This is a genomic window from Phocaeicola plebeius DSM 17135, assembly GCF_000187895.1.
Taxonomy (GTDB): Bacteria; Bacteroidota; Bacteroidia; order Bacteroidales; family Bacteroidaceae; genus Phocaeicola; species Phocaeicola plebeius.
Window position 1 is genome coordinate 1 of sequence record NZ_DS990127.1, and the last position, 115,343, is coordinate 115,343.

Genomic DNA, 115,343 nt, shown 5'->3' on the forward strand with positions numbered 1-115,343 from the left:
GACTGGGGTGGTCGCCTCCAAAGCGTAACGAGCTCTAAGTGCCTCAGACGATCGTATCCGTCGCAGAGTGTAATGGCATAAGGGCGCTTGACTGGGAGACAGACAAGTCGAGCAGGTAGGAAACTAGAGCATAGTGATCCGGTGTTTCCGTATGGAAGGGACATCGCTCAAAGGATAAAAGGTACTCCGGGGATAACAGGCTGATCCCTCCCAAGAGCTCATATCGACGGAGTGGTTTGGCACCTCGATGTCGGCTCGTCACATCCTGGGGCTGGAGAAGGTCCCAAGGGTTGGGCTGTTCGCCCATTAAAGTGGCACGCGAGCTGGGTTCAGAACGTCGTGAGACAGTTCGGTCTCTATCTATCGTGGGCGTATGAAATTTGCGTGGCTCTGACACTAGTACGAGAGGACCGTGTTGGACCGACCTCTGGTTTACCGGTTGTGCCGCCAGGCGCATCGCCGGGTATCTAAGTCGGGATCGGATAAGCGCTGAAAGCATCTAAGTGCGAAGCCGGCCACAAGATTAGATTTCTCAGGGTCGTTGAAGACGACAACGTTGATAGGATGCAGGTGTAAAGCTGGAGACAGCAAAGCCGAGCATTACTAATTGCCCGTCAGCTTTCCTTATCCGCGCGGAGCGGATGGAAAAGTCATCAGAAAGGATGATATATACGTTTAGCATGAAAGAAGTGCTGAAGTTGCTTGCTTGTGAGTCATGAATACATAAATGATATTCAGGTGACTATTGCACGAAGGTTCCACCTCTTCCCATTCCGAACAGAGAAGTTAAGCTTCGTCACGCCGATGGTACTGCGCAAGTGGGAGAGTAGGTAGTCGCCGTCTTAACTGAAGCCCTGAAGCGGAAACGCTTCGGGGCTTTTTTGTGTATATACTTGTCGGGAATGATTGCTTCAGTATACAATAATGTAACTTGAGCTGCTTTTAGCGATATTTCAGACAATATTCATGATGAATATAATTGCTTTGAATGAAAAAGTTGCTATATTTGGGCGGTTTTAAAAACCTCATATAAATGCAGTAATCTTTAATAAATATAAAATCATCATGGAAAACAAGATTCAAGAGCTAACTGATAAGATCTACCGTGAAGGGGTGGAAAAAGGAAATGAGGAAGCTCAACGCCTTGTGAGCGAGGCTCAGGTTCAGGCGGAAAAACTGATTGAAGATGCAAAAAAGCAGGCTGAGTCTATATTGGCTGAAGCAAAGAAGACAGCCGACGAATTGAATGAGAATACTAAATCAGAATTGAAACTTTTTGCCGGACAAGCTGTAAATGCCTTGAAGACGGAAGTAGCAAACTTGTTGACTAATCAAACAGTTGAAGAAACGGTAAAAGGATTCACAGCTGACAAAGAGTTCCTTTATAAATTTATTTTGGCACTGGCTGAAAAATGGTCGGCAAATGAACCGATTGAAATCTCGGTGAAAGATGCGGACAGTCTGAAAAAATATTTTACAGCTAAGGCAAAAGCTTTGCTGGATAAAGGGGTAACTATTAATCAGGTGAACGGAATGAAGATGTTATTCTCTATTTCACCTGCGGATGGTTCCTATAAAGTAAATTTTGGAGAGGAAGAATTTGAAAACTATTTCAAGGAATTCCTTCGTCCTCAGTTAGTCAAAATGTTGTTTTAATCCAGTGGCATGAGCAACTATTATTATCTGGTAGCTGGTTTGCCGTCTGTGTCATTGGATGATGGCAAACTGAGTTATACCGTTGAAAACTTTAAATCTGAACTTTATCCTTCTCTGTCTGATAAAGACAAAAAGCTGATTGATTTGTTTTACCTGAAATTTGATAATATAAATCTGTTGAAACTTTTAAAAGACAAAGATTCAGGAATTGATGAACGAGGTAACTTCTCGGCAGAAGAATTGCTGCTTTTGATAGAGGCTGTTCGCCAGGGAGATGCTTGCGAGAAAAAGTTCCCTTCTTATCTGTATGATTTCATCGCTTTGTATCTACAAAATTCAGGTGAGGAGCATTTCGTGGCAGAGGAGGCGCTGGCGGCTGCCTATTATGCGTATGCCATGAAATGTGGAAATCGTTTTATAAGCCGTTGGTTTGAGTTTAGTCTGAATGTGAACAATATCCTCTCTGCTTTTATTTTGCGCAAATACAAGATGGAGGTGGCTTCCCGGATTGTGGGAGACACGGAAGTGTGCGAGCAGCTGAGAACTTCGAATGCCCGTGATTTCGGATTGGGAGAGCAACTGGCTTACATGGAAGAATTGCAACGCATTGCGGAAATGGAGGAACTGGTGGAGCGTGAAAAGAAGACAGACTTACTGGCCTGGAAATGGCTGGAAGACGAGTCTTTCTTTAACTATTTCACGGTAGAGCGTTTGTTTGTTTTCCTCTTGCAACTGGAAATGATTGAACGATGGATTTCACTGGACAAAGAAAAAGGAAATGAACTGTTCCGCCAGATGATTCAGCATCTGAAGGAAGAGGTACAGATTCCGGAAGAGTTTAGAAAATAGTAAAAATAAAATAGAATGGCAACAAAAGGAACTGTTTTAGGCGTAATCGCCAATATGGTTACATTGACAGTCGACGGTCCGGTGGCACAGAATGAAATCTGCTACATCTCGACCGGAGGTGACCGCCTGATGGCCGAAGTAATCAAGGTGGTAGGAAAGAATGTGTATGTACAGGTTTTTGAAAGCACACGTGGACTGAAAGTCGGTGCGGAAGCTGAATTTACAGGCCATATGCTGGAAGTGACATTAGGACCTGGCATGCTTTCGAAGAATTATGACGGGTTGCAGAATGACCTCGATAAAATGGAGGGAGTATTTCTGAAACGTGGTCAGTATACTTATCCGTTGGACAAGGAAAAGAAATGGCTGTTCAAGCCTATTGTAAAAACGGGTGATGAAGTGGGACCGTCTGCCTGGTTGGGAGAGGTGGAAGAAAATCATCAGCCGTTGAAAATTATGGTACCTTTCCAATTGCAGGGAATTTATAAAGTAAAGTCCATAGTAGAGGAAGGAGAATATACAATAGAAGATACCGTAGCTGTACTTACAGATGCAGAGGGTAATGACATCCCGGTAAATATGATTCAGAAATGGCCGGTGAAGAAAGCCATGACCAATTATAAGGAGAAACCGCGTCCTTACAAACTGCTGGAAACGGGTGTACGTGTGATTGATACAATGAACCCGATTGTAGAAGGAGGTACTGGATTTATTCCGGGACCGTTTGGTACGGGAAAGACGGTGCTTCAGCATGCCATCTCCAAACAGGCAGAAGCTGACATCGTAATTATCGCGGCTTGTGGTGAACGTGCCAATGAGGTGGTAGAAATCTTTACAGAGTTCCCGGAACTGGTCGACCCGCATACAGGACGTAAATTGATGGAGCGTACCATCATTGTAGCAAATACTTCTAACATGCCGGTTGCGGCTCGTGAAGCATCTGTGTATACTGCCATGACAATGGCCGAGTTCTACCGTGCCATGGGATTGAAAGTTTTGCTGATGGCCGACTCTACTTCACGTTGGGCACAGGCTTTGCGTGAAATGTCTAACCGTATGGAGGAACTTCCTGGACCGGATGCTTTCCCGATGGATATTTCAGCGATTATTTCTAACTTCTATGGCCGTGCAGGATATGTACACCTGAACAATGGATCGACGGGATCTATTACCTTTATCGGTACCGTATCACCTGCCGGAGGTAACTTGAAGGAACCGGTGACAGAAAATACGAAGAAAGTAGCCCGCTGTTTCTATGCATTGGAACAGGAACGTGCCGACCGTAAACGTTATCCGGCTGTAAACCCGATTGATTCTTATTCTAAGTATCTGGAGTATCCTGAATTTGAAGCGTATATCACAGAACATATCAACGCAGAATGGACGGGTAAGGTGACTGAACTGAAGACTCGTCTGTTGCGTGGTAAGGAAATTGCCGAACAGATTAACATCTTGGGTGATGACGGTGTGCCTGTAGAATATCACGTGATTTTCTGGAAGTCAGAACTGATTGACTTTGTCATTTTGCAGCAGGATGCCTTTGATGAAGTGGATGCGGTGACTCCGATGGAACGTCAGGAAGAAATCGTAAATATGGTGATTGACATTTGCCATACTGATTTCAGCTTTGATAATTTCGTGGAAGTAATGGACTTCTTCAAGAAGATGATCAATATCTGCAAGCAGATGAACTATGCACAGTTCCGTTCTCCGCAATATGTGGAATTCCAGAAACAGTTGCAGGAGCTGGTTGCCGAAAGAAAAGTAAAATAAGTGAAATCAATAAATGGGTAGAAAATGGCGACAAAAGCTTTTCAAAAAATATATACAAAGATTAGCCAGATAACCAAGGCTACCTGTTCGCTGAAAGCAACAGGGGTTGGTTATGACGAACTGGCTATGGTGAACGGCAAGCTGGCGCAGGTGGTGAAGATTGCCGGAGATGAAGTGACTCTGCAGGTGTTTGAAGGTACGGAAGGTATTCCGACCAATGCAGAGGTGGTATTCTTGGGCAAGTCTCCTACGCTGAAAGTGAGTGACCAGCTGGCCGGACGTTTCTTCAATGCTTTCGGTGAACCGATTGACGGGGGACCGGAAGTAGAAGGTACTGAAGTAGAAATTGGTGGTCCGTCAGTGAATCCGGTACGTCGTAAACAGCCGTCTGAGCTGATTGCTACGGGTATTGCCGGTATCGACTTGAACAATACGCTGGTATCCGGACAGAAGATTCCGTTCTTTGCAGACCCTGACCAGCCTTTTAACCAGGTAATGGCGAACGTAGCTTTGCGTGCAGAAACAGACAAGATTATCCTGGGAGGTATGGGTATGACAAACGATGACTACCTCTACTTTAAGAATGTATTCTCGAATGCAGGTGCGCTGGACCGTATCATCAGCTTTGTGAATACGACAGAAAATCCGCCGGTAGAACGTCTGTTGATTCCGGATATGGCATTGACTGCGGCTGAATATTTTGCCGTAGAACATAACCAGAAGGTATTGGTACTGCTGACCGATATGACTTCGTATGCCGATGCGTTGGCTATCGTATCTAACCGTATGGACCAGATTCCGTCAAAGGATTCTATGCCGGGCTCTTTGTATTCTGATTTGGCTAAGATTTACGAAAAAGCTGTACAGTTCCCGAGCGGTGGTTCTATTACCATCATTGCGGTGACTACTCTTTCCGGTGGTGATATTACTCATGCAGTTCCGGATAATACCGGTTACATCACAGAAGGTCAGCTCTTCTTGCGTCGTGATAGTGACATTGGTAAGGTAATTGTCGACCCGTTCCGTTCATTGTCACGTTTGAAACAGCTGGTAAGTGGTAAGAAGACACGTAAAGACCATCCGCAGGTGATGAATGCAGCCGTACGTCTGTATGCCGATGCAGCGAATGCCAAGACAAAGATGGAAAACGGTTTCGACCTGACCAACTACGACGAACGTGCGTTGGCCTTTGCCAAGGATTATGCCAACCAGCTGCTGGCTATTGATGTGAACTTGAATACGACAGAAATGCTGGATGTAACCTGGGGCTTGTTCAGCAAATACTTCAAGCCGGAAGAAGTGAACATCAAGAAAGAGTTCGTAGATCAGTATTGGAAGAAATAAAATTATAAGACTTTAAAATGGCAATAAAATTTCAGTATAACAAGACCTCTTTGCAACAGCTTGAAAAGCAGCTGAAGGTCCGTGTGCGTACGCTCCCTATCATTAAAAATAAGGAGAGTGCTCTGCGCATGGAAGTGAAACGCTGCAAGGAAGAAGCTGCCGAACTGGAGGAACGACTGGAAACGCAAATCTCGTCATACGAGCACATGCATGCCCTTTGGAATGAGTTTGACGCTTCATTGGTAAGGGTGAAAGATGTGCATCTGGGTGTGCGGAAGATTGCGGGTGTCCGGGTTCCGTTGCTGGATGAGGTGGAGTTTGATATCCGGCCATTTAGTTTGTTCTGTAGCCCGAAGTGGTATGCCGACGGTATTCATCTATTGAAAAAACTTGCCCAGACTGCCATTGAAAGAGAGTTTGCTCTTGCCAAGCTGGATTTGCTGGAACATGCACGTAAGAAAACGACTCAGAAAGTAAACCTTTTTGAAAAAGTGCAGATTCCGGGCTATCAGGACGCTTTGCGGAAAATCAAACGTTTTATGGAAGATGAGGAAAACTTGTCAAAATCCTCTCAAAAGATTTTGAAGTCTATCCAGGAGAAAAGAAAGGAGGCGGAAGAATGATTGCAAAAATGACAAAAGTTACTTTTTTGGTATACCATAAAGAGTATGATTGCTTTTTGAAAAATATCCGTGACCTGGGAGTGGTACATGTAGCCACAAAAGCACAGGGAGGTGCTGAGAATGCGGCTTTGCAGGAAAGTATCCGTTTGTCTGCACGTTATGCTGCGGCTATCAAATTGCTGCAGAGTATGGAAACGGCTTCTGCCGAAGTGCGTGAAGGAGATGCGGCCAAAGGAGAACTAGCTTTAAAGCAGACTGATGAGTTGCTGCAACAGTCACAGCAACTTACGCATCGTGTACAGGCTGCCGAGAAAGAGTTGGCTACGTTGGAACCATGGGGTGATTTTGATCCACAAAATATATCCCGCTTGCGTAAAGCTGGCTATCAGATGGGCTTTTATATTTGCTCTGAAAAGCAGTTTAAGCCGGAATGGGTAGACTTGTATCACGCAACAGTCATCAACCGGATTGGCTCGAAGATGTATTTTATCACAGTGACAAAAGGAATGGTGCTGCCGGAACTGGAAATAGAAATGGCTAAGTTGCCGGATAGTTCACTTTCAGCCTTGCAAGCAAAGGTGACCGATTTGAAAGCACAGCAGACAGCTCTTCAGGAAAAATTGAAAGACTTGGCTGCAACGGTGATTCCTGATTTGAAGGCTGCCCAGCATCAGGTACATTCTCAGATTGAGTTTTCGAAGGTCGTACTCAGCACGGATGCTTTGGCCGACAATAAACTCATGTTGTTGGAAGGATGGATTCCTTCGGAACGTCTGCCGGAAATGACCGAATACCTTCGTACACAGGAGGTCTATTATGAAACGGCAGCTCCGACACCGGAGGATGATGTGCCTATCCTGCTGGAAAACAAAGGCTTCTTCAGACTGTTTGAACCCATTATGCGTCTGTATATGCTGCCGAAATACAATGAACTGGACTTGACACCGTTCTTTGCTCCGTTCTTTATGTTGTTTTTCGGTCTCTGTCTGGGCGATTCCGGTTATGGCTTGTTCATGTTATTGGCGGTAACCCTGTATCGTCTGTTTGCCAAGAAACTGAGTGCCTCAATGAAGCCCATCCTGACATTGGTGCAGATTTTAGGAGCTTCGACAATGGTTTGTGGTTTACTCACGGGTACATGCTTTGGATTTAATCTGTATGACATTCAGGTTCCTTTCTTCCAGACATTAAAGGAAACTATTTCGCTGGACAACCAGCAAATGTTCAACCTTTCTCTGATTTTGGGAGGTGTGCAGATTATTTTTGGTATGATACTGAAGGCGGTAAACCAGACTATTCAGTTTGGTGTGAAGTATGCGATTGCGACTATTGGCTGGATTCTGATTCTGGTTAGTACAGCAGTAGCTTTTGCAGCTCCCGGACTGATGGTAATGGGAGGGACAGTACATCTGATATTATTGGCTATAGGAGGCTTGATGGCTTATCTGTATAACAGTCCTGACAAGAATATTTTTGTGAATATCGGTTTGGGATTGTGGGATAGCTATAATATGGCTACCGGTCTGTTAGGTGATATTCTGTCGTATGTCCGCTTGTTTGCCTTAGGACTTTCAGGTGGTATCCTGGCTAGTGTGTTTAACAGTCTGGCGGTAGGTATGAGCCCGGACAACGTGATTGCCGGTCCGATTGTGATGGTATTGATCTTTGTCATCGGCCATGCCATCAATATCTTTATGAATGTGTTGGGCGCCATGGTACATCCGATGCGTCTGACCTTCGTGGAATTCTTCAAGAATGCCGGATACGAAGGAGGAGGAAAGGAATATAATCCTTTCAAGAATTAATAAACAAAGTATTAAAAACTAAAAAACAAATAATTATGGAAATGAATCTTTTGATTGCCTATATTGGCATCGCAATTATGGTAGGTTTGTCTGGTATTGGTAGTGCGTATGGTGTAACTATTGCAGGTAACGCATCTATCGGTGCATTGAAAAAGAACGACAGCGCATTTGGTAACTTCCTGGTATTGACAGCTCTTCCTGGTACTCAGGGTTTGTATGGATTTGCCGGTTACTTTATGTCCCAGAGTATTTTTGGTGTACTGACTCCGGAAATTACCGGTATTCAGGCTTGTGCCGTATTGGGTTCAGGTATTGGCTTGGGCTTGGTAGCTTTGTTCTCAGCTATCCGTCAGGGACAAGTTTGTGCCAATGGTATTGCAGCAATCGGACAGGGACACAACGTCTTCGGTAATACATTGATTTTGGCCGTATTCCCTGAATTGTATGCAATCGTAGCTTTGGCTGCTACCTTCTTGATGGGATCAGCTTTGGCATAATCTTCGGAATTCTTTAATGTATTTACTTTGCCCCGCTGCACGCTCTTTGTTAGTGTACAGCGGGGACTTTTTTATGTATGATTCTATGGTGGAATATGATTTCGTATCGTATTGAAAAAGAAACATCTCTGTATCTTTTCGTTACTATTGGCATGCATAAATTAGTGTAGCAATACAAAACTTTCCTTTTTTTTCTTCCGATTAAATATTTTTTGTATATTCGCGGCTGATTTAGAAGATATTAATGAGACGATGATGAAACAGTTACTAACACCTGATTATATTTTCGAATCCAGTTGGGAAGTATGTAATAAAGTGGGTGGCATATACACTGTATTGTCTACAAGAGCAAAAACCTTGCAGAATACTTTCCCTGATCGAATTTTTTTTATAGGACCAGATTTCTGGTCGGGTAAGGAAAATCCGTTGTTTGTGGAAGATTCAAAGCTTCTTCAGGCATGGAGAGAGCATGCAATCAAGAAAGATGATTTGAAAGTACGCATAGGGCGTTGGAATATTCCAGGTAAGCCGATTGCTATTTTAGTCGATTTCACTCCTTTCTATAAGGATAAAAATGAGATATATACTCAGGCATGGATCGATTTTCAAGTAGACTCCTTGCATGCTTATGGAGATTATGATGAAGCTTCTATGTTCTCGTATGCTGCGGGAAAAGTAGTTGAAAGTTTTTATCGTTATAACCTGACAATGAGCGATAAGGTCATATATCAAGCTCATGAATGGATGACTGGCCTTGGCGCACTATACTTGCAAAAACACGTTCCGGAAATTGCTACAATCTTCACTACACACGCTACTACTATCGGGCGTTCCATTGCAGGAAATAATAAACCTCTCTATGATTACTTGTTTGCTTATAACGGTGACCAGATGTCACGTGAACTGAATGTAGAGTCAAAACACTCTATTGAAAAGCAGACAGCCCATCATGTAGATTGTTTTACTACAGTCAGCGATATTACCAACAATGAATGTAAGGAATTGTTGGACAAAGAGGCGGACGTGGTCCTGATGAATGGCTTTGAAGATGATTTCGTTCCCAAAGGAGAAGAGTTTGAGAAGAAAAGAAAATATGCCCGTGCTTTGTTGCTGAATTTGGCTAATAAGTTGTTGGGTACTCATTTGGGCGATGATACGCTGATTGTGGGAACAAGCGGTCGTTATGAATTCAAGAATAAGGGTATAAACGTGTATCTGGAAGCGTTGAACCGTTTGACACGTAAAAAGAGCCTGAACCGTGAAGTTGTGGCTTTTGTCAATGTGCCAGGATGGGTAGGCGATGCCCGTGAAGACTTGAAACAACGTTTGGAAAGCAATGAAGATTACAATACACCGCTGGAATGTCCTTTTATTACGCACTGGTTGCATAATATGAGTCATGATCAGGTGTTGGATATGTTGAAGTATTTGAACATGTCTAACTCTCCGGAGTCAAAAGTAAAGGTTATATTTGTGCCTTGCTATCTGGATGGCAACGACGGAATATTGAATGAAACCTATTACGATTTGATTATAGGGGCAGATTTGAGCGTATATCCGTCATATTATGAGCCATGGGGCTATACTCCATTGGAAAGTGTGGCATTCAAAGTGCCTGCTATAACGACGGATCTGGCAGGATTCGGTTTGTGGGTAAATTCATTGAAAGGTCGTCCCGGCACATTGGAAGACGGTGTAAAAGTTATTCATCGTACCGACTACAATTATTCGGAAGTGGCAGATGTAATTCGTGACACGATTACCGAATTTGCTAAGTTGCCGGAATCTGAAGTACAGATAATTCGAAAAAATGCGGCCGACATTGCTGAAAAGGCTTTGTGGAAACATTTTATACGCTATTATTATGAAGCATACGACGTGGCTTTGCGCAATGCAAAAGAACGTTGCAAATCTTATAAACAAAAATGAACTTATAAAACATTAGTGATATGAAAATCAAAACAAACTATGCTAATACTCCTGTTTGGAGAGAAATTAATGTGAAATCTCGCATACCGGAATCTTTGAAGATGCTGGAAGTGATGGCTCGTAACATTTGGTGGGCATGGAATGATGATGCTACTGAAATGTTTAGAGAACTTGACCCGGAATTGTGGCGTGCTGTCGGACAGAACCCTGTTGCTTTGCTGGAACGTCTTAACTACGAAAAGCTGGAAGCTCTGTCTGTAGATAAAGAAATGTTGGGTAAGATTAATGCAATCTATGATAGATTTACTGAATATATGTCTGTAGAACCAGACAAGAACCGTCCGTCTGTAGCTTATTTCTGTATGGAATACGGTTTGACTCATGTACTGAAGATTTATTCTGGTGGTCTGGGTATTTTGGCCGGTGACTACCTGAAAGAAGCTTCAGATAGTAATGTGGATATGTGCGGTATCGGTTTCTTGTACCGTTACGGCTACTTCACACAGAGTCTTTCAATGGACGGTCAGCAGATTGCTAACTATGAAGCTCAGAACTTTGGAAGCCTTCCTTTGGAACGCGTGAAGGATGAAAATGACCAGCCGATGGTATTGGATGTACCTTATTTGAACTATTATGTACATGCATACGTATGGAGAGTCAATGTAGGTCGTGTGCCTTTGTATCTGTTGGATACAGACAATGAAATGAACAGCGAATTCGACCGTTCTATTACTCACCAGTTGTATGGTGGTGACTGGGAAAACCGCTTGAAACAGGAAATCTTGCTGGGTATCGGTGGTGTGCTGTTGCTGAAGAAACTGGGTATCAAGAAAGATGTATATCACTGCAACGAAGGACATGCGGCATTGTGTAATGTACAGCGTCTGTGTGACTACGTAGAAAGCGGAATGTCATTTGACGAAGCATTGGAAGTGGTTCGTGCTTCTTCTCTGTATACTGTACATACTCCGGTTCCGGCTGGACATGACTATTTCGATGAAGGACTGTTCGGTAAGTACATGGGCGGTTATCCGCAGCGTATGGGAATCAGCTGGCAGGATTTGATGGACTTGGGACGTATCAATCCGGGTGATCCGAACGAACGTTTCTGTATGTCTACATTTGCTTGCAACACTTGTCAGGAAGTGAACGGTGTAAGTTGGTTGCACGGAAAGGTTTCTCAGGAAATGTTCTCTGGAATCTGGAAAGGCTATTTCCCTGAAGAAAATCATGTAGGTTATGTAACTAACGGTGTACATTTCCCTACTTGGTGTGCTTCTGAATGGAAAGCTTTGTATAATAAATACTTTGATAAGAACTTCATGCACGACCAGTCAAATCCGAAAATCTGGGAACGTATCTACAACGTGCCTGATGAAGAAATCTGGAAGACTCGTGTGGCTTTGAAGAACAAACTGATTAACTACATCCGCGATCAGTTCCGTGATACATGGTTGAAGAACCAGAGAGATCCGTCACGTGTGGTTTCTTTGATGGATAAGATTAACCCGAATGCCTTGCTGATTGGTTTTGCTCGTCGTTTTGCTACTTACAAGCGTGCACACTTGTTGTTCACTGACTTGGATCGTTTGGCTAAGATTGTAAACAATCCTGACTATCCAGTTCAGTTCTTGTTTGCTGGTAAAGCTCACCCGCACGATGGAGCAGGTCAGGGATTGATCAAGAAAATTATTGAAATCTCTAACCGTCCGGAATTCTTAGGAAAGATTATTTTCTTGGAAAACTACGATATGAAACTGGCTCGTCGCCTGGTATCTGGTGTAGATATCTGGATGAACACTCCGACTCGTCCGTTGGAAGCATCTGGTACATCAGGTGAAAAAGCCTTGATGAACGGTGTGGTTAACTTCTCTGTATTGGACGGATGGTGGCTGGAAGGTTACCGTGAAGGTGCTGGATGGGCATTGACTGAAAAACGTACTTACCAGAACCAGGAACATCAGGATCAGCTGGATGCTGCTACTATCTACAGTATCCTGGAAACAGAAATCCTGCCGTTGTATTATGCAAGAAACAAGAAAGGATATTCTGAAGGCTGGATAAAGACTATTAAGAATTCTATCGCTCAGGTTGCTCCTCATTATACCATGAAACGTCAGTTGGATGATTACTTCGCTAAGTTCTATGGTAAGGAAGCTGAACGTTTCCACGCGCTTGAAGCAAACAACTACGAACAGGTGAAGAAACTGGCTGCATGGAAGGAAGAAGTAGCCGCTAAATGGGATGAAATTCAGGTTGTTTCATTCAACAAGTGTCAGGATTTGTGCAACGGTAACGTAGAAAGCGGTAAAGACTATAAGCTTACTTGCGTGGTAGATGAAAAGGGTCTGGACGATGCAATCGGTATCGAACAGGTGGTTACTTATACCAATGCAGAAGGCCGTGAATACATTTATGCAGTTAACCCGATGAAGATGGTGAAACGTGAAGGCAACTTGTTTACTTTCGAAATGATTGCAGGTTTGTCAAATGCGGGTAGCTTTAAGGTAGCTTACCGTATGTTCCCGAAGAACGATGCACTGCCTCACCGTCAGGACTTCTGTTATGTACGCTGGTTTAATGAATAAAGACCTCTGTCTGTTCAGATAATCATATAAACAGGCCATTCCGGATAATTTTGATATTCGGAATGGCTTTTTTTGTTTTCAAAAACTATATGCCATGAAAATATTAATCGTTGAAGATGATGCAGACCTGCGGGAAATTACCACCCGTTCGTTGGAGAAAGAACGTTATGTCGTGTCGCAGGCACCAGATTATAAAACGGCACTTCGTAAAATAGAAGATTACGACTACGATTGCATATTGCTGGATATAATGTTGCCGGACGGTTCCGGACTTGATTTACTGGAAGAATTGCATGCGTTGGGAAAACGGACCAATGTTATTATTTTGTCGGCCAAGGATTCTTTGGAAGACAAAGTCAAAGGATTGGATTTAGGAGCGGATGATTACCTTCCTAAACCTTATCATTTGGCTGAGCTCCATGCGCGATTGAAGAGTCTGTTCCGTCGTAACCAGCGGGAAGGAGAGAAGAAGGTAAGCTATGGCAATGTAGAAGTCATCCCAGACCATTTTAAGGTTGCAGTAGGAGGGAAGGAACTGGACTTGAACCGGAAAGAATACGATATTCTGCTGTATTTTATGCTGCGTCCCGGAAGATTGGTAAACAAAACCACACTGGCTGAATCTGTATGGGGAGACCATATTGACCAGGTAGATAATTTTGACTTTATCTATGCACAAATCAAGAATCTGCGTAAACACCTGAAAGAAGCCGGTGCTACGGTTGAGTTGAAAGCTGTGTATGGTATAGGTTATAAACTGGTAGAAGAATGAAACTGTTTTATCTGGTCATGTGGCGTATGTCCACCATCTTAGTGGTCATACTGACGTGTTGGGCGGTATTGTTTTACCTGGCCATTATGGAGGAGGTAAACGACGAAGTGGATGACTCCTTGAGCGATTATGCTGAGTCGTTGATTATCCGTTCCCTGTCGGGAGAGCAGATGCCTGATACAAGTAACGGCTCGAACAATCAGTACTTTCTGTATGAGGTCACTCCGGAATATGCAGCCTCCTATCCTAATATATCCTATCGGGACGAGATGGTGTATATTACCGAAAAAGGAGAGACGGAGCCTGCCAGAATATTAATGACCATTTTCCAGAAGGAAGACGGGGGATATATGGAACTGGTGGTCTATACTCCTACCATTGAGAAATTCGACCTTCAGCGTGCCGTTTTAGGGTGGATTGTCTTTCTTTATGTGCTGCTGTTCCTGATGATTTTAGCGGTTAATGCCTGGGTGTTCCATCGCAATATGCGGCCACTTTATACTTTGTTGAAATGGCTGGAAGATTATCGTTTGGGAACGAAGGAGAAACCGCTCGATGAATCACTCCGGATTGTGGAATTCCGGAAACTGAATGAGGCGGCCAATATGTTCTCAGAACGCAGTGAGAAACTCTATGAGCAGCAGAAACTGTTTATCGGGAATGCCTCACATGAGATGCAGACACCGCTGGCTATTTGCCGTAACCGCCTGGAAATGCTGATGGAGGATGAAACATTGACCGAGAAACAGCTTTCCGAACTGATGAAGACCCATCGGACACTTGAAAATCTGACACGCCTGAATAAGTCGCTGTTACTATTGTGCAAGATAGAGAATCGTCAGTTTACGGATGTAAAATCTTTGTGCCTGAATGAGCTGCTGTTGCAGTATCTGGATGATTACAAGGAAGTATATGCCTATCGTCATGTGCAAGTGGAAGTGCACGTAGAAGAATGTTTCCATTTGGAAATGAGTGAGTCGCTGGCTACCGTCTTGCTGACCAATCTGCTGAAAAATGCGTTTGTGCATGTGCCGGAAGGTGGAGTGATTGCTCTTTCTTTCACGGCTTCTTCTTTCCGTATCAGCAATACTGGAGACGCTTCATTGGATAAGAACCGTATTTTTGAACGTTTCTATAAAGAAGGAAAAGCCGAGGGTTCTACAGGACTTGGATTGGCCTTGGTAGACTCCATCTGTAAGGCCTATCATCTCACTCTTTCATATACCTTTGAAAACGGGCAGCATATTTTTTCTATTGTTTCTTGATTTTTTTGTTGAAAAAGGGGAAATCTTCAGATTCTTTTCAGAATTACATCCCATTTTTGCAGTACAATAAATCATTAAAGTATTCATCTAATAAAAATAGAACATTATGAAAAAGTTAGTTTTTTTACTGGTGTGTGTGTTTACAGTGTCAACCGTAGCAATGGCAGATAACGAAAAACCGATTCAGGTAGGACAGTTGCCTACGAAGGCGCAGACTTTCATCACTACTTACTTTAAGGGCCACAAGGTAGCTTTGGCAAAACAGGACAGTGATTTGTTCAGTAAGTCATACGATGTGATTTTCACAAACGGTGAAAAGATTGAGTTTGACAAGTCCGGCGACTGGACAGAAGTGAAATGCAAGTCAGGCGTACCGACTCAGATTGTTCCGTCGGCCATCCGCACGTATGTAAAGAATAATTACCCTGACGCTTCCATCATTCAGATAGAGCGCAAACGCAATGAATATGAAGTGAAACTCTCTAATCGATGGGAGATTACATTCGACAGCCAGATGCGCGTAATTGATATTGACGATTAAGTTGGTTATATCCTTCGGGAAACTGTAGCCCGTTCCTTTTTCATAAAAGGGACGGGCTATGTGTTTTCATGTAGGGTGAGTTGATGGGTTAAGTGAAGTAAGACTGATACACAATGGCTTGACAGTTCGCAGTACTTTTTAAGGAGGATTGCAGTACTTCTTTGAAAGTACTGTAGTACTTCCTTTGCAGTACTTCAGTACTTCCATGGAAGTACTGGGAAAACATAGTTGCTTTTTCCTTGCAGACTGGCTTTTCGTTTTTCACTTCATCGGTAGAGCCTGTCTTTTCGCAGTTTTTTACATCTTATCCGGTAAATATTCCATTTCCTGCCCTGTTTGTTTTTTGTTATTTTGCATCCGTAATACAATATAACAAAAAATATCATGAAAAATACACTCATCGCTTGGCTGTTTTGCCTTCCTTTTGCTTCGTGTACAAGTCCTGTCACACAAGTCGATCTTTCTGGACAATGGACGGTATGTCTGGATAGTACCGATGTGGGGATGGATGCTTCTTATGGTGGAAAATTGTTTGATACCTCCATTACACTTCCGGGTACAACGGATGAGGCTCGTCTGGGTACTAAATGCACATTGAAACCTGCATTAGAGAAACCGCAGCTGCTCCATCTTACCCGTGCCTACAGTTATGTAGGTCCGGCCTGGTATTCACGCGAGATTCAGGTACCTTCCGACTGGAAAGAAAAAGATTGTATCCTTCATCTGGAACGTGTATTATGGGATACACAAGTATGGATAGACGGGCAGAAAGTAGAAGGTCATGAAGAGAGTCTGACGACTCCGCATGAGTATGACTTGACTCCTTATATTCAGCCCGGGAAAAAACAGGTGCTGACTGTCAGAGTGGACAACCGTAAGCGTTATGACATGTCAGTGAATGACCTGGCACATGCCTATACAGATGCCACTCAGGTAAAGTGGAATGGTATCTTAGGCGACATGTACATCAAGGCCGTGGAGAAAACACGCGTAGAAAGTCTGCAGCTTTATCCGGATGTTGCTTCACGTACAGTAAAGGCTGTAGTTTCTGTATATAATTCGTCTTTACAGACTGTACCGGTTAATCTTAGCCTGCAGGTAAAAGGAAAGGATGATAGCAAATCGTACGCTTCTGTCGAAGCTCAAGCAGAAGCCGTGAAAGGTTATTCAACGGTAGAACTGACCTGCCAATTAGGGGATAATGCTCCTCTGTGGGATGAATTCAATCCTTATCTTTACGATGCTTCTGTAGAATTAGTATCCGGAAAATCGACTTCACTTACAACTGAAACATTCGGATTGCGCGATATACGCCATGAAGGAAACAAACTGGTGTTGAACGAAAAACCGATATTCCTTCGTGGTACATTGGAGTGCTGCATTTTTCCTTTGACCGGCACACCTCCTACTGATGAAGCTTCGTGGGAAAAACTTTATGCTTCTGCACGCGAATATGGAATGAATCATCTCCGTTTCCACTCCTGGTGTCCGCCGGAGGCAGCGTTCAATGTAGCCGATGAAATGGGATTTTATGTACAGGTAGAGCTTCCGGTATGGAGTGTGACGCTTGGAAAAGATTCTGCTACGGTCGAGTTCTTGCGTGCCGAAGCAAAGCGTATAAGTAAGGAATATGGCAATCATCCTTCTTTCTGCTTCTGGAGCATCGGAAATGAGCTGCAGTATGATTTCAATATTTTGGCATCCATGTTGGGTGAAATGAAGGTTGCAGACGACCGCCATTTATATACCACCACTTCGTTTACATTCGAAAAAGGTCACGGCGACTGGCCGGAAAACCAGGATGATTTCTTCGTCACTCAGTGGACCAAGAAAGGATGGGTACGTGGACAGGGAGTATTCAATCAGGAACTGCCGTCATTCGATAAAGATTTCCGGGCATCCATAGATGGTATGGAGGTACCTTTGGTGACTCACGAAGTAGGACAGTACTCTGTCTATCCGGATCTTACGGAAATTCCTAAATATACAGGAACTTTGATGCCGCTGAATTTTATGGCGGTGAAAGAAGATTTAGAGAAGAAAGGATTGATAGACAAGGCTCCACAATACCTGCAGGCTTCCGGAAAATTAGCCGCCATTCTGTATAAAGAAGAAATAGAGCGTGCTTTGAAAACACCGGGCATCAGCGGATTCCAGTTGCTCGACCTGCACGATTTTCCGGGACAGGGAACAGCGTTGGTAGGACTGCTCAATGCATTCTGGGAAAGCAAAGGTATTCTTACAGGTGAAGAATTCCGTGAATTCTGCGCGCCAGTAGTTCCGTTGCTGCGTTTCCCGAAAGCTGTATATACGAATAATGAAACATTCGAAGCACAAATAGAACTTTGTAATTACGGAAAGGATGAGTTGAAGAACAGCACTCTTTCCTGGGAGATTACCGCAGACGGACGCTCGTTAGGCAAGGGAAAGACTCCGGCAGCTGCATTGGCTTTCGGTCATAACGGTGGATTGGGAAAAATTTCATTTCCTTTGCAGCAGGTAACCAACGCTTCGAAATTAGAAGTTTGTTTGTCGCTTGACGGAACAGCATACCGTAACCGCTGGAACGTATGGGTTTATCCGTCATTCGTAGATACAAAATGGGGAGACGTGAAATACACCCGCAGCTACGACGAAGCAATGGCGTTGCTCAAGAAAGGTGAGAAAGTGCTGTTCAATCCCGACTGGCGTACACTTCAAGGCATTGAAGGAAAGTTTGTGCCGGTATTCTGGAGTCCGGTACACTTCCCGAATCAGGCTGGTACCATGGGAGTACTTTGTAACCCCACTCATCCGGCTTTGGCTGACTTCCCGACCGACATGCACACCGACTGGCAATGGTGGGATTTGAATATCAATTCGACTACCTTGGTAGTAGACAGCCTTCAGGGAGGTGCTCCTGTGGTAGAGATGGTAGACAATTTTGTTCATAACCGTCGTCTGGCTTCCTTGTATGAAGGACGTGTAGGAGAAGGAAAACTGATGCTGGCCACTTTTGATTTGCAGACCGCTCTTGACAAACGTCCAGTGGCTCGTCAGATGCTTTATTCTATTCTGAACTACATGAACAGCGAGGAATTTGCTCCCACTCCGGTAGAAGGATTGGATAAGATAAAAGGCATGTTTGGAACTGCGCGTAACCAGAAACAGTCTGCGGAGGGTATTTATTAGTAACATATCTTTTTTAACCGTATAACCATGAAAAATCATCAATTGTTTATCTATTTTATTTGCCTGGTTTCGGCTATGGGAGGACTCCTCTTTGGATACGACTGGGTAGTGATAGGAGGTGCCAAACCTTTCTATGAAGAATATTTCCATATTGCCGGCAATGAGGGTATGCAGGCATTGACTATGAGTATCGCCTTGCTGGGATGTTTGTTGGGGGCTACTATGGCAGGTTTTCTGGCCGACCGTTATGGACGCAAGAAGCTGCTGGTATTATCCGCTTTTATCTTTTTTGCCTCTTCGTGGGCCACAGGAGCTGCTACGGCAATTCCTGCATTTATCATTGCTCGCCTTGTAGGAGGAATGGCTATCGGACTGGCAGCCGATCTTTCTCCGATGTACATTGCAGAAGTGGCACCTACCCAGATTCGTGGTAAGCTCGTCACATTGAACCAGCTGACCATCGTATTGGGAATTCTTGGCGCACAGATTGTAAATATGCTGATTGCAGAGCCGGTACCGGAAGGTGCTATGGCGGCCGATATCTTGAACTCATGGAACGGACAGACCGGATGGCGCTGGATGTTCTGGGCCGTATGCGTTCCTTCGGGACTCTTTTTCCTGCTGGCATTGTTTATTCCAGAAAGCCCGCGTTGGCTGGCCAGTATGAAGCAGATGGAGAAAGCTAGAAAAGTGCTGTGTTCCATTGGGGGAGCTGCCTATGCAGACAGTGAAATTGAAAATTATACTCGTGCAGGTGCAGATTCGCATGCAGAAAAAGGCGTATTGTCCTTGCTCTTCTCTTCTAAAATGCGGAACGTGCTGATTATCGGTATCGTGGTAGCCATGTTCCAGCAGTGGAGTGGCACCAATGTCATCTTCAATTATGCACAGGAAATTTTTCAGGCAGCAGGTTATGGCATTTCAGACGTACTGATGAACATTGTTGTGACGGGTATTGCCAATCTGGTATTTACGTTTGTGGCCATCTATACCGTCGACCGCTTGGGAAGAAAGACGTTGATGCTGACTGGTTCCATCGGACTGGCAGGTATCTATACCTTGTTGGGATTAAGCTATTTCTTTGAGTTCAAAGGCTTCATCATGATTGTGTTTGTGGTATTGGCAATCGGGTTCTATGCTATGTCGTTGGGGCCTGTCACCTGGGTGTTGCTTTCTGAAATATTCCCCAATAAGGTGCGTGGCGTAGCCATGGCTGTATGTACGGCTGCGTTGTGGATTGCTTCCTTCCTGCTTACCTACACATTCCCTTTCCTGAATTCCGGACTGGGTACAGGCGGTACTTTCCTGCTTTATGCCGTTATCTGTTTCTGCGGATTCCTGTTTGTATGGCGCCGTATTCCGGAGACCAAAGGAAAATCGTTGGAAGAATTGGAGAAAGAATTAATTAAGTAAAGGTTTGAAATATTAGGGTTATAAATTACAATGGGTATGAAGAAAGCACTTCTTTTTTTAGGACTCTCTTTGTATGCGAGTTTAGGGTATGCTCAAAACGAGCAAAGACTTGTGTTTAATTTTGCCTCTCCCCGGCAAACCATTCATAGCTTTGGGGCATCCGATTGCTGGCGTGTACAGTATATTGGTAAAAACTGGCCGATAGAAAAGCGGAACCAAATAGCTGATTTGTTGTTCAGTTCTGAATTGGATTCGTGGGGAAATCCGAAAGGTATTGGACTTTCTATGTGGCGCTTTAATATTGGTTCGGGTAGCCATGAAGCCGGTGATAATGGAGGAGTCGCTTCTCTGTGGCGTCGCACAGAATGTTTTTTGGATAAGGAAGGAGATTGGGATTGGGATAAACAAGAGGGACAACGGTGGATGTTGCAGGCCGCACGCGAACGGGGAGTACGCTATTCTTTGGGCTTCTCCATCACCGCTCCCTATTTTATGACGAAGAACGGAATGGCTCGGGCCAGTGAAAAGACTCCGTATGCGAATATTCGTGAAGATCAGTTTGATGACTATGCGGCTTTTTTGGCAGAAGTATCTACTCATCTGGGACTGGATTATTTGAGTCCCATCAATGAGCCTCAGTGGGAGTGGGTAGGTAGTGGACAGGAAGGTATGCAAGCTACTAATGAAGAATGCAGTCGCCTTATTCATTTATTGGATAAAGAATTAAAACGCCGTGAATCAAAAACAAAAGTGGTTTTCGGTGAAGCGGGTGATATTCGGTATCTTTATCGTTCGGGAACGAATAAGCCGGAAAGGGATAATCAGCTGAAGGAGATTTTTTCAAAGAAAGGAATACACTCCATTTATGGACTTTCATCAGTTGCTTCTATCGTGAGTGGGCATTCTTATTGGAGCACATGGCCTGTGGATACATTGGTACAGACTCGTAAGGAACTGGCAGAGGAATTGGGAAAACAACTTCCTGCGAACTACACCTACTGGCAAACCGAATATTGTCCGATGGAACAGAACCCGGATAATCCGCGAGGAGGTGGCGGTCGGGATTTAGGGATGAATACAGCACTTTATGTGGCGCGTGTGATTCATCATGATCTGACTGTCGCTAATGCTGCTTCTTGGCAATGGTGGACGGCTTTCTCCGAATGGAATTATAAGGATGGCCTGATTTTTATAGATGATGGAACAATTGCAGATGGTGCATCACGAGGCGATGAGAAAATGATAGAGACCTGTAAAAATGATGGCGTATTTCGTACTTCCAAGTTATTATGGGCACTAGGAAACTATAGCTTTTTTGTACGTCCGGGTATGGTACGCTTGGATGGTGGGGCAGAAATGGAGGAGGCTACTTCTGTAATGGCTTCAGCGTATATAGATAAATCATCAAAGCAGGTTGTGGTAGTTTTAATTAATTACTCAGAGGAGAATCAAAAGGTAGATTTGTCTTTCCAGTCACTTCCCAATGAATATCATGCTCAGAAGTATAAACTATTTGAGACTTCTAATCGTAGTGATTTGCAATATAAAGGGATTGTCGGAAATAAGTTTGAAGTTCCAGCCCGTTCCATTCTGACTTTAGTTGGAGTAGAATAATATTGAAAGGAATTATAAATTCAATAGTTATGACTTTAAATCGATTGTTTCTTTTGGCCGGTTATTTGTGGATAGCTGGAACACTTCAAGCTCAGTTGGCAGATAAGCAAACCTATTTGAATGATTTCAAGAAGGAAATGACTTTGGAGTGGCCTGATAATCGTACGTTAAATATCGTTTTCCACGGACATAGTGTACCTACAGGATATGCCTGTACTCCTATGGTAAATACATTACAGGCGTATCCTCATTTAGTCTTTCATGCCTTGAAAACTCAATATCCGTATGCTGTGCTGAATGTGATAACTACATCTATAGGTGGAGAACAGGCAGAACAAGGTGAAAAACGCTTTAAGGATGAAGTACTTACGCATCGGCCTGATGTGCTGTTTATCGATTATGCCTTGAATGACAGAGCTATTGGCTTGGAACGTAGTGAAAAAGCCTGGCGTAAGATGATAGAATCTGCTTTAGCAAAAAATCTCAAAGTGATATTGTTTACTCCGACGCCTGATCTAACGGAAAATATCATGGATGAAAATGCTCCTTTGGCTGGGCATGCAGAGATGATACGTCGGTTGGCAACAGAGTATCATGTTGGACTTGTTGACTCATACCGGTTGTTTAAAGAAAAAGCCGAGAACGGTGAGGATTTGCAGAAGTATATGAGTCAGAGTAATCACCCAAACTCTGCTGGCCATAATTGTGTGGCGGCTGAGATTTTAACTTGGTTTTTCTAATAATCAGTATATAGTGTTTTTGTACATCATTTTAGGAATATTCTACATTTTTTTGTTGGCGTATTCTTCTGAACTTTGTAACAGTAAAATGATGTAGTACAGCTAATTAAAATAATAGTTTTATATGGAAAAAATAACAGAATATTTGATTCAAAGCACAGTAAATACTTCTGAAGTAAGAGCTTGGGAGGAGATTGTGATGTTGCCTACATATGGCATTGGTAAAGAAGAAAAAAATCCGATATTTCTTGAGAAACGCGTGTATCAGGGAAGCTCCGGTTCGGTATATCCTTATCCGGTAGTTGAAAAGATTGAAGATGAAAAGCATGACCGTCCCTGGAGAGCTTTCTTTATTGAAAACGAATACATCAAGCTGATGATTCTTCCGGAACTGGGCGGACGTATTCAAATGGCATACGATAAAGTAAAGAAGCGTCATTTCGTATATTATAATCAGGTAATCAAACCGGCATTAGTGGGACTGACCGGACCGTGGATCTCTGGTGGTATTGAGTTTAACTGGCCGCAGCACCATCGTCCCAGTACATATCTTCCTACTGACTGCATGATTGAAGAATTCCCTGATGGAAGCAAGACCATCTGGTGTAGTGAGGTAGAACGTATGTTCCGTACCAAAGGTATGGCAGGCTTTACCCTCTATCCGGGAAAGGCTTATATTGAAATCAAGGCAAAGGTGTACAACCGTACTCCGTTCCCGCAGACTTTCTTGTGGTGGGCTAATCCGGCGGTAGTAGTGAACAAAGACTATTATTCAGTGTTCCCGCCTGATGTCAATGCGGTGTTCGACCATGGAAAACGTGCGGTATCCAGCTTCCCTATAGCCACGGGTGAATATTATAAAGTGGATTATTCTGCCGGAGTAGATATTTCACGCTACAAAAACATTCCGGTACCGACTTCTTACATGGCCATCAATTCGAAATTTGATTTTGTGGGAGGGTACGAAGAACATATTGAAGCAGGATTGTTGCATGTGGCCGACCATCATGTAAATGCCGGTAAGAAACAATGGACTTGGGGTAACGGTGATTTCGGACAGGCTTGGGACCGCAACCTGACGGATGAAGACGGACCATACATTGAACTAATGACCGGTATGTACTGCGATAACCAGCCTGACTTTACTTGGTTGCAACCTTACGAAGAAAAATCATGGGTGCAGTACTTTATGCCTTATCAGAAAGTAGGCATGGTGAAGAACGCTACTCGTGATGCACTGATCAACTTGCAACCGGTGGAAGAGGGACGTATGAAGGTAATTCTTTATACTACTGCGGCTCATCGTGAAGTACGTGTTATGCTGATCAATACGGTAAATGGAAAGATTTATCTGGATGCGTTGACGGCTGTTTCTCCAGAAAATTCTTATACAGAAATTGTGGCATGCGATACACAGAAGATGGAGGATTTAAAACTGACCGTGCTTGATGAAAAAGGTAAGGTGCTGGTAAGTTACCAGGCTGCTAAACCCGAAATCAGACCGATTCCGGAACCGGCTAAGGCAGCACTCGACCCGAAGAAGATTGCCAGTATGGAGCAGCTTTTCCTGACAGGTCATCACTTGGAACAGTATCGTCATGCTACTTACTTGCCGATGGATTATTATATGGAGGCTCTGAGTCGTGATGAAAGCGATATTCGTTGTAACAATGCCGTAGGATTGCTTCTTATGCGCCGCGGACGCTTTGCTGAAGCACAGAAATATTTTGACCGTGCCATCAAGACACAGACAGAACGTAATCCGAACCCATACGAAGGAGAACCTTACTATAATTTAGGCTGGAGCAAGAAAATGCAAGGTGACATAGACGGTGCATACGATGCTTTCTTCAAGGCTACCTGGAATGCCGCATGGCAAGATTCTGGCTACATGGGCCTGGCACAGATAGACATGATCCGTGAAGACTATGCAAACGGACTTGACCATATCGACCGTTCGTTGTATCGCAACTGGCTGAATCACAAAGGACGTCAGTTGAAGGTTTCTTTCTTGCGTAAGACAGGTGATTTTGCGAAGGCTGAGGCGCTTATCAATGACTCTTTGGCGATGGATAAGTTCAATATGGGATGCCGCTTCGAATCTTATCTGATTCATACATTGCAGGGAAATACCGAAGCTGCCGCTGCCGCAAAGGCTGAAATGAAATCTTTGATGCGTGGTGCCGTACACAGCTATCTGGAATATGCCATCGACTATGCATCGGCAGGTATGTATGAAGAAGCTACTCAGCTGTTGTCTTTTGTAACGGAAGAAAACGAAGCTACTTATCCGATGGTATATTATGCGTTGGGTTATTTTGCTTCCAAGATGGGTAAGAAAGAAGAGGCTGTGGCTCTTTACAAGAAAGCAGAAACCATGTGTCCGAACTACTGCTTCCCGAACAAACTGGAAGAAGTACTGATGCTGAATGATGCGATGTTGCTTAATCCGGAAGGAGCCAAGGCACCTTATTACTTGGGTAACTTCCACTATGCGGCTCGTATTTATGATGAAGCTATTGCTTGCTGGGAAAAATCAGCATCTATCGATGATACTTATCCTACAGTATTGCGTAACCTGTCACTGGCTTATTATAACAAACAACATAATCCGCAGAAAGCATTGGCTACACTGGAAAAAGCTTACAACCTGGATACTACCGACGCGCGTATTCTGATGGAGCTCGATCAGCTTTACAAGAAACTGCGTTATCCGCACCGCCAGCGTCTGGACTTCCTGGAAGCACATGCCGACGTGGTAGAACAGCGTGATGACTTGTGTATCGAGCGTATTACACTCTATAACCAGTTGGGTGAATATCAGAAAGCATACGATTTGATTAACTCTCGTAAGTTCCATCCGTGGGAAGGTGGTGAAGGAAAAGTTACCAGCCAGTATTTGCTCTGTCGTGTGGAACTGGCTAAGATTGCCATCCGTGAAGGTCGTTTTGCCGATGCAGTCCGCTTGTTGAAGGAAACTGAAAAATATCCAGACAACTTGGGTGAAGGTAAGCTTTCTATGGCCGAAGAAAACGACATTCACTATTGGATGGGATGTGCTTACGAGGGTCTTGGCGAAGAAGCGTTGGCTAAAGAATACTTTACAAAAGCTACCAAGGGCTCTGCTGAACCTGCCATCGCCTTCTTCTATAACGATCAGCAGCCCGACAAGATTTTCTATCAGGGACTGGCATGGCGTAAGCTGGGCGAAGAAGACAAGGCACGCAGTCGTTTCAACCGCCTGATTAGGCATGGTGAGAAACATCTGTTTGACAAGGTGAAGATTGACTACTTTGCTGTATCGCTCCCCGACCTGCTGATTTGGGATGACGACCTGAACGTACGCAACCAGATTCACTGCAACCTGGTGATGGGTATGGGGTATCTCGGATTGGGCGACAAGGAACAGGCTCGCAAGTTCCTGTCTGAAGTAGCTCGTCTGGACATTAACCATCAGGCCGGAAAGCAGCTTTTGGAAATGTGTGACTAGCTGGTTAAGTAAGGAGACTGCCTGTATCAGGCAGTTCCCTTGTTTTCAATAAAATGTATTTATTCACTAAGTTAACATAATCTATTAATTATGAAGCAATTGTATTTATTATTAATGTTATTTGCTCTTTTCTCCTTAGAAGGGTGTAAGGATGACGGCGAAATGTCTTTTCCAGCCTCTTCCTCGCCGGAGATTGTAGTAGAGCGAAACGATTTGTATTCAAATCCTAACAGGAAGTTTATCATTAAAGCCGATTTGAAAGACGATTTAGGCTTGAAGTCCTTGAAAATCAGCATTCCTGAGTTCTATTTGGATAAGGAAATTACTTTTCCTACGGATGATTTGCTGACTGAGTATAAGTTGGCTTATGAGTTCCTGGCTCCGGCCGATACGAAGGAAGTTGAAACTTACAAAGTAAACCTTGTTTTGACAGATGTTTCAGGCAATAGTGTAGCGAAAGAACTGACCTTGCATCTGGACGGCGACTTCAATGTACCTGTTTTCTCCGATGTCAAACCAGTAGATGGAATGGTCAAGATTTTAGGGGAGGATATGAGTCTGGAAGTTTCGTTTACTGTTGCCGATGATACTGGACTGGACTCTGTAATAGTAGAAGAAAAGAAATTGGGCATCAAAGAACGGATTAAGCTGAATGGTGAGAAAGAATACACCTTCAGTAAGACCTATTCCTTACCTTCCGAGCCAGCCAAATACGAACTGAGCATTGCTGCTATTGATAACTTCATTGAGCCGAATAAAGCGGTACAGAAACTAGGCTTTAGCGTTTCCAGCGAGATGGTAACATTATTCTTGGCCGATGTACCTAAAGACGCCGATCTGCAGGAAGATATATTCGGAGTGCCCATGTACTATCATGAAAAGAAAGATGGTGTATTCAAGTTCAGATATTATGCCGATACCGACAACAAGGAAATCTATTTCTTGGGACAAGAGACTGCTTTCGAACCACATTGCTTTGGTAAAGCTTCCGAGGACGGAAAACTTATGAACAGTATCACAGCTGAGCCTATCATTTTGCCGACTAAGGGGTATTATGAACTGGCAGCAGATACGAAGAATATGACTTACGAAGTGACTGCTTATACACCGACGTCTTCAGTTTGGAATCCGACAAATATTACCATTTGTGGTAATGGTATGGAACTGGGCGGATGGAATCCTAATAATACAGATCTGTTATTGGCTGCCAATCCAGATAATCCATATATCCTTGAAAGAGATTTGAATCTGACAGGTACGGATATTGCCATGACCATTACTTCGCCTAACTGGGGAAATCCATTCTGGCGCTTGGATGCAAATGCTACTATCGTTTATATGGGTGGAGGTAATTTTACTTATCCCAATACAAAGACCGGTACATATAAATATAAGATGGATACTGAAATAGGACGTGCAGTCTTGATAAAGGAATAGTAAAAAATAGGAACCATGAAAAAGAACATTTTACTTTTTATAGTAATAGCCTGCATGTCATGTTTGGCTGTGAATGCACAGATTGTAGTAAAAGGAACTGTGATTGACGCGAATAACGGGCCGTTGATTGGCGTAAATATTATGGAGAAGGGGACGACGAATGGTGTCATTTCTGATATGGACGGACATTATGTCATTACGGTCAAGAATGCCGATGCTCAGCTGGTCTTCACTTACATATCATATAAGACGAGGACTGAAAAAGTAGGGGCTCGCAAAGAGATCAACGTAACGTTGCAAGAAGACACTGAGACTTTGGATGAAGTTGTAGTAGTGGGATATGGTGTGCAGAAGAAAAGCGATTTGACAAGTTCGATTTCTTCAGTGAAGGGCAAGGACGTCAGGTCGATGAATGTAAGTAATGCAACCGAAAGCTTGCAGGGAAAAGTGGCCGGTATTACGGTAGTAGGAGCAGGAGGTCCCGGTGCACAACCGAAGGTACTGATCCGTGGATTCTCTACCATTAACCTGACGACAGATCCCTTATATGTAGTTGATGGTGTCCCGATGGGAGGTGGTATCAACTTCTTGAACCCAAATGAAATTGAAAGCATTGAAGTGTTGAAGGATGCTTCGGCAAGTGCTATTTACGGTAGCCGTGCTTCGAATGGTGTCATAATGGTGACCACACGTAAGGGTAAAGAAGGCAAGCCGACGTTCTATATTGATATGCATTATGGTGTGCAGGAAATGAAGAATCCTTATGACATGGCCGATGCAGTGGAATATGCAGAAATCCTGAATACGGCTGCTCTTAATGCCGGTTATCCTAAGGAATTTGATGACCCTTCGGTATATGCTGGAAAGACTACGAACTGGTGGGGCGCCGGTATTAGAGAGTATACTCCCCAGATGAATGCCAGTATAGGTGTGCAGGGTGGTACTGATAAGAACAAGTATGCTGTCAGCCTGAACTATTATCAGCAGGATTCTTTCTATGAAAAGGGTGGATATAAACGCTTTACAGCTCGTCTGACCAATGATTACAAGTTTAATCGTTTCGTATCGGCCGGATTTGCGCTGAATCCTCGTTATGAGTCATGGGGTAACCCTTCGAACTGGGCTGATTTCGACCGTATTGATCCTATCACTCCTATATTTAAGCCTGAAGAGGAACTTACGGGTGAGGAGAACGAGTACAGTATCTATGCCCGTTCACCGTCTTATGTCTGGAATCCGGTTGCTACGGTAGCGCGCTGGAAACAGAGTAATTACTCGTATGCATTGTCGTCTTCGGCTTATTTGGAGATAAAACCGTTGAAGGACCTGATTTTCCGTTCGCAGTTCTCGCTGGAGTTGGATAGCCGTATTTCCAATTCATTCTCTCCAGACTTTGTAATTGACCCAGCTCACGAATTCCAAACGAACAATAAGATTTCGCGAAGCACGTCGCTTTATCGTAACTGGAGTTTGCAGAATACATTGACTTATCTGAAGACTGTGGCCGATAAGCATAACATGTCTTTCATGGTGGGTAATACACTTGAAGAGTGGAATACGACTACACTGTGGGGAAGCTATGAAAAACTACCGAACAATTCGGATAACCTACAGGAACTGGATGCTGGTACCTTGAATCCTCAGACGGGTGGTAATTCATCTACTACTTCGATTCTGTCTTACTTCGGAAGAGTAAACTATAATTATGCTAATAAGTATTATCTGACGGCTACGTATCGTCTGGATGGTTCTTCCAAGTTTATGTCAAAGAACAAGTGGGCTTCGTTCCCCTCAGCTTCGTTGGCATGGCGTGTTTCGGGCGAACCGTTTATGGAAAGTATTTCAACCGTGCTCAACGATTTGAAATTACGTGCCGGATGGGGACGCGTGGGTAATCAGAACTTACCTTCGGGTGTGTATATGTCGCAGTTGGGACAGAGCTACTATGCTTTTGGCGACAATGTGGTGAACACCACTTATCCGAGCCTGGTAAAGAATGAAGATGTGAAGTGGGAAACAGTGGAAGATTACAACTTTGGTATTGATTATGGATTCTTCAACAACAAGCTGACTGGTTCATTGGAATACTATGTGAAGAATACACGCGACATGCTTTTCCAGAAGGCTTATCCCAGTTATTCGGGCTTCCCTGGCGATGCTAAAATATGGACTAACGTGGGTTCTATGCGTACAAAAGGATTTGAAATGAGCGTTGCTTACAATGACCAGTTTGGTGATTTTACTTTGGGTGCTACTTTCAACTTGACTACGTTCGATGTTAAGATGACCGAGTTGACTGGTGATAAAGATCCGCTGTACGGCAATGGTGAGAAGACGAAAACAGTGGAAGGTGACGAACCTGGCTACTTCTATGGCTACGTGGCCGACGGTCTCTTCCAAAACAAGACGGAGCTGAACAGCCATACTAATAACGAAGGGCAGTTCCTGCAGCCTTATGCTAAGGAAGGCGACATACGTTTCAAGGACATCAACGGTGACGGTGTGCTGAATGCTGATGACCGCACAAAGATCGGTTCTCCTTGGGCTGACGTTACGATGGGATTGAACTTGAACCTCGGTTACAAGAACTTTGACTTGGTTGCAAACTTCTATGCCAGCGTGGGCAATGACCTGGTTAACCAGAATATCAGCGAGCTGTACAACGCCGGAGGTGGTAATAAAGTGAATAAAATCAGTGGTCTGATGGATATGGCTTGGCACGGCGAGGGAACTTCCAATAGCATACCCCGTCTGTCGTCGGTAGATAACAATGAGAATTTCACGAAATTCTCTTCGCTTTACATCGAAGACGGTTCGTTCTTGCGTCTGAAGAATCTGCAGTTGGGATATACCTTCAATAAGATTCCTTATTTGAGTAAGTTACGTGTTTATCTGGCAGCCCAGAACCTGTTTACCATTACGGGATACGACGGCATCGAGCCTGAAGTTTCTGGAAGTGTATTGGGCTTTGGTTTCGGTGGATGGAACTATCCGGTACAACGAGTTTATTCAGTAGGAGTTAATGTAACGTTTTAAATTAGTACAAGTATGAAGAAGTGTTTTTTAGCCATTATAATAGCTTCGTGTGGATTGTTTTCTTCTTGCGAGGACTTTATCGAGCACGAGCAGAGAGGTGTTCAGAATTTGGACAACTATTTCCAAACCGACACCGAATGTCAGGAGTTTGTGAACGATTTGTATAAACGTGCCTTTTTGCATTACGACTGGTCGCCCTTGTGCTCTTCACGTATTGCCAACGAGACAGCAACCGATGATGCATGGATGGGAAATACCGGACAGAGTGCGGAGATTTTTATTCCGGCAGCGCAGTATTTGATTACGCCTAACAGAATGGGTGAGCTGCTCAATCTGTACAAAATCCGTTATCAGAACATTATGGCATGCAATATCGCCATCGAGTCTATTCCGGGCGCACCGATTATGGACGAGAAAAAGAATCAGTATGTGGGCGAAGCGCTCTTTTGCCGTGCTTACAATTACTTGGAACTGGTGGCCAACTTCGGAGGTGTACCTTTAGTATTGGAAATGCTTTCGTCTAGCGAAATGGACAAGGTGCGTGCAAGCAAGGAAGAAGTGTACCAGCAAATCGAGGCGGACTTGAAAACAGCCATTCACAAGGTGAGCAGTTCCTACGAGGATGGCAATAAAGGCCGCGCTTCAGTATGGGCATGCACTGCTTTGCTGGCAAGGGCTTACCTGTATCAGAGCAAGTGGGAAGAGGCTTATCATTATGCCGACACGACGATTGTAAACGGCGGATTCAAGCTGGAACCTAACTTCGTGAACATTTGGGACGTGAATAATCCTAACGGTGTGGAATCCATCATCGAGGTGCAGACCAATACCGAGTCGGACAAGGCTCTGGGCAACCAGTTGTGTACTTTGTGTGGTGCCCGTGGCGAGAAAGCCGAAAACTTCCCCAGCAAAGATGCTGCGGACGTGATGGACGGATGGGGATGGGGAACACCGACCAGCGACCTGGAGAACTGCTACCTGTCTGAGAACGACGAGATACGCCGTCGCAGTACGATTACGGTTTATGGCGAACCCGCTTATGGAGATGAAGAACTGAATCCTTCTTATATGTTTGATCTGGAGCAGAACAAGTCGGGACGTGTGATCCGCAAATACTACGTGCCCATTGCAACCCGTCGGACGCTGTTTGACAAACGCTACAATGCGCCGCTCAACACGCCTATTATCCGTTTGGCCGAAATGTATCTGACCCGTGCCGAGGCCGCTTATTACTTGGGTAAGTATGATAGTGCGATGGATGATGTTGACATCGTGCGGAGTCGTGTAGACCTGCCGGGTAAGAAGGGTACGGTTTCCGGAACCGATATTCTGTATGCCATCTGGAAAGAACGCCGTATGGAACTGGCTTTCGAGGGACTCCGTTTGTACGACATCCGTCGCCAGATAGATCCTGCCACTAATCAGCCTGTCATCGCTGGCCTTTTCGGTCCGAACGGAAGCTTCGTACATTATAATACGGTTGAGTCGACCGACGAATACGAGACTAGCAACCTGAAAGAATTACAGGATAAGGGGATAAATTTTGACATCAACAAACATCTGCTTTGGCCTATTCCGCAGTCGGAAATTGACCGAAGTTTTGGACAGATCACGCAAAATCCTAATTATTAATAGTCTAGCAATAACGGAAAATGTGACTTGTGCGGCTCGCGAGCAATGCAAGTACGGCTCGCGAGCCACATTTGTGTTACAGTTGTTCGATACTTGTGTGCAGGAAAGGGGCTTCCTGCTGGTTGTAGGCTAATTGAAAAAATTGAACTATTTAACGTAGAAACAATGAATCACAAGAATTATATGTATGTATGGGGACTGGGCGCTCTGTTCGCTTTGTCTTCCTGTAGTTCCGAATTGGATATTCCGGAAGCTCCGGTCTATAACCGGGAACGTTCGTTGACGGTCACTCTAAATCAGGAGTTTCAGACCATCGATGGTTTTGGTGCTTCTGATGCATGGCGCTGCCAGATGGTAGGTCGCTATTGGCCGGAGGAGAAGAAGAATGCCATTGCCGACTGGTTGTTCAGCCACGAATTTGACGAGAACGGCAATCCTAAAGGCATCGGGCTCTCGATGTGGAGATTTTATATTGGCTCCGGTAGTATGGAGCAGGGTGCCGAAAGTGGTATTGCTGACGAGTGGCGGCGTGCGGAATGTTTCCAGTCGGCCGACGGAACGTATGACTGGGAGAAACAGGCCGGACAACGCTGGTTTCTGCGGGCTGCGCGTGACAGAGGGGTTGGACGTTTTCTAGCTTTCAGCCTGAGTGCCCCTGTCCACATGTCGTTGAATGGCAAAGGATTTTCTACTCCGGAACAACGCATGAACATTCAAGAAGGCAAGATGCCCGCTTATGCCGACTTCCTGGTAGATTGTATTGAAAACCTGCAAAAGAAAGAAGGCGTTACCTTTAATTATTTGAGTCCGGTGAACGAACCGCAATGGGACTGGAGTTCGGGTTCGCAGGAAGGTACACCGGTGACAAACGAAGAAATGCACCAGTTTGTCACGCTGCTCTCCGAACGCCTCAGTCAGCGCGGACTCTCCACTACCATTGCTTTGGGCGAAGCCGGCAGCATCAACTACCTGTATCAGGACGTGAACGCCGAGAACCGCGACAATCAGATAGAAGCCTTCTGGAATCCGTCTTCTTCCTTAAGCATCGCTTCCTTGCCTAATGTCGAAAAAGTGATGACAGGCCACAGCTACTGGTCGGTATGGCCTTTGGAAGACATGATTTCCCACCGTCGCAACCTGAGTACCAAGATAGGAACGTATTCGGGCCTGAAGTACTGGCAGACGGAATACTGTCCGATGGAAAGCCCCGGCACGTCAGAAGTGCCCAATGGTGATGGCAATGTGCGCGATCTGGGTATGCAGACGGCTCTTTATGTAGCCCGCATCATACATCACGACCTTACTTATGCCAATGCCTCTTCTTGGCAGTGGTGGACGGCTTTGACCCGTGCCAACTATAAAGACGGTCTGATCTACCTGGATGATGGAAACAGCGAAGGCGGACAGAGTGCCGGATATTGCAAGGAAGACGGATATGCCCGCGACTCGAAACTGATGTGGGCGTTCGGAAATTACTCCTTCTTTGTACGTCCAGGCATGAAGCGCGTAGCCGTAACGACCGACAGTTCCGACCCTCTCAATGAGGCGAAGGACGTCATGATCAGCGCCTACAAAGATGAGGCTGCCGGTAAGCTTGTGATTGTAGCTGTCAATATCGGCAAGGTGAACCGCGAGTACCACCTGAACACAGACTGTAAGTTGAAGAACCAGACACTGGTACCTTACGTTACCTCCGAGAACTCCAATCTGGCGAAAGGCACCGAAATGCCTGTTGACGAGTTGTCGATACCGGCCCGTTCGGTTGTGACTTTTGTTGGCGAGATAGAGTAATAGGCTGGTAGTATACTTGGGAATAGAAAGATAATAATATCGGGCATGAGCAGATAATATGTTTATGGAATCTATAATGAAAGGTTGGAAGCTGGGCTTATTGGTAGGAAGTTTTGGGTTGACATCTAATGCTTTTGCTCAACAGCGGCCCAACATTTTATGGCTGACATATGAAGACACTTCTCCCCAATTCATTGGCTGTTATGGCAACAAAGAGGCGAAAACGCCGGTAATGGACGGATTGGCAGCCGAGGGCGTACGTTTTACAAATTCTTATTCAACGGGGACAGTGTCCTCGCCCAGCCGTTTTTGTCTTATTACGGGCTGTCGTCCTGGACGGTATGGTACGGGAAATCATCGGAGTGATTATGAAATCCCGGAATTTGTTCATGGCTTCCCGGAATACTTGAGGGAAGCTGGCTACTATACATCCAATAATTCCAAGACTGATTATAATCATAAAAATCATAAGGAAATGACGAGTCGTTCTTGGAATGAAAGCAGTAATAAAGCTTCATGGCGTGGACGTAAGCCTGGACAACCTTTTTTCTCGGTCTTCAATGTTTTTCACTCCCATCAATCGCGTACAATGACCAATCCTTGGGATTATTATGAACGCCAGATTCTGGCTCATCTTGACGTCGGAAAACAGATTGCAGAAACTGCGCCTTTCGAAATGCCGGCATTTTATAGAGACAGTCCGGAAATGCGTAAACACGTTTCGCGAGTATATAACGCAATCTCGTTGACTGATCAGGCTTTTGGAGAGATTCTGGCTGATTTGGAAAAGGATGGACTAAGGGACAGCACGATCATTTTCTGTTTCTCTGATCACGGTGAAGGTATACCTCGCGGAAAAGGAAGTGCGTCGGGTATGGGATATCAGGTTCCATTCATTTTATGGATTCCTGAAATGTATAAACACCTGACGCCGTGGGGCAGTGGAGTGGTGACAGATGAACTTGTAAGTTTTGAGGATTTTGCGGCTACAGTATTGTCTTTGGCAGGTGTCGAACTTCCTTCCTATATGGAAGGGGTACCGTTTTTACCTGCCATTCAGGAAAAAAGTAAGAAGTATGTATTTGGAGCATGTGATGCGGTAGATAACAATGCCGAGTTATCCCGTTCGGTTATGGATGGACGTTACATGTATACGCGAGTCTTTACTGCTTACCAGCCTTTTGTGCGTTGGATACCTTATTACGATGTGTCGGATATTCAGCATCAGATGCGGTTGGATTATCGTACCGGTAAGATGAATGCCTGTCAGAAGGAGATTATGGAGCCACGTGCTGTAGAGTATCTGTATGACTTGAAGAAAGATAAGTGGGAGACAACCAATCTGGCTTTTGATCCGGCATACAAAAGCATTGTAGAGGAAATGCGTTCCGCACTGAAGGAACACCTGATACAGACACGCGACGCTAATTTTATACCAGAGTATACATTAGCCAGTGAATGTGTAAAAGAATTGCCTTATTATTATCGACTGAGTGATAAAAAATATCCTATTGAAGAAATTGTGAACGTAGCGATGTTGAGTGGAATGAGTGAGGAAGTGATTCCTCAACAGATTGCTGCTCTGCAAGCTGACAATAAATTTGTCTCTTATTGGGCTTCTGTGGGACTGTTTACTCAAAGACAACATTTGCGGCCTTATATCTCGCAATTGGAAAAAATATTGCCTACGGTAGCTTATCCGCCCGCACAAATTTGGTTAGCAGGTTCGATACTTGAGAATGAAGATTGTAGGGTGGCGCGCAAATTGTTTGATGAATATCTTGTCGGGGAAAACAGATTCTTGACTATTTATGCATTGAATGTTTTGTTGGAGATGAATATGGATATGGCTAACACTTTTGTTCCTCAGTTACGGGAAATTGAAAAGAAGTATGGCAATAATCAGAAAAGACCTGGTGTTGAAGACATGATGCGGATTGCGCGTTTACGCTTAGAGGGTAAAGACTTCCAATTTGATACTTATTGGTAAAAATAGTTGTTTGGTAGCCTAAATAATCACAATTACATGAATACTATTTAACTATTAATGCTTTGAATATGAATATCTTGAATAAACATCTTTTGACCCTTGCCGGTGGCGTTACTCTGGCGGCAAACATGCTCCACGCTGCCAGCGACAACCGTCAGCCGAATGTGGTTTTCATCATGGTCGACGATTATGGTTGGGCTGATGTAGGTTATAACGGGAGTCGTTTTTACGAGACTCCCAACATCGATAGGCTGGCGTCGGAAGGAATGATATTCACCGACGGATATGCAGCTGCGTCCATCAGTTCTCCCTCGCGCGTCAGCTTGATGACGGGTAAGTATCCGGCACGTACTGGTATTACGGATTGGATTCCCGGCTATCAGTATGGCCTGAAGCCGGAACAGCTGAAACAATATAAGATGCTTGCCCCCGAGATGCCTCTGAATATGCCGTTGGAAGAAGTGACGATGGCCGAGGCTTTCAAGGAGCATGGCTATGCCACCTATCATGTAGGCAAGTGGCATTGTGCGGAAGATTCGCTGTACTATCCGCAATATCAGGGATTCGATGTGAACATTGGCGGTTGGCTGAAGGGATCGCCCAATGGTATCCGTCGTTCACAAGGCGGCAAGGGGGCATACTGTTCGCCTTATCGCAACCCTTATCTGCCGGACGGTCCCGAAGGAGAATTCCTGACTGACCGATTGGGTGATGAAAGCATCAAACTGATAAAAAATAGCAGTGCCGACAAGCCTTTCTTCCTGTATCTGGCCTTTTATGCCGTACACACACCGATTGAGGCCAAACCTGAGTATGTGAAATACTTTAAATGGAAAGCACAAAGAATGGGGCTTGATACGATAGTTCCCTTTACCCGTAATCTGGAGTGGTATAAAAATGCCGAATATAAAGCTGGTCATTGGAAAGAGCGCACTATTCAGAGCGATGCCGAGTATGCGGCCTTGATCTATTCGATGGACGAGAATGTAGGACGTGTGATGCAGGCGCTGAAAGACAACGGACTGGACAAGAATACCATCGTCTGTCTGCTGTCTGATAATGGCGGCTTGTCAACAGCCGAGGGTTCGCCCACCTGCAACGCTCCGTTACGCGCAGGAAAAGGATGGTTGTACGAAGGCGGTATTCGTGAACCGTTCATCATCAAATATCCGCAGATGGTAGAGGCTGGAAGCGTGTGTCACACTCCTGTGGTGGCAGTTGATTTCTATCCTACCTTACTTGATATGGCTGGACTTCCTTTGAAGTCCCATCAGCACGTTGACGGCAAAAGTCTGTTGCCCCTGTTGAAGGGAGACCAGGCGTACGACCGTGGTCCCATCTTCTTTCATTATCCCCATTATGGTGGCAAGGGCGATACACCGGCCGGTGCTGTCCGGATGGGCGATTATAAGCTAATCGAGTTTTATGAAGATGGTCATGTCGAACTTTACAATCTGAAGAACGATATTTCCGAAACCCGTGACCTGAGTAAGACGGAGAAGGATAAGGCGGCGGAGATGCAGAAGATGTTGCATCGGTGGAGGACGGATTGTAATGCTAAGATGCCGACTCGTAATCCTCATTACGTACCAGTATGAAGTAAATAATTTGAATTTAGGGAGTCTTCTGACTCTGAGACATCTATCATTAAAATAATTGTAGAGGTGAAACTATCGAAAAACGCATGGCTGCTTGCAGCCTTTGTGAGTACCCATTTGTTGGCTCAGACTTCGGTACAATCGTTGGAAGGGCAATGGAATTACCGGCTGGATGCTAATGATGTCGGACTGGAAGAGAAATGGTATAAAACCGAGTTTTCGGAAACTCTGTTGTTGCCCGGGTCGCTGAATACGAACGGGATAGGCGACCCTGTCAGTGTGAACACTCCTTGGACGGGGTCGATGTGGAACGACGCTTGGTACAAAAGTGACTTTTATGAAAAATATCGTTCGCCGGAGAATACAAAAGTGGTATTCTGGCTTACTCCCGATAAATATTATGTAGGGAAGGCCTGGTATCAGAAGAAGGTGACGGTGCCTGAAGACTGGAAAGACAAGCAGGTTACTCTTCATCTGGAACGTTGCCATTGGGAGACAACTCTTTGGGTGGACGGAAAGAAAATCGGGACGCAGAACTCCTTGGCTGTTCCGCACCGCTACGAATTGGCTGGACTCAATCCGGGCGAACATCTGCTGACCTTGTGCGTGGACAATCGCATCAAGGACATACAGCCCGGTGTAGATGCCCATAGCGTTTCGGACAATACGCAGTCCAACTGGAATGGTGTGGTAGGCAAGATGGCGCTGACAGCCCGTTCCAAGGCTTATATCGACGGAGTTCGTATTGAACCCTTGATGAATGAAAAGAAGATTCGTGCTACCATACGTTTGAATGCCGCCGGCAAGCGTTATTCCGGCCAGCTGACGTTGCGGGTAAAGCATGCTGGCGATGGTCGTACGTTGCCCGAAATGACCTTGCCCGTACAACTTCGTGCAGGATCAAACGAAGTGGAAGCCTTGTATGATATGTCGGCTGATTTCCGTATGTGGGACGAATTCCAGCCCAATGTATATACCTTGCAAATAGCTTTGGATACGAAGGCAGGCAGTGATGTCTGTGAAGAAAACTTCGGTCTTAGACAGTTGGGGACAAAGGGAACGCAGCTTACCGTAAACGGGCGTCCGGTGTTCTTCAGAGGTACGCTGGAGTGCTGTATCTTCCCGAAGACTGGTTTTCCGCCTACCGATGAGGGTGAGTGGAAGCGCATCATGGAGATTTGTCAGGCACATGGCCTGAACCATATCCGGTTTCATTCGTGGTGTCCGCCGGAAGCGGCTTTCAGTGTGGCTGACAAGTTGGGCATGTATCTGTACGTGGAGTGCGGGGCGTGGGCGTCTGACTTGGGGAGCGGTAAGCCCATTGACGACTTTATCTATGAAGAAAGCCGCCGTATTGTCCGTCAGTATGGAAACCATCCGTCTTTTTGCCTGATGTCTTACGGCAATGAGCCGTATGGGGAAAAGCACAAAGAATACCTGCGTCAGTTTGTGAACTACTGGAAAGAGCGTGACAACCGCTTCCTTTATACCACGGCAGCCGGCTGGCCTGCGTTGGACGAGAGCGATTGGCTTTGTCTGCCCGCTCCTCGTATTCAGGCTTGGGGGCAGGGTGTAAAGAGCATCATCAACGCACAGGAACCGAACACCGTGTTCGACTGGAGCGCACGGATATCGAAAACACAGCCCACCATCAGCCACGAGATAGGGCAGTGGTGCGTCTATCCCGATCTGAAAGAGCGGGAGAAATATACGGGTGTGCTGAAAGCTAAAAATTTCGATATCTTCGAGGACCGTCTGCGCGACAACGGACTTTTGCATCTGGCCGACAGCTTCCTGCTGGCTTCGGGCAAATTGCAGACCTTGTGCTACAAGGCCGATATTGAGGCCGCCCTCCGCACAAAGGGGTTTGGCGGATTTCAGTTGTTGGATTTGCATGATTTTCCCGGTCAGGGAAGTGCCTTGGTAGGTGTGCTGAATCCGTTCTGGGAATCGAAAGGATATGTTACTCCGCAGGAGTACAGCGAGTTCTGTAATGAAGTCGTTCCCTTGGTGCGTATGCCCCGCATGATTTACAATTCGGGCGATACGTTGAGGGCGGCGGTAGAGGTAGCCCAGTATGCGGCTTCCGATTTGATGTTGCCTGTCAGCTGGCGACTGGTTGCAAAAGATGGTCGTCTGATGGAATCGGGACGATTTGCGCCCAGTCTGTTACCTACGGGTACCCTGTCGCAGGTAGGAGAGATTGTATTGCCACTGTCTACCTACATTCCGCAACAGTGCCAACTGGAGGTGGAGGTAGGCGGTTATCGCAATCATTGGAACATTTGGTTGTATCCTGTGCGGAAGGTAGATACAGGCGATGTGCTGGTAGTTTCCGAGTGGAACGATGCTGTTCGTACCCGGTTGGCTGAAGGAGGCAAGGTATTGCTGACTGCCCGTGAAGGAACGCTGAAAAACGCAGGGCGCGATTCGGTAGTGGTAGGTTTTTCCTCCATATTTTGGAATACGCTTTGGACTAACGTACAGGCTCCCCATACATTGGGCATTTTGTGTGATCCTCATCATCCGGCTTTACGCCAGTTCCCTACGTCGTACCATAGCGATTATCAGTGGCAGGACGCCATGTCGCACTGCTGTGCTATTCCTTTGTACAAGTTGGGTAATGTAACGCCGGTGGTACGTATCATCGATGACTGGTTTACGGCCCGTTCGTTAGGGATGATAGTAGAACTGAAAGTGGGCAAAGGCTCGCTGCTGCTGTGTGGAGCCGATTTGCTGACTGATGTGCAGAAACGTCCTGCAGCCGTTCAGCTGATGAACAGTCTGCTGGATTATATGAACAGCAGTGTATTCCGTCCTGTCGCTTCTGCCTCGTTCGAGCAGTTGGGTGATCTGTTCCTTTGCGAGGACTAACGTACTGGTAACTGTTTGGAACGTATCTTTCAGAGAAGAAATATCCCGAGTTATTTCGATTCATTCTCCTGACGAATGCAACACATGTTTCTGCATTGGACATTGCCAATCTTTATAAAAAAGATGCTTGGTCGAGCAATATTTGATTAATTTTTAACTCGTCCATTTTTATTGGACACTAATGATTATGTTATATGATGAAAAGTAAAATTAAAATATTATTTTTAGGGTTAATTAGTTGCTTGTGTATAAGTTGTACGTCAGTATATTTACGAGTGCCCAATGCTCCGTTTTTTGCAGATCCAAATTATAATGGCTCAACTGATCCGGAGATAATTTATAATCCTGTAACTAAAGAATTTCTAGTATATTACACTAGCCGTCGGCCATTGTCTGGTAACTCGTTTGTTTCAACTCCGATTGGTGTTATTTCGTCAAAAAATTTATTGGATTGGACATTTAAGGGATATTGTTCTTTCGATGGAAATGGTGGGGACAAGGATTCTCCTATGACTTTTTGGGCACCTGGTATGATTGTTGTTGGTGATTCGTGTCATATGTATGTGACACGTAAGGAAGATTCTACTCCTCCTTGGGGAGGCCCTAGCAAGGTTGTGCATTATGTAGCTCCTTTGACTGATATGATAAATGGTTGGAGATTTGTGGATGTTGCAATTAATGAACCTAATGCGATAGATGCTTGTCTGTTTAAGAATTCAAAGGGCTCAATCACAATGATTTATCGGAACTGTTTAACAGGAGAACCACGTTGTGGTACGTTTTGGGCAACTTCGACAGATTTAAAAAACTGGGAAAAGCATGGGTTAGTTCATGGAGATGTGGAAAATGTTGATAAGCATGGCTTTCATTATCAGGAGGGGCCTAATGTGATTTTTTGGAAAGGTTATTATTGGTTGATTACAGATCCTCATTGTGGATTGCCTGTATATCGTTCTAAAGATGGTATAGATTGGAATTACCAGGGTTTAATTTTAGATAAACCTGGGAATCGGTTATATGATGGAACATATGGACGTCATGCAAGCATGATTGTGACATCTGATGATCGTGCATTTATAGTCTATCATGTGGAGCCTTTAAGAAACTATGTAGAATATGATGATACACGGTTGTCAATTGTAGAACAACTTTGTTTCTTGCAAATAGCGGAGTTGAAAATAGTGGATGGTAAATTAATTTGTGAACGCGATGCATTAATACACTTGAGAGAATAGAGTTTTATTCCTTTTCTATCTTTCACCTACTCTCCGGAACTTGATTCAGCCGGAACTCTGTGGCGCAAATTGAAGGGCAATGGATAAGATACAATACTAAAGACTTTCTTTTCTATTGTACAAATAGGGCACTAGGCATCTGTTGGTAACAACTTATTTGTGAATTGCTCATATGTATAATTAATTTTGAATAGTTATTTATGACTAATATGAAGAATATACAGCTTTTTTTGTTATTTTTTCTTTTATTTTCTTGTGCTTCACAAGAACAACCTTCCTATCTTAAACTCTGGTATGAATCTCCCGCTGATGCGACGGTGGCTGACAGCCCGAACGGCTGGCAGGACGATGCCGAATGGCTGAAAGGTCTACCTTTGGGAAATGGTTCATTGGGAGCCGTAGTGTTTGGCGATGTGGCAATGGAGCGAATCCAGTTGAACGAAGAAACCATGTGGTCGGGAAGTCCGCAGGAATGTGATAACCCGGATGCGCCACAGTATCTGGATAAAATTAGACAGCTACTTTTGGAAGGTAAATACAAGGAAGCCACAGAACTGACCAACCGTACGCAGGTTTGTACAGGAAAAGGCTCTGGAGGGGGAAACGGTTCTACGGTTCCTTTCGGTTGTTTCCAGACCATGGGCGACCTTTGGATTGATTTTGCCAATAAAGAGGCTTATTCAGACTATCGCCGGGAATTGAATTTAGAGGATGCAACGGCTACGGTGACTTACACACAGGGAGATGTGCACTTCAAGCGAGAAATATTTATCAGTCATCCCGACCAGGTGATGGTGATTCGCCTGTCGGCAGACAAACAGCAGCAAATGTCCTTCACTTGCCGTATGACGCGTCCGGAATACTTCTTTACACATACCGAAGACGGACAACTGATTATGAGCGGTGCCTTGTCAGACGGAAAAGGAGGAGATGGATTGCAGTATATGGCTCGTCTGAAAGCAGTGACTAAGGGAGGAGAGGTGATTTGTACAGACTCCACTCTGACTGTGAGCGGAGCTGACGAGGTCATGTTGCTTTTGGCGGCTTCTACCGATTATCAGCTGACTTATCCGCATTATAAAGGACGGGATTACCTCTCATTGACTCGCGAGTCTATTGCCAAAGCAGAGAAGAAAACATTTGAGTCTTTGTATCAGGCTCATCAGAAAGAGTATGCGGCTTATTTTGACAGGGCTTCTTTCCAACTGGCAGAATCGCCGGATACGTTGGCAACTGATGTGCTGGTGGCTGAGGCTAAGGCAGGTAAAATCAATCCGCACCTGTATGAGCTGATGTTTCAGTATGGCCGTTACTTACTGATTTCTTCTTCTCGTCCGGGCACGATGCCTGCTAACCTGCAGGGCATTTGGGCCAATAAATTGCAGACTCCATGGAACGGTGATTATCATACGGATGTCAACATTGAAATGAATTATTGGCCTGCCGAGGTAACCAATCTTTCAGAGATGCACTTGCCTATGTTCGACTTGATAGCTTCGCTGGTAGCACCAGGCACGAAAACAGCACAGACTCAATATCAGAAGAAAGGTTGGGTGGTTCATCCTATCACGAATGTGTGGGGGTATACTTCGCCCGGAGAGTCTGCTTCATGGGGAATGCACACGGGAGCGCCTGCATGGATTTGCCAGCACATTGGAGAACACTATCGCTTTACGGGCGACAAGGATTTCCTGAAAAAGATGTATCCAGTGTTAAAAGGAGCGGTAGAGTTTTATATGGACTGGCTGGTGACAGATCCGAAGACAGGTAAGCTGGTATCTGGTCCGGCAGTTTCTCCAGAGAATACGTTTGTGGCTCCTGATGGAAGCCAGTGTCAGATCAGTATGGGGCCGACGCATGACCAACAGACCATCTGGCAGTTGTTTGATGATTTTGAGATGGCATCTGAAGCTCTTCAGATAAACGATGCGTTTACGCAGGCAGTGGGCGATGCAAAAGGAAAATTGCTGGAAACACGTATCGGTTCCGATGGCCGTATTATGGAATGGGCACAGGAATTTCCGGAAGCAGAACCAGGGCATCGTCATATCTCTCATTTGTTTGCCGTGCATCCCGGTTCGCAAATCAACTTGTTGCAAACCCCCGAACTGGCAGAGGCAGCCAGCAAGTCGATGGATTATCGTATTTCACACGGTGGGGGACATACCGGCTGGAGTTCAGCCTGGCTGATTAGTCAGTATGCTCGTCTGCATCGTTCAGAAAAAGCCAAGGAAAGTCTGGATAAGGTATTGGAAAAAAGTTTGAATCCGAACCTGTTCACCCAATGTCCTCCGTTCCAGATTGATGCGAATTTTGGTACCACAGCCGGCATTGCAGAAATGCTACTGCAAAGTCATGTATACGAGCAGGATGCTTATACCATTCAGTTGCTTCCTTCACTTCCGGCAGGATGGAAGAACGGTAAATTCTCGGGATTGAAAGCCCGTGGCGGATTTGAGGTATCTGTAGAATGGAAAGACGGGGTAATGGTACACGCGGAAATCAAATCTCTGTTAGGTAATCCTTTCCGGGTTTGGTATCAAGGCCAGTATATCGAGACCGGTAATCTGGAAAAAGGAAAGACTTGGAAGTGGAATTCTTAAGAAAAAAGGGATGAGTTTTCTCATCCCTTTTTCTTCATACGATATTCTTTAGGCGACATGTGCATGTATTTGGTGAATACTTTTGAAAAATAATACGGGTCACTGAAGGCCAGTTCAAAAGCTATTTCTTTTGCTTTCTTGTCGGTAAAGTCCAAGAGCTGGCATGCCTTCTGAATTTTCAACTGATTGAAATAGTTGATGGGAGACATACCCGATTTTTGTGTAAAGAGTGTACTCAGATAAGTCGGCGAGTAGTTCACGCTTTCGGCCATATCCTCTAGTGTTAGTTGTTTGTCTAGGTTGGCCTTCATGTAGTTGATGACTTTTTGGATGGTATCTTGTGTCTTGGGCTTATTGATTTCGCGGAACTGAGGAATGTATCGGAAAGAACCGAGCAAGTACCACAGGCAGAGCGTGATATATTCTAAGTTTTCGATACTGTATCCCATTTCAAGGTTCACTAGAATCTCGTTGAACAGCTGGATGCGGTCATTGAAACGGGCTGTAGGCGAATCATCGATGTAGATGGTCCGGTTGAAGAGCTCAGAAAACAGGTGGCTCTGCTCACCTGTGAAATGAATCCAGTAAATACTCCACGGATGGCTGGTAGAGGCAGCATATACGTGTGGTGTACCAGCTTCGATGATAAAAAAATCGTTCTTTTTTACCGTACATTTTCCTTTCCCTATGTTATACCATCCTTCTCCTTCGTGGCAGTAAATCAGGATATGTTGCGGACTACCTTCTGTACGTTCCCGGTAGTGACCTTCAGCGCAAGGATAATAGCCCACGTCTGTAGGGTGTAACAGGCGCGTCATGGGATTTTCTTTGATTCTTAAAAGATTCTCTTGAGGAATGACAATGGCCTTTTCATTAGGAAATCCGTCTTTTTTCTTTTCCATAGCATATTTATTTGTGAGACAAATGTAGGCATTTATTTGGATTTTCAGAGAGACTTCCTGAAGAGATTTCTTCTTATAGTAAGATAATACCTGAAATCGAAAAATATTACATTCTTTTGCGAAAATAGCACATTCGGAGATGGTAGTTTATGTGTAATTTTGTCATCTGTAAAATAGTTTGTCAACTTAAAATTTGATAATATGAAAGCAGCAGCATTACTCTCATTTTCTTTGCTTTGTTTCTCTTGCAGTCAGCAGACTGATAAGATTGACCTGGCCGGCTCGTGGACATTTTCTACGGACAGCATGGACTGGAGCCGGGTGATTGAACTGCCGGGTTCAATGGCTTCCAATGGTTTTGGGGAAGATATTGCCGTGGGTACTGATTGGACGGGCGGTATTGTGGATTCTTCTTATTTCTTTAAACCTTCGTATGCCAAATACCGTGAGGCAGGAAATATCAAGGTACCTTTCTGGCTTCAGCCGGTAAAATATTACAAGGGTAAGGCGTGGTATCAGAAAGAGGTGGTGATTCCGGACAGTTGGGAAGGAAAGGACATTTCTCTCTTTTTGGAACGATGCCATTGGGAGAGCCGTTTGTATATAGACGGAAAGGAAATCGGCATGCAAAATGCTTTGGGGGCGCCCCATCGTTATGACCTGACAGGCAAGCTTTCAGCAGGGAAACATGTGTTGATGCTGTGTGTAGACAATCGGGTGAAAAACATTGATCCGGGGGAGAACTCACATAGTATTTCCGACCATACACAAGGAAACTGGAACGGGGTGGTAGGCGATATGTTCCTGGAAGTAAAGCCGGAAGTGAATGTGTCTTCCGTCAAGATTATGCCGGAGCGTCTGGCTAAGAAAGTCAGTGTGTCGGCTTCCTTGATGAACCGTTATGAAAAAGATGCCAATGTGGTACTGGAGATGACGGTAGGTAATGAAAAAGTACAGCAACAATGTACGTTGAAGCCGGGCGAAAATCAAGTGATGATGTCGCTGGCCATGAAGGGAGACATTAAGTGCTGGGATGAGTTTTCTCCATCCTTATATGATTTGAAGCTGAGTGTGAAGGATGCGGATAGCGGTGAAACGGATGTCTATGCGGAACGTTTTGGTTTCCGTGATGTGAAGGTGAAAGACGGCAAACTCACCATCAACGACCGCCGTTTGTTCCTGCGTGGTACGCTGGATTGTGCCGTATTTCCGAAGACCGGTTTCCCGCCCACGGATGTAGAATCCTGGAAAAAGATTTATACCACCTGTCGGCAGCACGGACTGAACCATGTGCGCTTCCATTCCTGGTGTCCGCCCGAAGCTGCTTTTGCAGCTGCCGATGGGATGGGTATGTACCTGGAGATAGAATGTTCTTCCTGGGCTAACCAGTCGACTACCATTGGCGATGGAGGCGATCTGGACCGCTTTATCTGGGAGGAAAGTGAACGCATCGTCCGTGAGTTTGGTAACCATCCTTCTTTCTGCATGATGATGTACGGTAACGAACCGGCTGGTGAGGGAAGTAATGCCTATCTGACTAATTTTGTTACTACCTGGAAAGAGCGCGATGCCCGCCGTTTATATTGTTCGGGTGCCGGATGGCCCAATTTGCCGGTTAACGACTTCTTGAGCGATTCCAATCCTCGTATTCAGGCGTGGGGACAAGGTGTGAAGAGTATTATCAACGCACAGGCTCCGCGTACCGACTATGACTGGTCAGAATACATCGGACGTTTCCAGCAGCCGATGGTGAGCCACGAAATCGGGCAGTGGTGTGTATATCCCAACTTCAAGGAAATGGCCAAATACGACGGGGTGATGCGCCCGCGTAATTTTGAGATATTCCAGGAAACACTGGCTGAAAACGGTATGGCACATTTGGCTGACAGCTTCCTGCTGGCTTCCGGAAAATTGCAGGCGTTGTGTTATAAGGCCGATATCGAAGCTGCTTTGCGTACAAAAGACTTCGGTGGATTCCAGTTACTGGGCTTGTCTGATTTCCCGGGGCAGGGTACGGCTTTGGTAGGAGTGCTCGATGCGTTCTGGGAAGAAAAAGGCTACATCCGTCCGGAAGAATACCGTCGTTTCTGTAATAGTACGGTACCATTACTGCGCTTGCCGAAGTTGATTTATACCAACCAGGAAACGGTGAAAGGAAGTCTGGAAGTGGCACATTTCGGAGCTGCTCCGCTGGAGGTGACTTCTACTGTCTGGACCCTGAAAACAAAAGAAGGAAAGACAATTGCTTCGGGCACGCTGGCACACCAGCCGGTAGGTATCGGCAATTGTATTCCGTTGGGGCAGCTGGAGATTCCATTGGATAAGGTGGACGTCCCTTCATGTCTGACACTGGAAGCTACATTGGGAGATTACGCCAACAGCTGGCACATCTGGGTATATCCTGCTGCGGTACAGAAAGTAGCTGATGAAGCACAATTGCTGATGACCGACCGTCTGGATGCAAAAGCTTTGCAACGTCTTCAGGAAGGTGGCAACGTACTGCTTTCTTTACGGAAAGGCTCCTTGCCTGCCGAAGCGGGAGGCGAAGTAGTGATAGGTTTCTCTAGCATCTTCTGGAACACGGCCTGGACGCTGGGACAAGCACCGCACACACTGGGTATCCTGTGTAACCCCGCTCATCCGGCACTTTCAGAGTTCCCTACAGAGTATTACAGTGATTATCAGTGGTGGGATGCCATGAGCCATTCCGGTGCCATCGAAGTGGTCAAGATTGATAAAAACTTGCAGCCGATTGTACGAGTTATCGACGACTGGTTTACGAACCGTCCGCTGGCTTTGTTGTTCGAAGTGAAGGTGGGTAAGGGTAAATTGCTTGTGTCAGGAATTGATTTCTGGCAGGATATGGACAAGCGTACGGAAGCCCGTCAGTTACTCTACAGCTTGAAGAAATATATGTGCGGTAATCGCTTCAATCCCTCTTCTGAAGTCGATGCGAAAGATTTAAGTATTTTGTTTTCCATTAAAAATCAAAAATAACCATAGAAACTTCATTTTTTCCTGCAAACTTGGGATAGTTCTTCTACCTTTGTTTGCAGGTTTTTTTCACAAGAACAGAAACAATGAAAAGCACAACGCATCTTATTTTAGGAATGCTGGCCTTGACTTTCGGAATGGAGTCGAAGGCGCAGATTCAACTTCCGTCGGTTTTTTCTGATGGAATGGTGTTACAACAAAACAGTAAGGTAGCTGTATGGGGATGGGGAAATCCGTCTGAAACCCTGATGATTCTTTCCGGATGGAATCCGGGAGACACAGTACGTACGGTAGTCGATAATCAGGGACGCTGGAAAGCAGAGGTGCCAACCGGGCGTGCCGGAGGTCCGTATACGCTTGAAGTGAAAGGTGGAAACGACAGTCGGAAAGTGTCGGATGTGATGCTGGGTGAAGTCTGGCTGTGCAGCGGACAATCGAACATGGAATGGTCGGCCAATATGGGAATCATGAATGGCGAGCAGGAGGTGAAACAGGCCGCTTGCCCGTCTGTGCGTATCTTTCATAATCCCAAGCAAGGAGCCGATACACCTCAGACCGACTGCCGCACGAAGTGGGAGGTGGCTACTCCCGAAAGTATGCGCAAGACCAGTGCTACTGCCTACTTCTTTGCCCGCTACCTGACGGAACACCTGAAAGTACCTGTAGGCATTTTAGTCTCTGCTTGGGGAGGTACACCGGCTGAAGTGTGGACACCGGCTGAAATCGTGGAAAAAGACGAGATACTTTCAAAGAACAAATTAAAAGACTATCCCTGGTGGCCGATTAAGCCGGGAGTATTGTACAATCAGATGATTCATCCGCTGGTGCCTTATCAGATAGCTGGATGCATCTGGTATCAGGGAGAAAGCAACCATGAGAATGCACCGTCGTATGCCCGTCTGGTATCTAAGATGGTGGAGGCCTGGCGAAAAGATTTCGGATGGGACTTTCCGTTCTATTACGTGCAGATTGCGCCTCATACGTACGGAGCGAAGAACAACACCCCGGCTTTATTGCGTGAACAGCAGGAACTCATGCTGGGGCAGGTAAAGAATACTGCCATGATCAATATTTCCGATTTGGTGGAGAATGTAAAAGACATTCATCCGCGTAATAAGCGTGCCATCGGAGAACGTCTGGCTTGTCTGGCTATGGACAAAGTTTACGGTCAGTTTGCCGGTGCTTACGAGAGTCCGCGTTTGCATGAAGCCCAGGTAGTGAAGCGAAACCTGGAAGTCACGTTGGAGGGTAATTTCAATACCTTGCATTCCACCACCAAAGAGGTGACAGGTCTGACGGTCGTAGACGGTACAGGGAAACAGGTTGCAGTCAATGCCCGCTTGAAAGGCAGGACCTTGCAGATTCCCCTGCGAGGATTGAAAGCACCTTATCAGGTATATTATTGTTTTGATGAAGCTACCATTGGCAGTCTCCGTACAGAGGCAGGTATGCCGGTGCTTCCATTCCGTACAGAAAAAATAGAAGTGAAATGAAAAAGTGGTTATGTATGTTAGTCTGCTGCCTGTCTGTTTATGTGCAGGCACAGGTATGGACTTTAAAAGAGAAAGAGCCGGCTGCCCCCGGCACATGGTGGTGTTTCCGTAATACGGTAACGCTGGAAGAATTACCCCGTTCACTGGAACTGTGCCTAGCTGCCGATACGAAATACTGGCTCTGGGTGAACGGCGAGTTACAGGTGTCGGAAGGAGGATTGAAACGTGGTCCGAACCCTTCGGATACCTATTGCGATGTGATTACTTCGCTTCCTGCCTTGCGTGCGGGCGAGAATACCGTAGCCTTGCTGGTGTGGTACTTTGGCAAGGATGGTTTCAGCCATCGCAATTCCCCTACGGCAGGCATCAGTTTCTCCCTTTTCTGCGACGGCAAGGAAGTGGAACCCGATGCAAAATGGCGGGTGAAAAAGCATCCGGCCTATTATGTGCCGCAGGGTGAACAGCCCAACTATCGTCTGGCAGAGTCAAATATCGGGTTCGACGCAGTGAAAGACATACCTTTCATGTCGCCCGAGTATAATGACAAGAAATGGAAGAAGGCCACGGAAATATCACTGGAAAAAGCCGGATGGAATCAGCTGGTAAACCGTCCCATTCCGTTCTGGAAAGACTACGGGCTGAAGCCTTATGCAAAAACAGAGATGCAGGGCGATACGCTGCTGCGGGCTTACCTGCCTTACAATGCACAGATTACTCCCTACATCCGACTGAAAGCACCGGCAGGTAAATGCATCCGTATCCGTACGGACAATTACCGGGGAGGTTCGGCCACCAACGTATTTGCCGAGTATCGCACGTGTGAAGGAGAACAGACATTCGAATGCAAGGGCTGGATGAACGGCCATTATGTACAGTATGAATTGCCGGAAGGCGTGGAAGTGCTTGATGTGAAATACCGTGAAACGGGCTACGACACCTCCTTTGCCGGAAGCTTCTCCTGCGATGACCCGATGCTCACCCGCTTGTGGGACAAGTCGCAGCGTACGCTCTACATCACCATGCGCGACACTTATATGGACTGTCCCGACCGCGAGCGTGCCCAATGGTGGGGCGATGTGGTGAACGAGTTAGGCGAAGCTTTCTATGCCCTCGACGAAAAGGCTCATTTGCTGACCCGCAAGGGTATCCATGAGCTGATGGGATGGCAGCGGGCCGACAGCACCATCTTTGCACCTGTTCCAGCCGGAAACTATAAGGATGAACTGCCCATGCAGATGCTGGCCAGTGTAAGCCATTACGGTTTCTGGACCTACTACATGGGTACGGGCGACCGTCAGACTATTGCCGACGTACTTCCGCGGGTAAAGAAATACATCCACGTTTGGAAAACGGATGCTCAAGGGCTGGTGATACCTCGTTCTGGCGGATGGACCTGGGGCGACTGGGGAGAAAACAAGGACATGACCCTGTTGTTCAACCTCTGGTATGTGATTGCCTTGAAGGGATACGAAGAAATGAATCAATTGGCTGGCGAGGCAGAAGAAGCCGCTTGGGCACGCACCACCGCCGACAAGCTGCGTAAAGTGTTCCACCGTACGTTCTGGAACGGAAAATACTACATCTCTCCGGGCTATCAGGGCAAACCCGATGACCGTGCGCAGGCACTGGCCGTCGTATCCGGAGTCTTGCCCAAAGAACTGTATCCGGTGATTCGTCCCTTCTTCTCCACCTGGTATCACGCCAGTCCGTACATGGAGAAATATGTGCTCGAAGCTCTTTGCACGATGGGCTATTATCAGGACGCCCTGAACCGCATGAAACTGCGTTATCGCGCTATGATAGAAAGTCCGCTGACCACGCTGTGGGAAGGCTGGGGCATCGGCAGTGAAGGCTTCGGAGGCGGTACCTACAACCACGCATGGAGCGGTGGGCCGCTGACCATCCTTTCACAATACATCGCCGGCATTGAAACGCTGGAACCGGCTTTCCGTACATTCCGTGTGGCACCTCATCCGGCACATTTGAGCTTCATCCGCACTCAGGTACCGTTGTCGGGCGGTCGTCGCATCGTATTTGAAATGGACAAGTCGGCTCACAGTGGAACCATGTACCTGCGGGTACCGGAAGGAACTTCTGCACAGGTAGTGCTTCCTGCCGAATTCCAACGCTGGAGTGTGAATGGCGAACCGAAAAACGAACGTCAGCTGATGCTGTCTGCTGGAGAATGGCATTTTGAAATGAGCGAGAAATAGTTTTGTTTTTAATTATCCAAATGGAAAGGCCGGGAGTCGGGAGACTTTCGGCCTTTTTGCGTTTAGGTGGAGAGTTAATCAGGAAGGTTTGGGAAGCCTTGTAAACTTTTCAAGAAGCCGATGAATGAGATGGTAAAGTAAGTCTGGAGAAACTTGAATCAACTTGGGCCATTTCTTAAAAATATAGTTAAATTTACCTCGACACGTACGTGACGAGGTCTTGATACGTTCGTGCTGATGTCTCGACACGTACGTGCGGAGAGGTTGACACGTTCGTGTTGAGGTATTTATATGTAAGTGTTTAGGAATTTTCTTAATGAAGTTTTAGAAGTTTGGCAAATGGCTATTGATAAAAATAAATTTAGGGAGCAAGCATTATTTTTATAATTTATCAGTATATTTGCCATATACGCCAATAAAAGGATACATAATGAAAGATATAAATAGAATAAAAGTCGTCTTGGTAGAGCAAAAGAAAACGGGTAAATGGCTTGCGGAGCAGTTAGGAAAAGATCCGTCTACTGTATCTAAATGGTGTTCTAATAAAATGCAACCCTCATTGGAAATGTTGATGCAAATTGCAGAGAAATTGGATGTTGATGTCAGATGCTTAATTGTAACTACTAAGGCATGAGTATGGGAACAAATTTTTTTACTAATGAGAAAGAGAATACTCTCCTTGAAAAAATAGAAGGAGTCTTCAAATATAAGAAAGTGCATTTCTTTGATGCACTTGTAGGATATTTCAGAGCTTCCGGATATTTTAGAATTCGAAAGTTTATACAACAAACTCCACATATTAGAATCTTGGTAGGCATCAATGTAGACAAGCTGACTTATCAGGCCAATCAACAGGGACTGCTTTTTAATCCAAACAATGAACAGTCGCAAGAGGAATTCTTCAATGACATAAAAAAGAATATCCAAGAGGCTAAGTATGACAAGGAAGTGGAAGACGGAATGTATCAGTTTATCGAAGATATTGTTTCCGGCAGGATTGAAATGCGTATTCATCCCAAGCAAAATATACATGCTAAGATTTATATCTTTCGTGAAGAAGTATATCATCCTCATGGTTATGGCTCGGTTATTACAGGTTCCAGTAATCTGACAGAAGCCGGACTGGAGAAAAATTTTGAATTTAATGTGGAACTCAGATATGACGACGATATTCAATTTGCTACAGAAACTTTTGAGAGGTTATGGGGCGAATCTGTTGCTATTGACATCAAGCATATAGAGAAGATAAAAAGAGAATCTTATCTGAATGCTGAATTTACTCCATACGAAGTTTATTTGAAGTTTCTTTTGGAATACTTTGGGCGCAGCATAGATTTCGATCCAAATTCTGTGTCAGACTTGCCTAAAGGCTATAAAAAATTATCTTATCAGGTTGATGCCGTAAATGATGGCTATTCAAAAATGATGAAACATAACGGATTTTTTCTATCCGATGTTGTTGGATTGGGAAAGACTATCGTTTCGGCTCTCATTGCCAAGAAATTTTTCTTTGCAAACGGATTCCCAATGCATCGCTCTCATACATTGATTATTGTACCTCCTGCCCTGAAAGAAGGATGGGAACGGACGATGATAGAATTCAAACTTGACAATTACAAAATTATCACAAATGGAAGCTTGCATAAAATAAAGGATCCATCACTTTATGATTTGGTAATCGTTGATGAAGCCCATAAATTCAGAAGTGATACAGCATCTATGTACAACGAGCTACAGAAGCTTTGCAAGACTAAAACCCTGCATGCTGATGGTAGCCTGCACGATAAGAAAGTGATACTTGTATCTGCAACTCCGCTGAATAACAAACCGGAAGATATAGCTAATTTGGTTTATCTGTTTCAGGATTCCAAAGACAGCACTTTGGAAGAAGGAAACTTACAGCGTTTCTTTCGTGAACAAATTGATAAATACAAGAAGGTTAAAAAGCAAAAAGATATAGAGCAAATTTCTAAAGATATAAAGGCTATTTACGAAAAGATTCGAACAAAGGTGGTTGAACCATTAACTGTGCGTCGTACACGTACAGATTTAATGGAAAACGAGGCATATCGGAAAGATTTGGAAGAACAGAATGTACATTTTCCCGATGTAAAGCCCCCTCATAAGATTTACTATCAGTTGGATGCAGAATTAGAAGCATTGTATGATAAAACAATCCATTATTTGGGAGGTAAAGAAGGTAATGTATTGAAATACTATCGCTATCAGGCCATTAAATATTTGGTTCCCCCAAAGAAAGCCAAGTATAAAAAAGCGGATATGATATCTATCCAGTTGGCAGGTATTATGAAAACATTGCTTGTCAAGCGGATAGACAGTAGTTTCTATGCTTTCAAACAATCTTTAAAAAGATACTATCAGGCCAACAAAGTCATGCTTGGTATGTTTGAAAAAGGCGTAATATATATAGCTCCTAATCTGAAGGTTAATGAATTATTAAGCGAAGGGAAAGAAGATGAGCTGATTAAACTGATAGAAGAGGCGCAATATACCGATCCGACGATTGAAATATGCGCTCCTGAAGACTTTGAGCTTGGGTTTAAGGAAGGCTTGGAAGATGACGGACATATTTTGGAAGAACTGGTAGAAGCATGGGATAAAATAACTTATGACCCGAAATTGGATATTTTTATAAATGAATATCTGAAAGGTAAACTATTTGATAAGTCCATTAATCAGGAAGGTAAGCTTGTCGTGTTTTCTGAAAGTAAGGAAACTACCAAATATTTATCAGATACATTGAAAGCAAACGGATTTAACCGTGTTTTGACTGTCCAAAGTGATAATCGTAACGACAAGATGCCTGTCCTTGAAGCTAATTTCGACGCCAATTATAAAGGAGAGAAAAAAAATGATTATAATATAGTCATTTCTACAGAGGTGCTGGCTGAAGGTGTAAACTTGCATCGTGCTAATGTAATTGTCAATTACGATACGCCTTGGAACTCTACCAGGCTGATGCAACGAATTGGGCGTGTAAACCGTATCGGAAGTACAGCTAAAGAAGTGCATATATTCAACTTCTTTCCTACAGCCAAGGTGAACAACGACATAGAGTTGGAGAAAAAAGCCAAGATGAAACTCTTTGCCTTTCATGCTGCTTTGGGTGAAGACAGTCAGATTTACTCCACAGATGAAAATCCGGAAAGTTTCGGATTATTTGATAAGAATGCAGATGAGGAAAGAGACGAGAAATTGCGGTATCTGATGTGGCTTAGAAAGTTGAAAGAGGATGATCCGGATTTAATAAAACAAATATGCAAAATGCCTTTAAGAGCACGCGTAGGAAGGAAAAGCAAACTTATTCCTATGAGTACCATTACGTTTATTCGAAATAAAAGGAGAGATGCCTTTACTTTCATTCGTGAAGACGGAAGCATAGAAGAACTTACTTTTCTGGAAGCAGTAAAAGAATTTGAGGCAAGAATAGAAGAGAAAGCCATTCCTTTGCATGACAAACATCATGAGCAAGTAGCAAAGGCAATAGAAGTATTTTCGGAGAAAGAAGAAGATGCAAAAGCCGTTACCAAGAAGATAGTTACAACCCAAGGTCCGAATGAGAAAAAAGCTTTGGCGTATCTTGATGGTTTCGTACATGTTCCTAACATAACAGATGAAGAATTAACTTTGATAGAAAAGGCGAAACGTGCTATTTCTACGGGAAGATTCCAACAGTTGCAACGGGATATAAACAAGTTACAAAGTGCCACTAAGAAAGCACCAGTAAAAATAGTTGTCCTTTTGGAACAGCTCATGAAAATCATAACGTCCTACCCGCTTGAACATATTGAGGTAAACACCCATGAAATTCCAGCCGTAAACCGTATAAAAGTGACAAAGGAATTAGTTCCGGAGATTATCATTTCCGAAAGTTTTAATCTTTAATTATTACAAGCATGACATCAAAAGAATTACAAAATAAGTTATCTGCTAGATTTGATTTCGAGCAATGGAAAGGCATATTGACAGAGATGTTTCCAAAGGTTGAGTTCTTCACTCGTGTTAATCAGGTTTCCCATGATTTGATTAAAGACGGAGGACAAGCAGGTTTGATTCGTCTGGATGATGATCGTTCATTAGCTATATACACTTTTGAAGTAAATGACAATGTTCTCATTAACCGTAATCGTAAAGGATTGCGTGAAATAACCGCAAGAACTATTGACCAGTCTGTCATTCATGGTGTTTTAGCTTTTTACTATTCAAAAAATGTATCAGATTATCGTCTGACTTTTATCGCAAAACAAACTTCATTCAATGAAGATGGTGAACTGATAAAAACAGAAACTGCACCTAAAAGATACACATTTCTTTTAGGTGAAAACGAACCGTGTAGAACTGCCTCAGAGCGTCTGTTTGAACTGATTTCAAAAAAGAAAACCACTTCTATTAAATTAGCAGATGTAATTGATGCATTCTCTGTTGAACGATTAAACAAAGAGTTCTTTGCCGGATACAAGGCTCAGTATAACAAATTTCTGCAACAACTTTCCGATAACAAACAGAATCGTGACTATGTCAAGAAACTGCTTGGGCGTTTGGTGTTTCTACAGTTCCTTCAGAAAAAAGGCTGGATGGGTGTTCCTGCTTCACGCTCGGATTGGGAAGGTGGAGATAAAAATTATCTCAGCCACCTGATTGAACGCTACGAAGGGAACGACCGTTTGTTAAGCGATGTTCTTGAATATTTATTTTTTAATACTTTGAATGAAAAACGTGAAGGAGATATAGCTGATGCTAGATTGGGAGAAAATATCAAAATTCCATACCTCAACGGAGGCTTATTTGAAAAGGACAGCATCGACAAACTGGATATAGATTTCCCATATTCCAATTTCAAAGAGCTTATGGATTTCTTCGCTATGTACAATTTCACCATCGATGAAAACGATCCGGACGATAGCGAGGTGGGTATCGATCCCGAAATGCTGGGCCATATCTTTGAAAATCTTTTGGAAGATAACAAAGATAAAGGTGCATTCTATACGCCTAAAGAGATTGTGCAGTATATGTGTCGCCAAAGTGTTCTACAATATTTGAAGACTCACGAATCTGATGAACAATATGCTGAACCGATAGAGCAATTAATAAATAATGGAATCGTTCTGCCTGTACTTCAGACTAAAAGTGTGGCATCTCGATTTATGCAACTACTCAAGGATGTAAAAGTATGTGACCCGGCTATTGGTTCCGGTGCATTTCCTATGGGCATTCTTTATGTGTTGTATCATGCTATCCATCATTTGCAATCGCATGCAGAACCGCATGGTAGCTTTAATTCTACCCAAACCAAACGAGATATTATTCAGAACAACATTTTCGGGGTTGATATTGAACAGGGGGCTGTTGATATTGCACGGTTGCGGTTTTGGTTGGCGTTGGTGGTCGATGCTGATGAGCCACAGCCACTGCCTAATTTGGATTATAAGATTACATGTGGAAATTCACAGATATGTAGATACTCATTAAATACTCCTATATCTGATGTGTTCGTAGAATATAATAGGCTAGGAAAAGAAAAAGCAAAAAAAGAGAATAGGCTGTGGAATGATTTTACATTGGAAAATTATAAAAATCTTGTTGTTGGATATACAGAAGAACATTATGATAAAACTGGATTAAGAGCTAAAATTAATGAAATAAAAAACTGTTTCAAAACAACCTTAGCAAAAGGAGATATAAAGAAAAGGCAATTGGCAGAAAAAAAAGTATATGATTATGAAGCGATGCCTTTATTTGGTGAACCATTAGCAAAAGAAGATCCAATAGGTTACTCTAGGGCAAAAAATGAATTGAAAAAATTGATAGAGAAAGAAAAAGAAATTTTGAGTAATAAGAAATACGAAAACTCTTTTGAATGGCGTTTTGAATATCCTCAGTTATTAGATGAGAATGGAGATTTTATGGGATTTGATATAATTATTGCAAACCCTCCATATATAAAAGAGGGGCGTATGTCAAAAACATTCTTTGAACCATATAAAGATTCTCCATATTATAAAGGAAAAATGGATATATGGTATCTTTTTGCTTGTAATGGGTTAGATCTTCTAAAGAGTAATGGAGTATTATGTTTCATCGCTACCAATAATTGGATTACTAGTTTTGGAGCGAGCAAATTAAGAGATAAAATTATAAAAGAAACAAGAATTTGTAATATCGTTGATTTTGGAGCTGTAATGATGTTTGAAAGTGCAAGTATTCAAACTATGATTATGATGTTTCAAAAAGACAAAGAGACTGATAATTATACATTTGATTATCGTAAATTAAAGTCGTATAAGGCAACGGAAAAAGAGGCTATAGCAATTTTGAATAATTCAAGTAGAGATAATAACCAAGCAGAATATTATACTCCAACAATAAGAAGAAATTATTTTTATAATACAATAATCTCATTTAGTAATAATACGAATATTTTAAATCTAATAGAAAATCACGATAAATATATAAGATTAAAGGACAATGAAATAATACAAGGCATTGTTCCTAATCCAGATGTTGTTAATAGTAGGAATATAAAATATATTCCAGAATATGAGATTATATCTAATAATATAAAAATAGGTGACGGAGTGTTTGTTGTTAATCACAATTACTTTTCTTCTCTAAAAGAGTGTGAGAAACAATATATAAAGGTTCTATATGAGCCTACAAATTGTCATAAATATTTTCTTGACAATGATATAACAAAAGATATAATTTACATAACAAAAACTAATTATAAAGGTGATGCTCCATATATATTACAACATTTGTGGAAGTATCGTTTTATAATGGAACAACGTCGAGAAAATAAAAATGGAAGGTTAGACTATTATCATTTACATTGGCCTCGTGAGGAATCATTTTTTAAACAGTCCGAAAAGATATTGGTACCAAGGAAGTGCGCCTTTCCAATATTTGCATATACAAATAAAGAAACCTATGTAATGATGGCTATTAATATAATCCAGACCAAAAGGATTAATTTGAAATACTTAACTGGATTATTAAATTCAAAATTGATTGAATTCTGGCTTAAAAATAAGGGAAAAATGCAGGGCGCAAATTATCAGTTAGATAAAGAACCTCTACAACAAATTCCTATAGCAGTGCCATCAATTGAAATACAAACTATAATTGCAAATTTGGTTGATACAATTATACTGTTAAATAGTACAGATAAACGGGCAAGCGATCTTGTTCTGAACTCATATATTTCTTCTAATTTTGAGAAGTTAATAAATGGATGTATTTATGAAATATATCTTCCTGAAGAAATGCCAACGATTTCAGTAATAACAGTGTTGAAAAATTTTGCGGAAAAACTTAAACATATCAATATACAAGATATTTGGGATTTATATATGAATATTGATTCAACTGGCATCATAGAAACTATTGATTCTTTAGCATTGTCAGAATCAGAAACATTAAGAACTATAATACTATCTTAAATATGGCTACTATAACTAAAATTGAAATAGATGGATTCAAAGCATTTCCTAATAATTTTTCTATAGATTTACTAGATGGTAAAAACCTCTTGATTTATGGAGAAAATGGAAGTGGAAAATCTTCTTTATATTATGCTTTACATGTTTTAATGCAAAGTGTATTTAAGGATGACAAAGGTGCTAAGTATTTTAAACCAGGAGATACTAATGGTGAAGAATTCATTCCTAACAATGAACAATTAATTAATATCAATAGGTTTGATGAAGCAAAGGCTAATACTTATACTCCCAATATACGTATTACGTTTGATGATGGAAAAATATGGAAACTAGATAATGGTGGGCTACAACCTGAGAATGGTGGAAGTGAGAGTGATATTAGAATGTTAAATAAATATTCTGCATTTATCAACCATTCTTATATATCACGTTTTCATGCAGCAAGAAACTCGGAAGAGATTAATTTATGGAATGTTTTTTACAAAGATATTCTTCCATTTTATGTACCTGCAGGAACATCTGATTTTTTGGCTGATTTATATGACAATGTGAAAAGAGAATACAATGGAGGTGTTGATATAAAGAATAAAGCATTTCAAGATCAAATAACTAAATTCAATGATTTGTTAAACAAGTACATTGACAGGATTAATATAAGAATTAATTCTATCTATAATGACAATTTCAAGAATGAAGGAGATAAAGATCTTAATATCAAATTGATTTATTACAGCAAAGATCATCCAGACAATGTATTAAAAGAGCAATATTATCTCTTTTGTGAGAAAAATACGAATGGGGCAAATATGTTCTATCCTCCTAAAATTGGTATAGAAATAAAAGAGGCTGGACTTTTAATATATAAGCCGCAATCATATTTTAATGAAGCGAAACTAACAGCTATTGCTTTGGCTGTTAGATTTGCGGCAATGTCAACTACTGCAATAACGTCAGGTTCTTTTTTGGCTCTTGATGATATGCTCATTAGTCTCGATATGAGCAATCGGATGAAAATTATTAAATAGTCGTCCCTTAAAAAGTGCCCATCTGCGGAATATTGTACGGAAACAGTATCCCGCAGATTTTTTCAATAAGCCACAAAAGAGTCCTCATGGCTCTTTTGAAGTTGTATGCGGCGGCAGCTAAAAGCAGATTGACAGTATCACCGAATACCCCTTTATAAAAGTTGCGTCCTAAACGAAAATCTGATTTCAAATGCCCGATAGTCGGCTCTATTCCCGCACGCTTGCAGAAAAGCTTATGTTTCTTCCTGCGGGTATAATAACTGTCTTTCCGGTTTGGAACATCAGGTATCAATATTTGAGTGCCGCAAACTTCTTTCTTTCCCCTGTAACCCCTGTCTCCTGCCAGTCTCCTGATTCTCTTTCCGGTAATTCGTTTCACCTGTAAGAGGGAGTCTTCAATGGTGTGTCCGTCATATTCGTTCCGGAAGGACTTGGCCCCCAGGATAATTCCGGTAATTGAGCGGATGATTGAGACCTTGTTCCCAAATTCGTACTTCTTATGTTCCTTCCCCTTGCTGATACACTGTACTTCCGGCTCATGCAGGGAATAGATTTTCCCCGGAGAGTTACGTTTCTGTGAAAGAACCCGCTCAAAGAGGGCGAGCTGAGAGTCATAGTCATGGTTTCCACTCAGGTTACGCTTCAGTTCCCTGACAAGCCTTCCCGCAATGGTGCGTAGCCGTCTGTCGGCCTTCAGTGCCTTGCTGCGGTTTTTCGGATGGTTACGGAAGCGTTGGTCACGGTAAATCTTCTTAAGGGTGAAAGTGTAGCTCTGGCGCAAAGGAAGGTCTAAGGATTTTACGATGGACAACACTTTGCGGATTATCTTTTTATGCAACTTGGCATCCGTGGGATAAGTCACGTTCTTTTCCTGTACCGTGGAGTCGATGAAGGCCGTGTCGTGATGGTCCCGGTCATCATCCTGTTGATTGACACGTATGCTTTCTGACAGAATCAGTTCCAAACCCTTCTCACCGATACGCTTGCGGAAGTGTACCAGTTCGCTTGCATTGCAGGGATAGGATGGCGTGAACTCCAACATACCGCAAAAGTACTGGTAATAAGCATTCTCACTCCATTGCTCAACAACCGATTCATCGGAAAGGTTACGGACATGTTTAAGAATCAGAAGTCCGCACATCAAACGGACGGGTTTGGCAGGACGCCCGTTGTCTGCACAATACAGCGGAGAGAAAGCTTCCTCGAAACGGTGCCAGTCAATCTTGTCGGCAAGCAGATACAAGGGATGCTTTTGGTTCAGTTGGTCTGCCAACGAACTGAACAGAGAGGGCTGGGACAAGGTGGTTTTTATCATATTATCTGCAAGTTTTCAACCATAAAGGTACAAAAACTTGCAGATATATCAAAGAAATTTAGCCATTAATATATTGACTATTAGCAGGAAAAGGGTACTTTAAGGGACGACTAAATATTTACTTGACGTAGTTGCCCTAAAATATAAATTATATGTGTTTACTCATGATAGACTTTTTTATCATACGTTAAAACGTATAATTGAAACTCAATATAAAAGTTCTGAATGGTTATTTGGAGGAATATATATTAATGATTCTATTACGCCAAATGAACCAAATTATGTGCCTGACAATAAAACAAAAATCGAAAAAATTGAGGATGCATATAAATGTCATGACTATTTTCTTTGTGGAACTCTCCTTAGGCAAGAATGTGAACGTTGTTTAGAAGAATTGCTACCTGACTCGTATAGAGTTAAAGAAGATCCAAGGACAAGAATAAGCAGTCCCAAAAATTTGGATGAACAAATAGCTTCGCTTGAAGAGTTTTGTCGTTTAGAGAAAATTGATTACGCTCCGTTTAAGGATTTAAAATCATACAAAGATTTATTCTTGAATTCTACTGCCCATAATGATATTACTTCACCATTTTATCGGAATGAAGTTAAAATATGTAAGCAGGCTATTACATTACTTACTCAAATAAATAGAGCAAAGATAATAAAATGTAAACAAGATTTCTATTTTGAGTATCAATCTCTAGATGGCAAAAATTGTCTTGTCTCTATGAGAAGGAGAGAACCAATCAAATTATTAGAATACAATGGACAACAGCGCATTTCTTATTATAGCAAATGTGAAATCCGCAAAATGGTAGTTGATGGAACTAATACAGTATTAAACGAAGGATTTAATTCAATATATCAAGCGTATTTTTATGTGTGTCAGAACTATAATTGTCCTTCTAACTTAGTATTGCTAGACATATTAAAAGACAGGGATGGTTATTTAAAAGACAAAATATAATGAGAAAACTAAGTTTTGATTCGACACCAACGTTAAAAGGTATTGTATTTCAGTTTCTTGTCGCATTAGATAGATGTTTTGAAATGCAGGAGGGAGAGTCTGTTTTTATTGAAACGTTTGGCGATGTTTCTGTGTTGGGTGGGGATAATCCTACACAGATTGAATCAAAATGTTATAAAACAGATTTAACCGATTTAGATGAGAATGTTTGGAATACTATTCATAATTGGATGCGAGATGATTTTCCTATAGAAAAGTTTAGTTCATTATTTTTGCTAACAACTCAAAAGGCAGGAAAAAAATCCGAATGGGGAAGTTGGAATAAAAAAGGATTAGAGGATAAATTAAAGACGCTTAATCGCATAAAAGAATATTTTGATAAAAAGAAGAAGAAGTCTGAGAAACTGAAATCAATGATGGATGCCATATTTGATGCATCGAAAAGTAAACGATTGGCAGAAATCGCCAAAAAGCTATTTATTGATTGTTTGGATACAAATGACGAACAGTACTATAAGAGCCTCTTAAATAGGGACAAATCGATTCCAAAGATTCAAAGAAATAAATATATTAATTCTTTACTTGGATGGATTATCAGACCACAAAAAAAATGGACTATTTCCAATGAAGATTTTGAGAAAGAAGCGCAGGAAATTGCTGAAAAATTAAGAAAAAACACTGTAGTGTTTCCAGATAAATTACAATTAACAAATATAAAGAACGAAGAATATGAAGAAAATTCAGCTGTTGAAAAATAAAAGATATAGAATATGACGAAGTTATTCCTGAAGCTGTAGATGACTATGTGCATACGGTTTTATTAATAGAACAAGAACTGAGAGAATCATTAGCGATAAGAACTCAGTTTGAAGAATATGAAAAATCTGTAGAAAGACGATACAGGACAGAATATCGTAAGGCATGCAGAATTAGCGAAATAAGAGAACCTTTGAAAAGGTCTCAGGAGCTATATGATAATGTTACATTGGCAAACGATGGTACATTTCACACTTATAACTCTGTGCCTTCATATTTTCATAATGGAGTTATGCAAATACTTGCAGATGATAAGGATGACATTGTTTGGCTTTTAAAAGGACATAAAGATGAGTAAGCTTATTGAAAACATATCCACTCTACAAAGTAATATTTTTATCCTAACACCGATTCTTGTCTCATTTTATAGGAATCTGCAGCCAAAGGACAAAAACATTCTTTTGGCGTATTTTGTATTTCCATTGGTTTTGAACTCTGATTTTTTAAAGAAAATCACTACTGTTTCCAGAGCATCTAGACTAAGCAGAATAACAAATGATAAAGAAATAATGGCAGGATTCGAAGAACGGTTCGAATATTTCAAATACATTACCAATCACTGTCTTCAATATGCGTTGGAGTGTGGATATATAAAAATAAATGACGATTTGAGTGTAACAGTTTTAGTAGATAATAATCTTCAAATAGATTGCAGATTGTCAAAAAGTATCAATCTTGCATCGCAATTACATAAGATATTTACACGAAATGTTATAAACACATATTACGCATTTGGAATTTACAAATTATGAGAAGCTATATTAAATATCTTGGTGTAATAGACAAATTAGACAATTGTCATTACATTAGTTTGAAAGAAGGACTTAATATCATAACAGGACGTTCTTCTACGGGTAAAAGTGCTATTATCGAATTGTTTGATTATTGTACTGGCAATTCCGAAAACACGATCCCTGAAGGTGTTATAACTGACAATGCAGAATTATATTTTGTTGTTATACATGCAAAAGAAACGTACTTGGTTATTGCTCGTACACAAAATAAAAGATCTACTGAGGCTTTTTATAAAATTGAGATAGAAGAAATTGATATTGAGCATCTTGGTAGAGATTATTTTAAGCAGGAATATTTTGTCCAATTAAAAAGTTTTAGAGATGAGCTTGGGCGATTTTTTGGAATTAACATTTCTGAAACAGACGAAAGCGAAGAAATGATGAAATTCAAACCCAAAAAAGGTAGACCATCATTCCGCAATATGGTTTCTTTCATGCTTCAGCATCAGAATTTGGTTGCAAACAAACATTCGCTATTCTATCGTTTTGATGAGAAAGAAAAAAGAGAAAGAGTGATTGATGAGTTTAAAATATTTGCAGGATTCGTTGACCAACAATACTATATTATCAATAGAGAGTTAGAAGAGAAACGCCAAGAATTAGAAAAATTCAACAGAGAGTTTAGCAACTTTGAATCTCAGAAAAACGAAAGAGCAACAGTGATTGATGAGCTCAGAGCAGAATATCTTTCGATTAGCGGATATGAATTATTCCCTACGATTACTGGTGCTCAAATGTTAAGTATGCCACAAATCTATATTGATGAGTTGGAGAAAATAAAAATCGAAGTCAATGAAGATTCTGATGAGTATAAGAAATTGTATTTAGAATTGATTCGACAAAAGAATGATTTATTGGCACAAAGAAGAAGACTATCTCTAAAATTAGAACATATAAACTCTTCTATTAATTATGTTAGAAACTACGCTGAAAAGATAGATAAATACCAACCTATTACGGAAGCAATAAGAGGAAAAGCGGTATGTCCTTTCTGTCATCATGAGTCAACAGCAACAGAAAATGCAGCTAATAAATTAAGGATTGCTATTGAGTGGCTAAACGAAGAATTAAGGAAGTCACCTCAAAGAGAAGATTCATTCTTGCCACAAAAACGTGAATGTGAAAAAGATATATCTGCAATAAACTTAGAATTGAGAAAGATTAATGCCGAAATAAATAGAATTATAGAAACAAACAACAAGTTAGAGAAAAACAAGTCATTAGATGAACAATCATTAAAACTAAAGCTTAGAATTGAAAACGAATTGGAATGGACAAAAAACATGTTCGTTCAATTTGATAGCAAAAAAATTGAAGAAACTAAAAGGCAAATCAAGCAACTGGAAGATATTCTGCAGACAAAATATAATGTACAACAAAAGTTAGAAAATGCAGAAAAATTTATCAATAAGGCAATGAATGACATGGGTAAAAATCTTGATTTTGAAAGCTCTTACCAGCCAATTAATCTACATTTTGACATTCATACGTTTGAACTATATCATTTGAAAAACAATGGAACAAAAGTTTATTTGAGAAATATGGGAAGTGGTGCAAATTGGTTGTATTCACATGTTTGCTTATTTTTTGGTATTCTAGAATTCTTTGTATCATTAGGAGAGAAATCAACCGTCCCAACAATTTTGTTCCTTGACCAACCCAGCCAAGTTTATTTTCCAGCAACAATAGATACGGCATCTGAATTTAATGCAAAGGATCTAAAACAGAAAGAAGGGAAAGAAGCTGATGACGACTTGCGGGCAGTTACAAATCTTTTCATTCAAATTGCTAACACATTATATTCTATGCAACAAAAATATGGATTTATGCCTCAGGTTATAATATCGGACCATGCGGATAATCTGAATCTAGGAAAATACGATTTCAATAATTATGTTGTATGTAGATGGCGTGATAAAGATAAGGGCTTCATGGATATCTTGAAAATCAAGCATTCAAAAGAAATAAGCAACACAGAAATAAATGAGGATAAATAATGCGTATGAACGAAGAAAACAAAATAATTCTATATCAGGACGATAACGAAATAACTCGTGTATCGGTACGCTTTGTTGACAAAGATTTATGACTAACACAAAGCTAGTTGTCAGAGATTTATCAAACGAGTAAATCAAATATAAGCGAACATATTAAGCATATATTTGAATATGGAGAGCTTGATGAAGATGTGCTTGTTCGAAACTCCGAATAACCACTCAACATGGAACAATGGAAGGGAAGACGCAATTACGCTTGTGTTTCAAAATAAAGCGTTACTCTTTGTAGAGTTATAGGAAATCGACTCCGCAAGACACTGCAAAACACAGCAAGCCTCCGGTGGAGCGATAGCGGGAGATTACTTCTTTAGCTAAAAGTTACATCAAAGATATTCAAGGTTGCCGCTACCATTATACCCATGGAATGTATTGAAATCCCATTGTGGAACAAGGTTGCTTTACGCGAAGCGGTTATCAATGCGACTGTGCATAACGATTACTCCTTTGAGGTACCGCCCAAATTTGAGATATTTCCTGACAGACTTGAGATAACCTCGGCAGGACGCTTACCGGAATCTCTTTCCAAGGAGGAATTCTTTAATGGTATATCAATTCCACGTAATAAGGAGTTGATGAGAATTTATCGAGATGTGGAGTTGGTTGAGTCATTAGGCTCCGGTATTCCTCGTATTCTGCGAGCATACGGAGAAGAGTGCTTTAAGTTTACCGATAATTTTATTCGCATTACTTTTCCTATAACTGCTCATGATATTAATAATGTATCTAAACCTATTAGAACTCTTGTTGCTTGTATAGAAGGTGAAACTGATAGGGAGACTCTACAATCAAAATTAGGTATTAAGCACCGGACATATTTTCGCAATACATATCTTAAACCCTCTATAAATGAGGGATATATAGAGTTTACCTTACCTAATGAAAAGCAAAGTAAGTTGCAAAAATACCGCCTTACCTCGAAGGGCTTGGCATTGAAGGATGCCTTAATAAAACGATAATAGGGCTTTATTGTTCAGATGCTTAAAAAGGTTATCCGACGAAACTGCCAAGTTATGGCACTATGTTTCTGTAGCTCTTTATCAAGAATTTATGGATGAATTGAAACAGAAAGGAAACGAATCAGGAGATTAATAATCCATCTTATCCAATTTTACCGTAACTTTGCCGCGCATTTTGAAGAAGGTAAAAAGATGGATAACAGTGTGACTAAAAAACGTGCTCAAAGCAATGAGATAGATATGCTGAACGGGCCGTTGTTCAAGAAAATTTTGCTGTTTGCTCTTCCGTTGGCAGCCAGCAGTTTGTTACAGGAACTTTTTAATTCGGTGGATGTGGCAGTAGTGGGCCACTTCGTAGGAAGCAGGGCCTTGGCAGCTGTGGGAAGTAATGCGCCGGTCATTGGGTTATTGATAAACCTGTTTATGGGTGTTTCCATGGGAGCTTGTGCCATTATCTCCAACCACATCGGGCAGCAGGACGACAGGAGCATACGCAATGCCATCAGTACGGTGCAGTTGGTAGCGCTTCTCAGCGGATTCTTTTTGCTGGTGTTGGGGCAGGTGGCTGCCCGGCCGATTCTGACATGGATGGGTACTCCGCCGGATGTGCTGGATGAGGCGGTGACTTACCTGCGTATTTATTTCCTGGGAATGCCTTTTATCATGGCATTTAATTTCGGTGCTGCCATTTTGCGAAGCATGGGCGATACGCGGCGTCCGTTGTATATCCTGGTCATGGCCGGTGTGGTTAATACCTTGCTGAACCTGCTGTTCGTGATAGGCTTCGGCATGGGAGTGGCAGGAGTGGCTGTAGCTACGGGCATAGCCAATGCGGTCAGTGCCACTTTAATCATTCGTTTGCTGCGTAAGGAGAAAGAACCTTTCCGGTTGCATTTCGACAGGATGAAGATTCATGGGGTGGAGTTGAGCCGTATGCTACGCATCGGAGTGCCGGCAGGAGTGCAGGGCATGATTTTCTCCATTTCGAACGTGGTGGTACAGTCGTCTATCAACAGCTACGGAGCTGATGCGATTGCCGGTTCGTCGGCTGCGCTCAATTTTGAGTATTATTGTTATTTCATTATTCAGGGATTTAACGGGGCAGCCATCAGCTTCATTGCCCAGAACTATGGGGCCGGAAGAATGGACCGGGTGCATCGGGTGTTTTGGATTTGCATGGGTTCAAGTCTGGCTTTCTGTGCAGCCTTCAACTGGCTTTTTGCCTGGCAGGATGATTTCTTCCTGGGCTTCTTTTCGGATGTGCCGATGGTGCATCATTTCGGGGCTATCCGCATGCACATTGTGCTGGCCTGTCAGTTTATTGCCAGCAGTTACGAGATTGCCGGTTCATCGTTGCGCGGCATGGGAAAATCGCTGACTCCGGCCGTGCTCACGATGTTTGGAACCTGCCTGTTGCGTATTGTCTGGGTGTATGGGGTATCACCGGTGTGGAGAGGATACGATGTGCTGATGATGGTGTATCCGGTGTCGTGGGTGGTTACCGGATTGCTGGTGCTTACGGCCTACTGGTTGTTTATTCGGAAAAAGAGATTGGCTTTGAACTAAAAAGAAATAGCCCCAGTTTACGCTGGGGCTATTTGCTATACTAAAGGATGAGTGTGTTTCTTATTCCCACTCGATGGTGGCTGGCGGTTTTGACGAGATATCATAGCAAACGCGGTTCACGCCTTTTACTTTGTTGATAATGTCGTTCGAAACCTTGGCCATGAATTCGTAGGGCAGGTGAGCCCAGTCGGCTGTCATGGCATCTGTACTTGTTACCGCACGCAGTGCTACGGCACGTTCGTAGGTACGTTCGTCGCCCATAACTCCTACGCTCTGTACCGGCAACAGGATTACGCCGGCCTGCCATACCTGATGGTACAGGGAAGTTTCGTTGCCGTTTTCATCTTTCACCTTCCAGTCGCGCAAGCCCTGGATAAAGATGTCGTCAGCATCCTGCAGGATACGTACTTTTTCACGAGTGATGTCGCCCAAGATACGTACAGCCAAGCCCGGACCCGGGAACGGATGACGGGTAATCAGGTGCTCAGGCATACCCAGTTCGCGACCTACGCGGCGTACTTCATCTTTGAACAGCAGACGCAAAGGTTCGCAGAGTTTCAGGTTCATCTTTTCCGGCAGACCACCTACGTTGTGGTGACTCTTGATAACGGTACCGGTGATAGATAATGACTCGATGCAGTCAGGATAGATAGTACCCTGTGCCAGCCATTTCACATCCTGAATCTTATGTGCTTCTTCATCGAATACGTCGATAAAGCCTTTACCGATAATCTTACGCTTGCGTTCGGGTTCGGTTACACCTGCCAGTTCTGAGAAGAACTTTTCGCTGGCGTCTACGCCGATTACGTTCAGCCCAAGGCATTCATAGTCGTGCAATACGTTCTTGAATTCGTTCTTGCGAAGCATTCCGTGGTCTACGAAGATACAGGTCAGGTTCTTTCCGATGGCTTTGTTCAGCAATACGGCTGCAACCGATGAGTCAACGCCACCGCTCAGTCCTAACACTACCTTGTCGTCGCCAAGCTGTTGCTTCAGTTCGGCTACTGTGGTTTCAATGAAAGAAGCGGCACTCCAGTCCTGCTTTCCGCCACAGATGTCTACTACGAAGTTCTTCAGCAGCAAAGTTCCGTCTTCGCTGTGGAACACTTCCGGATGGAACTGTACGCCCCAGAGCTTTTCGTTCTTTGCCTGGTAAGCGGCGATGGCTACTTTGTCGGTAGAAGCGATGATTTCAAAGTTGTCGGGGATGGCAGTGATGGTGTCACCGTGGCTCATCCATACCTGAGAGTGTTCGCGGATGCCTTTCAGCAGCGGGTTCTGGTGGTCGAAAGTTGCCAGGTGTGCACGTCCGTATTCGCGGGTGTTAGCCGGCTCTACCTTTCCTCCGTTGGTGTACGACATGAACTGTGCACCATAGCAGATACCCAGGATAGGATATTTTCCGCGGATGTTGGTTAAATCAACTTTGAAAGCCTTCTCATCATACACTGAGAAAGGACTTCCCGACAAGATTACGCCGATAACCGACGGGTCATCGTGTGGAAACTTGTTGTAAGGAACAATTTCGCAATACATGTTCAGCTCGCGCACACGGCGGCCGATAAGCTGCGTGGTTTGTGAACCGAAGTCAAGAATAATAATTTTTTCCTGCATATTGTGTGTGATGTAAAATGTAATCTATGTGTGCAAAGGTACGCATATTTTTCCTAAATCCGATGTGGCCTTTGATTTTATTTGAGACCGAAACCTGTCATTTGGAGCTTTGAAAGCCTTATGGTATGCTTTTTTTAAGTTTTATATGTAAATAAGTAAGGAATAAATTTGTACTTTTGTCGCCGTATGAGCAGAATTTTGGCAATAGATTATGGTAGAAAACGCACCGGAATTGCAGTGACCGATCCGATGCAGATTATAGCGAACGGACTGACTACCGTGCCGACACATGAGCTGATGGATTTTTTACTGAAGTATGTGGCGCAGGAAAAGGTGGAACGCATCGTGGTGGGGCATCCCAAGCAGATGAACAATGAGGACTCCGAAAATATGAAGTATATCAAGCCGTTTGTGGCGCAGCTGAAAAAGAAGTTGCCGGACATGCCGGTGGAACTGGTGGACGAACGGTTTACTTCTGTGCTGGCACATCAGGCGATGCTTGACGGTGGACTGAAGAAAAAGGCGCGTCAGGACAAGGCGCTGGTGGACGAGATTAGTGCCACGATTATTCTGCAATCTTATTTGGAATCGAGAAGAATGTAACTTAATAAATTTTTGAATAATATGATTTTACCTATTTATGTATACGGGCAGCCTGTATTGCGTCAGGAGGCTCAAGATATTACGCCAGATTATCCGGGCTTGAAAGAGCTGATTACAAATATGTTTGAAACGATGGACCGTGCCGACGGGGTGGGACTGGCTGCTCCTCAGATCGGGCTTCCTATCCGTGTGGTAGTGGTGAACCTGGACGTGTTGTCGGATGATATGCCGGAGTTCAAAGATTTCAAGCGTACGTACATCAATCCGCATATTCTGGAAACAGGAGGTGAACTGGTTTCGATGGAAGAAGGCTGTCTGAGCTTGCCAGGTATCCACGAAAGTGTGAAGCGTCCGGACAAGATTCACGTGACTTACCTGGATGAAAACATGCAGCCGCACGATGAGTGGGTGGAAGGCTATCTGGCCCGTGTGATGCAGCATGAATTCGACCACCTGGATGGTACCATGTTTATCGATCATTTGTCGGCTTTGCGCAAACAGATGATTCGTGGCAAACTGAACAGTATGGTGAATGGTAAAGCTCGTTGCTCTTATAAAGTGAAAACGGTGAAATGATTAAAAGAATCCTATACATATTATATATAGGTATGTTTTTCCCGGTGGTTGCCCTGTCGCAGATTAATACGGACAGGGTTATGACCATCGGGAAAAATGCACTTTATTTTGAGGATTATGTCCTTTCTATCCAGTATTTCAATCAGGTAATCGGGGCGAAACCGTATCTGGCTGAACCGTATTTTTACCGTGGATTGGCCAAGATGAACTTGGATGATTATCAGGGGGCGGAAGCTGACTGTTCGCAGGCGCTGGAACGCAATCCTTTCGTGGTGAATGCGTATCAGATTCGTGGTATTTCACGTATCCGCCAGCAGAATTATCAGGGGGCTATCCAGGATTACCGCAAGGCCCTGAAGATGGATCCGGAGAATATCAGTCTGTGGCATAACCTGGCTTTGTGCCGGATGCACGAGGAGGAATATGCGCAGGCACGTGCGGATTTGGATACGCTGATTCGTATCTCTCCGCGTTATACGGATGCCTACCTGATGCGTACGGAGGTGTCGTTGAAACAGAAGGATACGCTGCAGGCCATGAACGATGCGGACAAGGCTATTGAGATGGACCGCTATAATCCGGATACATGGTCGTCGCGGGGTATGCTGTTTTTGCAACGCGGAAAGTATAAGGATGCGGAAACGGATTTGACGGAGGCGATTCGTCTGTCGGTTCGTAATGCGGGGGTATATATCAACCGTGCGCTGGCGAGATACCATCAGAACAACCTGAGAGGGGCTATGTCAGATTATGACCTGGCACTGGATGTAGACCGGAACAATTTTATCGGACACTATAACCGTGGCTTGCTACGTGCGCAGGTGGGGGATGACAACCGCGCGATTGAGGATTTTGACTTTGTGCTCAAGATGGAGCCGGACAACCTGATGGCCCGTTTCAACCGGGGCTTGTTGCGTGACCGCACGGGTGATTATCCCGGAGCTATCGAGGACTATTCGGCGGTGCTGGAAGAATATCCCAACTTCTTGGCCGGATATCAGTATCGTGCGCAGGCCAGAAGAAAGGTGGGCGACCTGAAAGGAGCGGATGCCGATGAGTTTAAGGTACTGAAAGCGCAGATTGAAGCGCAGAACGGTACGAAGAAGCAGACGGCTTCGAACGACAAGACGCGTAAGAAATCGGATAAGAACGTGGAAAACTACCGTAAGATTGTGGTGGCCGATAATGATTCGGAAGACGATCGTTACAAGACGGATTACCGTGGAAGGGTGCAGGATAAGAATGTGACGATTTTGCCACAGCCGATGTTTGCCCTGAGTTACTATGAGCGTCCGGAAGAGGTGAAGCGTCAGGTCAACTATTATAAAGGTATCGACGATTTGAATGCACGCAGGGTGCTTCCGCATCGTTTGCTAATTACGAACAACGAGGCTTCGTTGTCGGAAGAGCAGGTGAAGCAGCATTTTGCTTCCATCGATGAGCGGACGGCTGCCATTGTGAAGGAGCCGGGTAATGTGTTGCATTATTATGCCCGGGCACTCGATTTCTATCTGGTGCAGGACTTTGACAATGCGTTGAAGGACTTGGATGAGGCTATCCGTTGTGACTCTACGTTCTTCCCGGCTTATTTCAGCCGTGCACTGATTTACTACAAACAGTTGGAATACCGCAAGCGCGACCGGAAGTTTGAAGTGGAAACGGTAGAGGAACAGAACCTGCAGGTGCGTTCGTATGACTATAATAAGGTGCGCGAAGATTTGGACCGGGTGATTGAACTGGCTCCCGATTTTGTGTATGCATATTATAACCGGGGTAATATCCTGGCGGTGATGAAAGACTATCGGGCTGCATTGGTAGATTACAACAAGGCCATTGAGTTGGATCCCCGTTTTGCGGATGCCTATTACAATCGCGGACTGACGAATATCTTCTTGGGTAACAACCGTCAGGGTATTCAGGATTTGAGTAAGGCGGGTGAACTGGGAATATTCTCGGCCTACAATATTATCAAGCGATTTACGACAATAGAGGAGAAATAATTGGATGCAATATTTTTCTTTAACTAAAAAGTTTATATTTTTGCGTCTCAATAACAGATTAATACAAAAAGACTATGGTTAAGATAACTTTTCCTGACGGCTCCGTTCGCGAGTATAACGAAGGAGTTACTGGTCTGCAGATTGCAGAAAGCATCAGTTCCCGTCTGGCACAGGATGTATTGGCTTGTGGGGTGAACGGTGAAACTGTGGATTTGAATCGTCCTATCAACGAAGATGCAAACTTCGTTCTTTATAAATGGGAAGACGAACAAGGAAAGCATGCCTTCTGGCATACAAGTGCACACTTGCTGGCTGAGGCATTGCAGGAATTGTATCCGGGTATTCAGTTCGGTATCGGTCCGGCTATCGAAAACGGATTCTATTATGACGTAGATCCGGGTGAGGCTGTGATTAAGGAAGGTGACCTGCCTGCCATTGAAAAGAAAATGGCTGAACTGGCTGCCAAGAAGGAAGAACTGGTTCGCCAGAGCATTTCAAAGGAAGATGCCTTGAAAATGTTCGGCGACAGAGGTGAGACTTACAAGTGTGAGCTGATTTCTGAATTGGAAGACGGTCACATCAGTACATATACCCAGGGTGCGTTTACCGACCTTTGCCGTGGTCCGCACTTGCTGTCTACTGCTCCGATTAAGGCTATTAAGCTGCTGTCAGTAGCTGGTGCTTACTGGAGAGGTCAGGAAGACCGCAAACAGATGACACGTATCTATGGTATCACTTTCCCGAAAAAGAAAATGCTGGATGAATATCTGGTAATGCTGGAAGAAGCCAAGAAACGTGACCACCGTAAGATTGGTAAGGAAATGGATTTGTTCATGTTCTCGGATACAGTCGGTAAGGGACTTCCGATGTGGTTGCCGAAAGGTACTGCCTTGCGTATCCGTCTGCAGGACTTCCTCCGTCGTATCCAGGCACGTTATGACTATCAGGAAGTAATGTGTCCGCCTATCGGTAACAAACTGTTGTATGTGACTTCAGGTCACTATGCAAAATATGGTAAAGATGCATTCCAGCCTATCCATACTCCGGAAGAAGGCGAAGAATACTTCTTGAAACCGATGAACTGTCCGCATCACTGTATGATTTACAAGAACTCTCCGCGTTCTTATCGTGACCTGCCGTTGCGTATTGCTGAATTCGGTACGGTATGTCGTTACGAGCAGAGTGGTGAGTTGCACGGATTAACCCGTGTACGTAGCTTTACACAGGATGATGCGCATATCTTCTGCCGTCCTGACCAGGTGAAAGATGAATTCCTCCGTGTGATGGACATCATCTCTATCGTGTTCACTTCTATGGGTCTGGAAAACTTTGAAGCTCAGATTTCTCTACGTGACAAGGAAAACCGTGAAAAATACATCGGTAGCGATGAAAACTGGGAAAAGGCAGAACAGGCTATCGTGGAAGCTTGTGAAGAAAAGGGTTTGAAGGCGAAAGTGGAATACGGTGAAGCTGCATTCTACGGTCCGAAACTGGACTTCATGGTGAAGGATGCTATCGGTCGTCGCTGGCAGCTGGGTACCATCCAGGTGGACTACAACTTGCCGGAACGCTTCCAGTTGGAATACATGGGCTCAGATAACCAGAAACATCGTCCGGTAATGATTCACCGTGCTCCGTTCGGTTCAATGGAACGTTTCGTGGCTGTGCTGATTGAACACACTGCTGGTAAGTTCCCGTTGTGGCTGACTCCGGATCAGGTGGCTATCTTGCCTATCTCTGAGAAATTCAATGACTATGCCGATAAGGTACGCATGGAATTGAAAAAGTATGACGTACGTGCATTGGTAGATGACCGTAACGAAAAGATTGGCCGTAAGATTCGCGACAACGAAATGAAACGTATCCCTTACATGCTGATTGTGGGCGAAAAAGAAGCCGAAAATGGTGAAGTTGCCGTACGTAAGCAGGGTGAAGGAGACAAAGGAACCATGAAAATCGAAGAATTTGCAAAAAATATTGCAGAAGAAGTTCATAATATGATAAATAAATGGTAAATTTGCAGCCGTTTGCTGACAGAATCAAAATTCTGCGGCAAACGGACTTTAAAATAAATAATTTATAAATTCAAAAAACAAACAGGAAGACACTATTTTTAATGAAAAATGACACGTTAAAAGGGCAACACCGAATCAACGAACAGATTCGCGCCAAAGAAGTACGTATTGTGGGAGATGATATTGAATCGGCGGTATATCCGATTGCGCAGGCTTTGAAACTTGCGGAAGAACATGAAGCCGACTTGGTCGAAATTTCACCTAACGCAGTTCCTCCAGTTTGTCGAATTATAGATTATTCTAAATTCCTCTATCAGCTGAAAAAACGTGCAAAGGAACAGAAAGCTAAACAGGTGAAGGTAAACGTGAAGGAAATCCGTTTCGGACCTCAGACCGACGAACACGATTACAACTTCAAACTGAAACATGCCATCGGTTTCTTGCAGGATGGAGATAAGGTAAAAGCATACGTGTTCTTTAAAGGACGTTCCATTTTGTTCAAGGAACAGGGAGAAGTGCTTTTGCTCCGTTTTGCCAACGATTTGGAAGACTATGCAAAGGTAGAGCAGATGCCGTTGCTCGAAGGAAAGAGAATGACCATATCATTGTCTCCGAAAAAACCGGGAGCTCCGAAAAAGGCTGCAAAACTAGAACCTGCGAAGGTGGTTGAAACCAAAGAATAAAAAAGAAAGTGCGTAACGCGCCGGTATAGTGCGTTACCATGTGAATAATAATAATTAAAATTTTAACAAGATGCCAAAGATCAAGACTAACTCCGGTGCTAAAAAAAGATTCGCTCTTACCGGAACAGGTAAAATCAAAAGAAAGCACGCTTTTCACAGTCACATTTTGACTAAGAAGACTAAAAAGCAGAAAAGAAACCTTTGCCACATGGGCTTAGTTGACAATGCTAACTTAGCTCAGGTAAAAGAACTTCTTTGCATGAAGTAATCTTAACAAAAGCGTAAAAACGTATCATTTTAAATTATTAACCGAATGCATTAGCCTCAAGTCCGATTGAGAATATATCGGCGCTATCATTCAAAAAAGAATTAAAACTATGCCAAGATCAGTAAATCACGTTGCTTCTAGAGCAAGAAGAAAGAAAATTTTAGGTTTAACCAGAGGTTATTTTGGTGCAAGAAAGAACGTTTGGACCGTTGCTAAGAATACTTGGGAAAAAGGTCTGACTTATGCATACCGTGACCGTAAGAACAAAAAACGTAACTTCCGCGCATTGTGGATCCAGCGTATCAACGCAGCTGCTCGTCTGGAAGGTATGTCTTACTCTAAGTTGATGGGTGCATTGCACAAAGCAGGTATTGAAATCAACCGTAAGGTGTTGGCTGACTTAGCTATGAACCATCCTGAAGCATTCAAGGCTGTGGTTGCTAAAGCTAAAGCTGCTTAATCTCACCGGAAACGGAGACAATGTATAAAGGATGCCCTAAAATGGCATCCTTTTTTTGTGCATTATTTTTGTATATTCAAATATTTGTCGTATATTTGTCATAGAAAAATTGAAGCCGTACTTGCAGAATCGGGAAACTCATCAAATCTAAAGAAATACCGAGACAAGCTTCTACTTCCAATGGCGGGCCACGCCTTCGGGTAGCATTTATGCCGGTGGATTACAAAGGAGGGGAGCACTCAAAACCTGTCATTCGGAGTTTCGTCACGCCTCGGGTACGGCTTCTCCTTTTTATAAAAGCGAAGAATCTTGGGTTTAGCGAGTCAAGGTTCTTCGTTTTTTTATGAGTTTACTTTTGGAACGTTGTTTACTTAGATAATATAAGAACTATGAGGAAGCACATTTTAATGTCGTTGTGTGCCGGCTCTCTTTTGTTGGGGGCTTGTGCTGGAAAAGGTGAGCAGAAAATGAGTGTGTCACAAGAACCGGATACTTTATTGATGTTGGTGGGCAGTTATGCAAGTGCCGATCAGGAAGGGATAAAGACGTATCGTTTCAACCAGGAGACGGGAGAGGCTGTGCTGGCTAGTACGTTGTCTGGGATTGAGAATCCGTCGTTTTTAGTGCCGACGGAAGACGGTACGCATGTGTATGCCGTAGGAGAGACGGAAAAAGGGTTTACGGCTAATGCGTTGGCATTGGATACGTTGACTGCGGGGCTGACGTTGCTGAACAGTCAGTCTACGGGTGGAGCTGCACCGTGTCATATTACGGTGAGCCCAGATGGAAAATTCGTGTTGACAGCCAATTATATGGGAGCGAATATTACGGTTTTCCCTCGTCTGGCGGATGGAAAGTTAGGAGAGGGGCATGTCATTTCCTTTCAGGGAAAAGGAGCCGATAAGGAACGGCAGGGGCAGCCTCACTTGCACTGTGTGTATTTCACTCCCGACGGGAAGTTGCTTTTGGCAAACGATTTGGGACTGGACCGTATTCATGCTTTCCCGGTAAAACAAACTCCAGGAACGAAAGGAACGGATTTATTGGATGAAGCGGCTGCTTTTGATATTGAGCTGGCTCCGGCTTCAGGTCCGCGTCATACGTGTTTTGACAAGCAGGGAAAACATGCGTATCTGTTGACGGAACTGTCTGGCGAAGTAGTGGTGTGGACGTATGATGGAAAGACCCTGATACAGCAGCAAGTCATCAAGGCAGATACGGTGGGCGCAAAAGGTAGTGCGGATATTCATCTGTCGCCCGATGGAAAATTCCTGTATGCTTCCAACCGTCTGCAAGCAGATGGCGTGGCTATTTTCAAGGTTTCTCCTTCCGATGGTACACTGGCCAAGGTGGGTTATCAGTTGACGGGCATTCATCCGCGTAATTTCACGATTACACCGAACGGCAAGTATCTGCTGGTCGCTTGCCGGGATACCAACGAGATTCAAGTATTTGCGCGTGATACGGAAACCGGTCTTTTGCAAGATACTGGCAAGACTATCCATACCGATAAACCGGTCTGTCTGCAATGGGTTATGAAATAAGTAATTAAACCATATACTTATACGGCGGAGAAAGAGAGGCGGAAACGGCTTCCTTTCCCCGCTGTGCTTTGTACGCTGATTTGTCCCCCGTGCAGGCTGATAATCTGTTTACAGAGGGTAAGGCCGATACCGGAACCGTTATTCTTAGTGGTGAAGAAAGGCACGAAGATACGTTCTGTCACTTCCGGCAGCATACCTTCTCCGTTATCGCTGATTTCGAAAATAAGTTCCTGGGCATGAGTTTCTACCTGGATGCGAATGTCCGGATGGGAGCGATGGGCACATGCTTCACGGGCATTCTTCAGCAGGTTGATAAATACCTGCTCCATCTGTGTGCGGTCGGCATACCAGGTGAGCTGGGAAGACGGGCATTTATACTGCACTTCCAGTTCCGGATAAAGTCGTTGCAGGTCGGAAAGAAACTGTTCCAGTGGGATTTCCGTCTTCATCGGGGCCGAAATACGGGTCAGTTTCCGGTAATTCTCTACGAACTCCAGCAAGCCTTTTCCCCGGCGGTAGATGACTTGTAGTCCTTGCTGTATGTAGGTATGCGTGCGTGCATCGTCAGGATGCTCCTGGCTTCGTTCATTCAATGTATCTGCCAGGGAGATAATCGGTGTGATAGAATTCATGATTTCATGCGTCAGTACCCGTATCAGCTTTTGCCAGGCTTCCATTTCTTTGTACTCCAATGCGCCGTGGATGTTTTTCAAACTTATCAGCCGGCAGGTTCGTCCTTGCAACTGGATGTGAGTGACCGACAGGGAGAGGTCGAAAGTGGCGTTCCCTTTTTGCAGGTGAGCCACCTGCTGGTTTTCCTGAATGGCCGTGCTGATTTCTTCGGGCAGATGGGGGCAGTGTCCCAATAGTTCGCGGGCTGCCTTATTCATCCATTCCATCCGGTTGCTTCGGTCGGTGACGAGGACGGCCGTATCTACCTTGTTCAGTAACATTTCATAGTATTGGTGCTTTACCTCCTCATCTACTATACGGGTGCGCAGGTTCTTCAGGGCCTGTGAAAGGTCCTCAGCTAACTTCTGCATCTGCGGGTCGGCAAACGGTGCGCAAACCCGCTGTCCCAGGTCATTTTGTTTCATGCACTCCACGAGCCTGTACATGGTTTCAGTCTGCCGGATTTGTATGCGGTACAGGCTGTAACAGATGCCAATGAGCAACAGTCCGCAGATGATGGTACAGAACCACAGTCCATGCAACATGGCTAAAACACCTGCGGCAATCAGACCCGTCAGTCCCAAGATGTGCAATATCAGGTAGTATCCATACGTTTTCATAAGCCCCATTTTTCCAGTTTCCGATAAAGTGCAAAACGTGTAATTCCTAATAGTTCGGCAGCCTTGCTCATGTTTCCTGCGCTCACTTTCAAGGCCCGTTCGATGGCATTCTTTTCCAGTTTCTCCAAATTGAGTTCCTCCGTCAGTGCAGGCTGGTGCGCGGCGGCATTCCCTTGTGGAAACAAGAAATCATCCGGTTTCAGGAGTCCGTTTTCGCTCAGAATGACGGCACGTTCCACGGTGTGCTGTAACTCACGCACATTACCCGGCCATTCGTATTTCAGCAGCTTGTTTTTGGCTTCACGCGTCAGTCCCTTGATTTCCTTGCGGTATTTCCGGTTGTACTGATTCAGGAAGTGCGTGGCTAACAGCAGAATATCTTCTCCACGTTCCCGTAAAGGAGGGATGTGAAGTTCCACGGTATTGATGCGGTACAATAAATCCTGACGGAATTTTCCTTCTGCTACCAATTGATGCAGGTTGGCATTGGTGGCACAAATCAGCCGTACATCGATGTGTATCGGATTTACTGCCCCCAGTCGGGTGATGTACTGCTTTTCGATGGCTGTCAGCAACTTGGCCTGCATGGGCAGGGACAAGTTACCGATTTCATCCAGAAACAACGTACCCCCTGAAGCCGTTTCCATTCTTCCCGGCTTGGCTTTTCGGGCATCCGTGAAAGCACCCTTCTCGTACCCGAAGAGCTCACTTTCGAACAACTGCTCCGGAATACTTCCCAAGTCGATGGGAATAAAGACCTGCTCCCGACGGGGAGAGAAGAAGCGCAGCATGCGTGCGGCCAGGTCCTTTCCGGTACCGTTTTCTCCCAATATGAGCAAGTTGGCATCCGTATCGGAAAGCTTGTAGATGGTTTCTTTTACCTTCTGCATGGCAGGGGAGTTACCAATCAGTTCCGGAATGCGGTCGTCTCCCTTCAGGGCCTGTACCTCGTTCTGCAACCGTCCTACTTCCTGGCGTGAGCGGCTGAGTTTGACGGCAGCCGACAATGTAGCCAACAGCTTTTCCTTCTCCCATGGTTTGGAGATAAAATCAGTTGCCCCGGCTTTAATGGCTTGTACCGCTTTTCCCGTGTCTGCGTAGGCCGTCATGAATACCACTACCGCTTGCGGGTCGATACGGAGAATCTGTTTCAAGTAGTCAAATCCTTCCTGCCCACTGATGGCATCCCGCTGGAAATTCATGTCGAGCAGAATCACGTCGGGATGGAAGGTGGTCATGAAATGTTCAATCCGTGTAGGCTGTGTAGTCACTCGAATCTGCTCCATATAAGGCTCTAACAGCAGGTTCAAGGCGAAGAGCACGTCTTCGTTATCGTCAATGATGAGTATTTTTCCTTTTTCTTCCATACAATATCAAGGTGTCTTTCGCAAAGATAATGTTTTTTTGCATGTGCTGTATGTGCATTTTCGCACGCTTTTTGTGCGGATGCGCACACGAAGTGAATTTGCTCGATTTTTCTATCTTCTACATAATCAGTGCGTTATCCGAATGGCACAGTTTTTGGATATAAAAAAGCAGATAACTATGCGTATGAAGATGGGAAACAAGATACTGTGGCTTATGAGTTGCCTGCTTTTCTGCGGGCAAGTTGTGTGGGGAGAGAAGCTAACACTGCAAGAGGCTATTCAGTTGGCGCAGGCCAGCTCTCCAGAGGCAGAAGCTGCCCGGCATACCTACCGGGCAGCTTACTGGAGTTACCGTTCGTTTCGGGCAGACTACCTGCCTGAGGTAAGTTTGTCTGCATCGCCTTATCTGAACCGGCAGATTAATAAGGTAACCCAGCCCGACGGTACGGAACTGTTTCTCCGACAGAACCAGCTGGCTACCGACCTGACGCTTTCCGTCAGCCAGAACGTCTGGTTCACGGGAGGTAACTTGTTCATGCAGACGGCTGCCCAGCGTATGGATGAACTGGGCGAGAAAAGCACGGCTTATAACACCCAGCCTTTCACGGTAGGTTACCGTCAGTCGCTCTTTGGCTATAACTCCTTGAAGTGGAACCGCCGCATTGAGCCCGTCCGTTTTCAGGAGGCTAAGAAAACATATAGTGAGACGCTGGAGCTGATTGCTTCGAAAACATGCGAGTTGTTTTTTGCACTGGCATCTGCCCAGTCCGATTTGGAGATTGCCCGAGCCAACTATGCTTCCGCCGATACCTTGTATCGCTATGCCCGCGGACGGTATCGCATCGGCAGCATTACGGAGAACGAGATGTTGCAGCTGGAAGTGAACAAGCTGACCGAGGAAACCAACCTGATGAAAGCCCGTATCAGTGTGGAAGATGCCATGCTTACCTTCCGTTCTTTCTTAGGTATCCGGGAGGAAGAAGAGATAGAGGTGGTTCCGCATGACAGTGTGCCGGATTTTGAAGTGCCTTTGGACAAGGCCCTGGAACAGGCCCATTTTCACAGTCCGGAAATCGAGACCTACCGGCGGATGCAGTTGGAGAGTCGTAGCCAGTTGGCCTCCGCTCGTGCCAGTCGGGGACTAAAGGCGGATTTGTACCTTCAGTTCGGACTTTCGCAGACCGCTGCCCGTCTTCGGGATTCCTATCGTGACCCGCTCGACCAGCAATACGTGAGCCTGTCCGTAGTGATTCCGATACTGGACTGGGGGAGAGGCAAAGGAAAAGTGCGTGTGGCCAAGTCGAACATCGAGTTGGTCAATACCCAGGTGGAACAGGGCATGAATGATTTTGAACTGAACGTGCGGCAGATGGTACGGCAGTTTAATCTTCAGGCACGGCAGGTGGAAGTCGCTTCCCGTACCGACGAAACAGCCCGCCGGCGGTATGAAGTGGCCCTCCGCCTTTACCTGATGGGCAAATCGTCGGTGCTCGATTTGAATGCGGCCACCACCGAGAAAGATACCTCCCGGCGCAATTATATTGAGGCCCTGAAAACCTACTGGATGCTGTATTACGGACTCCGCAGCCTGACGCAATATGATTTTTACCGGAACTGTCCGCTGACTGAAACTTTACCTGAACTATAACACAAACCGATTATGGATATACAATTGAAAAAGAAACCCTGGTACGTTCGCTATCGTCTTTATCTGGCGGGCGGCGTACTCTTGCTGGCCGGACTGATTTATGTGATTATACTGGCTTCCGGCCCCCAGCGTTTACGCATTGATGCGGATTCTGTGCAACTGGCCGAGGTGAAGCAGGCCCCTTTCCGTGAATACGTGGACGTGGAAGGAGTGGTGCATCCCATTCTGACTTTGATGGTCAATGCCCGCGAGTCGGGTAATGTAGCCCGCATCGTAGCCGAGGAGGGAAGCCTTTTACAGCAGGGAGATACCATCTTGCTGCTGACCAATCCGGATCTGTTGCGCGAAATAGACGACCAGCGGGATGAATGGGAGAAGCAACGCATCTCTTATCAGGAGAAGGCGCTTGAGATGGAACAGAAAAGTCTGACTCTGAAACAACAGACATTGGAGGCTGCTTACGAGTTGAACAAGATACGGAAAAGCTTTGCACTGGAGCAGGAAGAATACCGCATGGGCATCCGCAGCAAGGCGCAGTTGGAAGTGTCGGAAGATGAGTACCGCTATAAAACGGCTTCTACCCAGCTGAAGATGCAGAGTCTGCAGAGCGATTCGGCCATGACGGTCATTCGCAGAGAACTGTTGCGTAACGACCGGGAACGGGAACAGAAGAAACTGGAGCGTTCTTTGCAGCGGATGGAAGAGCTGGTGGTACGTGCACCGACCGATGGGCAGCTCAGTTTTGTGAAGGTCACATTAGGCCAGCAGGTGGCAGCCGGAGAGAATCTGGCGGAAGTGAAAGTGATGTCGCAGTTCAAGGTGCATGCTTCCCTGAGCGAATACTACGTAGACCGGGTGACAGTAGGTCTGCCGGCATCCGTAACTTATCAGGGAAAACGCTATGCCTTGAAAGTCAGCAAGGTGGTACCGGAGGTGAAAGACCGCACCTTTGATGTGGACTTAGTCTTTACGGGAGAAATGCCCGAAAACGTCCGTCTGGGAAAAAGCTTCCGGGTACAGATTGAGTTAGGGCAACCGGAACAAGCCTTGGTAATTCCGCGCGGTAATTTCTATTCGCAGACCGGCGGGCAATGGATTTACAAACTCAATGCTGACAAGACCCGGGCGAGAAGGGTTCCGGTGGTAATCGGGCGTCAGAACCCCTTGCAATACGAAATAACCGAAGGTTTGCAGCCCGGCGATTGGGTGATTACCACAGGATATGATAACTTTGGCGACGCGGAAGAGCTGGTGTTTAAGTGAATGAACCAGATACTTTCACCTGCTTCCAGTACTTCCCCGAAAGTACCGGAGTACTGCCTAAGAAGTACTGTAGTACTTTCAGGGAAGTACTGGAGTACTGCAAAGGAAGTACTGAGAACGCTTAAAGTGAAGAATTACAGAAAGTTGGGAAATTAATAGTGAATATTGGAAACAGTGACTCTCCGGAGTATCCTATAGTCGAATATAATTATTGATTTATGAAAGGGAAAATAAAACACATAACTATTGCTTTGGGTATCTGTCTTTTATTGGCAATGATTGTACTGGGGCTTAAAAACCGTAATACTATATATACCTGGTTTTTGGGCGATGTTCAGACGCTTTATATGCAGGCAGATAGTTTGTACAGACAGAAAAGATACGAGGATGCCGCGACTCTGTACTCAAAACTGGCGAAAATAGACACAGCAAAACGTTGCCAGTTTATTTTAGGTGATATATATTATCAGGGTAAGACAGGGGTAAGGAATTACAAAAAGGCCATGAAGTTATTCCTGGAATCGGCAGATAACGGCAATGCGGATTCTCAGAACAATCTGGGCTATATGTATGCTTATGGCATAGGAACAGACATCGACTATTCTAAAGCTAAAAAATATCTCAGTCTGGCTGCTTTGCAAGGACACTCTCAAGCGCAAGTGGGATTGGGCAGTCTTTACAGGCATGGCTGGGGAGTCACCAAGAGCTATTCGGAAGCATTCCAGCTATATAAAAAGGCTGCGGCACATGATAATACTGATGCTATGAATAATTTAGGATATATGTACACATTCGGTTACGGAACTTCAACCAGCGCGGGCGATGCTATATACTGGTTTGAAAAATCTGCTTCAAGAGACAATGTTTTCGCCTTGTTTAATCTGGCTGTGTTTCATATAGAAGGACATGGATACCCCAAAGATTTATCGAAAGGAGCTGAACTTCTTTCAAGAGCGGCTGAACTGAATTCTCCCGCAGCGCAGTTCAATTTGGGATTGATGTACTATTTCGGAAAAGGCGTTGAGAAGGATTATGCCAAGGCAAAACATTTGTTCCAACAGGCTTCCGCTCAAGGACATAACCATGCGTTGGAATTTCTCATGAAGGTGGAGAATAAGGAGAAGGTTTCTGAAACCGATTCAATTTATGATTGGAAATTGAAGGCGATATAATGTGGGTATTAAAAATATCTGATTTTATAATTGTTGACACGAATGAGTGAAAAGATATGATTGCACATTACCTGAAAATAGCTTGGCGTAACTTGCTGAAATACCGTATGCAGAGTGTGGTCAGTATTTTAGGACTGGCCGTGGGCTTGGCATGCTTTGCCCTTTCTGCCTTCTGGATACATTATGAGATGACGTACGATACGTTTCATCGTGATGCAGACCGTTTGTATCTGGTTGGAGTGAATGACGATAGTTTCGGCGGGTCTTCCGCGAGCTTCACGCCTTATGCCTTGGGACGTTACCTGAAGGAACATTATTCGGAAATTGAAGATTACTGTTTGTTTGAGGCAGAAACTTTTTTTGTGCTGAAAGATAACCGGATGCTGGAGTTGCCCATGCTTCTGCCCGATACTACCGCTTTGCGTATGCTGGACATCCGTGCTTTGGAGGGGGATGAAAGTTTTCTTCGTGCCGGTACTACAGATAACCGTATTGCTATTACGGAGAAGGCCGCAAAACAGCTGTTTGGCACTACGGATGTGATTGGCCAGACCGTGACCAATGCCAACTGGAACAAGGAATATACCATTGGCGCTGTAGTGAGCGACTGGGGAGTGCACACCAATTTCCCGTACGCCTTCCTGGGTAACGGAAGCGGACGGACAGGCTGGGACGATTACACCTACCGGACACTTGTCAAAGTGAAACCAGGTACGGATGTCTCCCGATTGCTGGAGAAGATGAATGCCCACTTCCCCGAAGAACTGACCAAAAGCAGGTATCAGGAGAACACGGGACTGACACGTTTCTACCTGGAGCCGCTGACGGGTCTTCGTGTCACGGAAGGTTTCATCCTTAAAAACAACCAGACGGTGCAGTTCCGTTATATCACCTGGTTTGCTGCTGTAGGTGGACTTATTATCGTTTGTGCTTTTATCAATTACCTGACAATCTACATTGACCGTTTCCGTACGCGCAAAAGAGAAATGGTGTTGCGGCAGGTTTGTGGGGCAGGACTGCGTTCGTTGGTTACTTTGCTTTGTACTGATTTTCTGCTGACAGTCCTGGCGGCCTTGGTTGTGGGGATGGTATTGGTAGAGTTGCTGATGCCGATTTTCCTCCGATATTCTCTGATTCAGGATGCCGACTATTCGAACTACCGTTCAATCTTGTTCTACATTCTGTCGGTATCGGTAGTCATGATGGCTATCGTAGTGCTGTGGGTATGGCTGTTTCAAAAGCGGTCATTGCATGGAAATATGCATACGGGCAATGCGCTTTCGGGTATCGCTTGGCGGAAGGGAAGTGTCATTCTTCAGCTGACAGTCTGTATGGCTTTCATCTTCTGTACGGTGGCCATGCAGCTGCAACTGCACCATTTGCGGAATGTGGATACAGGCATGGACTATCGCGGACGGGCAGCCGTCAGCATTTGGATGAATGTGGACATGAACGTATGGGCCGAGAAAATCAAGGCCTTGCCGATGGTGACGGAAGTGATACGCCCAGCCTATTGGCCGCTGCTGGGCGAAGGGGCTTATTCGTCGTTCCTGATAGATGGATATACAGGCATGGAAGGCCGGCTGGAGCAACCCCTGACCTTCGACGAAGTGCTGGCGGGTGAAGAGTTCTTCCGCTTTTACGACATGCAGCTGCTGTCTGGTGAATGGGTATCGGCCAAGTCGGAATACTGTCAGGTGAACATCATGGAGAGCACAGCCCGTCGTATGGGCTGGAATCCCGAAGAAGCTGTAGGCAAGCAACTGTTCTTCGTCAACCGCGAACAGGAGCCTATGACCGTTATCGGCGTAGTGAAAGACTGTGCCTACAAATCGCCTACCGCTGAGCTGCCTAACACTGTATTCGTCAACACTGACCAGATGAAGTGGATGCACGCCCGTTGCTTCGTACTCTTCAAATACCGTCCGGGAACGTGGGACGAATGTCGCCGTCGCATTGAAGAGATGCAGCGTGCCGAGCTGCCCGACCGTAAGCTCTTTCTCTATAGTGAAGAAGAACGTTACAACGATTATCTGAAGTCGGAAGATGCTTTGTCGTCATTGCTTGGGTTCTCATCGCTGGTGTGTATCTTCATTTCGATATTCGGTATCTACTCGCTGGTGACACTGGCATGCGAGCGGCGCCGCAAGGAGATAGCTATCCGTAAGGTAAACGGAGCTACGGTGAGTAATATCCTTACGCTGTTTTTCAGAGAATATGCTTTGCTGCTGGTCGTTTCTTCGCTGGTTGCCTTTCCAGCTGCCTGGTGGGTGATGAGACGTTGGATAGAACATTATAACCGTCAGGTGGAAATCGGATTCCTTCCATTTCTGCTGATTTTTGTCGGCGTTGCCCTTTGCGTGGCGGCTTGTATCGGGCATCGCATTTGGAAAACGGCAAATGAGAATCCGGCAGAGGTGATAAAGAGTGAATGATATAAAAGAATGATATAGAAATAAGAAAAGAAAACAATATGAACACACTACGCTATGCATTACGTTTCCTGCTCCGTGCACGGACGTACACACTGATTAATCTGTTGGGACTGGCATTCAGTCTGGCTTGCTGCATCATTTTGCTCCGATACATCCATCGGGAACTGACGGTCGATGCGCATGGACAGGATCTGTCAACCATTGTGGTGCCGCTTCGGGACATTGAGGGGACGGTATATCCAGGGGAGAATCCGGTGCGGGAGAGTGACGGAGTATTTGCATTTGACCGGAAATGGATACGCGAACAGTGCCGGGTAGTGGAGGAGGAGAACGCCTCCATTTTTTCCGGTGACCGGGCTTTCCAGTCGGATTTGTTTGCAGTAGATTCCACATTCTTTCATTTCTTTTCCTATCAGGTGGTAGAAGGAATTCTGGCTCTGTCTCGTCCGGATGTGGCGATTCTGACCGAGAAGTATGCCCGCAGGCTTTTTGGAAAGGAATCGCCCATCGGGAAAAAACTGATGTACGGTAAGTGGACGCTGACGGTGATAGGAGTGTTGAAAGAACCGGTCTGCAAGACTACATGGAACTTTGATTTGTTGGTATCGCGTCAACTGAAGCCTAACTGGGGCAAGCTGAATATCGAATTGATGAGAGTGGATCCGCATCTGAACCTGGAGGAAGTAAACAAGCAAACAAATGTGTATCGGAAGTATCCTTATGATGAGCGTGCGTTGTGCCGGTATAGATACATAGGTTGGAAAGATTTTTATTTCGAATCTTCCATAGCCGACAAATACAATCGTATCTTTCAGTTTGGCAACCGAAATTATGTGTATATTTTGTTGGGTGTGGACATCTTCTTGTTTTTAATAGGCATTTTGAGTTTCGTCAATTTGTATTCCGTCACCATGCTGAAGCGTACAAGGATGTACGGTCTGAAGAAAGTGTTTGGCATTTCCCGTGGCAGGCTCTTTGTCGAGATGTACCTGGAGAATCTGCTGATGATGGCTGGGGCAATCTTGTTGGCTTGGGGAATCATAGAACTTTCTTCCCGTTATATCACCCACCTGTTTGGAGAATCTGTGCCGGGCACCTTTTTTGACTGGGTACTGACGGGGAGTCTGCTGGTTGTGCTGCCTTTGTTGGCCTCTTTCGTTTTTTATGTACGCTACGGACTGAAGAATCCAGTCAGTTGCATGCGCTTCTATCAGGCCGGAAAGAGCAAGTCGGTCTATCGTCAGGTCTTTCTGTTTATACAGTATGCCATTACCATGTTGCTGATGATACTTGCCTTCTACTTCCAGCACCACTTTGATTTTCTGATGCATACTTCTCATGGTTATACTACACAGGGAATTTTGTCTGCCGATTTGTATCGGGAGAATAGCTATAGTGCTTACGAAAGTCTTACATCCGAGCAACAGCAAAGGCAATGGGCATGCCGGGAGGCCATTAATCAGAAACTGGATGAGTGTCCTTTCATAGAAAGTTGGATGACTTCTTCCCGGGACTTCCTGCGTGGTTATTTTACAGATATAATCAATGACAAAGGAGAGAAGTTTCCTTTGTACGTTATGTTTACTTCAACGGATTTCATGAAGATGTTAGGATTGAAAGTGAAGGAAGGACAGATAGGTGAAATTGATTCGTATGAGCATTATCAGATTGCTTTGAATGAGACTGCCATGAAGACTTTGGGGTATGATACCTTGGAAAAAGCGGCTGTGCGGAGTGTTTCGCCATTATGGATTGCCATGGTGCAAGGAAAGGTGGTGGAATACGGCACGTCCATGATGCAGGTAAATGCGGTGGTAAAAGATTTCTTCCCGCAACGACTTACCGATGGTGTTCCTCCGATGCTGCTGGTCATTTCCTCCAATTCATTGGGGGCTGCATTGATAAAAGCGGTACCCGGCAGAGAGAAAGAGCTTGTGCCATACTTGAAAAAGATAGAGCAGGAAGTGTATCACACGGATGATTTTACTTATCAGTGGATGGATGATAAAGTGGCAGAAATGTATAAGGACGACGAACGGACGTCCGATATTTATACCTTGTTCTCGTATATGGCTATTTGGGTTTCCTGCTTGGGCTTGTTGGGCATTTCCTTATTTGAGATTCGTCGCCGTTATCGGGAAATTGCCATTCGGAAAGTAAATGGAGCTACACGCCGCGATTTGTACCTTTTGTTGGTACGCAGGTATCTTTTGGTTCAGTTGCTTGCTTTTGTGGTAGCGGCTCCTGTGGCTTGGCTGATGATTCAGCATTACACTGCCACTTTTGTGGAAAAAGCTCCAGTCACTGTCGGCTTGTTCCTGATACCCTTCCTGGTGGTAATGGTATTGTCAGTCCTCACGCTGTACTGGCAGATGAACAGGGCCTCCCGCATCAACCCGAGTGAAGTAATGAAAAGTGAATAATAAAAAAGACAAATTTATATGAACATACTACGCTATGCATTACGTTTCCTGCTCCGTGCACGGACGTACACACTGATTAATCTGTTGGGACTGGCATTCAGTCTGGCCTGCTGCATCATTTTGCTTCGATACATCCATCGGGAACTGACGGTCGATACCCATTGTGTGGACCGGGAAAAAGTGTATGCCGTGCAAGTGAGGGTGTCTGGAGGTGCATATTGGGGCTCTTATGCAGCTTATCGGAATGACAGTGTACTGATTGCTCCTGAACTGATAGAGACGAAATGTAGTTTTGTTCCGTTGGAGAATGATTTTCTGGTCAGTGAGGGACACCGTTACCGTTGCAATGCCCTTGCTACGGACAGCACTTTTTTTCAATTGTTCTCTTATCCGCTGATACAGGGAGAAAAGAACCTGACCGATCCTTCTTCAGTAGTACTGACCCAATCGTATGCACGGGAGGTTTTTGGTTCGGACAACCCTGTCGGAAAGACAATCACTTATTCCAACGGACAAGAATATGTGGTGAAAGGAGTGATAGGGTTTCCTGTCAACAAAACCTGGCTGAATTTCGATATGCTTCTGGCTAATAGCTCTTCCAATAGTTGGGAGAAGATGCCGCTGGATTTATATCGTTTTGTGCCTGGAGCAGATATGAATAAACTTAATCAAGTAGGGAAACATCCACGCCGTCTGAATCCGCACTATCCGTCGGATACACGGGTGTACACCTTTCGTTTTGTACCTTTGAAAGAATGTTACTTTTCCAAGTTGGAAATAAGGGATAAAGCATCTATTTATGTATGGGGAGATTGGGGACAGTTGCAGATATTCATGGGTATCTGTGCGTTGCTGCTGGTTACCGGATTGCTGAACTTCATCAACCTTTACATGATTTTTATGCTCAAACGCACGCACGAATACGGTATACGCCGGGTGTTTGGAGCAGGAAGAGGAGCTGTCTTTGCACAGATTTTTGCCGAGAACTTTCTGCTTTCCGCTTTGGCGGTGCTGCTTGCGTGGGTATGCATTGAACTGACCCGGGTGCCCGTGTCCCGCTTTTTCGGGTTTGATTTTTCTTATACAGCTTTCGATGGGTATTTGTCCTTGGCGTTACTTGTATTCCTTCCGCTGGTAGCCTCGCTTTATCCGTATTTCCGTTTCACGCGTATCTTGCCTTCTGTCGGCATCCGTCTGGTGAGTACGGCCGGGCAGTCGGTACGGGCGAGGATGGGACTGTTGCTGTTACAATATGTACTTACCTTGATATTGGTGGTACTGGCATTTTATTTTAACCGTCAGCTCGATACTTTGCTGCATACAGACCCGGGGTATCGTACGGAGAATATTTTAGTGGCGCATCTGGCTCACGAATCAAAGGATTATTCGTCCTATCAGAATCCGGAAGACATACAGGCACGTGTGCAGCGAGTGAAACAACTTGGTGCCAAGATGAAAGCTTGCCCTGATATAGAGTATTGGGTAGCGGACCAATCTGCGCTGACCTCCAGTGATTTTGGAATGAAGTTTATAGGAAACAACGGGCGTACGGCTTTTTTGTATATGTGGTATGCCAATCCTTCTTTCTTCCGGCTTTATGAGCTGCGTTTTGTAGAGGGAACGCTTCCCTCAATGGAAGAGGAAGAAGATTGGGACAGGGAGTATTATGTGGTGAACCGTGCAGCACTGAAGGAGTTGGGGTATGATTCCTGTCAAGGAGCTACATTGATGTATGAAGATGACAAGATGAGGGCTCAAAACCCGGAAGCGCATCCTATTGTGGCGGTTATCGACGATTATTATGACGGACATATCAGTGCGGGTGTGCATCCGATGGTATTTGTGGTGCGACGTGGCTCTTCCGGTGACCTGTATACGTTGTCATACCGTCCGGGCCGTCTTGCTGCGGTGATGGATTACTTGAAAAAAGTGGAACGTGAAATATATGGCACAGAGGAATTTGAATATACATTGTTTTCCGACCAGGTGAAACAGATGTATGCGGCAGACCGTCGGATGGCAATGCTTTACACTGCGTTTGCCTTTATCGCCATTGTCGTATCCTGTCTGGGGCTGTTCGGCATTTCCCTGTTTGATATCCGCCAGCGTTACCGGGAGATTGCCATCCGCAAGGTGAACGGTGCCATGCTGAAAGACCTGTATGTGCTGTTGCTCCGCCGTTACGTGGGGATGCTGTTGCTGGCAGCCGTGGTGGCAGTGCCGCTGGCTTGGTTGGCCATCCATTATTATACTGCCGATTTGGTGGTGAAGGCTCCGGTGACGGTCGGTCTGTTCCTGGCAGCCTTCCTAATAGTGGCAGTGATTTCCGTGGCTACGTTGCTTTGGCAGGTGAACAAGGCTTCCCGCATCAACCCGAGTGAAGTAATGAAAAGTGAATAATAAAAAAGACAAATTTATATGAACACACTACGCTATGCATTACGTTTCCTGCTCCGTGCACGGACGTACACACTGATTAATCTGTTGGGGCTGGCATTCAGTCTGGCCTGCTGCATCATTTTGCTTCGATACATTCATCGGGAACTGACGGTCGATACCCATTGTGTGGACCGGGAAAATGTGTATGTGTCACGTTGTCAGATTGGCGAGAACGATGCATTGGTTTCTTCCACATTGAATGGTGATACGCTGGCTGTAGACCCGTCACTGGTCATGCAACGTTCACGGGTCACACTGCTGGATCATGACATGATACGTTACAAGGACAATCGTTTGCAGGTAAATATGATAGTGGCCGATACGACCTTTCTGAAACTGTTCCGTTATCAGCTGTTACAAGGAGAGTATTCCCTTTCAAAGCCAGGGATGGCCTTGTTGAGTGAGCACCTGGCACATAAGTTGTTTGGCAAGCAGAATCCCATTGGAGAGACCTTTGTCCTGTCTACCGGGAAATCAGTGACGGTATCCGGAATCTTCGCTACTCCGGAAAATAAGTCTATCTTGCAGGTAGATGCCATTCTTTCTGAAATGCCTGGAGCACTTTGGGAAAGAATGCCCATGGAGTTTGTCCGTTTTGTGCCAGGAGCGGATATTCAGAAATTAAATGAGGCAGGCAAGATCTTGCGTCCTACGCAGGTGGGAGACGGCAGCATGTACACTTTCTCCCTCCTGTCACTGAAGGATGTATATTGGGAGTCACGCTTGTTGTACCGCACTTCTCCTACGATGTGTGTGTCGGGCAACAGGGCTCAGTTGTATGTTTTGTCGGCCATGTGTATCTTTATATTCTTTATAGGTCTGCTTAATTACATCAATTTGTATGCGGTGCTGTTGGGCAAGCGATTACGGATTTATCTACTTCATCGGGTGTGGGGAGCAGGCTTCCGTCCTCTCTTCATGTTGGTGTACTGGGAAAATCTGGTGCTGTCGGTCTTGTCGTTGTTGCTGGCCTGGACAGTGGTGGAACTTGCCCAACCTTTTGTCAACCGTTTGTTTGACACGGTGTTTACCGTAGGGACGTTTGATGTATGGGTATCATTGTCTCTTTTGGTGTGGTTGCCGTTGCTCATATCATTATGCACGGTAGTTCGGTGCTGGAAATCCCCGTTGGGTATGTCGCTGGTTCGTTCGGGGAATGACAGGAAGTCAATACGCTTGCGTCAGGGATTCCTGTTCGTGCAATATACGGTGACCATTGTACTGGTTGTCCTTGCTTTGTTCTTCCATCGTCATCTCAACTTGCTGTTGAATACTCCACCGGGATTTCAGGTGGAAAATGTGATTCATGCCAACTTAGTGTATGAGTCGACTGACTATGCCTCTTATACCGATGAATCGATACAAGCCCGGAAGCAGCGGGTTGCGCAGATTGATGAGGCGTTGAGCAAATGTCCAGACATCGTGAACTGGACAGCTGGTTTGTATTCCATTTTGGATTTCGACTATACGGCGGAGTTTCAGAATGCGAAGGGAGAAACCGTTTCATTGAATCAGAATTTTTCCACTCCCGAATTTTTTACCTTGTTCAATTTGAAGCTTGTGGAAGGGAAACTGCCCGTTGAAGAAGACGGGTTTGTGGTGAATCGGGCGGCTTTGCGTGTTTTGGGATACACCTCTTTAGAGGGAGCTACCGTGTTGGATCTCCGTATGAAAGAATTTGTTCCGGATTTGCAGGCCCGTCCCATTGTGGGAGTGATAGAGGATTATTATAGCGGACATATCTCCAAAGGAGTACGTCCCATGCTGTTCATGGTTTCTCCTACTATGCGGGGAGACGTGTATCAGATAGCATGTCAGCCGGGCAAACTTTCTCAGGTGATAGATTATCTGCGGAAGCTGGAAAGGGAAGTATATGGTACGGAAAACTTTCAGTATTCGTTGCTGAAGGATGATGTGCAGAAGTTGTATAAATCCGATCAGCAGGTAGCTACCATTTACTCGGCTTTTGCCTTTATTGCCATTGTCATTTCCTGTCTGGGCCTGTTGGGTATTTCCTTGTTCGACATCCGCCAGCGTTACCGGGAGATTGCCATCCGCAAGGTGAACGGTGCCATGCTGAAAGACTTGTATGTGCTGTTGCTTCGCCGTTACGTGGGGATGCTGTTGCTGGCAGCCGTGGTGGCAGTGCCGCTGGCTTGGCTGGCCATCCATTATTATACTGCCGATTTGGTGGTGAAGGCCCCGGTGACGGTCGGTCTGTTCCTGGCAGCCTTCCTGATAGTAGCGGTGATTTCCGTGGCTACGTTGCTCTGGCAGGTAAACAAGGCATCCCGTATCAATCCGAGTGAAGTAATGAAAAATGAATAAAGAAAAGCAAGAATGAATCTATGATGATTACGCATTATTTGAAAGTAGCCTTCCGCAATTTGTGGAAATACAAGACACAGCATCTGATTGCGTTGGCTGGAGTAGGGGTGGCCTTGCTGTGTTTCAGTATCTGTCTCTACGTGGTCCGTTATGCTTTCAGCATGAATCATTGTTTTGCAAACTATGAACGGATTGCCGAACTCAATATTCGTGACATGAAAGATGGGAAGGTGTTGGATCGCACTCCTGCGACGTTGGCCGAGGAACTGCGTCTTCAAAAGCCGGATGGGATTGAGGCGTTGTGTGTGGTGGATTATTCACCGATAGAACGGCCTTTTAACGTGGAGATGCCCGACGGGAAGCAGTTACCTTATTCCTTCGCCGTGGCAGAGACTGATTCTTCCTTCTTCCAAGTATTGACTCCTAAGATTTTGTACGGTTCGGCTGAGGTGAGCAAGATGATGCCAAATTCATTGGTCGTGAGCGAAAGTATGGCACGCCGGGTATATGGGGATATTCGCCAGGCAGTAGGAAAACAGCTGGTACTGATGCGCCGGTTGTACACTTCGCCGGATTCTACTCCACGTACCGGTGGAACGGTTTATACCATTCAGGCAGTGATTGAGAATATTCCAGAGAACAACAGTATTGCTTTTATGAAGCATCTGGATATGTTTTCCCTCAACGATTCGGAAGGAATCATCCAGAATGATGCCCGTTATGCCATTATCAGTTCCTTTACGTATGCGTTGCTGCGTGAGGGTTTTACTCTGGAGCAACTCAATGAGTGGTTTTATCGTAGTGAACAGACGCATCGGATGCATGATACAAGCTTTGCGGTGGAAGCTCATCCGATGGGGGATAGGGACTGGAATGGGGGACTGCTTCGTACGATGGTATGGACTACAATGGTAGCCGGGGTATTGATTTTACTGGTGGCCTTGCTTAATTTCTTTCATCTGCTCGCGGGGGCTTTCCTTACTCGTATGCGTGAATTCAGTATCCGGCGAATGGCGGGAGCGTCCGGAGGCAGTCTTTTTGTTCAACTGTTCACACAGTCTGCCTTGTTGGTTTTGCTGGCCGGCTTGTTGACTGGTGTCTGCATCGAGGTGATGGCTCCCTGGTTGAGACTGGAAATGGCCGGTTTGTCTTTGCAATTTGACGCTTCTCTGCTGATGGTACAGAGCCTTGAGTATTTGGCTGGCCTGTTGGGAGTATGTGCTTGGGTGTGTGGAATAGTCGTGTGGAAGGTACGTCGCACGCAGGTGCATGCGGGGGTATCGGGCGGTGTACACCGGGGAGGAAAGAGACGACTGCGGAATCTGTTGTTGGGAGTGCAGTTGTTCATCTGTTGGGTTTTTATCTCACTGGCAGCGGCACTTTATCTGCAATCGGATAAAACGGGACGTACCTTGTTCGGGACATTGAGCTTGGAGGAGAAAGAGCAGATTTTGAGCATTCCGATGGATTTTTCCTTTATGAACGTCGTGCAGAAGCAGGATCTGATACATCAGTTTAAAAACTTGTCGGGAGTCGAAGAGGTACTTCCGGCCGACATCAATTATTTGGGAGGTGTTTCCGGTACGGGTATGTATACGGAGAAAGATAATAAAGGCAGTTATGTGGATGTAAATGTGATGCGTATAACTTCCGGCTTCTTTCGTTTCATGCACATTCCGATGCGGTCGGGACATACGCCGCGTGAATCGTCCGATTTGGTGATAGACGAGGCATTATCTCATCGTCTCGGAACGGACATCATGGGGAAACCGCTTTATAATTTTGACGGAGATGCCTACACGGTTAAAGGAGTGTGCCAGACATTTGTGTCCAGTGTGTATTATGATAGTGAAGGATTTATATTCCTCCTGAGCGGGTTCGACGATTATTGTGGGCATTGCTATGTGAAGTGTAAGGAAGGGCAGACGGAAACCGTCTTTCAGGAGGTCAGGAAGATACTGAAAAAGACGTTGCCGGAAAGTGTGGAAGTGAAGGTAAGCACGTTCATGGACGACATCCGTGAGTCACAGGCGCTTGAGTTCAAGCTCCGCGGAATTGTATTGTTCTTTTCGGTAGTGGTACTGGTGATTTCGTTGTTGGGCGTGTATTCAGCCGTGACCATCGACACGGAATATCGGCGGAAGGAGATGGCTATCCGAAAGATCAACGGTGCCGGAATGCGTCAGATAGTCTGGCTGTTTGCCCGGCTTTATGTTACTTTATTGACGGTGACGGCTGTGTTGGGATTTGCGTTGGTTGAATTCTTGTTGAGGCAGTTTAGTACCTTGTATACGGTGTTCTTCCAGCATGGGGTGGCTTTCTATTTTTTCCTCTTCCTGAGTGTCTCCTTGTTCGTCGCTCTTACGGTAGCTTTCCGTATTTGGCAGGTGTCCCGGGTGAATCCGGCAGAAGAAATCAAGCGGGAGTGATGAGATAATATGGTTATATAGTTTCAAGAGAGATAAAAATATGATTGCACATTATTTGAAAGTGGCTTTTCGCAATTTGTGGAAATACAAGACTCAGCATATCGTTTCAGTTTTTTGTCTGGCGATAGGAGTCTTGGCTTTTTCACTTATGATTCGCTTTGTAAGTGTAATGAGCGAAAGGGCTGATTATATAGGAGGCGAACGGGCTATGCAACTGAATATTAGTAAAAAGGATTTTGCCGGTGATATTCCTTTCTATGAAGAAGATGTCCGGAGGCTGGAAAACCAGGTTACAGGTATGCTGGATTCTATCTCAGCCTTTTCCTATGAGGCCAATATGGATGTGGAGGTGGTAGGAATAGATGGGAATGAAACCCCGTATCAGGTGACTTACAAAGTGGCAAATTCTTCTGCTTTTCTGTTTTGGAAATTACCTTTGCTCTATGGTTCCCGCTTGCCGGAAAAAGAAGATGAAATCATTGTGTCTGCTTCTTTTGCTAGAAAGATAGCAGGGGGTGACAATCCGGTCGGTCGGGTGGTCCGGATTGCATCGCAGACCTCTGCCAATGGTATTACGGATTATTGGATTGTAAATGTAGTAGCCGAAAATGAGAATGGCGGTTCGCCGAGGACAGAATGTTGGTTCCCTTTGTCATTGAAACCAAAGGCCTGGCTTCAAGTCTATGCTCTGCGTGAGCAGGGAATTTCTCCAGAATCGCTGAAAAAACGCTTGGCAAGGATGACTTGGGTGCGTGGAGAGGAGGTGATGCATGTGAAGGCTTTTTCTTTAAAAGAACTGGAGGAAAGCAGGAATACAGACTTGGCCCGTTTTTTCTTGCTCTTCATTTCTTCCTTGATTCTGCTGTCGGGACTGATTAATTTCCTGAAGTTTACATTTCAAATGTTTTATGCCCGTCAGCGGGAGCTGGCTTTACGTAAATGTGTGGGCTCTGATTCAAAGGGCATATTCTTGTTGCTGTTTTTTGAGGTGTTCATAATGCTGACCATAGCTTGGTTTCTTTCTTTGATTATGGGGGAGGTGGCGATTCCGTTGGCCCGTACTTGGCTGCCTGCTGAGAATATCGTCTGGATGTCTGCCTCGTCTGTTTACAGCCTGCATACACTTGTTTATTTGGGTACATTGTTGCTCTGCACTCCTTTGTTAATACTCCCGGTATGGCGGGTTCGTAGGGTGAGCCTGATTCGTCTGATTCAGTTTAATCGCGGGAAACATATTTTTCGTTCCCTGATGATTGGTGTTCAACTTGCAGTGTGCGTATTCTTCTTGGGAGCGGTTATGGTTGTTCATCTATCGTATACAGAACTGTTTGGAAAAACATATGTTCCTTTGGATACGGAGGAAGAAGAACGGAGCCTTTCTCTTTCTTTGGATACGGAACGTATTCGCCAACATTGGGATGAAATTCGTTCAGGCCTGGCTGCTTTGCCTGAAATTGAACGTTTGGTCACACTGGGGGATGAAACTTTAGACGGAAATCTATCTTCCTATCTTTATACCTCCTATCAGAAAGCAAATCATTCAGAGGTACGGGTTGCTGTAGCTCAGGGAGATCCGGCTTATTTTGATTTTTTCCATATTCCGCTGGCTGGGAAACAGATGGATGCAGAAACGGAAGGATATGTGTATGTCAATGAGAATTTTGCCGATTTGCTACAAACTGAACATACAGACGGTACGGTGATGCTTGATGGACGAAGCTATCGGATTGCAGGGGTGTATCATGAACTTTATAAGCAGGTGATACTGGATGGACGGATGAATTTGTCGGTATTTTTTCCTTCTTCTCAGGCGACTACTTGTTTGCTGAAAATTGCATCAGGGAATGAGGTGGATAAAGTAAAGGAAGAAGTAATTGCTTTGTGTCGTCAATATGTTCCGGAAACATTACCATTGCACATTCGAAAGCTGGGTGATGTCCGGCAAACAGACAGTGCTACTATTGGAATGATGAAATATGTAATGGGAATACTGGCCGTCGTTAGTATTTTGTTAGTGGTGTTAAGTGTGTATTCATCGGTGGTAATGGATGCGGAAACCAGACGAAAGGAAGTAGCCATTCGTAAAATCAATGGAGCCTCTCCATGGGATATTGGTTTGCTATTTGCGCGAGGGTATGTTGTGATTTTTCTGATTGCTTTCGGGGTGACTTATCCGGTGTTGAGACTTGCTATGATTCAGGCATTGAGCGATTCTGGTTTGCAATCCGTTTATGGTTGGGCGTGGGGACTCTGTCTGTTTGTCGTAGTCGCCTGTCTGGTTGGACTGACCGCATGCTGGCAGATATACCGGGTTATGCGGTTGAATCCGGCAGAAGAGATCAAGCGGGAGTGATATAAATGTAGTATAATAACCTAAAATGAATAAATAACCATGAGAAAACAAGTATTAGCCTGTCTGCTCTTAGGTGCATTGGGGGCACAGGCACAAGAGAAATTTGTGGTGGAAGGACAGTTGAAGAATATTCCCGACGGAACCGTGTTCTATTTGATGAAGCAAGAGGGTAACGTGGGGAGTATGGCAGCTACCGATACGCTGCAGAACGGGACATTCCGTTTTGAACTGACTACCGCCGGAAACGAGCTGGAAAGTTATGGCTTGATGGCACGTGATGATACGAAATTCCCACCCATGTTGCTTGAACTATGGGTAAATCCTGGCAGTCATCTGCTCATACAAGGAGAGAATCCGTATATTTACTCCTGGAAAGTAGAGAGCGATGTCAAGGAGCAGCAATTCCAGCAGCAGCTGATACAGGCTTCCCATAAGGAATGGGAGGAATTTCAGCGGTTGACCATGCAAGAGTTTGAACTGATGAGGTCGGCTGCGCAGGGAGGAAACAAAGAACAGGCCCGTGCGCAAGCAGACAGTCTGCAACAGCTGACAGAGAAGTTGAGTGATCAGATTGCCCAGCATAATATTGCGATTATGAAACAATCGCCGATTAATGCAGCCTGGATGGGTGAATTGCATCGGATGGGGATGTCGGTAAAGTTCCGTAAAGATTATCCGTATAAAAAAGAAGTGCAGCAGTTGTACAACCTGCTGGATGACGCACAGAAAGAAACGTCCATTGGGAAGAGTGTGTATCTGGCCTTGAATCCGCCGACTGTAGTGAAAGTAGGCGAGGAAGCTGCCGATGCGGATATGTACGACTTGGAAGGAAAAGTTCACCGCCTGGCTGAGTTTCGCGGGAAATACATCTTGCTGGACTTCTGGAGCCGGGGATGTGGTCCTTGTATCATGTCGCAACCGGAGCTGAAGGAAATCAGTGAGATGTACAAGGACAGCCTGGAGGTGGTCAGCCTGAGCATTGAGAACCGGAAGGGATGGGAAGAGGCTTCTAAATCGCATGCCATGACTTGGAATAATTGGAACGATTTGGAAGAGAACAACGGACTGTATGCTCGTTATGGTGTCAGAGGAATTCCCCATTTTGTATTGATTTCGCCGGAAGGAAAGGTGGTTGACAGCTGGAGTGGATATGCAAAAGGTTGGCTGAAACTGAAAATTAAAGGTTCGATGGCTCCCAAACAGCCGATGTGTATCGAATGGAAAGACGGTCACAAACTGGTGCATCATCCGCGGAAGAAAACAGAACAGATGGAGGTGCTGACCATCCGTCAGGTGGAGTTGACCGACTCGGCTACGGTACTTCGCGTGCATGCACGGTATATTCCAAATTATTGGATTCGGTTGGACAAAGCGACTTTTTTGATGTCGGACAAGGGGGTGAACTATCCGCTTCTGCGCAGTGAAGGTTTCGCGATAGGCGAGCAGGTGTTTATGCCTGATAGCGGAGAAATGGATTTCACGCTCTATTTTGCTCCGCTGCCGAAAGATACCCGCTGGTTTGACTTTTCGGAAGGCGAGCACGTGGAAGGGGGATACTATATCGAGGGTATCCGTCTGACAGAATAAGAGATGAACTAAAAAACGATGTGTTATGATATTGAATGTAGTATTGAAAATGATTTTGCGAAGCTGGTGGCGGAACAAGGTGTTTTTCCTTGTTTCAGTAGCCAGTCTGGCATTGGGATTGGCTTGCACCAACCTGCTGATGACCTACTTCGTGCACGAGCATGGGTTGGAAGGACGTAATCCGGACCGTGACCGCATGTTTTTCCTGCGGCAGGATGACCCGATGACGGAGGGGAAACGAGTGGCCTTTGCCGGCGCAGAGATTCCTCCGCAGCTGAAGCAAAGCTATGCCGAGGTAGAGGACTTTCTCCGGTTAGGAAAACTGGATTTGCTCTACTGCAAGGTGAACGAGCAGAAGGTGGAAGGTGATTTTAAGATGTTGTCGGCCGATACGACCCTGACGAGCTTTTTTGATTACCGTACGGAAGAAGGTAGTTTGAGTCAGGTACTTTGTCAACCGGGGAAGGTGGCGTTGAGTGAGGCTTGTGCCCGTCACCTTTTCGGAGGGAAACAAGCGGTAGGAAAGCAGGTAGAGGCACATTTCCGTTTTGGAGAGGCCCGTACGTATGAAGTGGCAGCAGTACTTAAGGAGCGTGAACAATCGCTTCTGCAGTTTGACATGTTGATAGCACACGACCCTGATTTCTTCTGGGGTGGACTTACACTGCTGAAGCTGACTCCGGGTACGGATGCGGGTCATCTGGCCGATAAGCTGAATGCGGACAAGGTACCTACACTGATGCCCGGTCAGACGAAATATTACTTGGATCCGCTGGACGCCATTTGTTTCACTACTCCCGACGATGCTTCCCAGCAGACACTCGATTATGTCAGTCAGACACCCGTGCAGACTCTCTATATCAGTCTGCTGGCAGCCGTGCTGATACTGATTATTGCTTGCTGCAACTATACCAATATGAGTTTGAGCCGCTTGCTGCAACAGCTTCGTATGATTCATGTGGAGAAATTGATGGGGGCTACCTTGCGCAATATCCGTCTGCAACTTTTCGGGGATGCTTTTCTGACGGTGCTGCTGGCATTCGGCTTGTCCATTCTGTTGGTCAACGACTGTCTGTCACTGTTTAATGACCTGTTGGGTTCGCGGTTAACCATGACGTTCTTCTTCAGTAGTCAGATGTTGCCGTGGTTGCTATTATTCATTCTGTTGATGTCGGTAATACCGGCGTGGTATATCAGCTGTCGTCTGTCACGCTTGTCGTTCACGGAGTACCGCACCCTTTACAGTGGCCGACGCAAACAGCGTTTTGTAGCGGTACTGGTAACAGTGCAGTTCGTGATTTCCATCGGATTGTTGCTGGCTACGCTGACAGCACGCAACCAAATGGAACTGATCCGCCAGCGGGCTTCGCGTTACGAGGGCTGCATTGAGATAGGGGATGCCTTTGGTGCTCCGTTGGCTCCCTTCAAGACGGAACTGGAAAAACGGGTGAAAGGGATTGAATCCATAACACTTTCCAAGGCTTCGGTGCTCAATGCCTGGATACGTCAGTTGAACGTGCAGCGCCCTGGTGGGAAGGAAGTGCGTACCAATCTGCTGACATTGGAAGGCGACTCCACGTTGCTGCGTACCTTGCGCATTGAACAGTTGAGTGGAGAATCTCCTTCTCGTCTGTTGGAGCGTCAGGCTTCTCCTGTACTGGTGAACGAGAGTTTTGTTCGCTTGTTAGTGCCTGCGGGTACGGAGGTCGTGGGGCATGCCTTGCGCGAGTTCGATACGGAAACAAAAGACAGTCTGGCTGTAATTGCAGGGGTGGTGCGCGACTTTTCCGTCAATTCGCTGGAAGAAGCGGTAACACCTCTTGTCATCACGCTGTTGTCGGCAAGTGACTTGCAGAAAGGATTCTATTTGCAACTGCGTCTTCGTCCGGAAAACCGTGAAGAAACTTTGCAGCAGATAGAAGCCGTATGGAATGAAATGAATCCTAACCAACCTTTCGGTTATGCAGATATGCACCGGGATTTTATGGCACGTAACGGGAAAGTGCTTTCTTTGTCGCATATCCTGACTTTCTATGCTGTGATTGGGCTGTTGCTGACAGGTTTCGGATTGTTTGGCATTGCCTGGTATGCCACCCGTCAGCGGATACGCGAAATCAGTATCCGCAAGGTGCATGGAGCAACACGGGGGCAGATTATCTGGCTGCTTAACAAGCCGTTCTGTATCTATGCTGTAGTAGCGTATGTAGTGGCCATGCCTGTCGGCTGGTGGTTCATGATGCATTGGCTGGAGCAGTTTGCGTACCGTGCCCCGCTTTCAATTGGTATCTTTGTGTGGCCGTTGCTGGTGGTGTGGGGCATCTCAGCGGTCATTGTCTGCCTGCAGGGTTGGATATTGAGTCGGGTAAATCCGGTAGAATGTATAAAACAAGAGTAATATCATTAAAATAAAATTTTGAAGTATGATTAAGACAGAAAATTTACAGAAAGTATTCCGCACAGATGAAGTGGAAACTTGGGCATTGAATAATGTAAGTATCGAAGTGAAGGAAGGAGAGTTCGTGGCTATCATGGGCCCTTCAGGTTGTGGAAAATCTACCTTGCTGAATATCTTGGGACTACTGGACAATCCCACGGGAGGCAAGTATTTCTTGAACGGGACAGAAGTGGGTGGTTATACTGAATCGCAGCGTACTTCCTTGCGTAAGGGAGTGATTGGTTTCGTATTCCAGAGCTTCAATCTGATTGACGAGTTGAACGTATTTGAGAACATCGAACTGCCCTTGCTGTATTTGGGCGTACCTTCGGCAGAACGTAAGCGGAAAGTGGAGGCTGCCATGGAGCGGATGGGGATTACACATCGTGCCAAGCATTTCCCGCAGCAGTTGTCGGGTGGACAACAGCAACGTGTGGCTATTGCCCGTGCTGTAGTATCAGGACCGAAGCTGATTCTGGCCGATGAGCCTACCGGTAACCTGGACTCCAAGAACGGACGGGAAGTGATGGAATTACTTACCGAGCTGCATAAGGAAGGCACCACCATTGTGATGGTGACTCACTCGCAGCATGATGCCGGTTTTGCCGACCGTGTTATTAATCTCTTCGACGGACAGGTGGTAACGGAAGTGAACCTTTAAAATAAGGTTTAGGCTTGTTTCTTAAACTGGCCGGGCGACATTCCGCAGTAACGTTTGAAAAACTTGCTGAAAGAAGCCTGGTCAGAGAAACAGAGCTTTTCGGCCACGTCTTGCACGCTGTTGGCCGGATTGAGCAGACAGACTTTCGCTTCTTCTATCAGGCTTTCGCTGATGAGCTGGTTGGCTGTCTTGCCATAGAGTTTCTTTAACTTGGCCGATAACGCATCAGGGGATACGTAGAGTTGGTCGGCATACCATTTTACGGTGTGGTGATAACGGCAATTGGTATGCATCAGGTATAGAAAACGAGGGAGGGTATCTTTCCAGCGGAAAGAATGCTCGAACTCGTTTTCTTGTTTATACATGCGGAAGATTATGTTCCATACTTCCAGGATGAGGGAACGAAGCGTGTTTTCCAGCATTTCAACCAGGAAATGATTCTCTTTTTGCTGAAGGGTGTGGCGTAGCATGTCCACATGTGATTGTATCCGGAGAAGATCCTGTTTTTCTAATGGGATAAACGGCTCCAGTACGTGTCTGTATACATAGGCTGCGACCTTGGAACGGATGCATTCGGCTGCCTGCAAAAAAATCTCCCTTCGGGTTATGAGCAGACATCCTTCGAAATCACGGTCTGTTTTCAGGTCGCTCCATTGGTAAGGTTCGATAAACTCGATGTAGGAAGGAGCAGGAATGACGGTCCGCTTGTCATTGGTCTGTATGCTGATTTCTCCTTTTAATACGAGCAAAGACACCGTATGCTGTGTGTCGATACTTCCTTTCTGGAATTGATTTTCTCCCCGTACGGTGAAGATACCCATTTGTTCATTGTACACCATATCTCGCTCCGTTCCGTCTGCTTGCAGCGTCGGAACCAGCCACTTTGTAAACGCATATTCTTTCATTTTGTATCTCGTTGTTGTATTTGCGCATCTAAAATACAGACATAAATCGTAGCCTGAAAACCTTTTTGTATGTTTTAGAAATCATAAACAGAATAAATGCTAAAGCACGGATTCAGACAAATGTTCTTAGGAATGGAACAAGTAAGTAGTCTTTCCCGCCTTCTAAATTTGCATCGGCTATTACAACAGAAAGAGTCAAATCAACTAAAAAAAGAGAATAAGATGAAAAAAGCTTTTGTATCAGTTGGTGCATGTTTTTGTGCGTTGTTGGGGATGCTGACAGCCTGCACGCAGCCTGCACCTACCTCACAGGAAAGTGGGTACAAGACCATGACTGTGAAAAAAGAAAATCGCCTTCTCACTAACAGCTATTCGGCTGTAGTAAAGGGAAGACAGAGTGTGGAAATTCGTCCGCAGGTGAGTGGTACGATTACTGAGATTTGTGTGAAAGAAGGGGCCAAGGTGCACAAGGGACAGGTGTTGTTCGTGATTGACCAGGTTCCGTATAAAGCAGCCTTGCAGACGGCATTGGCGAATGTGAAAAGTGCGGAAGCTGCCGTAGCTACGGCCCGGCTGACGTTCGACAGCAAGGAAGAGCTCTTCAAGGAGCGTGTGGTTTCTGATTTCGACCGTCAGACGGCACAGAATTCTTTGTTGGAGGCTGAGGCCAGTCTGGCACAAGCGAAGGCCAATGAAACCAATGCCCGTAACGACCTTTCCTATACGGTAGTCCGGAGTCCGGTGGATGGAGTAGCAGGTATGTCTTCCTATCGTGTGGGGGCATTGGTCAATTCTTCCATTACCACGCCTTTACTTACCGTATCGGACGATGAGGAAGTCTATGTATATTTTTCTATGACCGAAAATCAGATGCTGTCACTGCTCCGTCAGTATGGCAGTGTGGACAAGGCACTGGCCGGTATGCCCAAAGTATCCTTGCAGTTGAGCGACGGAGTGAAATATGCACACGAAGGGGTGATAGATGCCATCAGCGGCACCATTGATACCGGAACAGGGGCTGTCAGCCTGCGTGCCGTGTTCCCTAATCCGGAAGGAATGTTGCGAAACGGAAGTACGGCTACACTCGTATTGCCCTATACCAAGGAGAATGCGCTGGTTGTTCCGCAGGAAGCTACTTTTGAGATTCAGGACAAGGTGTATGTGTATAAGGTGAATGAGAGTGGAAAGGCCGAGTCGGCACAGGTTACTGTTTTCCCGCTGAACAACGGGCAAGAATACATTGTAGAGAGTGGCTTGCAGGAAGGAGAAGTAATTGTGGCTGAGGGTGCCGGACTGATTCAAGAGAATACCCAGATTCTTTCGTTACATACTGAAAAATAGGAGGGGACGTTATGAAACTGAAGACTTTTATCGACAGGCCCATCCTGTCGTGTGCCATTTCTGTGCTCATCCTGATATTGGGAGTAATCGGTTTGAGCAACCTTCCCATGGAGCAGTATCCTGACATCGCGCCTCCTACCATTATGGTGTCTACCACCTATACGGGTGCCAATGCGGAAACAGTACTGAAGAGTGTCATCGCTCCGTTGGAAGAAGCCATTAACGGTGTGGAAAACATGACGTATATGACTTCTACTGCCACCAATACGGGTTCGGCGTCTATTACCGTATATTTTGCACAGGGAACGGACCCGGACATGGCGACCGTCAACACCAAAAACCGCGTGTCGGAGGCGGAAGGACTGTTGCCCGCAGAAGTGACCAAGGTGGGTGTGACCGTAGAAAAACGACAGAACAGTATGGTCAAGATTATATCGTTGTACAGTCCCGACGACAGTTATGACCAGAATTTTATCAACAACTATTTTAAGATTAATGTAGAACCTCGTCTGTCCCGTATCTCGGGAGTGGGCAATGTGAATGTCATGGGTGGGGATTATGCCATGCGTATCTGGATGAATCCTCAGAAAATGGCCCAGTATCAGCTGGTACCTGCCGATGTGATTGCTTTGCTGGATGACCAGAACGTGGAAGCGGCGACAGGTACACTGGGCGAGGATTCTGAAAATACATTTCAGTACACGTTGAAGTACCGGGGTAGATATGAAACTGCGGAAGAATTCGGCAACATGGTGCTCAAGTCTCTCCCTACGGGCGAAGTGCTCCGCCTGAAGGATGTGGCCGATGTGGAATTAGGTTCGCAGAGCTATGCCTATAACAGTGAAATTGTGGGCCACCCCGGTGCGACGTGTATGATTTCGCAGACGGCCGGATCGAATGCCAATGAGATTGTGAAGGAAGTGGACAAGTTGATGGAGGAGATTTCAAAAGACCTGCCGAAGGGGCTTGTAATGGCTGACCTGATGAGTACGAAGGACTTCCTGGATGCCTCGGTACACGAGGTGGTGAAAACCCTGATTGAGGCTATTATCCTGGTGGTGCTGGTGGTTTATTTCTTCTTGCAGAGCGTGCGTTCCACCATTATTCCTTCGGTTTCCATCATCGTGTCGCTGGTGGGTACGTTTGCTTTCTTATATGTGGCCGGATTCAGTCTGAACCTGCTGACCCTTTTTGCATTGGTGCTGGTAATCGGTACGGTGGTGGATGATGCCATTGTGGTGGTGGAGGCCGTGCAGGCCAAGTTTGACGAAGGCTATCGCTCGCCTTATAAAGCTACGGTGGCTGCCATGGATGGTATTTCTGCAGCCATTGTGACCACTTCACTGGTATTTATGGCCGTGTTTATCCCGACCTCGTTTATGGGAGGAACCAGTGGGGTGTTCTATACCCAGTTTGGTTTGACCATGGCGGTGGCAGTAGGTATTTCCGCAATCAATGCCTTGACCCTCAGTCCGGCTTTGTGTGCCCTCATCATGACTCCCCACATGGATAAGTCGACCGGTGGTAAGTTGAGTTTTTCTTCCCGTTTTCACCATGCATTTGAGGCTTCTTTCAATAGGCTGGTGTTGAAGTATAAGAATGGGGTGTCGTTCTTCCTCCGTCGTAAATGGATGGCATGGGTATCTTTGGCGGCAGTCTGTGCCTTGCTGGTATTTTTTATGCGGACCACTAAGACCGGACTGGTGCCGGATGAGGATATGGGAACCATATTCGTGAATGTCACGACCCCTCCGGGAAGCAGTTTGGCCCAGACGCGTAAGACGATGGAAATGATAGACGAGCGTATCCGTGAGATTCCGCAGATAAAGATTTATTCCAATGTGACAGGTTACAGCATGATGGGCGGACAGGCCGCCTCGGGAGGTATGCTGATTATCAAGCTGAAACACTGGGATGAACGTCAGGAAGCACAGGACCACATCAATGCCATCATTGCGGCGATTTACCAGCATACAGCCGACATTAAATCGGCCAAGCTCTTTGCCTTTGCACAGCCTACCATCATGGGATACGGTATGGGTAGCGGTTTCGAAATGTACGTGCAAGACCGTGCCGGAGGCAGCGTGGAGAATTTGCAGAAATATACGCAGGACTTCATTGCAGCCTTGAACCGGCGTCCGGAAATTTCGATGGCTTACACTACTTTCGATACCAAGTTCCCGCAGTATATGGTCGAGGTAGATGCGGTGAAATGTCAGCGGGCTGGGGTGACTACGTCTGATGTACTGAGCGTGCTTTCCGGTTATATTGGCGGTAATTACTCGTCCAACTTGAACCGTTTTTCCAAGCTGTACCGTGTGATGATTCAGGCCCGGAAGGATTACCGTCTGGATAAAGAGTCGCTCAACAACATGTTTGTACGGACCGAAAGTGGGGAAATGGCGCCCGTGGGACAGTTCATTACACTGACCAAGGTGTATGGAGCCGAAACCTTGACACGTTTCAATATGTACACCTCTATACCGGTTAACGGTATGCCGGCCGACGGATATAGTTCGGGAGATGCCATTGCAGCCATTGAGGAAGTGGCTTCACAGACACTGCCTACTGGATATGGCTATGAGTTCAGCGGTATTACCCGAGAAGAATCGAGCAGTACGGGAAATACGGTGATCATTTTCATTATCTGTATCGTGTTTATCTATTTGATTCTCTGTTCGCTCTATGAAAGTATCTTCATCCCGATGGTGGTTATCCTGGCTGTGCCTTTCGGATTGATGGGAAGCTTCTTGTTTGCCAAGTGTTTTGGGCTGGAGAACAACATCTATATGCAGACCGGTTTGATTATGCTGATTGGATTGCTTTCGAAAACTGCCATCTTGCTGACTGAATACGCTTCGGCTCGTCGCCGGCAGGGAATGAGCATTGCCCAGGCTGCCGTAGCTGCTGCCGGAGTTCGTCTGCGCCCGATTCTGATGACCGCCCTGACGATGATTATCGGATTGTTCCCGCTGATTGTGGCTACCGGAGCAGGAGCCAACGGAAACCGTTCGTTGGGAGTCGGTACGGTAGGGGGTATGCTTGTCGGTACAGTGGCCCTGCTGTTCGTGGTGCCGGTATTGTTCACGGTGTTCCAGGCGATTGAAGAGCGAGTGATGCCTCGGCGTCAGACCGATGCAGCGGAATAATCCCTTGTGGGGGGAATTTTATATCAACTAAAGAAACATTCGATATGGAGAAAAATATAAGTCATATAGTAGTTGCCGCGTGCATGGCCAGCATGCTGACCGGATGTGGCATCTACACAAAATACCGGCAGCCGGAAACGAATACCGACGGATTGTTCGGCGCTCTTCCGGAGGAGGTGGATACCACCTCCTCACTGGCCGACCTGAAATGGGAGGAGCTGTTTACGGATGCGTCCTTGCAGAAACTGATTACACGTGCGTTGGAGGCGAATACAGATTTGAATGTGGCCCGTTTGAAAGTGGAAGAGGCACGGGCCTCGCTGTCAGCTGCCAAGCAGGCTTACCTGCCTTCTGCCCAGTTGGACCCGGAAGGCGCTTTGAGCAGTTTTGACGGTAGCAAACCCACCAAGACCTATTCGTTGGGAGCTTCTGCCAGCTGGGAACTGGATTTCTTTGGAAAGCTGACCAATGCCAAACGGGGAGAACGTGCGGCATTGGAGCAGAGTGAGGCGTATCGTCAGGTGGTGCAGACACAGCTTATTGCCACGGTGGCCGAGAGTTATTACACGTTGCTGATGCTCGACGAGCAGGTAGCTGTAACTACGGAAACGGTAGAAAGCTGGAAAGAGTATATACGTAGTCTGAAAGCCCTGATGCGGGCCGGACAGGCTGACCGTGCGACCGTGAACCAGGCAGAAGCTTCCCGATTGGATGCCGAAGCTTCTCTGCTGGATTTGAAGCAGCAGGTGACGGAAACGGAAAACACGCTGTGTGCCCTGCTTTTCTGGACCCCGCAGCCTATTGCGCGCGGCACACTCGGTGAAGTGGATTTTCCGGAAAGTTTGTCGGTGGGAGTGCCCCTGAATTTGTTGGCCAACCGTCCGGATGTGTGGCAGGCTGAGGCCGTGCTTAAACAGGCTTTTTATGCCACCAATCAGGCACGCTCCAGTTTTTATCCGAGCGTGACATTGAGCGGATCGGCCGGATGGACAAACAGTGGGGGAGCCCTTGTGACCAATCCGGGTGCCTGGCTGCTTCAGGCGGTAGGCTCTCTGGTGCAACCTCTTTTTCAGCGGGGACAGCTTATGGCAAATCTGAAAATCAGCAAGGCACAGCAGGAAGAAGCTTTGCTGCAGTTCCAGCAGACTTTGCTGGATGCCGGTGCAGAGGTGAACAATGCCCTGAGCCAGTGGCAGACGGCCCGTCAGAAAACGGTGCTCGACCGCGAGCAGGTGGAGCATCTGAAAGATGCGTTGCGTGACACGGAACTGCTGATGGAACACGGTACGACGAACTACCTGGAAGTGCTGACTGCCCGTCAGTCATTACTGGCAGCGCGACTGTCGCTCGTGTCCGACCGGAATGCTGAGATAAAAAGTGTCATTACCCTTTATCATGCATTGGGAGGGGGAAACAACTAACATATAGGTTGATGATATGAAGAAGATGATGATGGTTGCTGCATGCGTGGGAGGACTCGCATGCATGCTGGCATGCAATAAAGAAGAGGTGGGTGCGTATACTCCGCTTCCTAAGATTCACTTGGGAGAGACGTTCAAATATAAATGTGAGTCGGAGAATTACATCCGGCTCGAATATGATACCCTTGGTGAGGCCGCTGTCTTGAACTTTTATAAAGACGAAATCACCTCATTGGATTATCTGGAGTACGATGAAAACTCGTGTACCTTCTCCTTTCACAAAGGAGAGACGGGGCTTTATCGTATCAGCTGGGAGTATACGTCGGAAAATACTTTGCGGATACTTTACGGACAGAACGGTATGTGGTATCGGATGAATGCAAGCGGTACTCATGAATATCTGCTGGAAGCCAATGACGGAATGGCAATAAAGGTCATAGCCTACCGCACGAATTTTGATTCTTTGCATTGCACGATAAATCGTTTTTGTATTGAAGAATACAAAAACGAAGAACAGGAGTGAACCGAAGTTCCGGCCTGCTTTCACCTTCCTGAAGGCAGTGCCGGAATATCGGCCTCTATTCGGTTCTCCACGTCGTCGGGGAGCTTGGAGAAGAAATCTATTCCCGTTACCTTTTCCACGGAATCAACCGGTACCATATATTTTTCCAGTGCCTGATGATGTGCCTTGTTGTCGAACAGAAAGCCCATGGCGATGGGACTTTTCCGGTTATAAATCAGCACCACCTTGAAGAAACGGTCGGGCACGGCCACCCGATGCTCTCCGATGCGCTTGGGTTGCTTCTTATCATAGACAGGTCCGCAGGCAATGTACACTGTGCCATATTTCCGGGCCCAGCTGCGGCATAATTCTTCCAAATCTCCCCAGTCGTCCCGGTTCAGCTTCTGATTCTGCGGGCAGATGTTGCTCATGTAGAACGATTCCTCCATGGCTTTCTTGCTCCATTTCATGTCGGCTGCCGGAGCCATGTGTCCCCGGTCGTATCCGGAGCGCGTATAATCGGCATGTTCCACGCGGGGTTCAGGCAAATCTGGGTCGGGTACGAAGCGGTTCTTTCGTTCTTCACTTCCTTTGGTCTCCTGCCGTGTAAGTTCCCAGGCCACCCAGTTGGGTGTTTTGTAGAAATTATTGTATGAAACGGTGTACCCCGTCCGCTGCAACTTGATTTCTTCCCGTTTGGTCAGCATGACGGGAATTTCCAGTTTGCTACTGATTCGGCTGGCCGAGGGTTGTGCTTCCGTCTCGTCCTGCGACTTTTCCGGCAGGCGTTGTGCTACTTCCTTCTGTGCCTTCTCCAGCGTGTGCGAAAGTTCTTTTGTCAGCTCCTTGGCTTCCGGCAGGTTCTGCTGGTTCTGATAGAAATAAACACCGCCACCCAGAATCAGCAGCAGGAGTATGAAGCCTTTCAGGGAGCCGGTGGATGAACTTCTCTTTTTCTTTCCCATGGTGTACGTGTGTTAAACCAGTTTGAAACGCATTCGGAAGATTCCGTCGTTAAAGTCGTGACTGATAATCTTGAAGGTGCCGATTTCTGACGTATTCTCTACATGCTGCCCGATGCACAGACACTCGTCGTAATCACCTACGTGTACCACACGGACCGTCTCGGAAGCTCCTTCAGGCAGTCGTTTCATGTCAAAGCGTCCGGTAGCTTCTTCTTGTGTGATGAATTCCGTGGTGACAGGTAAGTGGCGTGCGATTACTTCGTTGACAGTCGTTTCAATGCGTGCAATATCGTCTTCCGAAAGTGCTTGTGAAAGCGCAAAATCGAGTTTGCTTTTCTTCCGTTCGATATGGGCAGATACAGCCCGCCCGCATCCGAAAAGATTGACCATGGTGCGGTTGATAATGTGTTCGCAGGTATGCATAGGAGGATACTCCTGCTTGTTGTGTGCGTTAAGTTGGATTTCTTGTTCCATAAATTACATTGATGAATTGTTTTTTTCTTTTTGCTTTTTTTCTATCAGCATGCTCATGAAGGCCGAGCTGATGATACCTGTAGGAATGGCAATCATGGCGATACCAATCAGGCTGATGATACTGCTCAACAACCGTCCTAACGGAGTAATCGGGTAAATGTCACCGTAACCCACGGTGGTGAAGGCCACGATTGCCCACCAGAATCCGTCGCCGATATTTTCAAAGGCTTGCGGTTGTGCGTAGCGTTCGATGTAGTACATCAGAATGCCTGAAAATCCTAACATGATGCCACAGGCAGTATAGGCCGTAACAAGTTCTTCTCTGACGGTCCGGAGTACGGTGCCAATCAATCATCTGGAAGGAACGTGAATAGCGTATCAGCTTGAAGATAATCAGTACGTAGGCCAGCACCACAAGATGTACGTGCGGGGTTTCCTTGTACACATAAATCACCATGAACGGGATAATTGCCACGAAGTCGATGATTCCATAAAAAGAGAACAAGTAGCGCAGGCGTGCCTTCCAGGCATGGTTGCAGCTGGCGTATTGTACGGGAGCTGCCGCAATTCGTAGTCCATACTCAATGGTGAATATAAAGGAAGCCAGGTAGTTGAATGCATACAGACTGTTACGGTAAGGAGCCGATTCCTCAAAGGAACTATATATGATGGAGCAGATGGAACCGATGATAAAGAACAATACAAAATATTGAAACCATTTTTTCATCAGCTGGCGATGAATCATTCGGTACAATTTTTCGTGGCGAATTAAGTGCGGGAACTTTTCGCGCAGCGGGTCTATAAGATTGTGAGGTTCTATGTTCATGGCCGTGATTTTGTTTAATGGTTTTCATTGGGTCTTGTCACTCCTATTTTTGCAGGATGTGAATCTTCTAAAGTGACAAATATACTCTTTTCTTTTGCAATGAGAGAAGGAGTAGAGAGAAAAGTATAAAAGACGGGCTAATTTTCAATGTAAAATCGACTTTTTGAAAACGCTTTTGTCTTTAGTTTCAAACGCCAAAGCGTTTGAGGTAAGACGTACTTACGTTTTAGTTGAAATGTCCTTGCGTTTTAATACGAACGCAAAAGCGTTTTGGGGGAGGGAAAATAAGGGCATAAAAAAAGGAGTTCCGCTGAACTCCAACCTTTGTTAACCTTAAATCTAATACTATGAAAAACACATTGCAAAGGTACGCATTTTCTGTTTCTCTGCAAGTAAAATGCCCCTTAAAATCTGTTTTATAACATCTATTATAATTTGCATTTGCCAGAAACGTTTTTGTTAACGCTTCTTTTACTACCTTTGCAATTAAAAAATAGACAGATTATGGCATTTGAAGCGACGAAAAGAGAATGGGGAGAGCTTTATGCGTTTTTCCGGCTGCTGGCCGACGGTTACGTGTATGGTGGTACTCCTGATGTGACGAAGAACGAAGCGCTCCGTCTTCCGGTGGCAATGGTTCAGCGGGAAGAACATGACGGTACGCGTCAGTATATTTTGGAAAAAGATACCGTGTACCTGAAAGGGGAGAATATAGACAAGCGGATTCCTCGTGAGGACTTTGCTACGGTGGCAGAGCTTATTTATGCAGCGATTCGTCAGAGCCGGGAGGATGATGTCACATCTCCCGATGGCGTGGAGGAGTTTCTGGATGAGGTAGCCATTTTCGATTTGGAAGCCAAGACGGACGACCGCACGGATTTCAGCGTGGCTTTTTACTCGGTAGATGCTCCGCTTACCGGATTCTGTGTCCGCTCCCGTTTGGGAATGATGATTCCGTTGCTTGACGGAGGGAGAACCGCTAATTTCAAGTTTGAGCAGACAGGTGTGAAGTTTGCTACCCCGACCGTCAACAAAATCAATGCGGAAGGTGAGGAGGACGATGTCATATCCCGTATGCTGATGATAGAGCGTCTGGGAGGCGCACTGAAGTACAGTGACGTGGCCGATAAGATTTTCCGCAGCAACCTGTCCATGATTGATTTGCACATGGGACGACTGATGGCGGAAATGACACGCCTGATGTGGTTGGACGGCATTACGAAGGTGTCGGAACTGACGGAGGAAATCAAAAAGCTGAATCCGCTGAAGATAAAGGACGAACTGATTACGAAGCACGGCTTTTATGAATATAAGGTGAAGGAACTGTTGCTGGCTTTGGCCA

The 115,343-nt window shown here is 45.1% G+C and carries 72 protein-coding genes, 2 rRNA genes and 1 pseudogene (1 of these 75 running past the window's edge); 66 read left to right on the forward strand and 9 right to left on the reverse strand.

Annotated elements, in window-relative coordinates; all coding sequences use genetic code 11:
* From BACPLE_RS07045 to BACPLE_RS07180, 28 genes are all read left to right on the forward strand, one after another.
* Positions 1-627: ribosomal RNA gene (locus tag BACPLE_RS07045) — 23S ribosomal RNA — on the forward strand; the annotation flags it as partial.
* Positions 628-734: 107 nt separating this feature from the next.
* A 5S ribosomal RNA gene (rrf, locus tag BACPLE_RS07050) occupies positions 735-843 on the forward strand.
* A gap of 222 nt (positions 844-1,065) precedes the next feature.
* Positions 1,066-1,656 carry a hypothetical protein gene (locus BACPLE_RS07055; protein WP_007560279.1) on the forward strand — a complete coding sequence of 197 codons (591 nt, stop codon included), beginning with the start codon at positions 1,066-1,068 and terminating at the stop codon, positions 1,654-1,656.
* A 9-nt stretch (positions 1,657-1,665) separates the two neighbouring features.
* Complete coding sequence (locus tag BACPLE_RS07060; RefSeq protein ID WP_007560281.1) at positions 1,666-2,505, forward strand: DUF2764 family protein; 840 nt, start codon at positions 1,666-1,668, stop codon at positions 2,503-2,505.
* 15 nt (positions 2,506-2,520) lie between these two features.
* On the forward strand, positions 2,521-4,278 hold the full coding sequence (locus tag BACPLE_RS07065; protein ID WP_007560283.1) for a V-type ATP synthase subunit A: 1,758 nt from the start codon (positions 2,521-2,523) through the stop codon (positions 4,276-4,278).
* Between the two features lie 24 nt (positions 4,279-4,302).
* Complete coding sequence (locus BACPLE_RS07070; protein WP_007560284.1) at positions 4,303-5,622, forward strand: V-type ATP synthase subunit B; 1,320 nt, start codon at positions 4,303-4,305, stop codon at positions 5,620-5,622.
* Between the two features lie 17 nt (positions 5,623-5,639).
* Positions 5,640-6,245, forward strand: a complete 606-nt coding sequence (locus tag BACPLE_RS07075; protein WP_007560286.1) for a V-type ATP synthase subunit D — start codon at positions 5,640-5,642, stop codon at positions 6,243-6,245.
* Positions 6,242-8,050: a V-type ATP synthase subunit I gene (locus BACPLE_RS07080; RefSeq protein ID WP_007560289.1), complete on the forward strand. Its 1,809-nt coding sequence runs from the start codon at positions 6,242-6,244 to the stop codon at positions 8,048-8,050. The genes BACPLE_RS07075 and BACPLE_RS07080 overlap by 4 nt, the downstream gene beginning before the upstream one ends.
* 35 nt (positions 8,051-8,085) lie before the next feature.
* Positions 8,086-8,547, forward strand: coding sequence for a V-type ATP synthase subunit K (locus BACPLE_RS07085; RefSeq protein WP_007560291.1), 462 nt, complete (start codon positions 8,086-8,088; stop codon positions 8,545-8,547).
* A gap of 252 nt (positions 8,548-8,799) precedes the next feature.
* Positions 8,800-10,476 carry a glycosyltransferase gene (locus BACPLE_RS07090; RefSeq protein WP_007560293.1) on the forward strand — a complete coding sequence of 559 codons (1,677 nt, stop codon included), beginning with the start codon at positions 8,800-8,802 and terminating at the stop codon, positions 10,474-10,476.
* Positions 10,477-10,496: 20 nt separating this feature from the next.
* Entirely contained in the window at positions 10,497-13,064 is a 2,568-nt protein-coding gene (glgP, locus tag BACPLE_RS07095; protein ID WP_007560294.1) for an alpha-glucan family phosphorylase, read from the forward strand.
* Between the two features lie 94 nt (positions 13,065-13,158).
* Complete coding sequence (locus BACPLE_RS07100; protein ID WP_007560296.1) at positions 13,159-13,836, forward strand: response regulator transcription factor; 678 nt, start codon at positions 13,159-13,161, stop codon at positions 13,834-13,836.
* A complete protein-coding gene (locus BACPLE_RS07105; protein WP_007560297.1) occupies positions 13,833-15,101 on the forward strand; it encodes a sensor histidine kinase in 1,269 nt (422 codons plus the stop codon). Before BACPLE_RS07100 ends, BACPLE_RS07105 begins: the two co-directional genes overlap by 4 nt.
* Positions 15,102-15,207: 106 nt before the next feature.
* A complete protein-coding gene (locus tag BACPLE_RS07110) occupies positions 15,208-15,642 on the forward strand; it encodes a PepSY-like domain-containing protein (RefSeq protein ID WP_007560299.1) in 435 nt (144 codons plus the stop codon).
* A 384-nt stretch (positions 15,643-16,026) separates the two neighbouring features.
* Entirely contained in the window at positions 16,027-18,813 is a 2,787-nt protein-coding gene (locus BACPLE_RS07115) for a glycoside hydrolase family 2 protein (protein WP_007560301.1), read from the forward strand.
* Between the two features lie 27 nt (positions 18,814-18,840).
* On the forward strand, positions 18,841-20,226 hold the full coding sequence (locus BACPLE_RS07120; protein ID WP_007560303.1) for a sugar porter family MFS transporter: 1,386 nt from the start codon (positions 18,841-18,843) through the stop codon (positions 20,224-20,226).
* Positions 20,227-20,262: 36 nt separating this feature from the next.
* Positions 20,263-21,840 (forward strand): glycoside hydrolase, encoded by a 1,578-nt coding sequence (locus BACPLE_RS07125; RefSeq protein WP_040312649.1) that lies wholly within the window; start codon positions 20,263-20,265, stop codon positions 21,838-21,840.
* Between the two features lie 29 nt (positions 21,841-21,869).
* Positions 21,870-22,580 (forward strand): SGNH/GDSL hydrolase family protein, encoded by a 711-nt coding sequence (locus tag BACPLE_RS07130; protein WP_007560306.1) that lies wholly within the window; start codon positions 21,870-21,872, stop codon positions 22,578-22,580.
* A 124-nt stretch (positions 22,581-22,704) separates the two neighbouring features.
* Complete coding sequence (locus BACPLE_RS07135; RefSeq protein WP_007560309.1) at positions 22,705-26,070, forward strand: DUF5107 domain-containing protein; 3,366 nt, start codon at positions 22,705-22,707, stop codon at positions 26,068-26,070.
* A gap of 90 nt (positions 26,071-26,160) precedes the next feature.
* Complete coding sequence (locus BACPLE_RS07140; RefSeq protein ID WP_007560311.1) at positions 26,161-27,507, forward strand: cadherin repeat domain-containing protein; 1,347 nt, start codon at positions 26,161-26,163, stop codon at positions 27,505-27,507.
* A 15-nt stretch (positions 27,508-27,522) separates the two neighbouring features.
* Complete coding sequence (locus tag BACPLE_RS07145; protein WP_007560313.1) at positions 27,523-30,543, forward strand: SusC/RagA family TonB-linked outer membrane protein; 3,021 nt, start codon at positions 27,523-27,525, stop codon at positions 30,541-30,543.
* 12 nt (positions 30,544-30,555) lie between these two features.
* Positions 30,556-32,175, forward strand: a complete 1,620-nt coding sequence (locus BACPLE_RS07150; RefSeq protein ID WP_007560315.1) for a RagB/SusD family nutrient uptake outer membrane protein — start codon at positions 30,556-30,558, stop codon at positions 32,173-32,175.
* A gap of 165 nt (positions 32,176-32,340) precedes the next feature.
* Positions 32,341-33,966 carry a glycoside hydrolase gene (locus tag BACPLE_RS07155; RefSeq protein WP_040312615.1) on the forward strand — a complete coding sequence of 542 codons (1,626 nt, stop codon included), beginning with the start codon at positions 32,341-32,343 and terminating at the stop codon, positions 33,964-33,966.
* Positions 33,967-34,030: 64 nt separating this feature from the next.
* A complete protein-coding gene (locus BACPLE_RS07160; protein ID WP_157131887.1) occupies positions 34,031-35,956 on the forward strand; it encodes a sulfatase family protein in 1,926 nt (641 codons plus the stop codon).
* Between the two features lie 68 nt (positions 35,957-36,024).
* Positions 36,025-37,554, forward strand: a complete 1,530-nt coding sequence (locus tag BACPLE_RS07165; RefSeq protein WP_007560322.1) for a sulfatase — start codon at positions 36,025-36,027, stop codon at positions 37,552-37,554.
* A gap of 66 nt (positions 37,555-37,620) precedes the next feature.
* Positions 37,621-40,428, forward strand: a complete 2,808-nt coding sequence (locus tag BACPLE_RS07170; RefSeq protein WP_007560323.1) for a sugar-binding domain-containing protein — start codon at positions 37,621-37,623, stop codon at positions 40,426-40,428.
* Between the two features lie 194 nt (positions 40,429-40,622).
* Positions 40,623-41,663 (forward strand): family 43 glycosylhydrolase, encoded by a 1,041-nt coding sequence (locus BACPLE_RS07175; RefSeq protein WP_050792073.1) that lies wholly within the window; start codon positions 40,623-40,625, stop codon positions 41,661-41,663.
* A 209-nt stretch (positions 41,664-41,872) separates the two neighbouring features.
* On the forward strand, positions 41,873-44,266 hold the full coding sequence (locus BACPLE_RS07180) for a glycoside hydrolase family 95 protein (protein ID WP_040312652.1): 2,394 nt from the start codon (positions 41,873-41,875) through the stop codon (positions 44,264-44,266).
* Between the two features lie 20 nt (positions 44,267-44,286).
* On the opposite strand, the gene BACPLE_RS07185 is transcribed toward BACPLE_RS07180, so the two are convergent.
* Positions 44,287-45,168 carry an AraC family transcriptional regulator gene (locus BACPLE_RS07185; RefSeq protein ID WP_007560330.1) on the reverse strand — a complete coding sequence of 294 codons (882 nt, stop codon included), beginning with the start codon at positions 45,166-45,168 and terminating at the stop codon, positions 44,287-44,289.
* A gap of 201 nt (positions 45,169-45,369) precedes the next feature.
* Between BACPLE_RS07185 and BACPLE_RS07190 the strand changes: the two genes are divergently transcribed.
* The 7 genes from BACPLE_RS07190 (at position 45,370) to BACPLE_RS07220 (ending at position 60,353) form a co-directional block, all read left to right on the forward strand.
* Positions 45,370-48,165, forward strand: coding sequence for a sugar-binding domain-containing protein (locus tag BACPLE_RS07190; protein WP_007560333.1), 2,796 nt, complete (start codon positions 45,370-45,372; stop codon positions 48,163-48,165).
* A gap of 83 nt (positions 48,166-48,248) precedes the next feature.
* Positions 48,249-49,655 carry a sialate O-acetylesterase gene (locus BACPLE_RS07195; protein WP_007560336.1) on the forward strand — a complete coding sequence of 469 codons (1,407 nt, stop codon included), beginning with the start codon at positions 48,249-48,251 and terminating at the stop codon, positions 49,653-49,655.
* Entirely contained in the window at positions 49,652-51,868 is a 2,217-nt protein-coding gene (locus BACPLE_RS07200; protein ID WP_007560337.1) for an alpha-L-rhamnosidase-related protein, read from the forward strand. The genes BACPLE_RS07195 and BACPLE_RS07200 overlap by 4 nt, the downstream gene beginning before the upstream one ends.
* A 430-nt stretch (positions 51,869-52,298) precedes the next feature.
* Positions 52,299-52,502, forward strand: coding sequence for a helix-turn-helix transcriptional regulator (locus BACPLE_RS07205; RefSeq protein WP_007560339.1), 204 nt, complete (start codon positions 52,299-52,301; stop codon positions 52,500-52,502).
* A gap of 2 nt (positions 52,503-52,504) precedes the next feature.
* Positions 52,505-55,774: a helicase-related protein gene (locus BACPLE_RS07210; protein WP_040312618.1), complete on the forward strand. Its 3,270-nt coding sequence runs from the start codon at positions 52,505-52,507 to the stop codon at positions 55,772-55,774.
* An 11-nt stretch (positions 55,775-55,785) separates the two neighbouring features.
* Entirely contained in the window at positions 55,786-59,328 is a 3,543-nt protein-coding gene (locus BACPLE_RS07215) for an Eco57I restriction-modification methylase domain-containing protein (RefSeq protein WP_007560343.1), read from the forward strand.
* Positions 59,329-59,330: 2 nt separating this feature from the next.
* On the forward strand, positions 59,331-60,353 hold the full coding sequence (locus BACPLE_RS07220; RefSeq protein WP_007560345.1) for an ATP-binding protein: 1,023 nt from the start codon (positions 59,331-59,333) through the stop codon (positions 60,351-60,353).
* Positions 60,354-60,360: 7 nt separating this feature from the next.
* On the opposite strand, the gene BACPLE_RS07225 is transcribed toward BACPLE_RS07220, so the two are convergent.
* Entirely contained in the window at positions 60,361-61,668 is a 1,308-nt protein-coding gene (locus tag BACPLE_RS07225; protein WP_007560346.1) for an IS5-like element ISBpl1 family transposase, read from the reverse strand.
* A gap of 154 nt (positions 61,669-61,822) precedes the next feature.
* On the opposite strand from BACPLE_RS07225, the gene BACPLE_RS07230 reads away from it, so the two are divergent.
* The 6 genes from BACPLE_RS07230 to BACPLE_RS07255 all read left to right on the forward strand — a co-directional run bounded on the left by BACPLE_RS07230 (position 61,823) and on the right by BACPLE_RS07255 (position 68,824).
* Complete coding sequence (locus tag BACPLE_RS07230) at positions 61,823-62,635, forward strand: hypothetical protein (RefSeq protein WP_007560348.1); 813 nt, start codon at positions 61,823-61,825, stop codon at positions 62,633-62,635.
* Positions 62,635-63,393, forward strand: coding sequence for a hypothetical protein (locus BACPLE_RS07235; protein ID WP_007560350.1), 759 nt, complete (start codon positions 62,635-62,637; stop codon positions 63,391-63,393). The genes BACPLE_RS07230 and BACPLE_RS07235 overlap by 1 nt, the downstream gene beginning before the upstream one ends.
* Positions 63,394-63,741: 348 nt before the next feature.
* Entirely contained in the window at positions 63,742-64,203 is a 462-nt protein-coding gene (locus BACPLE_RS19690; RefSeq protein ID WP_007560354.1) for a three component ABC system middle component, read from the forward strand.
* A complete protein-coding gene (locus BACPLE_RS07245; RefSeq protein ID WP_007560356.1) occupies positions 64,200-66,242 on the forward strand; it encodes a DUF3732 domain-containing protein in 2,043 nt (680 codons plus the stop codon). Before BACPLE_RS19690 ends, BACPLE_RS07245 begins: the two co-directional genes overlap by 4 nt.
* A gap of 419 nt (positions 66,243-66,661) precedes the next feature.
* Positions 66,662-67,258, forward strand: a complete 597-nt coding sequence (locus BACPLE_RS07250) for a Fic family protein (protein WP_007560358.1) — start codon at positions 66,662-66,664, stop codon at positions 67,256-67,258.
* Between the two features lie 192 nt (positions 67,259-67,450).
* Complete coding sequence (locus BACPLE_RS07255) at positions 67,451-68,824, forward strand: MATE family efflux transporter (protein WP_007560361.1); 1,374 nt, start codon at positions 67,451-67,453, stop codon at positions 68,822-68,824.
* Positions 68,825-68,884: 60 nt separating this feature from the next.
* Here the strand turns inward: BACPLE_RS07255 and guaA are convergent, their stop codons facing one another.
* Entirely contained in the window at positions 68,885-70,438 is a 1,554-nt protein-coding gene (gene guaA, locus BACPLE_RS07260; RefSeq protein ID WP_007560363.1) for a glutamine-hydrolyzing GMP synthase, read from the reverse strand.
* A 186-nt stretch (positions 70,439-70,624) separates the two neighbouring features.
* Here guaA and ruvX point away from each other — a divergent pair, with 186 nt between their 5' ends.
* The 8 genes from ruvX (at position 70,625) to BACPLE_RS07300 (ending at position 78,587) form a co-directional block, all read left to right on the forward strand.
* Complete coding sequence (gene ruvX, locus BACPLE_RS07265; protein WP_007560365.1) at positions 70,625-71,041, forward strand: Holliday junction resolvase RuvX; 417 nt, start codon at positions 70,625-70,627, stop codon at positions 71,039-71,041.
* Positions 71,042-71,062: 21 nt separating this feature from the next.
* Positions 71,063-71,617, forward strand: coding sequence for a peptide deformylase (gene def, locus BACPLE_RS07270; RefSeq protein ID WP_007560367.1), 555 nt, complete (start codon positions 71,063-71,065; stop codon positions 71,615-71,617).
* A complete protein-coding gene (locus BACPLE_RS07275; protein WP_007560369.1) occupies positions 71,614-73,617 on the forward strand; it encodes a tetratricopeptide repeat protein in 2,004 nt (667 codons plus the stop codon). Before def ends, BACPLE_RS07275 begins: the two co-directional genes overlap by 4 nt.
* A gap of 74 nt (positions 73,618-73,691) precedes the next feature.
* Complete coding sequence (gene thrS, locus BACPLE_RS07280) at positions 73,692-75,632, forward strand: threonine--tRNA ligase (protein WP_007560371.1); 1,941 nt, start codon at positions 73,692-73,694, stop codon at positions 75,630-75,632.
* A gap of 101 nt (positions 75,633-75,733) precedes the next feature.
* Entirely contained in the window at positions 75,734-76,315 is a 582-nt protein-coding gene (gene infC, locus BACPLE_RS07285; RefSeq protein WP_007560373.1) for a translation initiation factor IF-3, read from the forward strand.
* A 70-nt stretch (positions 76,316-76,385) separates the two neighbouring features.
* The gene (gene rpmI, locus BACPLE_RS07290; protein ID WP_007560375.1) at positions 76,386-76,583 is read left to right on the forward strand and encodes a 50S ribosomal protein L35; all 198 of its coding nucleotides are present in this window, start codon (positions 76,386-76,388) and stop codon (positions 76,581-76,583) included.
* 109 nt (positions 76,584-76,692) lie between these two features.
* The gene (gene rplT, locus BACPLE_RS07295; protein ID WP_007560377.1) at positions 76,693-77,043 is read left to right on the forward strand and encodes a 50S ribosomal protein L20; all 351 of its coding nucleotides are present in this window, start codon (positions 76,693-76,695) and stop codon (positions 77,041-77,043) included.
* Positions 77,044-77,432: 389 nt separating this feature from the next.
* Positions 77,433-78,587, forward strand: a complete 1,155-nt coding sequence (locus BACPLE_RS07300; protein WP_007560379.1) for a lactonase family protein — start codon at positions 77,433-77,435, stop codon at positions 78,585-78,587.
* A gap of 17 nt (positions 78,588-78,604) precedes the next feature.
* Here BACPLE_RS07300 and BACPLE_RS07305 read toward each other — a convergent pair whose 3' ends face one another.
* Both BACPLE_RS07305 and BACPLE_RS07310 read right to left on the reverse strand, forming a co-directional pair.
* Positions 78,605-79,879: a sensor histidine kinase gene (locus tag BACPLE_RS07305; protein WP_040312623.1), complete on the reverse strand. Its 1,275-nt coding sequence runs from the start codon at positions 79,877-79,879 to the stop codon at positions 78,605-78,607.
* Positions 79,876-81,246 carry a sigma-54-dependent transcriptional regulator gene (locus BACPLE_RS07310; RefSeq protein WP_007560383.1) on the reverse strand — a complete coding sequence of 457 codons (1,371 nt, stop codon included), beginning with the start codon at positions 81,244-81,246 and terminating at the stop codon, positions 79,876-79,878. Before BACPLE_RS07310 ends, BACPLE_RS07305 begins: the two co-directional genes overlap by 4 nt.
* A 214-nt stretch (positions 81,247-81,460) precedes the next feature.
* On the opposite strand from BACPLE_RS07310, the gene BACPLE_RS07315 reads away from it, so the two are divergent.
* The 12 genes from BACPLE_RS07315 to BACPLE_RS07370 all read left to right on the forward strand — a co-directional run bounded on the left by BACPLE_RS07315 (position 81,461) and on the right by BACPLE_RS07370 (position 104,418).
* Positions 81,461-82,894: a TolC family protein gene (locus tag BACPLE_RS07315; protein ID WP_235777914.1), complete on the forward strand. Its 1,434-nt coding sequence runs from the start codon at positions 81,461-81,463 to the stop codon at positions 82,892-82,894.
* A gap of 12 nt (positions 82,895-82,906) precedes the next feature.
* Positions 82,907-84,157, forward strand: a complete 1,251-nt coding sequence (locus BACPLE_RS07320; RefSeq protein WP_007560389.1) for an efflux RND transporter periplasmic adaptor subunit — start codon at positions 82,907-82,909, stop codon at positions 84,155-84,157.
* A gap of 218 nt (positions 84,158-84,375) precedes the next feature.
* Positions 84,376-85,329, forward strand: a complete 954-nt coding sequence (locus BACPLE_RS07325) for a tetratricopeptide repeat protein (protein ID WP_007560390.1) — start codon at positions 84,376-84,378, stop codon at positions 85,327-85,329.
* 56 nt (positions 85,330-85,385) lie between these two features.
* Complete coding sequence (locus tag BACPLE_RS07330) at positions 85,386-87,764, forward strand: ABC transporter permease (protein WP_007560392.1); 2,379 nt, start codon at positions 85,386-85,388, stop codon at positions 87,762-87,764.
* A 38-nt stretch (positions 87,765-87,802) separates the two neighbouring features.
* A complete protein-coding gene (locus tag BACPLE_RS07335) occupies positions 87,803-90,187 on the forward strand; it encodes an ABC transporter permease (RefSeq protein WP_007560394.1) in 2,385 nt (794 codons plus the stop codon).
* Between the two features lie 18 nt (positions 90,188-90,205).
* Positions 90,206-92,587, forward strand: coding sequence for an ABC transporter permease (locus BACPLE_RS07340; RefSeq protein ID WP_040312625.1), 2,382 nt, complete (start codon positions 90,206-90,208; stop codon positions 92,585-92,587).
* An 18-nt stretch (positions 92,588-92,605) separates the two neighbouring features.
* Complete coding sequence (locus tag BACPLE_RS07345) at positions 92,606-94,954, forward strand: ABC transporter permease (protein ID WP_040312627.1); 2,349 nt, start codon at positions 92,606-92,608, stop codon at positions 94,952-94,954.
* A 20-nt stretch (positions 94,955-94,974) separates the two neighbouring features.
* Positions 94,975-97,383, forward strand: a complete 2,409-nt coding sequence (locus BACPLE_RS07350; protein ID WP_007560400.1) for an ABC transporter permease — start codon at positions 94,975-94,977, stop codon at positions 97,381-97,383.
* Between the two features lie 40 nt (positions 97,384-97,423).
* Entirely contained in the window at positions 97,424-99,736 is a 2,313-nt protein-coding gene (locus BACPLE_RS07355) for an ABC transporter permease (RefSeq protein ID WP_007560402.1), read from the forward strand.
* Positions 99,737-99,775: 39 nt separating this feature from the next.
* Positions 99,776-101,323 (forward strand): TlpA disulfide reductase family protein, encoded by a 1,548-nt coding sequence (locus BACPLE_RS07360; RefSeq protein ID WP_007560404.1) that lies wholly within the window; start codon positions 99,776-99,778, stop codon positions 101,321-101,323.
* A gap of 25 nt (positions 101,324-101,348) precedes the next feature.
* Complete coding sequence (locus BACPLE_RS07365; protein ID WP_007560406.1) at positions 101,349-103,718, forward strand: ABC transporter permease; 2,370 nt, start codon at positions 101,349-101,351, stop codon at positions 103,716-103,718.
* Positions 103,719-103,743: 25 nt separating this feature from the next.
* Entirely contained in the window at positions 103,744-104,418 is a 675-nt protein-coding gene (locus BACPLE_RS07370; protein WP_007560407.1) for an ABC transporter ATP-binding protein, read from the forward strand.
* 8 nt (positions 104,419-104,426) lie between these two features.
* On the opposite strand, the gene BACPLE_RS07375 is transcribed toward BACPLE_RS07370, so the two are convergent.
* Positions 104,427-105,323 (reverse strand): helix-turn-helix domain-containing protein, encoded by an 897-nt coding sequence (locus BACPLE_RS07375; protein WP_007560409.1) that lies wholly within the window; start codon positions 105,321-105,323, stop codon positions 104,427-104,429.
* Between the two features lie 222 nt (positions 105,324-105,545).
* On the opposite strand from BACPLE_RS07375, the gene BACPLE_RS07380 reads away from it, so the two are divergent.
* The 4 genes from BACPLE_RS07380 to BACPLE_RS07395 are packed head-to-tail and all read left to right on the forward strand — an operon-like array spanning position 105,546 to position 111,757.
* Entirely contained in the window at positions 105,546-106,664 is a 1,119-nt protein-coding gene (locus BACPLE_RS07380; RefSeq protein WP_040312656.1) for an efflux RND transporter periplasmic adaptor subunit, read from the forward strand.
* An 11-nt stretch (positions 106,665-106,675) separates the two neighbouring features.
* On the forward strand, positions 106,676-109,813 hold the full coding sequence (locus BACPLE_RS07385) for an efflux RND transporter permease subunit (protein WP_007560413.1): 3,138 nt from the start codon (positions 106,676-106,678) through the stop codon (positions 109,811-109,813).
* 44 nt (positions 109,814-109,857) lie between these two features.
* Entirely contained in the window at positions 109,858-111,234 is a 1,377-nt protein-coding gene (locus BACPLE_RS07390; RefSeq protein WP_007560415.1) for a TolC family protein, read from the forward strand.
* A 16-nt stretch (positions 111,235-111,250) separates the two neighbouring features.
* Entirely contained in the window at positions 111,251-111,757 is a 507-nt protein-coding gene (locus BACPLE_RS07395) for a hypothetical protein (protein WP_007560416.1), read from the forward strand.
* 20 nt (positions 111,758-111,777) lie between these two features.
* Here the strand turns inward: BACPLE_RS07395 and BACPLE_RS07400 are convergent, their stop codons facing one another.
* From BACPLE_RS07400 to BACPLE_RS07410, 3 genes and pseudogenes are all read right to left on the reverse strand, one after another.
* The gene (locus BACPLE_RS07400) at positions 111,778-112,701 is read right to left on the reverse strand and encodes a DNA/RNA non-specific endonuclease (protein WP_007560418.1); all 924 of its coding nucleotides are present in this window, start codon (positions 112,699-112,701) and stop codon (positions 111,778-111,780) included.
* Positions 112,702-112,713: 12 nt separating this feature from the next.
* On the reverse strand, positions 112,714-113,175 hold the full coding sequence (locus BACPLE_RS07405; protein WP_007560420.1) for an alanyl-tRNA editing protein: 462 nt from the start codon (positions 113,173-113,175) through the stop codon (positions 112,714-112,716).
* 3 nt (positions 113,176-113,178) lie between these two features.
* Positions 113,179-114,001: pseudogene (locus BACPLE_RS07410) on the reverse strand (ion transporter).
* A gap of 504 nt (positions 114,002-114,505) precedes the next feature.
* Between BACPLE_RS07410 and BACPLE_RS07415 the strand changes: the two are divergent.
* A protein-coding gene (locus BACPLE_RS07415; protein WP_007560425.1) for an HpaII family restriction endonuclease crosses the window boundary here: on the forward strand, positions 114,506-115,343 show its 5' portion. 248 nt of this gene lie beyond the right edge of the window; 838 of the gene's 1,086 nt are visible here — the first part of the coding sequence; it begins with the start codon at positions 114,506-114,508; the stop codon falls past the right edge of the window.

Excerpts from the sequence above, each read along its gene's own strand:
- BACPLE_RS07055 (WP_007560279.1), top strand. The coding sequence starts at position 1,066 with ATGGAAAACAAGATTCAAGAGCTAACTGATAAGATCTACCGTGAAGGG.
- BACPLE_RS07060 (WP_007560281.1), top strand. The coding sequence starts at position 1,666 with ATGAGCAACTATTATTATCTGGTAGCTGGTTTGCCGTCTGTGTCATTG.
- BACPLE_RS07065 (WP_007560283.1), top strand. The coding sequence starts at position 2,521 with ATGGCAACAAAAGGAACTGTTTTAGGCGTAATCGCCAATATGGTTACA.
- BACPLE_RS07070 (WP_007560284.1), top strand. The coding sequence starts at position 4,303 with ATGGCGACAAAAGCTTTTCAAAAAATATATACAAAGATTAGCCAGATA.
- BACPLE_RS07075 (WP_007560286.1), top strand. The coding sequence starts at position 5,640 with ATGGCAATAAAATTTCAGTATAACAAGACCTCTTTGCAACAGCTTGAA.
- BACPLE_RS07080 (WP_007560289.1), top strand. The coding sequence starts at position 6,242 with ATGATTGCAAAAATGACAAAAGTTACTTTTTTGGTATACCATAAAGAG.
- BACPLE_RS07085 (WP_007560291.1), top strand. The coding sequence starts at position 8,086 with ATGGAAATGAATCTTTTGATTGCCTATATTGGCATCGCAATTATGGTA.
- BACPLE_RS07090 (WP_007560293.1), top strand. The coding sequence starts at position 8,800 with ATGATGAAACAGTTACTAACACCTGATTATATTTTCGAATCCAGTTGG.
- glgP (WP_007560294.1), top strand. The coding sequence starts at position 10,497 with ATGAAAATCAAAACAAACTATGCTAATACTCCTGTTTGGAGAGAAATT.
- BACPLE_RS07100 (WP_007560296.1), top strand. The coding sequence starts at position 13,159 with ATGAAAATATTAATCGTTGAAGATGATGCAGACCTGCGGGAAATTACC.
- BACPLE_RS07105 (WP_007560297.1), top strand. The coding sequence starts at position 13,833 with ATGAAACTGTTTTATCTGGTCATGTGGCGTATGTCCACCATCTTAGTG.
- BACPLE_RS07110 (WP_007560299.1), top strand. The coding sequence starts at position 15,208 with ATGAAAAAGTTAGTTTTTTTACTGGTGTGTGTGTTTACAGTGTCAACC.
- BACPLE_RS07115 (WP_007560301.1), top strand. The coding sequence starts at position 16,027 with ATGAAAAATACACTCATCGCTTGGCTGTTTTGCCTTCCTTTTGCTTCG.
- BACPLE_RS07120 (WP_007560303.1), top strand. The coding sequence starts at position 18,841 with ATGAAAAATCATCAATTGTTTATCTATTTTATTTGCCTGGTTTCGGCT.
- BACPLE_RS07125 (WP_040312649.1), top strand. The coding sequence starts at position 20,263 with ATGAAGAAAGCACTTCTTTTTTTAGGACTCTCTTTGTATGCGAGTTTA.
- BACPLE_RS07130 (WP_007560306.1), top strand. The coding sequence starts at position 21,870 with ATGACTTTAAATCGATTGTTTCTTTTGGCCGGTTATTTGTGGATAGCT.
- BACPLE_RS07135 (WP_007560309.1), top strand. The coding sequence starts at position 22,705 with ATGGAAAAAATAACAGAATATTTGATTCAAAGCACAGTAAATACTTCT.
- BACPLE_RS07140 (WP_007560311.1), top strand. The coding sequence starts at position 26,161 with ATGAAGCAATTGTATTTATTATTAATGTTATTTGCTCTTTTCTCCTTA.
- BACPLE_RS07145 (WP_007560313.1), top strand. The coding sequence starts at position 27,523 with ATGAAAAAGAACATTTTACTTTTTATAGTAATAGCCTGCATGTCATGT.
- BACPLE_RS07150 (WP_007560315.1), top strand. The coding sequence starts at position 30,556 with ATGAAGAAGTGTTTTTTAGCCATTATAATAGCTTCGTGTGGATTGTTT.
- BACPLE_RS07155 (WP_040312615.1), top strand. The coding sequence starts at position 32,341 with ATGAATCACAAGAATTATATGTATGTATGGGGACTGGGCGCTCTGTTC.
- BACPLE_RS07160 (WP_157131887.1), top strand. The coding sequence starts at position 34,031 with ATGGAATCTATAATGAAAGGTTGGAAGCTGGGCTTATTGGTAGGAAGT.
- BACPLE_RS07165 (WP_007560322.1), top strand. The coding sequence starts at position 36,025 with ATGAATATCTTGAATAAACATCTTTTGACCCTTGCCGGTGGCGTTACT.
- BACPLE_RS07175 (WP_050792073.1), top strand. The coding sequence starts at position 40,623 with ATGATGAAAAGTAAAATTAAAATATTATTTTTAGGGTTAATTAGTTGC.
- BACPLE_RS07180 (WP_040312652.1), top strand. The coding sequence starts at position 41,873 with ATGAAGAATATACAGCTTTTTTTGTTATTTTTTCTTTTATTTTCTTGT.
- BACPLE_RS07185 (WP_007560330.1), bottom strand. The coding sequence starts at position 45,168 with ATGGAAAAGAAAAAAGACGGATTTCCTAATGAAAAGGCCATTGTCATT.
- BACPLE_RS07190 (WP_007560333.1), top strand. The coding sequence starts at position 45,370 with ATGAAAGCAGCAGCATTACTCTCATTTTCTTTGCTTTGTTTCTCTTGC.
- BACPLE_RS07195 (WP_007560336.1), top strand. The coding sequence starts at position 48,249 with ATGAAAAGCACAACGCATCTTATTTTAGGAATGCTGGCCTTGACTTTC.
- BACPLE_RS07200 (WP_007560337.1), top strand. The coding sequence starts at position 49,652 with ATGAAAAAGTGGTTATGTATGTTAGTCTGCTGCCTGTCTGTTTATGTG.
- BACPLE_RS07205 (WP_007560339.1), top strand. The coding sequence starts at position 52,299 with ATGAAAGATATAAATAGAATAAAAGTCGTCTTGGTAGAGCAAAAGAAA.
- BACPLE_RS07210 (WP_040312618.1), top strand. The coding sequence starts at position 52,505 with ATGGGAACAAATTTTTTTACTAATGAGAAAGAGAATACTCTCCTTGAA.
- BACPLE_RS07215 (WP_007560343.1), top strand. The coding sequence starts at position 55,786 with ATGACATCAAAAGAATTACAAAATAAGTTATCTGCTAGATTTGATTTC.
- BACPLE_RS07220 (WP_007560345.1), top strand. The coding sequence starts at position 59,331 with ATGGCTACTATAACTAAAATTGAAATAGATGGATTCAAAGCATTTCCT.
- BACPLE_RS07225 (WP_007560346.1), bottom strand. The coding sequence starts at position 61,668 with ATGATAAAAACCACCTTGTCCCAGCCCTCTCTGTTCAGTTCGTTGGCA.
- BACPLE_RS07235 (WP_007560350.1), top strand. The coding sequence starts at position 62,635 with ATGAGAAAACTAAGTTTTGATTCGACACCAACGTTAAAAGGTATTGTA.
- BACPLE_RS19690 (WP_007560354.1), top strand. The coding sequence starts at position 63,742 with ATGAGTAAGCTTATTGAAAACATATCCACTCTACAAAGTAATATTTTT.
- BACPLE_RS07245 (WP_007560356.1), top strand. The coding sequence starts at position 64,200 with ATGAGAAGCTATATTAAATATCTTGGTGTAATAGACAAATTAGACAAT.
- BACPLE_RS07250 (WP_007560358.1), top strand. The coding sequence starts at position 66,662 with ATGGAATGTATTGAAATCCCATTGTGGAACAAGGTTGCTTTACGCGAA.
- BACPLE_RS07255 (WP_007560361.1), top strand. The coding sequence starts at position 67,451 with ATGGATAACAGTGTGACTAAAAAACGTGCTCAAAGCAATGAGATAGAT.
- guaA (WP_007560363.1), bottom strand. The coding sequence starts at position 70,438 with ATGCAGGAAAAAATTATTATTCTTGACTTCGGTTCACAAACCACGCAG.
- ruvX (WP_007560365.1), top strand. The coding sequence starts at position 70,625 with ATGAGCAGAATTTTGGCAATAGATTATGGTAGAAAACGCACCGGAATT.
- def (WP_007560367.1), top strand. The coding sequence starts at position 71,063 with ATGATTTTACCTATTTATGTATACGGGCAGCCTGTATTGCGTCAGGAG.
- BACPLE_RS07275 (WP_007560369.1), top strand. The coding sequence starts at position 71,614 with ATGATTAAAAGAATCCTATACATATTATATATAGGTATGTTTTTCCCG.
- thrS (WP_007560371.1), top strand. The coding sequence starts at position 73,692 with ATGGTTAAGATAACTTTTCCTGACGGCTCCGTTCGCGAGTATAACGAA.
- infC (WP_007560373.1), top strand. The coding sequence starts at position 75,734 with ATGAAAAATGACACGTTAAAAGGGCAACACCGAATCAACGAACAGATT.
- rpmI (WP_007560375.1), top strand. The coding sequence starts at position 76,386 with ATGCCAAAGATCAAGACTAACTCCGGTGCTAAAAAAAGATTCGCTCTT.
- rplT (WP_007560377.1), top strand. The coding sequence starts at position 76,693 with ATGCCAAGATCAGTAAATCACGTTGCTTCTAGAGCAAGAAGAAAGAAA.
- BACPLE_RS07300 (WP_007560379.1), top strand. The coding sequence starts at position 77,433 with ATGAGGAAGCACATTTTAATGTCGTTGTGTGCCGGCTCTCTTTTGTTG.
- BACPLE_RS07305 (WP_040312623.1), bottom strand. The coding sequence starts at position 79,879 with ATGAAAACGTATGGATACTACCTGATATTGCACATCTTGGGACTGACG.
- BACPLE_RS07310 (WP_007560383.1), bottom strand. The coding sequence starts at position 81,246 with ATGGAAGAAAAAGGAAAAATACTCATCATTGACGATAACGAAGACGTG.
- BACPLE_RS07315 (WP_235777914.1), top strand. The coding sequence starts at position 81,461 with ATGAGTTGCCTGCTTTTCTGCGGGCAAGTTGTGTGGGGAGAGAAGCTA.
- BACPLE_RS07320 (WP_007560389.1), top strand. The coding sequence starts at position 82,907 with ATGGATATACAATTGAAAAAGAAACCCTGGTACGTTCGCTATCGTCTT.
- BACPLE_RS07325 (WP_007560390.1), top strand. The coding sequence starts at position 84,376 with ATGAAAGGGAAAATAAAACACATAACTATTGCTTTGGGTATCTGTCTT.
- BACPLE_RS07330 (WP_007560392.1), top strand. The coding sequence starts at position 85,386 with ATGATTGCACATTACCTGAAAATAGCTTGGCGTAACTTGCTGAAATAC.
- BACPLE_RS07335 (WP_007560394.1), top strand. The coding sequence starts at position 87,803 with ATGAACACACTACGCTATGCATTACGTTTCCTGCTCCGTGCACGGACG.
- BACPLE_RS07340 (WP_040312625.1), top strand. The coding sequence starts at position 90,206 with ATGAACATACTACGCTATGCATTACGTTTCCTGCTCCGTGCACGGACG.
- BACPLE_RS07345 (WP_040312627.1), top strand. The coding sequence starts at position 92,606 with ATGAACACACTACGCTATGCATTACGTTTCCTGCTCCGTGCACGGACG.
- BACPLE_RS07350 (WP_007560400.1), top strand. The coding sequence starts at position 94,975 with ATGATGATTACGCATTATTTGAAAGTAGCCTTCCGCAATTTGTGGAAA.
- BACPLE_RS07355 (WP_007560402.1), top strand. The coding sequence starts at position 97,424 with ATGATTGCACATTATTTGAAAGTGGCTTTTCGCAATTTGTGGAAATAC.
- BACPLE_RS07360 (WP_007560404.1), top strand. The coding sequence starts at position 99,776 with ATGAGAAAACAAGTATTAGCCTGTCTGCTCTTAGGTGCATTGGGGGCA.
- BACPLE_RS07365 (WP_007560406.1), top strand. The coding sequence starts at position 101,349 with ATGATATTGAATGTAGTATTGAAAATGATTTTGCGAAGCTGGTGGCGG.
- BACPLE_RS07370 (WP_007560407.1), top strand. The coding sequence starts at position 103,744 with ATGATTAAGACAGAAAATTTACAGAAAGTATTCCGCACAGATGAAGTG.
- BACPLE_RS07375 (WP_007560409.1), bottom strand. The coding sequence starts at position 105,323 with ATGAAAGAATATGCGTTTACAAAGTGGCTGGTTCCGACGCTGCAAGCA.
- BACPLE_RS07380 (WP_040312656.1), top strand. The coding sequence starts at position 105,546 with ATGAAAAAAGCTTTTGTATCAGTTGGTGCATGTTTTTGTGCGTTGTTG.
- BACPLE_RS07385 (WP_007560413.1), top strand. The coding sequence starts at position 106,676 with ATGAAACTGAAGACTTTTATCGACAGGCCCATCCTGTCGTGTGCCATT.
- BACPLE_RS07390 (WP_007560415.1), top strand. The coding sequence starts at position 109,858 with ATGGAGAAAAATATAAGTCATATAGTAGTTGCCGCGTGCATGGCCAGC.
- BACPLE_RS07395 (WP_007560416.1), top strand. The coding sequence starts at position 111,251 with ATGAAGAAGATGATGATGGTTGCTGCATGCGTGGGAGGACTCGCATGC.
- BACPLE_RS07400 (WP_007560418.1), bottom strand. The coding sequence starts at position 112,701 with ATGGGAAAGAAAAAGAGAAGTTCATCCACCGGCTCCCTGAAAGGCTTC.
- BACPLE_RS07405 (WP_007560420.1), bottom strand. The coding sequence starts at position 113,175 with ATGGAACAAGAAATCCAACTTAACGCACACAACAAGCAGGAGTATCCT.